Origin of the sequence: Streptomyces sp. NBC_00523 (genome assembly GCF_036346615.1) — a bacterium.
In the GTDB taxonomy this organism is placed as follows: domain Bacteria; phylum Actinomycetota; class Actinomycetes; order Streptomycetales; family Streptomycetaceae; genus Streptomyces.
The window spans coordinates 852,363-967,705 of the sequence record NZ_CP107836.1 but is presented as its reverse complement, the minus strand read 5'-3'; the positions used below and the strand labels follow the sequence as shown (position 1 = coordinate 967,705).

Sequence of the window (115,343 nt, the reverse complement as noted above, 5' to 3'; positions counted from 1 at the left end):
CCCGGGAGTTCCCCGCGGAGCGCGTCCGGTCGGGTTCGGGAGTCAGCGGTCCCGGTTATCACACGGCGTTCCTGTACGCGGACGAGGTCTGGGAGGACGACGAGGCGGCTCGGCTGGAGCGCCGCGCCCAGTGCGTCGCGGACCACGAGGCATTGGTCACCCTGCTCGGCAGCCGCTGGGGCGAGCCGCAGCTGGTCAGTCTGTTCAGCGCCCAGGAGCGGATGCTCGCCGGTGAGGAGATACCGCAGCCGTGGGCCGACACGGTCGCGGGCTGCGCGTACCTGCGTCTCTGGTACATCGAGGAGCGCTGGATAGCGCTGGCCCTCGCTCTGGAGGAGGGCGGCTCCGGCTGCGAGCTGAGCGTGGTCGTCACGGAGACCGATCCGCCCTAGCCGGACTCTTCCTGCACCGCCGCGCGCAGCCGGGCGTACTCCTCGGCCATCGTGGCGGCCGTCCAGTGCGCGTTGAGGCCGCTGGGGTTGGGCAGCGCCCAGACCCGGGCCCCGCCGACCGTCCGGTCCTGCGGCCCGATCCGGGCCCCGCGCTCGCCGAACGCCGTGCGGTAGGCCGTGATGCCCACGACGGCGAGCCAGCGCGGGCGCAGTTGCCCGACCTTGGCGGTCAGGATCCGCCCGCCCTCCCGGTACTCCTCGGCGGACAGCTCGTCGGCCCGGGCGGTGGCCCTGGCGACGACGTTGGTGATGCCGAGCCCGTGGTCGAGCAGTTCGGCCTGCTCGGCGGGGGCCAGCCGGCGCGGGGTGAAGCCCGACAGATGGAGCACCGGCCAGAAGCGGTTGCCGGGGAAGGCGAAGTGGTGCCCCGTCGCCGCCGTCGTCAGGCTCGGGTTGATCCCGCAGAACAGGACGCGCAGGCCGCCCGCGACCACGTCGGGTACGACGCGGTCGCGGGCGGCCTGGAGCTCTTCGGGCGTCATCTGCGCGAGGCGGAGGCGGTGGCCGTGGCCGTCAGAGGATCGAGCCGGGCGCGTAGCCGGCGGCCTCGGGGTGCTGCTTGGTGATCTCCTCGATCCGCGCGACGAGCGCGGTGACCTGGTCGCCGGCCGCCCCGGTGAAGGACAGCTTGTCCGCCATCAGCTCGTCCAGCTGGGCGCGGTCCAGCGGGATGCGCTCGTCGGCGGCGAGCTTGTCCAGCAGCTCGTTGCGCTCGGTGCCCTGCTCGCGCATGGCGAGGGCGGAGGCGACGGCGTTCTCCTTGATCGCCTCGTGGGCGACCTCGCGGCCGACGCCCGCGCGCACCGCGCCCATCAGGACCTTGGTCGTGGCGAGGAACGGCAGGTAGCGGTCCAGCTCGCGGGCCACGACGGCCGGGAACGCGCCGAACTCGTCCAGCACCGTCAGGAACGTCTCGACCAGCCCGTCGAACGCGAAGAACGCGTCCGGCAGGGCCACCCGGCGTACCACCGAGCAGGAGACGTCGCCCTCGTTCCACTGGTCGCCCGCCAGCTCGCCGGTCATCGACGCGTAGCCGCGCAGGATGACCATCAGGCCGTTGACGCGCTCGCAGGAGCGGGTGTTCATCTTGTGCGGCATCGCGGAGGAGCCGACCTGGCCGGGCTTGAAGCCCTCGGTGACCAGCTCGTGGCCGGCCATCAGCCGGATGGTCTTCGCCACCGAGGAGGGCGCCGCCGCCAGCTGCACCAGCGCGGTCACCACGTCGTAGTCGAGCGACCGGGGGTAGACCTGGCCGACCGAGGTGAAGGCGTGCGCGAAGCCGAGGTGCGTGGCGATGCGCTCTTCGAGCTCCGCCAGCTTCCCGGCGTCGCCGCCGAGCAGGTCCAGCATGTCCTGCGCGGTGCCGACCGGGCCCTTGATGCCGCGCAGCGGGTAGCGGCCGAGCAGGTCCTCGAGGCGGCCGTACGCCACCAGCAGCTCGTCGGCCGCGGTCGCCAAGCGCTTGCCGAGGGTGGTGGCCTGCGCGGCCACGTTGTGGGAGCGCCCGGCGACGACCAGCTCTCGGTACTCGGCGGCCAGCTTGCCCAGGCGGGCCAGAACGGCCACCGTGCGATCCCGCATCAGCTCCAGGGAGAGCCGGATCTGCAGCTGCTCGACGTTCTCGGTGAGGTCGCGCGAGGTCATGCCCTTGTGGACGTGCTCATGGCCGGCGAGGGCGTTGAACTCCTCGATCCGGGCCTTCACGTCGTGCCGGGTGACCTTCTCGCGCTCGGCGATCGAGGCCAGGTCGACCTGGTCGAGGACGCGCTCGTAATCGGCGAGGGCGGCGTCGGGCACCTCGATCCCGAGGTCCTTCTGGGCGCGCAGCACCGCCAGCCACAGCCGGCGTTCCAGCTTCACCTTCTGCTCGGGGGACCAGAGGACGGCCAGCTCCGTGGAGGCGTAGCGGCCGGCCAGGACATTGGGGATGCGAGGCTTCGCAGACACAGCAGTCACGTGTACGGATTCTACTGGCGGTTTGTGCAGCTCAGCGCCGAGGTCCGGTTTGTGCGTTGCTACGAACCGGACGCGTCCCGCGCCCCCCGCTCACCGGACTCCACCTGACGCCACGTCGCTACCGGAGCCGCCCAGCCGTCCTCCTCCGGGGTCACCCAGAAGGCCCGCCCGAGTGCGGCGTCGAACTGTGCCCCGGCCCGCCCGTCGCCCGAGGAGCGCCCCGTGAGCCGCCGGCCGATCCAGGGCAGCAGGTGCTGCCGGGCGAACCGCACGTCCTCCACCCGCCGGGCGCCCCAGCGCGCCGGGGCCGAGACGGGCAGCGGGGCCTTCCAGTCGCTCTCCGGCGGCAGCCCCAGCGCCTGCCAGACCGCCTCGGCGACCCGGCGGTGCCCCTCGGCGGTCAGGTGCAGCCGGTCGACGTCCCACATGCGCTGGTCGGCCAGGGCCGGAGCGCCGTACAGGTCGACCACCACCGCGTCGTGCCGGGCGGCCAGCTCGTCCACCAGCGCGAACAGCTCCTCCATGCGCGGCCGGAACCGGTCGAGGACGGGTCCGTTGCGGCCGGGGCTGCGCATCAGCACCAACTGCTTGCACGAAGGCGCCAGGCGCTCGACCGCCTCCTCGAGGCGTCCGCGGACCATGCCCATGTCGCACTTGGGGCGCAAGGTGTCGTTGAGGCCGCCGACCAGCGTCACCACGTCCGCCCGCATGGCGGCCGCCACCTCCACCTGCTCGTCCACGATCTGCGCGATGAGCTTCCCGCGTACCGCGAGATTGGCGTACCGGAAGCCCGGCGTACGGGCGGCGAGGCGGGAGGCGAGCACATCGGCCCAGCCCCGGTACGAGCCGTCGGGCAGCAGGTCCGACATGCCCTCGGTGAACGAGTCGCCGACCGCGACCAGACTGGTGTATGAGGCATTCATTTCCATGGCGATGCGATCGTATCGCGGTGCCCCGAGACCCCGGCGGGCGAAGGGCGGCTCCGGACCGGGGTCCGGAACCGCCCCTGGTCAGCGGCTCTGCGGCCGCCCCACCAGCTCCCGGAGCACGTCCTCCATCGTGACCATGCCCGCGAGCCTGTCGTCCTCGTCCAGGACCGCCGCCAGATGCGTACGGCTGCGCCGCAGCGCCGTCAGCGCGTCGTCCAGCGGTGTCGCCGCCCGGACCCGGGCGATCGGCCGCATCGAGGACACCGGGAACGGCATGTCGCGCGGGGTGACGTCCAGGGCGTCCTTCACATGGAGGTACCCGAGGATGCGCTGCTCCGCGTCCATCACCGGGAAGCGCGAGAAGCCCGTCTCGTACGACAGCCGCTCCAGCTCCTCCGGTGTCGCCCCGACCCGGATGTACATCACCCGGTCGACCGGAAGGACCACGTCCCGTACCGGCCGGCGGCCCAGCTCCAGGGCGTGGTGCAGGCGCTCGGCCGCCCGGTCGTCCACCAGGCCGGCGTCACCGGCGTCCTTCACCAGGCGCGCCAGCTCGTCGTTCGAGAACGTCGCCTCCACCTCGTCCTTCGTCTCCACCCGCAACAGCTTCAGCAGGGCGTTGGCGAAGGCGTTGATCGCGAAGATCACCGGGCGCAGCGCCCGGGCCAGCGTCACCAGCGGCGGACCGAGCAGCAGCGCGGACCGCACCGGCTCGGCCAGCGCGATGTTCTTGGGGACCATCTCGCCCAGCAGCATGTGCAGATAGGTGGCCACCGTCAGCGCGATCACGAACGAGGCCGGGTGGACCAGGCCGTGCGGCACGCCCACCGCGTCGAAGACGGGTTCCAGCAGATGCGCGATCGCGGGCTCGGCGACGATGCCGAGCACCAGGGTGCACAGCGTGATGCCCAGCTGCGCCGCCGCGAGCAGCGCCGAGACGTGTTCGAGGCCCCAGATGACGCTGCGCGCCCGCCGGTTCCCCTGCTCGGCCTGCGGCTCGATCTGGCTGCGGCGCACCGAGATGAGGGCGAACTCCGCCCCGACGAAGAAGGCGTTCACGACCAGCGTCAGCAGACCGATGAAGAGCTGTACGGCGGTCATCGCTCGTCCTCCGACGGCAGGTGGGCACCGGTCAGCGGTGCGTGCAGCAGGGCCCGGGCGGCGCGGCGCCCGGAGGCGTCCACCACGTCGAGCCGCCAGCCGGCCAGCTCGATCGAGTCGCCCACGGCCGGGATGCGGCCGATCTCCGAGGCGATCAGGCCCGCCAGGGTCTCGTACGGGCCGTCCGGCACACGCAGCCCGATCGTCGCCAGCTGGTCCGTACGGGCGGCGCCGTCCGCCGACCACAGGACGCGCCCGTCGGCGTCCTCGCCGGCCGGGGCCAGGTCCGGCGTCTCGTGCGGGTCGTGCTCGTCGCGGACCTCGCCGACGACCTCCTCCACGATGTCCTCCAGCGTCACGACGCCCGCCGTGCCGCCGTACTCATCGATCACGACCGCCATGGCGAGTTTGCCGGACAGCCGGTCGAGCAGCCGGTCCACGGTCAGCGTCTCGGGGACGAGCACGGGCTCGCGCAGCATCTCGGACACCCGCTTGCGGGGCCTTTCCTCGGCCGGGACCGCCAGGACGTCCTTGATGTGGGCGACGCCCACGACGGTGTCGAGGCTGCCCCGGTAGACGGGGAAGCGGGAGAGGCCGGTGGCCCGGGTCGCGTTGGCGACGTCCTCGGCGGTCGCGCTGACCTCCAGGGCGGTGACCTGCACGCGCGGGGTCATCACGTTCTCCGCGGTGAGCTCCGGGAGATTGAGGGTGCGGACGAACAGCTCGGCGGTGTCCGCCTCCAGCGCGCCCTCCTTGGCGGAGTGCCTGGCCAGCGCCACCAGCTCCTGCGGGCTGCGCGCGGTGGCCAGCTCCTCGGCCGGTTCGAGCCCGAAGCGGCGCACGATCCGGTTGGCGGTGTTGTTGAGGTGGCTGATGAAGGGGCGGAAGACGGCCGTGAAGGCCCGCTGCGGGGTGGCGACCGTCTTCGCCACCGCGAGCGGCGAGGAGATGGCCCAGTTCTTCGGGACCAGCTCACCGACGACCATCAGGAACACCGTGGACAGGGCCGTACCGATGACGAGCGCCACGGACGAGGCCACACCCGGCGACAGGCCGACGGCCTCCACCGGACCCCGGATCATCTTGGCGATCGACGGCTCGGAGAGCATGCCGACCACCAGGTTGGTGACCGTGATGCCGAGCTGGGCCCCGGACAGCTGGAAGGTGAGGCTGCGGACCGCCTTCATGGCGCTCTCGGCGCCGCGCTCGCCCCGTTCGACGGCCCGCTCCAGCTGGCCGCGCTCCACCGTGGTCAGGGAGAACTCCGCGGCGACGAAGGCGCCGCAGGCGAGCGAGAGCAGTACCGCAACGAGCAGCAGAAGCACTTCGGTCATCGGTTCACCTCCGTCCCATGATCGGACAGGGACCGGCGGACCGCGCGATGTCGGTGGCTTCTGGTACTGGGAGGCTCGCCCATGGGCGGACGCTCACACCTTTCGTCGGAAGGGGAAAGACTGCCTCCCCATAGTAAAGGATCGGCAAAGTCGCGAGTGCGGCCGGTCACCTGCCTCCTGTTCCCGGCCCCAGCGGCTTCACCCACCGCCGCCAGTGGTTCTCGCGGTGGTAGCCGGCTGCCTGCCAGGTGTGGTGCGCGCGCTGGTTCTCCTCCAGGACCATGGCGTCCACCCGCCGCCCGCCGAGTTCCGCGAAGCGCTGCTCCGCCGCCTCCAGCAGTGCGGTCGCGATGCCCTGCCGACGGTGGTCCGGATGGACGGCGAGCCGGTAGGCCGAGCACCGCCAGCCGTCGAAGCCCGCGATCACGGTCCCCACGAGCACGCCTTCCCGCTCCGCGAGGAGCAGCGCCCCCGGGTCGCGGTCGATGAGCCGGGCCACCCCGTCGTGGTCGTCGCTGATGCTGGTGCCTTCCGCCGCCGTCCGCCAGAACCGCAGCACGGCGTCGATGTCGGAAGGGGCGGCGGGGTGTATCGAGAGATCACTCATGGCGCGAGCCAATCAGAGGTGCGCGCGGCGGGGCGAGTGCTTTCCCCGCCGGTACGGGGACGGCTCAGCCCAGTCGCGCGGGCAGCGACTCGACGCCGTACACGATCGACAGCTTGCGGAAGGCCAGGTCCTGCGGCGGTACGGCGAGCCGCATCGCGGGAAAGCGCCGGACCAGGGCCGGGAAGGCGGAGCGCAGTTCCATCCGGGCGAGCTCCGCGCCGATGCAGCGGTGGATGCCGTACCCGAAGGCGAGGTGGCCGGCCGGAGTGACCCGGTCCACGTCGAACCGCCCGTCGTCCGTGACGTACGCCGGGTCGCGGTTGGCGCCGCTCAGCGAGCAGAGCACCATGTCGCCGCGCGGGATCACCACCCCCGCGACCTCGATGTCCTCGCGGGCGAACCGGGGGAAGGCCATCTGCACGGCCGACAGATAGCGCAGCACCTCCTCCACGAAAGGCGCCGTCACGGCGTCGTCCTCGCGCAGCCGGTCCGCCACCTCGGGGTTCCGCAGCAGGACGAGGGCGCCGAGCGCGATCGTGCTGGCGGTCGTCTCGAAGCCCCCGGTGAGCACCCCGTCGGCCAGGCCCGCCAGTTCCTCGTCGTCCACGCTGTCCCCGTGCTCCCGCACGATCATCCCGAGCAGGCCGTCGCCCGGCGCGCGCCGCTGGTCCCGGACCACGCCCCGGAAGTAGTCGAGCGACTCGGACATGGCGCCGAACGGCGCGGTGGCCCCCTGGAACAGGTCGAAGCGGTCCATGGCGAGCTTCTGGAAGTCTTCGCGGTCCTCGTAGGGCACCCCGAGCAGTTCGCAGATGGTCAGCGACGGCACCGGCAGCGCGAACGCGTGCACCAGATCGACCGGCCCCGGCGCGGCAGCCATCGCGTCCAGCCGCTCCGCGACGATCGCGTCGATCCTGGGCGTCAGCCGGCGCAGCCGGCGCATCGTGAACTCCGGGGTCAGGATGCGGCGCAGCCGCGTGTGCACCGGCGGATCGCTGAACCCCAGGCCGCCCGGGCTGTGCTCGGCGGCTATGCCCGCGTTGCCCGCCAGGTGCGCGAAGTCTGTGCTGAAGCCCTCGGCGGAGCCGAGCACGGCCTTCGACTCCTCGTAACCGGTGACCACCCAGGCGTCCATGCCGAACGGCAGCGCCACCCTGGACACCGGTGCGCCCGCACGGGTCTCGGCCAGCCGCCGGACCGGGTCGAGCCCGTCCCTGCGCAGCGGCATCAGGAGCTGTTCCGGGAGCAGTTTCATCGTGGTCGACCCGAATCCGTGCTTCTGGATCCTGGCCAGGTAGCCGCGCCCGAGCCGGGCCGTGATGCGGGAACGGAACGTCGTCGTACTCAATGTCACTCCATGAGTCGTCGCGAGAACTGGTCGGTTGGCGCGCCTGCGGCGCCAGGACGTGGCCGACCGCGGTGACTTCGGCTACCTGAGCCCTGAGCAGGAATTATGACCAGGTGTTCGACCCATGGGGGGCCGGGGTACGGAATCCGTCCGAATACGCCGGTGAACGGACGCGCGGGCGGCTCCGGCGGGCTGCCGGCCCGCCGCTGCCGCCCGCTCCGCTCAGCCCAGCGGCCGGTCGCCGCCCAGCGGCGCGGCCAGCCAACCCGTCGCCCGCGCCCGGAAGTCCGCCGGGGCGAGCGAACCGGCGCCCTCCGGCACGACGCCCAGCAGCGGAGCCCCGGCGGCCACCGGGAGGTCCGCCACATTGCAGCGCTCCGCCAGACCGGGCGCGGCCGGCATGCTGCCGATGACCACGCCCAGGCAGTCGAGCTCGCGCGCCCGCAGCGCCTCCGCCGTCAGGGCCGTGGAGTTCAGCGTGCCCAGACCGGCCGGGGCGACCACCAGGACCGGGGCCGCGAGCAGCCGCGCCGCGTCCGCCAGGGTCGCGCCCTCGTCGTCGAACCGTACGAGCAGCCCGCCGGCGCCCTCGACCAGGACCAGGTCGTGATCGGCGGCCAGCTTCCCGGCGGCCTCGGCGACCTCGTACGGGCGCACCGGGTCCATCCCGGCCCGCCGGGCGGCCGTCGCGGGCGCCAGCGGCTCGGGGAAGCGGGCGAGTTCGACCGCGGTGACGTGGGCGCCCGCCAGTCGCGCCACCTCGGCCACGTCGCCGGGTTCGCCCGGCGCCAGGCCGGTCTGGGCCGGTTTGAGGACGGCGACGCGGCGGTGCGCGGCGGCCGCCGCCACGGCCGCCGTCACGATCGTCTTGCCGATCTCCGTACCGGTACCGGTCACCACCAGAACGCTCATGCCTCAGCCCTCCCGCGCCGCCGCGCACACCGCGCGGCAGATGCGCGCCACATCGTCGTCACCCGTCACATACGGCGGCATGGTGTAGACGAGGTCCCGGAACGGCCGCAGCCACACCCCCTCGCGCACCGCGGCCGCGGTCGCCGCCGCCATGTCCACCTCGTGGTCCAGCTGGACGACCCCGATGGCGCCGAGCACCCGTACGTCGCGGACCCCGGGCAGTTCCCGCGCCGCCGCCAGGCCCTCGTTCAGCCCGGCCTCGATCCGCTTGACCTCCTGCTGCCAGTCCTGGCCGAGCAGCAGGTCGATGGAGGCGCAGGCCACCGACGCGGCCAGCGGGTTGCCCATGAACGTCGGTCCGTGGGCGAGCACCGGCACCTCGCCGCGCGAGATGCCGTCGGCCACCTCGCTCGTGCACAGCGTCGCCGCCATCGTCAGATACCCGCCGGTCAGCGCCTTGCCCACGCACATCACATCGGGGGAGACCCCCGCGTGCTCGGCCGCGAACAGCTTTCCCGTACGGCCGAAGCCCGTGGCGATCTCGTCGAACACGAGCAGCACGCCGTACGCGTCGCACGCCTCGCGCAGCACGCGCAGATAGCCGGGGGAGTGGAAGCGCATGCCGCCCGCCCCCTGGACCACCGGCTCCACGATCACGGCCGCCAGCTCGTCCGCGTGCAGCCCGATCAGCTCGCGCAGCTGCGCCGCGTACGCCGGGTCGGGCTCGGAGTCGTAACCGGCGGGCGGTTCACCGGCGAAGACCTGGCGGGGCAGCGCGCCGGACCACAGCTCGTGCATCCCGCCCTCGGGGTCGCACACCGACATCGGCTGCCAGGTGTCCCCGTGGTAGCCGCCGCGCCAGGTCAGCAGCCGCTGCTTGGCCGGCCGCCCGGCCGAGCGCCAGTACTGCAGGCACATCTTCACGGCCACCTCGACCGACACGGAGCCCGAGTCGGCGAGGAAGACGTGGCGCAGCGGCTCCGGGGTGATCTCCACCAGCCGGGCCGCAAGGCGGACGGCGGGCTCGTGCGTGAGCCCGCCGAACATCACATGGCTCATCCGGTCCAGCTGGCCGCGCGCCGCCTCGTTCAGCACGGGGTGGTTGTAGCCGTGCACGGCCGACCACCACGAGGACATCCCGTCGACCAACTCGTGCTGTCCGTGGGCGGGTTCGGCGAGCCGCAGCCGGACCCCGGACGCGGACTCCACGACCAGCGGCTCCTGCCGGCCCGGCATCGGGCCGTAGGGGTGCCAGACGTGCGCCCGGTCCAGGTCCCGGAGTACGGCGGGGGAGAGCGGCTCAGGCATTGGGAGCGAGGTCCGTGCCCGCGCCGCGGCGGCGTACCGCCACCAGGTCCGTCCGGGCACCCGGGGTCTCCGGCACCTCGGCGGCGGGTACGGCCGCCTCCTCCACGCCGCCGCACGGCCCGCAGCCGCCGCCCGCGTGCGAAGCGCAGCCCTCGGCCTCGGAGGCGCAACCGCCGTCCGCGTGCGAGCCGCAGCCCGCCGCCGCGTCCGCGCGGTGCCGGGGGAGCGTCGTCGTACCCGCCCCCTCCACCTCGAAACCGGCGTCCGCGATCATGTCCAGATCCGCCTGCCCGGCCTGGCCCTCACTGGTCAGGTAGTCGCCCAGGAAGATGGAGTTGACCAGGTGCAGGGCGAGCGGCTGCATCGAGCGCAGATGGACCTCGCGCCCGCCCGCGAGCCGCACCTCCACGTCCGGGCAGACGAACCGCACCATTGCCAGGATGCGCAGACACCGCTGCGGCGTCAGGTTCCACTCCTTGGCGAGCGGGGTCCCCTCGAACGGGATCAGGAAGTTGACCGGCACCGAGTCCGGGTCCAGCTCGCGCAGCGAGAAGACCACGTCGACCAGGTCGGCGTCGCTCTCGCCCATGCCCGCGATCAGCCCCGAGCACGCGGAGAGCCCGGCGGCCTGCGCCTGGTGCACCGTGTCCACACGGTCGGCGTAGGTGTGGGTGGTCGTGATCTCCCCGTACGTCCCCTCGGACGTGTTGAGGTTGTGGTTGTACGCGTCGGCGCCCGCCGAACGCAGCCGGTCGGCCTGGCCCTCGGAGAGCAGACCGAGGCAGGCGCACACCTCGACGCCCTCGTGTCGCTCCTTGATGGCCTCGATGGTCTGCGAGACCCGGTCGACGTCCCGGTCCGTCGGGCCCCGGCCGCTGGCCACCAGGCAGACGCGCTTGGCGCCGCCGGCCACCCCCGCCGCGGCCGCCTTCGACGCCTCGTCCGGCTTCAGCCAGGTGTACTTGAGGATCTCCGCCTTGGAACCGAGCCGCTGCGAACAGTACGAGCAGTCCTCGGGGCAGAGCCCGGACTTCAGATTGACCAGATAGTTCAGTTTCACCCGCCGCCCGAACCACTGACGGCGCACCTTGCCGGCGGCGGCCACCACGTCGAGCAGTTGGTCGTCCGGGGTCGCCAGTACGGCGAGCGCTTCTTCACGGGTCGGCAGCTCGCGCCGCAGCCCCTTGTCCACCAGCGTGTTCAGGAGGTCCATGGCGATGATCCTGACGCACCGCACCGCCCGGAGCCAAGGAGGAACCGGACAACAGAGCTCACACGGGGTGTGTGCATTGCCACACCGTGTCTCGGCATGAGCCCGGTTAGGGTCTGTGAGCTGCCTACAAAAGGGACGTCCCATGCCCGCCACCCCGTTCGAGTGGATCGACGACGAGGCCCGCCGTCGCGCGGACGCGGGCCTGGTCCGCCGGCTGCGGCCCCGCGAGGCCGAGGCGGAACTGCTGGACCTCGCGAGCAACGACTACCTGGGCCTCACCCGGCACCCGGAGGTGACCTCCGCGGCGGCGGACGCGGCGCGCCGCTGGGGCGGCGGGGCGACCGGATCCCGCCTGGTCACCGGCTCGACCGCGCTCCACGCCGAGCTGGAACGCGAACTCGCCGCGTTCTGCGGCTTCGAGGCCGCGCTCGTCCTCTCCTCCGGTTACGCCGCCAACCTCGCGGCCCTCACCGCGCTCACCGGACGCGGCGCCCTCATCGCGTCGGACGCGGGCAACCACGCCTCCATCGTGGACGGCTGCCGGCTCTCCCGGGCCGAGACCGCCGTCGTCCCGCACGCCGACCCGGAGGCCGTCCGCAAGACGCTGCGCGGGCACGAGGGCCGGAAGCTGGCCGTCACCGACTCGGTGTTCTCGGTGGACGGCGACGCCGCGCCGCTGGCCGCACTGGCCGCCGTCTGCCGGGCGGAGGGCGCCGCGCTCCTGGTGGACGACGCGCACGGGCTCGGGGTGCTCGGCGCGGGCGGGCGGGGCGCGCTCGACGCGGCGGGACTCGCGGGGGACGCGGACGTCGTCGCCACGCTCACCCTGTCCAAGTCCCTGGGCAGCCAGGGCGGCGCGGTCCTCGGGCCGGCCCGGGTCATCGACCACCTGGTCAACACCGCCCGGACGTTCATCTTCGACACCGGACTCGCCCCGGCCGCCGTCGGCGCCGCCCTGGGCGGACTGCGGCTGCTGCGCCGCGAACCTGAGCGCGCGCTCAGGGCCCGTACGGTCGCCACCGCGCTGTACGAGGGGCTGACGGCGGCCGGTCTGACCGCGGCGCGGCCCGACGCGGCGGTCGTCTCGGTCCGGGCGCCCTCGGCCGACGCCGCCGTGCGCTGGGCCGCCGACTGCCGGACGGCCGGGATGGCGGTGGGCTGCTTCCGGCCGCCGTCCGTGCCCGACGGCATCTCACGGCTCCGGCTGACCGCCCGCGCGGACCTGACGGACGAACAGGTCGCGCGGGCGGTGGAGACGGTGCGGCGGACCGCACCGCGGAGCTGAGGCGGTGGTCCGCCTCAGCGTTTCAGGCCGGAGACGAAGGACGTCCATGCCGTCGGCGAGAACGCCAGGTGTGTCAGGCCCACGTCCTTCGAGTCGCGGACGGCCAGCAGCCGTCCGCTGACGGACGGCGCGGTCTCCACGCAGTTGTTCATTCCCGTGCTGTAGCTGCTGCTTCGCCAGCGCGACGCGGGCCGGGCGGGGTGTTCGGACATGACGCTTCCTCCGGGCGGTGGGGGGGTCACCGGTCGCCGCGGTCGATCGCGGCGATCAGGTCCAGCGTGTGCTCCGGCGACAGCGCGTGCGTCTGAAGGGTCTCGAAGGCCGAGCTGTACGCCGCAAGGTCTTCTTTCCGTTCCAGATAGAGGCTACTCGTCAAGTGGTCAAGAACGACCACGTCAAGGTCGGAAGCGGTCGGAAAGGAGAAGATAACGAAAGGGCTCGTGAGGCTGACATAGCCGCCGACCGAGAACGGAAGTAACTGGAGTTGCACATGGGGAAGTTGTGCCACCCGGGCGAGATGGCGCAGCTGCTCCCGCATCACCCGTCGGCCGCCGACCTCCCGGCGCAGCACCGCCTCGTCCAGGACCGCGCTCAGCCGCAGCGGCGGATCGCTCCGCAGCACCCCCTGCCGGGTCAGCCGCACCTCCACCAGCGAGTCCAGCTGACCGGACGGCAGCCCGTCCAGCGAGGCCCGGGTCACCGCGCGGGCGTAGTCGGCCGTCTGCAACAGGCCCGGCACCACCGTGGTCTCCAGCGTGCGGGCGGTGCGCGCCTGCGACTCCAGGCTGATGAAGTCGCGGTACTGGGGCGGGATGAGCCCCCGGTAGGCGTGCCACCAGCCGGCGCCGCCCCCGCCCGCCGAACCGGCCAGCGCGCCCAGGACCTCGCGGAGCTTCGGATCGTCCATGCCGTACGCGTCGAGGAGCCGGTTCACGTCGTCCGGCCGCACCCCGCTGACACCTGTCTCGATCCTGCTCACCTTCGACTGGTGCCAGCCGAGCAGCGCCGCCGCCTCCCGGCTCGTGAGCCCCGACGCCTGGCGCAGGCTCCGCAGCTCCTCTCCCAGCTTGCGGCGCCGCACCGCAGGGCCGTGCTGCATCCGATGACTCCCTCCGCTGCCCGACGAGCAGACAGTGTGGCGCCGGAGGGGGCTCGCGTGGGGAGAGTTCACCGGTTTGAGCGACAGATATATGCATATCTTGGTGGATCGCCGCCACGGAGGGCAGCATCGGTGGCACTCTGGCGCGAAGCACAACCGGACCGCTCGACGGGCCGGTACCGGGTGGGAAAGGGACGGCTCGCCATGGCAGACCATCAGGAAGCACGTGTCACCCTGCCGAGCGAGCCGGTCTCGGTCTCCGCGGCCCGCGGGTTCGTCGCCCGGGTGCTGACGGAGTGGGGCCTGCCCGAGGACGCGGAGATGGCCGACACCGTCCGCCTCATCCTCTCGGAGCTGGCCACCAATGCCGTCCTGCACACCTTCGGGCAGTCACCCACCTTCACCGTCGACCTGCGTCTTGAACGGGACGAGGAGCTGCGCCTCGGGGTGACGGACAGTCACCCGCGTCGGCCGCAGCGGCTGCCCGCCGCCGTCCAGCAGGACAACGGACGCGGCATGGTGATCATCCGCTCGCTGGCCAAGGAGTACGGCGGCCGGCTGGCCGTCACCCCCACCGCCGACGGCGGCAAGACCGTCTGGGTGGCGCTCCCGTGGCAGGTCCCCGCCCAGCCCTGAGGCGGCCGGATCAGGCGACCCGGCCGTAGTAGACGCTCCTGGTCCAGATCTTCTCCAGGCGGACCACGGCGCCGGTCTTCGGAGAGTGCCAGATCTTCCCGCTGCCGGCGTAGATGCCCACGTGGTAGACGCTGCGCCCCGAATGGAAGAAGACCAGGTCACCTCGTTGGCGCTGGGAAGCCGAGATGTGCCTGGTCCTGTTGTACTGCTGCTGGGCCGTCCGGGGGAGTCTCTTGCCGGCCTTCTTGAACGAGTAGAGCGTCAGCCCCGAACAGTCGAAGCTGCCGGGCCCGGTGGCGCCCCAGCGGTAGGGCGCCCCCTTCTTCGACGCGGCGATCTTCAGGGCTTTCATCGCGTGGCCGGCCGCCTGCGCCTCGGGCGCGGCTCCTGGGACGCACAACGTGCCGCCGACGGCGGCGAGAGTCATGACCGAGGCCGTGGTGGCCCGGGCGAGCAGAGACGGGACATGAACCTGCGCACTCATGCGCAACCCTTCGTCAGCCGCCTGTGAAGGATGACCTGTCGGGTTCGGGCTGGCGAAGTTGCCCGGCCGCGCGAGGCGGCTTCACCCCGAGGGACAACCGGAGATCCGGCGGTCCCGTAGTGCTCGGGTCCTCCACTCCTGCCGATCCACTCCTGTCGACCAGTCATCCGGGCGGCGGCAGGACTCGGCGTCCGCCCGGACCGCCCCGCCGCGGTGGCGGGGGCTTGTCGTCCCAGGGATCTTGACTCACCTCGTGCCGGATTTCCGAGCCGGAACAGCCATCGGTGAAGACCGCCGCGGATGGCCCGTTCAGGTGGAGGGAAACCCGGACGGCGGTCCGCCGGCCGCCCGCGGCCACGGCCGTACCAGCGGTGTCGCGAGGGAACGCGCCTCACGCGCATCAGGAAAAGGCAAATCGGACCGTCGCTCGTGAGAGGGAACGCCTACGCCGAACGAGCGAGGAAATTCCGCGCGCCCACCGGGCGTGTCGGTGACCTGCGGGGGCGTCAGTCCGGCGGGGCGGGCGGCAGGGCGACCCGGGCCGCCCTCCGCTCGCCGTCCAGCTCCCGCAGTGCGCGGGTCAAAGTGCCGCTGTGGATACGTGTTTCGCCGCGCCGGTGCATCAGCGCGAGCGCGTCCCGTAAGGCCGCCGCGTGCGAGGCGAGGGCCTGGGCGGCGCGCAGGGCCGTGTAGGTGTCGTCCCCGTGCGCCGGGTTGATCCGGCCCACCTGGTCGACCACCCGCAGCTAGCCGTCGATGAACTCGGACTCGGCCCGGGTCAGGGCGGGCAGCGGCGGGAAGTCCGGTGGCTGCATCCCCGGTTCACCACCCGGAGCGCGGCGGCGCCGGGACCCGGTTCCGCACGATGTGGTCGACCAGCCCGTACGCCAGGGCGCCCTCCGCGTCGAGGACGAGGTCGCGCTCGGTGTCCTCGGTGACCTGCTCGGCGGAGCGCCCGGTGTGCCGGGCCAGCATGCCGGTCATCGTCTCGCGCATCCGGGCCAGTTCCCGCGCCTCGATCTCCAGGTCGGACGGCTGCCCCTGAAGCGGCTCGTCCAGCGCGGGCTGGCTGACGACCACCTTGGCGCCGGGCAGCATGTGCCGCCGCCCCGGGGCGCCTGCGGCGAGCAGCACCGCCGCCCCGGCCCCCGCCCGGCCCAGGCAGTAGGTCTCCACCTCGCAGCCGAGGAAGTGCATCGTGTCGTACAGGGTCGTCATCGCGCCGAAGGAGCCGCCCGGCGAGTTGATGTAGAGCGAGACGGGCCGGTCCGGCGCGTCGTGCTCCAGGTACATCAGCTGGGCGACCAGGTCGTTGGCGGCCGTCTCGTCCAGGGCCGTGCCCAGGAAGACGACGCGCTCCGCGAGCAGCTTGGAGTACGGGTCGAGGGTCCGGGACCCCTGAGAGGTGCGCTCGGTGAACTCGGGCAGGACGTGACGGGCGGCGGGACGGTACACGGCTGTGCCTCTCCTCCGGTCGCGCGGGCACAGCGGGGCGCCCGCGCACGCTTCCGTAAAAAATGTACAGGACGTACAGAAGGTTATGATGGGAGCATGGCCTACGAGATTCCGGTGACGCAAGCCCGGGCTGAACTCGCCGAACTGATCAACCGCGTCGTCTACGGCGGCGAGCGCGTGGTCGTCACGCGGCACGGCAAGCCGCTCGTCGCCCTCGTATCGGCCGCTGACCTCGAGCGACTCGAGAAGGAGGAGGCGGCGGAGCAGGAGCACGTGATCAGCTCGGTCTCCTCGATCGGCTCCGCCCCGTCCGCTCCCGGCGAAGGGCAGCGCTTCGGCATCGCGGCGGAGCACCGCGGCCACCACGGCCGGGACGACTGACCCCGTACACGGCGAAGCGCCCCCGTCCGGTCGGACGGGGGCGCAGTTCCGGGCGTGGTCAGCCCGCCAGCGCGGGCTCCCGCGCCGAGGCCGGGGCCGTCGTGTCGGCCGCCGTCCTGCGGCGCCCGCCGACGAGCACCGCGCCCAGTCCCAGCACCGCCCACACGCCGAGCGTCAGGGCGGGGACGGCCGCCGCCGCGCCGTCGAAGAACGCCACCGAGCGCAGCGCGGACCCCGCTGCCCCGGGCGGCAGCAGCTGACCGATCACGGCGATCGGGCGGGGGAGCAGTTCGGGTGCGCTGGTCACTCCCGAGAAGGGGTTGCCCAGCAGCACCATGAGCAGGGCGCCGAGCCCGATGCCCGGAGTCCCGAGCAGGGCGGCCAGGCCCGCGACCGGCGCGCCGATGGCGAGCACGGTCAGGGCGATGGTCCCGGCCTCGCTCCACCAGTCGCCGGGGAGGGCGCCGAGCCAGCTGTCCGTCACCGCGGTGGCCAGGAGCCCCACCATGACGGCCACGCCGAGCAGGGCGACCGCGGCCCGCGCCCCCCGCAGCCTCAGCACGGTCACGGCCGCCCCGGCGGCGACCCCCGCGATGGCGAGCGGCAGGATGCTCGAACCGAGGACGGCGCCCCGGGGGTCGGCGGCGGGCGCGGCCACCACGTCGGTGACCGGTACGGCCGTGCCGGCCGGTGCCCCGGCGGTCACCGCCTCGCGCAGCAGCTGGGCGACCACCGTGCTGCCCGCGCTCGCCGTCAGCAGCTCGGGGCCCTTGGCGGTCACGACGACCGCGCCGTAGACGGTCCGGTCCTCGATCGCGTCCCGGGCCGCGGCCTCGGAGTCGTAGCGGTGCACGTCGAAGGCCCCGTCGCGCTCCTCGAACCGCTGCTGGAGCCGGTCGGCGGCCGGTGCGGTACCGGCGATCCCGACCGGCAGGTCGCGCGGTGCGGTCCGGGCGGCGGGCCAGGCGAAGGCCCACAGGGCGAGAGTCACCACCAGCGGAACCAGCAGGACCACCACCACCAGGCGGCGGTTCGGGGTGAGGGACATGGGACGGGCCTCGATTCAGGGAGAACGATCCTTCAAAGAGAAGGATCGTTCGTTTTATAAGACACGGCCACTGTCGCCCCGGCTGTCGGCGGTTGTCAAGAATGAATGTTCGTTTTAGGTTGGCCGCATGGCCCGTGTATCCCAGGCGCACCTCGACGCCCGCCGCAGACAGATCCTGGACGGCGCCGCGCGCTGCTTCGCCCGTGACGGCTTCCACGGCACCTCCATGCAGGACGTGCTGAAGGAGGCCGGTCTCTCGGCGGGGGCGGTCTACCGCTACTTCAGCGGCAAGGAGGACCTGATCGCGGCCATCGCGACCGAGGCCGTGAACGGGGTGCGCAGGGCCTTCGAGGGGGCGGCCCGGGACACCCCCGTCCCCGCCCCGGACGTGCTGATCGGCCGGGTGTCGCGGAGCCTGTTCGCGGACGGCCTCGAATCGGGGCGGGGGCTCGAACCCCGGGCGTACGCGGGGCTGATCATCCAGGTGTGGTCGGAGACCCTGCGCAGCGAGCGGCTGGCGGCCACCCTCGCCGAGGCGTTCGGCGGGCTGCGCGGGGCCTGGACCGAGCTGGTCGGGCTGTACCGGGAGGCGGGGGTGCTCCGGGCGGACGTGCCGGACGAGCACGTCGCCCGGGCCCTCATCGCGACCGCCCAGGGGTTCATCGCCCAGCTCGCCATGTTCGGCGACACCGGCCCGGAGGTCCTGGAGAACGGGCTGCGCGGGCTGATGTCGATGGACGTGGCGCGGACGGGCTGACGCGCCCGCCCGGGCTCACCCCCGCCGGTCGTGCTCCGCCAGCCAGGCGTCCTCCGCCGCGTAGTCGAACAGGCCCGTGCCGTACGACCGGAGCATGGCCGGGTACGCGTCCCGCCAGTCCCGTCCGGCGAGCTGCCCGGCGATCCACTCGACGGTCTCCGGCAGCGACTCGGCGTACCCCGTCACCGGCCGGTAGCCCAGCTCCCGCCCGGCCGCCGACATGTCGTACACGATGGAGTGCGGCGCGCTCCACGGCGTCGAGCCGACGCCCTCCGGAGTCGGGTCGCCCGGCATCAGCACCGTCTCCGTGCTCAGGCCCAGCACCGCGTCCACCGCCTCGCCGATCTCCGCGACCGTCGGCGCCTGCGGATCGGCGGCGTTCAGCACCCGCGACCCGGGCCGGGCGGCGGCCAGCCGGATCAGCTCCGCCACGTTCGCCGAGTGGACCGGGTGGAAGCGCGACGCCCCGCCGTACGCCAGCACGCGCCGGGTGCGGCCGTCCAGCGCCCGCTTGACGAAGTACAGCTCACGCGGTGAGCGGCAGTGCGGGCCGTGCACCGCGCCCGCCCGCAGCAGCGTGGCGGGCAGCGCGTCACCGGCCGCCAGGAGATCGCGCTCCAGCCGGATCTTGCGCGCCGCGTACGTGTCCTCGCCCGGCGCCACGGTGGCCAGCGACTCGGGGATCGGCACCGGATAGCAGGGCGCCCCGCCCGGTTCGGCCTGGGTGTCGAAGCTGTGGCCCTTCTCGTCCTCGTACACCGCGCCGCTGGAGACGACGACCGCCGAGCCGATCCGGTCGGCGAGCCCGGTCAGCTGCGCGGCGTGCTGCCGCCCGTACGCCACCATGTCGACCAGGACGTCGCAGCCCGGTCCGAGCGCCGCCGCGAGTGCGCCCTCCTCGTCGCGGTCCAGGGCGACCGCCCGGACCCCCTCGTCCCACCGCTCGTCACGGCCCCCGCCGCGCGAGGCCGCCGTCACCTCCCAGCCGTCCTGCGACAGCGCGCGCACAGCGGCCCGCCCTATCTGTCCCGTAGCTCCCAGCACCCATGCGTGTCCCTTGCTCATGGCCCGCACGCTAGACCCGGCCCACGCCCCCGACCAGCGCCGTTCACTGTTCGCGAATCCGCTGTCGGCATCGCCGTTTCGGGAACCGGCCCGGCTGCTTCTCCCCGGCCGCCTGCTTGGCCTTCACCGCGTACTCGTCCACGTACTCCTGCTCGGAGAGCCGCAGGATCGCGTACATGATCTCGTCGGTCACCGCCCGGATGGCCGCCTTCTCGTCCTCCAGGCCCGCGTAGCGGGAGAAGTCCAGCGGTTCGCCGAAGCGGATGGTGACGGGCTTGAGGCGGGGGAGGCGCCGGCCGGGCGGCTGGATCTCGAAGGTGCCGACCATCGCGCACGGCACCACCGGCACCCGCGCCCGGATGGCCATGACCGCCACCCCGACCTTGCCCTTGTAGAGCCGTCCGTCGTGCGAGCGGGTGCCCTCCGGATAGATGCCCAGCAGCTCGCCCCGCTCCAGCACCCCGATGCCCTCGCGGATCGCGGCCTGTCCCGCCTCCTTGCCCGACCGGTCCACCGGGATCTGGCCCGCGCTACGGAAGAAGGCGGCCGTCAGCCGGCCCTTCACGCCCGGGCCCGTGAAGTACTCGGCCTTGGCCAGGAAGGTGATCCGCCGCTTGAGGATCGCGGGCATCAGGAAGTGGTCGGAGAACGACAGGTGGTTGCCCGCGACGATCGCGGCGCCGTCGTCCGGAATGTGCTCCGCGCCCTCGATGACCGGCCGGAACAGCAGCCGCAGCACCGGGCCGAGAACGACGTACTTGAGGACGTAGTAGAACACGGTCTCTCCCCGGTCCGAGTCCATCAGCGGGTCGATGATGGAGACGTATACCCCGTGCCCGCCCGGCGACGCCGCGGCCTCACATCTGCGCGCCGAAGTCCTGCGTCCAGACGATGCCGCCGGGGCTGTCCTGGATGCCCACGCCCAGCTCCTTGAACGAGCAGTTCAGTATGTTCGCGCGGTGGCCGGGGCTGTTCATCCAGGAGTTCATCACGTCCGCGGGCGTTCGCTGCCCCTTCGCTATGTTCTCCCCGTACGTGCTCCACCGGTAGCCGGCCGCGGTGATCCGCTCGCCGGGGCCCGAGCCGTCCTGCGAGGTGTGCGAGAAGTAGTCGTGCGCGGCCATGTCCTCGGAGTGCCGCTGTGCGGCGGCCGTCAGCTCGTCGTTGCCGGTCACCGGCGAGCAGCCCTCCTTCGCCCGCTCGGTGTTGACCAGGGCCAGCACCTGTTCCGCGTCCGAGGGCGGGCTCGGCGCGGGCTCGGCCGCGACCGGGCGGGTCGCGGAGGGGGGCTTCGTCGCCGGGGGACGTGTGGTCGCGGGCGCCGTCTTCTTCGGCTTCGCCCGGTCCTTCTTCTTCGTGGCGCTCGGGCTCGGGCTCCCCGCGGAGTGCGAGGGCGAGGCGGACGACGTCGCGGAGGCGGACGCCCCGGCCGAAGCGGTCGCGGTGACGGAGCCGTCGGCCTCGGGGGCCGTCGCGACGGAGACCTCGTCGCCGCCGTCGTCCTCCGTCGACAGATGGACGGCGGCGCCCCCGGCCCCCAGCACGCCCACCGCGAGGACGGACGCCACCACGGCGTTGCGCCGGCGGCGGCGCGCCTGGTTCCGCCGCAGCGCCGCCCGGCCCGGCCGCACGGGCGCGTCCAGGGGTGTGCCGGCCGCGACCTCGGTCAGCCGGGGGGCCCGGCCCGCCCCGGCCACCGCGAGCGGGACCAGCGCGAGGCCCACGAGCAGCCCCTCGGCCGGCACCAGGCCCGAGCCGAAGCCCGAGCAGACCGTGCAGCCGCGCGCGTGCCGTGCGATGCGCTTGCGCCACAGCGGCGAGGGCGCCCCGTCCCAGCCGGTCAGGATGTCGTCCAGCAGGATGCACCGGGGCTGCGCCGCCAGCGCGCCCACCACCACGCGGGCGGTGTCCAGCTGCGCCTTCATCCGCTGCACGCGTACGGCGGTGTGCTCGGGCGACAGGTTCATCGCGGCGGCCACCTCGGCCCGGGTCAGCTGCCCCGCCGCCTCCAGCCACCACAGCGAGAGCAGCGCCCGGTCGTCCTCGTCCACCCACCGGGTCGCCTCGGCGACCTGGCGGCGCTGCCCGGACAGGCCGAGCCGCAGGATCGTCACGTCCACGAAGTCCGCCGCCGGATCGACCCGGTCGTGGCCGGTGGCCAGCGGTTCCACGGGGATCGCGGCGGACTGCCGGTCGCGCCAGTGCCCGCGTATCTCGTTCATCGCGATGGCCACCAGCCAGGAGCGGAAGCTCTCCGGACTCCGCAGGCCGGGCAGAGCGCGCAGCATGCGCAGGACCGTCTCCTGCACGACGTCGTCCACGTCCGCGTGGCCGTTCAGCGCGCGTCCGACGATGTTGTAGAGCAGCGGAAGACAGGACGCGACGAGTTGGTCCTTGGCGTCGGCGTCACCGGCTCGTGCCGCCTTGATCAACGCCCGTTCGCGGTCCTGGCCCATGCTGTGCTCACTCTTCCGGAGTCCTGTTCTGGCTTCACGCACACCTGGGAGATGCGGCCCGGCCGGTGACCATAACAAAAACCCGTCGCTCACTTGTGCGTAAAGATGTCCGGCCCCGTGTGCGCAAAGAAGTCCGGCCCCGCCACACAGGTGGCGGGGCCGGACGGAGTCACCGGGTCATCCGGTCACCGATCAGGGCGCGGTGCCCCAGGAGAGCGCACCGGCCGTGTACACGCCGACCTTCGAAGCGTCGGCGAACGAGGTGCCCGTGCCGTGGCTGTAGTCGTCCGCCTCGTTGAAGTTGGACCAGTCGCTCTTGTTCAGCCGCAGCTGCATCTCACCGGTGGAGGCGCCGGCCGCGAGGCTTCCGCTGCCGAAGGAGACCTCCAGGTAGTGGCTGGCCCCGGCCGCCGAACCGCCCGACTTCACCGCCAGGCTCAGCTTCCCGCAGCCCAGGACCGCGTAGTCGCACGCGGTGCCGAAGGTGGAGGAGCCGGACTCGGGGGTGAACCAGTAGCGCAGCTTCACCGTGGACAGGTCCACCGCCGAGCTGCCGGTGTTCACCAGCTGGAGACCGAACCGGATCTGGTTGTCGGTCGCGGAGTTGTCGTTGTTCTTGTACTGGACCTTCAGCGAGCCCGTTCCGGTGCCGCCTCCGGCGGAGGTGGTGACGGAGAGGGCCGAGGAGGCCGCCGAGACGTTACCGGCCGCGTCCTTCGCCTTCACGGTGTAGCTGTAGGCGGTCGAGGCCGACAGGCCCGAGTCGGTGTACGAGGTGGTGGTGGTCGAACCCACCTTGGTGCCGCCCCGGTACACGTCGTAGCCGGTCACCGCCTTGTTGTCGCTCGACGCGGTCCAGGACAGCGAGACGCTGCTGCTGGTCTTCGCCGAGGACGTCAGACCCGTCGGCGCGGTCGGCGCCTGGGTGTCGTCGTCGCCACCGCCGGGGTTCTCGCCGCTGCCGTCGATCGGCGGGTAGGCGTTGCGGACCAGCTCCTGGAACTGCGCGGAGAACCAGTGACCCGCGACCGGGGAGTTCGGCAGCGCGCCCGTCATGCTGTTGCCGTTGCGCCCGTTGCCCTCATAGGTCGGGTCGCACATCCGGTCCCAGCCCTTGCCCTCGTCGTTCTCCTCGGGCTCGCTGTTTCCGTCCGACTCCCCCGGGGGCTTCGCCCACACATAGGCGTCGATCCCGGGCTCGGGGGCGGCGGTGGGCCGCTCACCGATGCCGGCACCGCTCTGGTTGCACCAGTTGCCGGCGTGGATGCGCCGGTCGACGCGGCCGCCGTTGACGTAGTCGTCCACGCTGGTCAGCGGGCCCGCCGAGGTGGGCCGGTCGTCGCCGCCCCAGCCGTTGCGGGCGGTGTCGATCAGCATGCCGATGTTCGAGTTGAAGCCCTGGCCCACCAGCTGGGTGCGCAGCGCCTGGGCGAACGTCAGCTCATCGGTGTAGTAGTTCCAGTCGATCCACTTGGACTGACGCACCGTGGTGCCGTTCACCGAGTCGGTGATCTTGAAGTTCGGCTCCTTGAGAGCCGAGTAGTTGGCCGTGTTGACGATGAATCCGGAAACATCGTTGACGGTGGCGCCCTCGGAGGTGGCGGCCTTCTTGAACTCCAGTCCGGCCGGGGCCATGTTGCTGTCCCAGCCGAGCCAGCCGTGGTGGGCGGCGTCGATGTAGTTGTAGACGTTGGGGATGGCACCCAGGGTGTGAAGGGCGTAGCCGATGCCCTTCTCGTAGTTGCCGTTCGCCTTCATCGTCGCGCAGTCTTCGGTCGAACCGGCGGTACCGCCCGCGTTGGTGACGATGTTGGGCAGCGAGTCGGGCTCGATGATCGTGACGATGCGCAGGTTCGCGTACGCCGGGTCGGCGAGGATGTCGGCGATCGGGTCGATGTATTCGTCCTTGTACCGGTCGATCTCCGTGGCGCCGAGCTCGCCGTGGGAGGCCAGCGCCGCACAGTCGCGCCCCGGCAGGTCGTAGATGACGACCTGGAACAGGTCCGCACCCTGAGCGAGGGCGGTGTCCAAGTGGTCGCGCAGGCTCCGCTTGCCTTCCGTGCCCTCGATAGCCGCGATGCGGTCCATCCAGACGAAGGCGGGCGTGTTCGCGATGGCCGCGCCGCCCGGCTCGGCCGCCGCCAGGGCGGACCAGTCCGGGTTCACGTATGCCTTGGCGCCCACGTAGGGGTTGTCGACCCGGGCCGCCGCCGCGTCGGCGGTGGTGGGGATCGCCACCGCCAGTGCCGCGCCCATGGCCAGGGCGGAGGCTGCGGCCAGCCTCCGGCGCAGACCTTGCTTGATGGTGCCTCTGGTACTCATTGCGGCTCCGTGCTCCTCTCGTACGCCTGCGGAAACTCCCCGCAGACGGGTTCATGGGGGGTGCTGCCCGATGGCGGGCTCAGCGGGGTGAGTGTGTGACCCGCCATCGGGAGTGGTGGGGTGACCGGCGGTTCAGCCGGTCAGGGGGCGGTGCCCGAGGACAGGGCACCGTTGACGTACACCCCGGTCTTCGAGGTGTCGGTGAAGGCCGTGTTGGCGCCCCGGCTGTAGTCGTCGGACTCGTCGAACGCCGACCAGTCGGACTTGTTGACCCGGAGCTGGATCTCTCCGGTGGAGGCCCCGGGGGCGAGGCTGCCCCCGGTGAAGCCGACCTCCAGGTAGTGGCTTGCACCGGCGGCGGTACCGGCCTGCTTCACCGTGTGGGTCACGTTTCCGCACCCGACGACCGCGTAGTCGCACGCGGTGCCGAAGCCGGCGGCGCCGGACTCGGGGGTGAACCAGTAGCGCAGCTTCACCGTGGACAGGTCCACCGCCGTGCTGCCCGTGTTGACCAGCTGGAGGCCGGGACGGATCTGGTTGTCGGTCGCGGAGGAGTCGTTGTTCTTGTACTGGGCCTTGAGGGCGCCGGTCGTGCCGCCCCCGCCCGGATCGCCGTCGCCGTCGTCGTCGCCGCCGTCCGGACCGGCGCTCGCCTCGAAGGAGAACTCCTTCATGCCGAGCCCCTGACCGCCCTGCCAGATCTCGAACCCCGCCTCGGCGTCGATCAGGTAGTGCGCCGGATCGATCTGGCCCCGGCCGACCCCGTCGTCGATCAGGCTCTTCACGTCGAAGCCGGTCAGCTCGGTCGCGCCGCCCTGGAGGACGTACGAGATCACCTTCCAGCCCGACGCGCCGGGGCCGGTCCACACGTCCCAGGTCCGGCCGTCGAGCTGGACCGTCGCAGTGCGGGAGCCGATGGGCTGGACCCCGCCCCGGTGGTTCATCCAGATCATCAGCTCGGTGCCGTCCGGCTGGTCGTCGGTGACCGGCGCCGAGTTGAACCAGACGTCCATCGAGACGTTGTACGCGCCGGAACCGACCTGGGTGGTCGACCAGTCGGTGCGTACGCTGCCCAGCTCGTCCACGCGCAGCGGCAGCCCGCTGTCCGACGTGCAGGCCCCCCAGTGGCAGCCCTTGTAACTGGAGGGGTACGTCGCCGGGGCGCCGTTCGTCGGCAGGTTGAACGAGGACGTGGTGACGGACCAGGCACCGGTGTCCGGGTCGACGCCGACGCACTGCTCGCTGTCGGAGTTCCACTCGTTCTGCTGGTAGAGGTATTCCCCGCCGCGCAGTTCGGTGGTGCCCCAGGGCGTGCAGTCGGTGACCGGCGACGCCGAGGCCGAGGAGGCGCCGGTCAGCATCGACGCCGCGGCCAGGACCAGGGCGGCGGCCGCCCCGGCCAGCGCCGGCAGCGGTCGGCCTGTCACGGCTCGACCCCCCAGGCGAGGGCGCCGGCGACATAGGCGCCGACCTTCGAGGAGTCCGCGTACGCGGTGTTGGTGGCCCGGCTGTAGTCGTCCGCCTCGTTGAAGTTGGACCAGTCGCTCTTGTTGAGCCGCAGCTGGATCTCACCGGTGGAGGCGCCCGCGGCCAGCGTGCCCGCGCCGCCGGTGAACCCGACCTCCAGGTAGCGGTCGGCACCGGTCTTCGGGCTGGAGACGGCGACCACCGTGTGCGTGATGGTGGACGAGCCGAGCGCCGCGTAGTCGCAGTAGGTGCCGAAGGTGCTCGGGCCGCCGTCCGCGGTGAACCAGTACCGGACCTTCACCGTCGACAGGTCGACGGGCGCGCTGCCCGTGTTCACCACTTGCAGGCCCATCCGGATCTGGTTGTCCGTCGCGGAGGAGTCGGTGCTCTTGTACTGCACCTTCACCGCGCCGGTCCCGGTCGAGCCGCCGGTCTTCGTCTTGGCGAGGACCGCGTCCGACAGCGCCGAGGTGTTGCCGCCCGCGTCCCGCGCCGCCACCGCGTAGGTGTACTCGGTGTTGGCGGCGAGCCCGGAGTCGGTGAACGTCCGCCCCGTCGCGTTGCCCGCCAGCACACCGTTGCGGTACACGTCGTAGCCGGTCACCGCGGTGTTGTCGGTGGACGCGGACCAGGAGAGCGAGACGCTGTCCTTGGTCGTCGCGGTCACCGTGAGGCCGCCCGGCGCGGTCGGCGGCTCGGTGTCGCCGCCCGGCTCACCGCCGCCGCCCTCCACCAGCAGCTCCGCGTAGATCGCGAAGGCCAGGGCGAGCGCGGCCTGCGCCCAGAAGCGGTGGTACGTGAAGACGGGCGCGTCCCCGCCGTCCAGGTACGCCTGCACCTTCGGCCAGTCCGGGTCGTCCTTGTACCAGCTGCGGATGGAGATGAAGGTCGAGCCGGGCCGGACCGGGTCGCCGTTGGGCATGGTGCCCGACCAGCCGGACGGGATGTACACCTCGTCGTCGAACCGGTTGTAGTCCAGCCGGGTCTCCGGCACCGAGATGCCCTTGTCCGTGGTGTTCAGCGCCATCGCGTCCAGCAGGGCCTTGGCGAGCGCCGCCGCGTCCTCGTCGCCCGACTTGGCGGCGTAGTAGGTGAGCGTCTTGACGTACGCGGCGCCCACGCCGACGTCGTTGGCGTAGTCCACCACGGACACGTGCAGACCGGCGTTGTCACCGGGCGAGGCGGCGTTCCAGGTGTCGGGCTCCCCGGTCCAGTTGAGGGTCGAGGGGAAGCGGAAGCTGCCGTCGGAGCCGATGGTCGTCTCGCTCGACGCCCAGGCGACCCACTTCGACAGGACGGCCTCGGCGGTCGCGTTGCCGGTCACGTAGTAGTAGGCGGCGACGCGCTCCATGCCCCACGCCTGGAAGCCGAACCAGTTGTTGCTCGCCGGGTCGTGGTACACCGGCTGCCAGTCGTACGCCATCCCGTAGAAGGTGGGGGTGCCGGCCGGGGGCGCGCTGTAGCTGCCCTCCCAGCTGTTGGTGCAGCCGCCCGCGAGGGCGCCCTCGCTGGACTGGAGCCAGGTGAGGAACTCCAGCTGCCGTGTCAGGCTCTTGGACCAGTCCGACCTGGCCGTCGCCGACTTGGGGGTGAGCGAGGGCACGTTGGACAGCGCCCAGGCGGCCAGCGGGTTCTGGTAGCCCTGGTGGGAGGCGCTGTCACCGATGCGCCAGGCCCAGCCACCGCCGCTGCCCGCGGACCCGCCCCAGGCGTAGTACCACGACAGCAGGTAGTGCTGGGAGTCTCTGCCGGAGGCGGCCGGGCAGGAGTTGGGATCGGTGCAGTCGCCGATACGCTTGAAGTACTTGTCGAACATGGCGTAGCGGAGGTAGTCGCCCATCTTGGCGGCCTTCGCCACCGAGGCCGCGACCTGGCCTTCCTTGCCCTGCTCGGAGGCCCAGCGGTACGCCCAGTAGGCCGCCTGCACCGCGCGGGCGTCGGCGTCCGGCGCGTTGGTGTACTTCCACTGCTTGGCGTAGCTGGAGTCCCCGACGAAAAGGTCGAGATACCCGTTGGGGCCTCCGTACTCGAAAAGATCGGTGGTCGGCTGCGGCACCGTCTCCCACACCGACTCCTGCGCGCCGCGCTGGTAGGTGTTGATGAAGGAGGCCCCGGCCCCCGGCCCGGACTCGCCGCCGGTGCCCGGCTTGTTGCCGTAGCCGTATACGTTGTCCAGGTCCATCAGCCAGTGCATGCCGTAGACGTCCATCGTCCCGTAGGACGAGGCGAGTTCGGCCGACAGCGGGTCGGTGCCCACCGGCACGGAGCCGTTCATCGCGGAGGGGTAGCCGCTGGGCAGCGGGTGCTCGGCCGCGAAGGTCGCGGGTGCGGAAGGGTTGTACGAGTCACTGGTCGGCTGGTCGGCGTGCTGCGGGATGATCGTCTTCTCCGCCACCGCCCAGGCCGCGTTGAACGGCGCCCAGTCACCGGTCACCCTGCCGTACGCCGCCTCCAGCCACATCCAGAAGCTGACGGCCTCCGACGTCGTCTGGTGACCGTGGTCCGGCGCCTCGACCATCAGGGTCTCGACCGAGTGGTACGGGAGACCGTCGGGGCTGAAGTAGCCGTTCGCGGCGTCCTTGAGCTTGCCGTACTGGGTGAGGAACGCCTGCGTGTACGGGTCGTCGCCGGCGGCGGCCGCGCGGGCTCCGTTGCCGGCCTGCGCCGAGGCCGGCCGGGCGATCGCGGTGCCCTGGGCCAGACCGACGGCCAGCATGCTGCCGCCGAGGGCGCTGCTGAACGTTCTACGTGATATCGACACAAATCCTCCAGTGGCGGGTGTCGTCGAGGGGGAGGGGAGGAGGGGAAGCGGTGGGGACGGGGTGCGGCGGAAGTGCGGGAGGGTGTACGGGTGGGGTCGCGTGTGGGTGTACGCGAGGGGAGCGGGGGCCTGAGCGGAGGCCCCGGGATCAGGGCTCGATGCCCCAGACGAGTTCGCCGCCGACGTAGACGGTGACCTTCGAGGCGTCCGCGTACGAGGCGCCGGTGCCGTGGCTGTAGTCGTCCGACTCGTCGAAGTTCGACCAGTCCGTCTTGCTGAGGCGCAGCTGCATCTCGCCGGTCGACGCGCCCGGGGCGAGGGTGCCGCTCGCGAAGCCGACTTCGAGGTAGTGGTCGGCGCCGGCCTTCGGGGTGCTCGCGGCCACCACCCGGTGTGTGATGGTGGAGCAGCCGATCGGGGACCAGTCGCACCAACTGCCGTACGTGGTCGCTCCGTTGTCGCCGGAGAACCAGTAGCGGACGGTCACCGCGGGGAGGCTGACCGGGGCGCTGCCGGTGTTCACGAGTTGGAGACCGGGCTTGATCTGGTTGTCGCCGGCCGAGGTGTCGTTGGCGCGGTACTGGACCTTGAGCGTGCCGGGCGTACCGCCGTCACCCCCGTCGTCCCCGCCGTCCTCGTCGCCCAGGGCGGTGCGGACGGCGGCGTAGGCGGGCTTGGGGGCCAGGTTGTCGTCGTACAGGTTGGCCGCGCCCTCGCCCGGGAAGGTGCTCGGGACCCAGGAGTACTTGTCCGTGTAGTCCCAGACCGTGATGCCGACGCAGCGCTCGACGGTGAGGCAGGCGTCGACCACCTGCGCGTAGTACGAGGACTGGGTGGCGAGCTTGGCGGCGTCCGCCGGTAGTTGCATGCGCACGTCAAGCTCGGTGACGGCGACGTCCAGGCCCAGATCGGCGAACCGCTGCATGTTCGCCTGCATCTGGTACGGGAAGCCGTACTGGATGGCCAGGTGCGCCTGCATCCCGACCCCGTCGAGCGGCACGCCCTCGGAGAGCAGGTCGCTCACCAGGTCGTACATCGCGTCGCTCTTCGCGCCCTTGCCCTCGACGTTGTAGTCGTTGATGTAGAGCTTGGCGTCCGGGTCGGCGGCGTGCGCCGCGCGCAGGGCCTTGGCGATGTAATCCTTGCCCATCGCGTCGTAGAACGGGCTGGTCCGGAAGGTCCCGTCCTCGTTGAACGGCTCGTTCACCACGTCCCAGGCGGCCACCTCGCCGCGGTAGTGGGTGGCCTCCGCGGTGATGTGGTCGGTCATGGCCGTCTCCACCTCGGCGGAGGGCAATGAGCCCACCCAGCCGGGCAGCTGGCTGTGCCAGACCAGGGTGTGGCCGCGCACGGTCTGGCCGTGCTCCTGGGCGAAGTCGGTGATCACATCGCCCTTGGCGAAGTTGTACTGGCCGCGGGTGGGCTCGGTGGTGTCCCACTTCATGGAGTTGCCGGGGGTGATCTGCCCGAACTCGGAGCCCAGTTCCGCAGCGTAGGCCGCGTCGGGGAGCTCGGGGTTGTCGGTGGCGGAGCCGAAGTACCTGCCCTGGGCCGCGGCGAGGTCGTGCAGTGTGTCCTGCGACGCGGCCGACGCCGGCCCGCCCGCCGCCAGGCCGGTGGCCAGGGCGAGTGCGCCGACCACGAGGGCCGGGAGCCCCGGGGAGCGGCGGGGCCTACAACGCTTCACCAAGCTCATGACAAACGCCTTCCTCTGCCGGGTAGCGCGGAACGTCACGGGGGGCGCGGCTGCGCCCCGTAACTCCCTTGCGGCTCACCGGCGTTGGGGGAGAAGGGGAGGGGGTGGAGTGTGCAAGTCTTGATTGTGGGAGCGCTCCCAAGGTGGCGTGGCGACAGGCACCTGTCAAGAGTTAAAGCGCAACTGGCTTACGGTCGTGTGAACGCGGCCACACCTCGAACGGAGCGCTCGCGCAGCGGAGTTGACGACCGGGTAACCGCCGGTGCCCGGGCCCGGGGAGACGCCTCGCCGCGCCGGCGGAGACGTTCGCAATCGCACGCGCGGGGCCGTGGGTGCGGTGGGATGCCTCCCCGCGGTGGTCACTCGGGGTGAGGTGTTCGCCCTGTGCGGTGACGGGCTCCACGGTGCGTCGGCCGACGGAGAACCACCAGGGCAGCGGCGCCTGCGGGAGGTGCGTACCGGCCTCGCGACGACAGCGACCCGTGCGTCGAAACCGACGGGGAGTGACCAGAGGCGCGGCAGCGGCGACCGCCGCCCGGAGCGTTTGCGCCGTTCGCAACGCTGCCGCCGGGCCGGTAGGTGTACGCCGCAACGGCAGGGTGCCCATGGTGGCGCAGGCCCGACTCTGCACCCCGACCGGAACCGGTTGCGGCCGGTCACCGTATGCACCGGTTCACCTTCGCGTAACCCCGCCGGAACCGCCCGCCCGCAGAGCCCGGAACCCCTTATGGGAGCGCTCCACCACCCCACGAGTGCCCTGAGCAGGGTGCGGCCACGGCCGCCGGTACAGTCGTCGCCCATGACGGACGACTGGCGGCACGACCGGATCGGCACCGCGCTCCGGGGCGCGAATCCCACGGTGCTCCGAAGAATGGAGGCGGGGTTCGCGGTGATCGGGGACGTTCAGTTCCTGCCGGGGTACTCGGTGCTGCTGGTGGACGACCCTGCCGTGCAGCGGTTGTCGGAGCTCTCCCGCGCCCGGCGGCAGGCCTTCCTGGGCGGTATGGACGCCCTCGGCGAGGCCGTGGAACGCGCCTGCCGGCGGCTGGACCCCGGCTTCCGGCGCGTCAACCTGGAGATCCTCGGGAACACCGACCCGTTCCTGCACGCGCACGTGTGGCCCCGCTACGACTGGGAGCCGCCCGAACTCGTGGGCAGGCCCGTGTGGCTGTACCCGCCCGAGCGGTGGAGCGACGAGGGCCACGCGCTCGGCCCGCACCACGCCGGTCTGCGCGAGGCGATCGGCGAGGAGCTGGACCGCCTCACGTCTCCCGCGTAGCCGCCATCCCGATCGTGATCAGGCCCAGGATCACCCAGCCGAACCAGAGCCAGCCGTTGCTTCCCAGGGCCACCGTGTAGGCGGTCACCGCCACCAGGGTGCCGGCGGTGAGCATTCCCATCGTCTTCGTGGATCCGGACATGCGCGCACCCTCCTCGTCGGCCGCGCGGCCGTTAAGGCCATCGTCACCCGAAAGGAGGGTCCGCCGCTACTGTCCGCGCGCCTGCAACGAGGCGAGATACGCGTTGTACGCCTGGAGCTCCTGGTCCCCGTCGCGGTCCGCGGCCCGGTCCGAGCGCTTCGCCGTCCGCTGTTCCGAGCGGTACCACTGGAACACCAGGGCCACCAGGACCACCACCGAGGGGATCTCGCTGAACGCCCACGCGATGCCGCCCGCCGCGCTCTGGTCGGACAGCGCGTCGATGCCGAGCGAGGGCGACGGGTTCTTGTACACCTCCACCATCGGCGTGGAGGCCATCATGAGGGCGATCCCGAAGAACGCGTGGAACGGCATCCCGGCGAACAGCTCCAGCATCCGCATCACATAGCCGGGGCGGTGCGGCCCCGGATCGACGCCCATGATCGGCCAGAAGAAGAACAGGCCGACCGCCAGGAAGTGCACCATCATCGCCAGGTGCCCGGCCGTGGAGCCCATCAAGTAGTCGAAGAGCGGCGTGAAGTACAGGCCGTACAGGCTGGCGATGAACAGCGGGATCGTGAACGCCGGATGCGTGACGATCTTCATGTACCGGCTGTGCAGGAGCATCAGCAACAGCTCGCGCGGCCCCTTCGTGCCACGCGGCGCGACCGGCAGCGCGCGCAGCGCGAGCGTCACCGGCGCGCCGAGCAGCAGCAGGATCGGCGACAGCATGCTGATCACCATGTGCTGCACCATGTGCACGCTGAACATGACCATGCCGTAGTCGTTGAGCCGGGTGCACATCACGAGCGCGATCGTCAGCACACCGATCACGAACACGACCGTGCGCCCCACCGGCCACTCGTCCCCGCGCCGCCGCAGCCGCAGCACGCCGTACCCGTACAGCAGCACCGCCAGGACGCAGCCGATCAGGAAGAACGGGTCCGCGGAGAAATGGAGCCCGCGTCCCAGCGTGAACGGCGGCAGGTCCATGTTCATGCCGTGCCCGCTGTGATCCATCTGTTCACTCCCGACGGGAACGCCGGGACGTCCCTGTTTCGTGCTGGTTGTCCCGACCAGACTAGAACCGCCCCCGGCCGAGGATGCGGCCGGGGGCGGTCTCGTGTCGGGGTGTCGCTCAGAGCACGCACTCCGCCTCGGCGTACCGGGCGGCCGGAACCGTCTTCAGGGTCTCCACCGCGTGCGCGAGGGGCACCAGCGTGATGTCCGTGCCGCGCAGCGCCGTCATCATGCCGAACTCGCCCCGGTGCGCCGCCTCCACCGCGTGCCAGCCGAACCGGGTCGCGAGGACGCGGTCGTACGCGGTCGGCGTGCCGCCGCGCTGGACGTGGCCCAGGATCACCGGGCGGGCCTCCTTGCCGAGGCGCTGCTCCAGCTCGACTGAGAGCTGCGTCGCCACGCCCGTGAAGCGCTCGTGGCCGTAGACGTCCTTGGCCCCCGCCTGGAAGTCCATGGAGCCCTCGCGCGGCTTCGCGCCCTCCGCGACGACGACGATCGCGAACTTCTTGCCGGCCGAGAAGCGCCGGCCCACGACCTCGGTCAGCTCGTCGATGTCGAACGGGCGCTCCGGGACGACGATGGCGTGCGCGCCGGCCGCCATGCCGGAGTGCAGGGCGATCCAGCCGGTGTGGCGGCCCATGACCTCGACGATCATGACGCGCTGGTGCGACTCGGCGGTGGTCTTCAGCCGGTCCAGCGCCTCGGTGGCGACGCCGACGGCGGTGTCGAAGCCGAAGGTGACGTCGGTCGACGCGATGTCGTTGTCGATGGTCTTCGGCACACCGACGATCGGGAGCCCCGCCTCGGAGAGCAGGTTCGCCGCCTTGAGGGTGCCCTCGCCGCCGATCGGGATGATCGCGTCGAGCCCCAGGTCCTTCACGTGGCCGCGGGCCGTCTCGACGCCCCCGCGCAGATGCGCCGGCTGGACCCGGGAGGAGCCGAGGATCGTGCCGCCCCGGGCGAGGATGCCGCCCACGGCGTCCAGGTCGAGCTTGCGGTAGTCGCACTCCAGGAGGCCCCGCCACCCGTCGTGGAAGCCGATGACCTCGTCGCCGTGGTCGACCACAGCGCGGTGGACGACGGACCGGATGACGGCATTGAGGCCGGGGCAGTCGCCGCCGGAGGTGAGCACACCAATTCGCATTGCCCGGGAAACCTTTGCAACGTGGGCCGACGACCGGACCACGTCGTCCGGTTGGATCCCCGCCACCCTACCGGCGCAGGGTGGCGGGACCGAACCGGGCGTCCGCCTGCTGGACGCCGCTCATCCGAGCCCTGCGCCACTCATCGGACAACCAGTGAACTGCCTGGTCAGGCGGGCTGTGTGGCAGCCGCGATGCGCTCCGCGCGCAGCGCCTCGTACCACCGGTCGTCGGTCGGCGGGAGCGCGTTCACATCGAGGGCCAGCTTCAGCAGCAGGTCCGCGATCATGGGGTTCCGCGCCATCACCGGACCGTGCATGTACGTGCCGAAGACGGTGTCGTTGTACGCGCCCTCGGTGCCGTCCCCCGTGCCGTTGCCCCGGCCGAACCGCACCCGGGCGAACGGCCGTGCCGTCGGCCCGAGATGCGTGACGCCCTGGTGGTTCTCGAACCCGGTCAGCGGCGGAAGGCCCAGCTGCGGGTCGATGTCCGCCAGCACGTCGCCGACGCACCGCGCGCCCTCGCCGCGCGTCGACACCACGTCCAGCAGGCCGAGGCCCTGCTCGCGCTCACCGAGGTCGTTGATGAACTCGTGGCCGAGGATCTGGTACCCGGCGCAGACCGAGAAGATGATCGCGCCGTTGGACGCGGCCCGGCTGAGCCCCCCGTCGCGGCGCAGCCGCTCCGCCGCGAGGCGCTGCGGCCGGTCCTCGCCGCCGCCGATCAGATAGATGTCGCCCGACGTGGGCACCGGCTGGTCGCTGCGCACGTCGACGCGCGCCACGTCCAGTCCGCGCTGGCGGGCCCGGCGCTCGACCACGAGGGCGTTGCCCTGGTCGCCGTAGGTGCTCAGCAGGTCCGGGTACACCCACACCAGCCGCAGGCTGTTGTTGCTCATGCTTCGTCCTCTCCGGAGGGGCCCGGGGCCGGGGTCAGTTGCCGACACGGCGGCGCAGGTCCTGGAAGGCGGTGTAGTTGGCGATGACCTCGATGCGTCCGGGCGGAGCCTGCTGCACGGCCTCGTCCAGGTTCTCGCAGACCCGGAAGTCGAGTCCGGCCACTTCGAGGCGGACCGCGAGGTCCAGCTTGCGGTCGCCGAGCACGAAGATCGGGTGGCCCGCGAGCTGGGTGTAGTCGACGTCCCACAGCCACGAGGTGTCCGTGCCGTCCGCGCCGCGCGCGTTCACGGAGAGGATCACCGGGGTCGGCGGCGGATCGATCAGCGAGAACGTCTCCAGCCAGCCCGCCGGGTTCTTCGCCAGCAGGAGCCGCAGCTCACGGCCGAGGAAGTTCACCACGTCGTACCGGCCGGCGACGGCCTGCACCTGGTACATGCGCTCCAGCGCCACCTGCGGCGGCACCCCGAAGACGGCGGCGACGGCCGCCGAGCTCGTGGCGTTGGCCTTGTTGGCGCGGCCGGGGAGCTGGAGGTGGATCGGCCACGCCGAACCGTGCGGGTCGAGCACGTAGTCGCCGTGCAGCACCCAGCTCGGCGGCGGCCGCCGGAAACCGCACTCGCCGCAGAACCAGTCGTCGCCGGGGCGCTGCATGACCCCGCCGCAGGACGGGCAGGACCAGGCGTCGTCCTTCCACGCCTGCCCGGCCGCGACCCAGACCACGTTGGGGGAGGAGGAGGCCGCCCAGACGATCAGCGGGTCGTCGGCGTTGGCGACGATCACGGCCTTGGAGCCGGAGAGACCCTCGCGCCACTTCTCGGCCAGCATCCGCGTCTCCGCGGCCCGGTCCAGCTGGTCGCGCGAGAGGTTGAGGAGCGCGATCACCTTGGGCGTCGTGTCGCGGGCCACCCCGGCGAGGTACTTCTCGTCGACCTCGATCACGCCGTACTGCGCGTCGGACCCGCCGGCCAGCGCCGACGTGATGCCCGCGGGCATGTTGGCGCCGAGCGCGTTCGAGACGACCGGGCCCGCGGCGCGCAGCGCCTCGGCGATCAGCCGTGTGGTGGTCGTCTTGCCGTTCGTCGCCGAGACGAGGATCACGTCCAGATGCTGCGCCAGCCGCCCGAGCAGGTCGGGGTCGAGTTTGAGCGCCACCCGGCCGCCGATCACCGATCCGCTGCCCCGCCCGGCCGCCCGCGACACCGCCGCAGCGGCCTTGCCCGCCGTCACGGCCAGCTTGGCCCGCGGCGACAACGGCTCCGTGTTGCCTGCCATCGTCCTAGATCCTCCTTGCATCGGTCCGCCGCCCAGCCTATCGATGTCCGGCACGGTGACCGCACGGCGGCACCGTCCGGCACGTGTACTTCCCGTGGAATGGAGGACGCGTGAGCGGGCCGTCGCGTTCTCCGTGAGCCCGCCGGCGACGGAATCCGGGTGCACGGGCGGCCGGGGGCGCGTTACCGTCGGCGTATGGACGTCAACGGCATCACCACCACCGCGACCGCGCGAGCGACCAGCTCGCCGGTTGCCGCCGTCTGACTTTCCCTTCCCCCGGCGACCGGAAACGGTCCGTCGGTGGTTGCCGTGGTGATTCCTCCCCGGCCGGGTGACCGAACCGTCCGTTCTCCGGCGCCTCCCCGCCACCCGCGAAGGAGCCGTCCCCATGGACACCGAACAGCTCGCCCGTACCTTCCTGGAGTACTTCGAGGAGCGCGGCCACCGCCGCATCACCGGCTCGACCCTGCTGCCGCCGCCCGGCGACCCGGTGCTCTTCACCACATCCGGGATGCATCCCCTCACCCCGTACCTGGAGGGCCGCCCGCATCCGCTGGGCAGCCGGCTGGTCAACCGGCAGCGCTGCCTGCGCACGACCGATCTGGACGAGGTCGGCGACGCCACCCACCTGACCGTCTTCGAGATGCTCGGCAGCTGGTCGCTGGGCGACTACGAGGGCCCGCGCAGCCTGGAGTGGGGATACGGGCTGCTCACCGAGGGCCTGGGCATCGACCCCGGCCGGCTGCACGCCACGGTGTACGCCGGGGACGAGCACACCGAGCGCGACACCGCCTCGCTGCGGACGTGGCAGGAGCTCGGGGTGCCGGTGGAGCCGACCGTCGAGGACAACTGGTGGTCCAATGGGCCGACCGGGCCGTGCGGCCCCGACTCGGAGATCTTCCTGTGGAGCGGTGAGGGGCCGCCCGTGTCCACGCCCACCGGGGACGACCGCTGGGTGGAGGTGTGGAACCACGTCACGATGAGCCACCGCAGGCTGGACGACGGTTCGCTGGTGCCGCTCCCGCAGCGCAATGTCGACACCGGGCTCGGTCTGGAGCGGCTGGCCTCGCTGCTCCAGGGCAAACCCTCGGTGTTCGAGTGCGACGTCTTCGATCCCTGGCGCCGGCTCGTACCGGCCCTCTGGCCGCTGGACGAGCCCTCGCTGCGGCTGGTCTGCGACCACCTCCGCTCCGCCGTCGTCGTCATCGGCGACGGGGTCCGCCCGGCCGCCACCGGGCGCGGTTACGTGCTGCGCCGCCTGCTGCGACGCGCCCTGACCGTGCTCCGGCAGGGCGACCCCTCGCGCACGCTCGGCGATCTGCCGCCCGAGCTGGTCCGGCACACCCTGGACCACTTCCGGCAGGACGTGGACCCCGGCGAGGTGCTGCGGGTGCTGGCCGACGAGGAGCGCCGGTTCGTCCGGCTCCTGGAACGCGGCCGGCAGGTGCTGGCCCGGCCCCGGTTCCGGGGGACGCTGACGGAGGAGGACCTGCACTACCTCCACGACACCCACGGGCTGCCGCGCGACCTGGTGACGAGCCTGCGGGAGGAGTGAGACGGCGGCGGTGCCGGGGGCCGCCCGCCCCCGGCACCGCCGCCCGCGCTTACGGAGTGACCACGGTCCCGCCGAAGGAGACGACCAGGCGGCCGTCGGAGGCGAACGACCAGTCCATGGCCCCGTCGTACGCGGAGCACCGGGAGCCGTTGGAGCCGGTCCAGAACTGGTTGGAGCCGTCCGCGTCGCCGACGGTCTTGTCGTTGGAGCCGTCACCGCTGCGGCAGGAGGTGTTGTCCCGGAACACCGAAGTGCCCTTGTCGAAGGAGAAGTTGCGCTCCTCGTTGTCGATGCCCACGTTGTCGGACACGGTCATCGAGCCGGGGTTGCTGTTGTACGTGAAGCCGTGGTGGCCGTTGTTGTAGGCGATGTTGCGTCGCACGATGTGATCGACCTCGATCCCGTCGCCGCCCAGCTTGAAGCCGTTGCGGTCGCCGTCCTCGTTCACGGTCCCGTCGGAGAGGGTGCCGTTGTCGTAGCTGAGGGAGTCCTCGATGGTCACCGGGCCGATGGGGCCGGTCTCCGTCTTGGTGTAGAGGTCCCAGCCGTCATCAATGTTGTTGTGCGAGACGGTGTAGCGGAAGACGTTGCCCGGGCCCGCGGTGAGCTTGGCGGCGAACCCGTCCGCGTCCTCGCCGTCGGAGTCCGCGTTGTCGTGGGACTCGGAGCTCAGGACGAGGTTGTTCGCGGGCCACTCGTCGTCGGGGGTGTCGGAGGAGATCCGGGAGATCTGGAGCCCCGAGTCGTGGTTGAAGCGGGTCACGACGTGCTCGATGACGTTGTCGCTGCCGCCGACGAAGATGCCGTTGTCACCGGCGTGCTCGACCGTGAGGCCGTCGATGTGCCAGTAGTCGCCGTTCACCGCGAGCCCCCGGTTGGCGGGATCCTCGCTCATCTCCGAGAAGTTCAGTACCGGTTGCTCGCCCGGGTAGGCGGCCATGGTGGTGCGGGCGCCCGATGTGCCGTCGTTGCCCGGCGGGATGGTGACCGTCTGCCCGTAGCGGTACGTGCCGCCGCGCAGGTAGATCGTGCCGCCGGCGTTCACCCGGCTGATCGCCGAGGCGAGCGTGGTGGGGGCCGACTCGGTCCCGGCGGCGTCCGCGCTTCCGTCCGGCGCCACGTACAGCGCGGCGGCCGCGAGGGAAGCGTTTTCCTGGCCCGGGGCGGCCTGCGCGGTCGTACCCAGGACGGCGAGCGAACCGGCGAGCAGGCCGGCACATGCGAGAACAGGCTTGAGCTGCATCTTCGACTCCAGGTGGGGGGAGTGAACCGGACGGACTCCCGCCCGGCATGGTGCAAGCGCTTTCCGTCGACCGTAGAGTGACGCCATGGGCACGTCAATGGTCATGCATGTGTTCTGTGATCGGATATGTGAACGCCGCAGAGGTGAACTCCGCGCGTCTCTACGCGAAGGTGTGCGGGCGCAGCACCATGAGGGAGTCCTCCTGCGTGGCCACCATGGCGAAGGGGAACCGGTCGAGTTCGAGGCAGAGCGCCACATCATCGGGATGGGCCCCCGCGCGCACCCCCTGCGTGAGCTCGGCTGCGGCGCGGGAATCGCCGCCCCTGCGCAGAAACGGCGCGGCGTCGGTCGCCTCTCCGGCCGCCCGGCGGGCGATGTACTGGGCGCACGCCAGATCCTCGTCGGCGCGCCCGTCCTCACCGGTGACCACGAAGGTGACGTCGTCGCCACCGCGTTCCCGCAGCAGCCGCGCCGTCGCCTCCGCCACCACGAAGCCGGCGCACAGCACCAGCGACGCGTCCTTCACCGCGAGGGCGCCGACCGTCCCCGCCGTGGTCTTCTGCACCACGGTCCGGCCGCCCATGTCCCGCGAGCGCAGCCGGCCCGGAGAGTTGACGGCGTCGAACCCGGGCGCGGGCGCCCCGTCCTTGAGTGCCACCCAGTCCGGGTGGCGGCCCTTGAGCGCCAGTGCCTCGTCCAGTGAGCCGGCGAGCACGATCTTCTCCGCGCCCCGGGCGAAGGCCCAGGCCGACACGGTGCAGGCGCGCATGACGTCGACGACGACCGCGACGGACGGGGTCGCGGCCAGCTCGGCGATACCGAGGAATCGGGTGTCCATCCGCCCATGATCGCCCACGGCCCGCCGCGTCCGCCCGGGTGACCGGGGCAAGGGCGTTGACGCAGGCTGTCCGGCGTCCGCGGCGCCACCCCGTGGAACGTACGATGACCGCCATGCGCAACCGCCCGATCCCCGGCAGCTCCGGCATCGTCCGCACCATGAGCCTGCTCGGCGACCCCGTCCTGCACGCGCCGTGCGAACCGGTCACGGAGTTCGGCCCGTTGCTCGCCCGGCTGGTCGAGGACATGTTCGCCACGATGTACGAGGCGCGGGGCGTCGGGCTCGCCGCGAACCAGATCGGTGTGCCGTCACAGGTGTTCGTCTTCGACTGCCCCGACGACGAGGACGTGCGACACCTCGGTCACGTGGTGAACCCGGTCCTCGTGGAGGCGGACGGGATCACGGTGCGCGGCTCCGAGGGATGCCTCTCGCTCCCCGGTCTCGAGGCCGGCACCCCGCGCTTCGACCACGCGGTGGTCGAGGGCGTCACGATGACCGGCGAGCCGGTCCGGATCGACGGCACCGGGTTCTTCGCCCGCTGCCTCCAGCACGAGTGCGACCACCTGGAGGGCCGGGTCTACACCGACCGGCTGACCGGGCTGCGCCGGGCGCGGGTGCTGCGCGCGGCGCGCCGGGCGTCGTGGGCGCGTACCGGCTGAGCCGGTCGACGGGCTGTCAGAAGCCGGGCCCGTCCGCGCGGTCGCCCGCCTCGGCCAGCCTGCCCCAGAGGAGGTCGGCGAGGCTGCGGACCAACTGCTCGCGCGAGCAAGGGCGTTCGCCCAGCCACCAGTCACCGGCCGCGTGCATCATGCCGACGATGCCGTGGCCCCAGATCCGGGCCATCGCCTCGCTGTCCGGGCCGAGGTCCACCCGCTCCGCGATCACCATGGCCAGCTCCTCGCCCAGGCGACGCAGCAGCGGTGCGGAGTGCCGGCCCACGTCGAAGCCCTGCTCGGGGGAGGGGGTCGCGTCGTCGGACGGGTGCATCAGGAAGCGGTACACCTGCGGGCGGGCCTCGATCGCCGCGAGGTAGGTGTCGAGCGTCGACTCGACCCGGGCGCGCCGCTCCGCCGGGGCGTCGAGCGCGGCGCGCAGGGCGCTCAGCAGTGCGTCGGTGTGCCGCTTGGCGAGGGCCCGGTAGAGCCCGCCCTTGTCGCCGAAATGCCGGTAGAGGATCGGCTTCGTGATGCCCGCCTCCGCCGCGATGGCGTTCATCGAGGCGCCGGGGCCGTCCCTGAGCACCACGCGGTCGGCGGCGTCGAGCAGCTCTCGGCGGCGGCGCTCGGCCGTGGTCCGCTGGCGCTCGGCCTGTCGTGTGGTCTCCATGTCGTCTCTCCCACCCCTGACCGTGCCTGTCCGTCGTGCCTGCGCAACGTAACACCCTGTCCGGCGGGGTGCGGATGGCGTCTCATGTGGTTGACACAGGCTACTTGCCAGTAACAGACTGTTGTTACCGCAAGTAACGAGGCGTTTCGACGGCAGCACGTGGAGGGGAACATGGCCGAGTTCACGCTCGAGCTCAACGATGACCAGAAGCAGGTCCGTGACTGGCTCCACGGCTTCGCCGCGGACGTGATCCGTCCGGCCGCTTCGGAGTGGGACGAGCGTGAGGAGACGCCCTGGCCCGTCATCCAGGAGGCGGCCAAGGTCGGGATCTACTCCCTCGACTTCTACGCCCAGCAGTTCTTCGATCCTACGGGCCTCGGCATCCCGATGGCCATGGAGGAGCTGTTCTGGGGCGACGCCGGGATCGCCCTGTCGATCGTCGGTACGGGGCTGGCGGCCGTCGGCGTCCTCGCCAACGGCACCGAGGAGCAGATCGGCACCTGGATCCCGCAGATGTACGGGGACGCCGACGACGTGAAGGTCGCGGCCTTCTGCTCCTCCGAGCCCGACGCCGGTTCCGACGTCGCCTCGATGCGCACCCGCGCGGTCTACGACCAGGCCAAGGACGAGTGGGTGCTCAACGGCACCAAGACCTGGGCGACCAACGGCGGCATCGCCAACGTCCACGTGGTGGTCGCCGTGGTCGACCCCGAGCTCGGCTCCAAGGGCCACGCCTCCTTCATCGTGCCGCCGGACACCCCCGGCCTCTCCCAGGGCCAGAAGTTCAAGAAGCACGGCATCCGCGCCTCGCACACCGCCGAGGTCGTCCTGGAGGACGTGCGCGTCCCGGGCCACTGCCTGCTCGGCGGCAAGGAGAAGCTGGACCAGCGCCTCGCCCGCGCCCGCGAGCGCGCCGCCACCGGTGGCGAGCGCGTGAAGAACGCCGCGATGGCCACCTTCGAGGCGTCCCGCCCGGCCGTCGGCGCCATGGCGGTCGGCACCGCCCGCGCCGCGTACGAGGTGGCGCTCGACTATGCGAAGACGCGGACCCAGTTCGGCCGCCCGATCATCGACAACCAGGGCGTCGCCTTCCAGCTCGCCGACATGCGGACGCAGATCGACGCGGCCCGGCTGCTGGTCTGGCGCGCCTCCTGGATGGCCACCACCGGCAAGCCGTTCGAGTCGGCCGAGGGCTCCATGTCCAAGCTGTACGCGAGCGAGACGGCCAAGAAGGTCACCGCCCAGGCCGTCCAGATCCTCGGCGGCAACGGCTTCACCCGCGAGTACCCGGTGGAGCGCATGCACCGGGACGCCGCGATCTACACGATCTTCGAGGGCACCAGCGAGATCCAGCGCCTGGTCATCGCCCGCACCCTGTCGGGCATGCCCATCCGCTGACCGCGCCGCGACGCCCGTAAGGCCACCACGGCCCCCGTCCCCGGTTCACGCCGGGGCGGGGGCCGCAGTCGTGGGGCACTCACGATGGTGGGCACCTGCCATGTACCTGTAGATTCCCGGTGGAGATCGTGACCGGGTGGTGGAGGGAGCAGGCATGGCGAGATCCGGTGCACGGATCGCGGTGACGGCGGCGGCGGCCTTCGGGCTCGTGGTCACCGTGCAGACGGCGGCGCACGCCGAGCCCCGGTCGGTCGACGCCGTCTTCGGCGGCTACGGGGAGTGGAACGCGGACCCGTACGGCGGCGCCCCCGGCGACTCCATCCGCGCCTGCGACACCACCGCCGACGGCTGGAGCATCGAGGTGAAGCTCGACATCGGCCGGGACGGCACCTGGGACCGCACGGCCACCACCCGCGGCCACACGTCGCCGTACTGCACGTCGTGGAAGACCGGCAACATCAAGGAGGGCACCCCCGTCCTCATCCAGGTGGCGAACGTGGGCGGCGATGCCACTTACCCCAAGGGCTCCGTCCTGCTCAGCCGCGCCTAGAACCTCCCTCGGATCAGGCCGGAAGCTGCGCCTCGATGGCCGCGACCAGCTCGGGCGCGTCCGGTTCCGTGCGGGGGCGGATGCGGGCGACCGGCTCGCCCGCCGGAGAGATCAGGAACTTCTCGAAGTTCCACTGGACGTCCCCTGCCTCGCCCCCGGCGTCCGCCAGCCGGGTCAGCTCCACGTACAGCGGGTGCCGGTTCGCGCCGTTCACCTCGGTCTTCTCCAGCAGCGGGAAGCTCACCCCGTACGTGGTCGAGCAGAAGGTCTCGATCTCCTCGGCGGTGCCCGGCTCCTGGCCGCCGAACTGGTTGCACGGCACGCCGAGCACGGTGAGGCCCCGGTCCCCGTACTCCTTCTGGAGCCGCTCCAGACCCGCGTACTGCGGGGTCAGCCCGCACTTCGATGCCACGTTCACCAGCAGCACCGCCCGGCCGCGGTAGTCGCCCAGCGAGGTCGGCTCGCCGGTCAGGGTGCGCAGCGGAATGTCGTACAGCGTCATGGATGTCTCCTCGTCGGTGTCTTCCCGGCCCATTGTCACCCCAGGGGTACGTCCGTATCGCGGCCGACCGCCTTGTAGTAGAAGGTCGTCGGCTTCAGGACCCCGTCGGGCCCCGCCGCGTAGTCCGGAACGGAACCGCACTCCGTCCAGCCCGCCGCGCGGTACAGCCGCTCCGCCGGGCTGCCGCTCTCGGTGTCCAGGACCAGCAGCGTGACGCCGTCCTCGGCCGCCGTGCGCTCGGCCGCGGCCAGCAGCTCACGGCCGAGCCCGCGCCCGCGCGCCGAGGGGCGGACCATCAGCTTGGCCACCTCCGCGCGGTGGCGGGCGTTGGGCAGCGGCGCCCGGACCAGGCCGACGGTGCCCGCGATGCGTTCCCCGTCCCGGGCGATCCACACCCGGAGCCCGTCCGCCTCCACGGACGCGGCCCGCGCGCGCCACCAGTCGGCGGCGGCGTCCCGGTCCAGGGGCGCGAGGAAGCCGACGGACGAGCCGTTCTCGACGGTCTCCACCAGCAGGGCGGCCAGCTCGTCGGCGTAGGTGACCAGCTCGGGGCCGGACACCGGGACGATCTCGGTCATGGGGCAGGTCCTTCCACGGAACGCCGGGCCGCGTCTCCGCGCGGACCGGCTGCGACGTGATCCTAAGCGGGTGGTGCGTGGCGGCGGATGCATGGTCTGTCGGCCCCCTGCCCGCCGTTCTGCCGGACACGCCCGCCCGTGACACTCTGGAAGCGGAATGTCCGGTTCGGATCCGGTCCGTGCCGGGCGACCGTGCGAACAAAGGAGGCCCGAGATGGCCAGCACGGGCAGCGCACCGGCAGCTCCACAAGGCACCGACGGATCACACCACCCCTTCAGAACGGGCTGGACCGCGTTCGCCGCGGTGCTGATGATCTTCGGTGGAGTCATGGCGATCTTCCAGGGGATCTCCGCCATCGCCAAGGACGACGTCTTCGTCGCCACGCGCAATTACGTCTTCCAGTTCAACCTGACCGGCTGGGGCTGGATCCACCTCATCCTCGGCATCGTCATCGTCCTCGCGGGCTGCGCCCTGTTCACCGGAGCCCTCTGGGCGCGCGTCGTCGGCGTGATCCTCGCCGGACTCGGCGCACTCGCCAACTTCGCCTGGCTGCCGCACTATCCGCTGTGGTCCCTCGTGCTCATCGCCATCGACGTCTTCATCATCTGGGCGCTCTGCACGGACGGGAGCGGCCGCGCGAAGGCGTGAGACCTCACGTCTCCGTCAGCAGGACGAGCGTGTCGCCCGGGACCGGTTCCGGGCGCACGCCGTCCGTGACCGGGACCAGCCGGCCCTCCGGACGCACCACGAAGAGCACATGCTCCCCGGCCGCCGGAGGGCCGTCCGCCGTCCGCGTCACCACTCGCGCCCCGGCCTCGTACCTCCGGACGATCTCGGGCCGGGTGAGGTCCGCGTCGAACAGCGCCTCGCCCCCGGCGTACGGGGCCACCACGCCCTCGCTCGCGGCGGACGGGGCGAGGCGGCGCACCGTCCCCTCGACGCTCTCCCGGAGCGTGAGCGAGGCCAGCGCGTTGAAGTCGTCCTCACCGGTGAGCAGCAGCACATCGGTGATCCCTTCGAGCACCGCGCCGATCCCCTCCGCCGAGGCCATCAGCTCGCCGGGCGCCAGTTCGAGCCCGGCCGCCTCGATCCGCGTACGCTCCTCGTCCGCGCCCGCCCACATCAGCACGTCGAGCCCCGCCGCGCTCAGGGCGCGCGCCAGGTCGACCGCCCAGGGCGCCCCGCCCACCAGCAGCGGCCTGGACCGGGACGGCCGCAGCACCCCGAGCCGCCGCGCCACCGGGAACGCCGTCAGGCCGTAGAGCGTGACGGTCGCGACGATCACCACGAAGGTCGCGGGCAGGATGCGCCCGGCACCGGCGATGTGGTGCGCGGCGAGTTCGGCCGAGAACGTGGAGGCCGTGGCCGCGGCGACGATGCCCCGGGGCGCCATCCAGCCGATGAACCACCGCTCCCGCGCGGGTACGTCGGTGCCGGCCGCCGCGAGGTGGGCGATGAGCGGCCGGGTCACCAGGACGAGGAGGGCGGTCAGCGCCAGCGAGGGCAGTACGACGTGCCGCAGGGACTCCGGGGTCACCGTCGCGGAGATGGAGACGAACAGCAGCCCGATGATCAGGGAGACCAGCGTCTCGAAGAACGGCCGGCGCGTGGGCAGTTCCAGGCCCGGCAGGTTGGCCAGGGCCATCCCCATGATCACGGCGGAGATCAGCCCCGTGTCGTCGCGCAGCGCGTCGCAGGCGGCGGCCACCCCGATCACGGCGGCCAGTTGTACCGAGGTCGCCAGCTCCTCGCTGAGCCGCACCCGCCCCAGCACCAGCCACAGCACCCCCGCGCCGACCGCGCCCGCCCCCAGGCCCAGCGCCGCGCTGGCCAGGAAGTGCCCGACGCCGCTGCCGAACCCGGGCCGACTGCCCGCGAGGACGCCGTGGAAGACCAGCGCCCCCAGGATGCCGCCGACCGGATCGATCAGCGAACCCTCCCAGACGAGGATCCGCCGCAACCGCTCGGTGGGCCGTACGAAGGCGAGCAGCGGCCCCACGACCGTCGGGCCGGACACCACGAGGATCGTCGCCAGCATGACCGCCGCATGCGCCGACATGTCCAGCACCGGTACGGCGAACAGCGCGGCGGACACCATCGTCAGCAGCGTCCCCAGCCACAGCAGGCGGATCACCACCCGCCGGTTGTGCCCCTTCAGTCGCCTCAGGTCCAGCCCCAGCCCGGCGTCGTAGAGGATGACCGCCACCGCCAGCGACACCAGCGGTGAGAAGGAGTCCCCGAGCAGCCGCTGCGGATCGACGTTGTCGGTGAGCGCCCCGGCGGTGAACCCGGCCGGGAGCAGCACGAGCAGCGCCGGTACCCGCAACCGGCTCGCCAGCAGCTGCGAGCCGACCGCGAGGACCACGATCAGCCCGGCCCCCGCGTACACCTGATCCGCCGACATCCACCCGCCTCCTCCGGCGCACCCCACGGCAGCGCGCGTGACCACCTTCCGCGCCGCCGTGCACGGCGACCGCGAGGGCTCGCGCCGGGAGACGTACTCAGGGGGCTGGATCGCCCGGAAGGCCTAGGGCCTGTCCGGCGGATCATGTGACTTTCCGATCGGTCGCTCGTTGGTTGGGGCATGGGCCGGGGGGATCTGACGAATCATGAGTGGTCGTTGCTGGAGCCGCATCTGCCTTTGCCGGGTGGCCGGGGCGGCCGGTGGAACGATCACCGGACCGTGGTCAACGGGATCCTGTTCCGGGTCCGCACCGGTGTTCCGTGGCGTGACCTGCCGGAACGCTACGGCTCGTGGAAGACCGTCTACGAGCGGCATCGCCGCTGGTCGGCGGACGGCACCTGGGACCGGCTCCTGCAGGCGGTCCAGGCCGACGCCGACCTGGCCGGGCGGATCGACTGGGGCATGGTCGGCGTCGACTCGACGTCCTGCCGGGCCCACCAGCACGCGGCTGGCGCCCGCAGGGCGAGGCCGCGGGTCCCGAAAAAAGGACGACGCCCCGGCACCACCGCCCCGATGAGGGACTCGGGCGGTCCCGGGGCGGTCTGACCTCCAAGATCCACCTCGCCGGTGAAGGCGGCTGCCGCCCCATGGCTCTTCTGATCACTCCAGGTCAGTGGGGTGACGCCCCGCAGATGATCGAGGTCCTGGTCCGGATTCGGGTTCCCCGCCCGCTGGGCGGGCGGCCCCGGACCCGGCCCGCTCACGTCAGTGGCGACAAGGCTTACAGCTCCCGCCGAAATCGCCGCTACCTGCGAAGACGCCGCATCAAGCACACGATCCCCGAGCCGAAGGACCAGCGGGCCAACCGCCGGCGCAGAGGCAGCGCGGGCGGCAGACCTGCAGGCTTCGACCGCGAGCGCTACAGGCGACGCAACGAGGTCGAGCGGACCATCAACCGACTCAAGAACTCCCGCGCGATCGCCACCCGTTACGACAAGCGGGCCTACGTCTTCCACGGCACGGTCACCGCAGGGGCAGTCCGCTTATGGCTCCGCCCATGATCCGCCGGACAGGCCCTAGGGCCTGTCGTCAAACTGCCGTCTGCCGGGCGCGTCCCTCGGCGGCGTCGAACGCGGGCGCGAGCGGGGCCAGCGCCTCGCGGAGCCGGTCGGACAGGGACCCGGTGGGCACGACCAGCCCTCCGGCCCCCGCGCCCCCCGTCGGCTGGATCCAGCCTTCCAGTGCGATGCGGACCGCGGCGGCCGTGCTCGCCGCGAGGACGCGGGCGGCCGGTGCCGAGGTGTCGTCCAGGCGGGCCGCGAGGGCCGTCGTCAGCGGCGGTTCGATGCCGGCGGTGGCGTCGAGGTAGGCGTCGCGCAGCGCGGGCCGGGTGGTGACGAGGAGCAGCGCCTCCTGGCCGTGCGCGCCGGGGTCCGTGTACTGCTCGACCACCGCATCGGTCACGGCGTCGGCCAGGCGGACGTCCGCGGGCCGGGCCGCGACGGACGCCGCGACGCGCGCCTCCCGGTCGGCGGTGACGGCGGCGACGATCGCCTGCTCGCGGCTGGCGAAGTAGTTGTTGTAGGTGCGCGGCGAGACGCCGGCCGCCTCGGCGATGTCCTCGACCCGCACCCGGTCCGGCCCGCGCTCGACGGCCAGGCGCAGCGCCGCCGCGCGCAGCGCCTCGCGGGTGGCCTGCTTCTTGCGCTCCCGCAGCCCCGGTGGTGTCGTCACGCCGTCAGCGTTCCACAGAGTCTGCGTGCACGCAAACTTGCGTGCACGCACTTTTCCTGTCAGCCTCGGCCCGACGCGAAACGGACCGACGGAGAGGACGCCGCCATGCGGGCCAGAGGAATGACCTACGACACCGGATTCGTGCTGAACGGCCGCACATCCCGCGAGCACTTCGACCCCGCGGTGGTCCGGCGCGAGCTCGCGATCATCCGCGACGACCTGCACTGCAACGCGGTCCAGATCACCGGCGGCGACCCGGACCGGCTGGAACGGGCCGCGTCCGCCGCCGCCGAACTCGGCCTGGAGGTCTGGTTCTCGCCCTATCCGCTGGAGCTGGAGGCGGAGCAGATCCTCACGCTCTTCCGTGACTGCGCCGCACGGGCGGAACGGCTCCGGCGGGAGGGCGCCGCGGTCGTGTTCGTCGCGGGCGTCGAGCTGAGCGTGATGAACCGGGGGTTCCTGCCCGGGGAGAGCCCCGAGGAACGGGTCGGGCAGCTGCTGAGCCGCCCCGAGCACAGGGCCGACGCGATCCGTGAACTCGGCGTCCGCGTCAACGATTTCCTCCGCGACGCCGTGGCCGCCGTCCGCGCGCACTACCGGGGCCCGCTCACGTACGCGGCCATCCAGTTCGAGCAGGTGGACTGGGACCCCTTCGACATCGTGACGTACGAGCTGCTCCGCTCCGCCGAGATCGCCGATCGGTTCCGCGACGCGGTCCGCACCCTGGCCCGGGGCCCGAAGCCGCTCGCCGTCACCGGCTTCGGCACCGCGGCCTACCGGGGCGCGGGGGACCGGGGCGGACGGGTCCTGGACGTGGTCGAGCTCGACCCGCTGACCCAGGACCCGGTCCGGCTGAACGGCGTCTACGAGCGCGACGAGGCCGGCCAGGCCGCGTATCTGAGCGAACTCCTGGAGGTCTTCGAGAGCGAGGGCGTGGACAGCGCGTTCGTCTTCCTGTTCGCGCTGCCCGGCTACCCGCACCGCCCGGACGGCGACCCCAGGGACGACCTGGACCGGGCGGGACTGGGCATCGTCAAACTCCTCGAAGGGCGCCGCGGGCAGACCTACCCCGACATGGAGTGGGAGCCCAAGGCCGCCTTCCGGGCGGTGGCCGAGCGGTACCGGAGGTGACCGGGGCCGCTACTCCCGCTTGTCGTCCCAGGGCGTGCCCAGCCAGCTGTCGAACGACGTGATCAGCGCCGTCAGCGCCGCCGCCAGCCGCTGATCGGTCCACTGCGCGTGGACGACGACCTCGCCGTCGGCGTGGAACTCGAACGGCGTCTCACCGGCCGCCCGCCAGCGGATGCGCCGGGGCCCGCGCGGTACGTCGCCGCCGCCGTTCAGCAGGCTGCCCACGCCGATCGCCAGCCACAGCGGGAACAGCAGCCACCACACGTACCACCAGAAGATCCGGCCCTTGAGCCCGACGGCCTCCGGGCAGCCGGTCTGGGCGACCGTCCAGCGGGTGCGCAGGCCCTTGCCCGAGCACGCCTTCTCGCGGACGACGGTGCCCAGCACCTCGCCGTAACCGCCCAGCACCTGGTACGCCGACACCCCGTCACCGGCGGACGCGGTGACGACCGTTGCCAGCCGGGCGCGGCGCTCCGGGTCGGCCCACAGGACGAAGGAACGGGCCCCGTCCTTGCGGGCGGCGAGGTAGGCCGGTATGCCGCCCGGCGGCAGTTCCCGCTCCAGATGGGCGAGCACCCGCGACTCACCGGCCGGGCCGTCCGAGACCTTGACGACATGGCTGAAGGGAGAGACGGGAGGAAGCGGCGGCTCGCCCTTGCGCGGCTTCCTCCCCGTCGCGACGGGACTCACTTTCAGGACGGTGGCCACGTGCGCGCTCCTCCGTTGTGATGATCGGGAAGTCGAACAGTAGCCCTACCGTCTGAGCGTGTTACGCGGACGGCGCGTCGTCCAGCCGCCGGAACAGGCCCTCCTGCACCACCGAAACCAGCAGATTGCCCGCCCGGTCGTAGATCCGGCCGCGCGCCAGACCCCGCCCGCCCGTCGCGACCGGCGACTCCTGGTCGTACAGGAACCACTCGTCCGCCCGGAACGGCCGGTGGAACCACATCGCGTGGTCCAGCGACGCCATGTCGAAGCCGCGCGGCCCCCACAGCGGTTCGACCGGGATGCGGACCGCGTCCAGGAGCGTCATGTCACTCGCGTACGTCAACGCGCAGGTGTGCACCAGCGGATCGTCGCCCAGCGGCCCCACCGCACGCATCCACACCGCGCTGCGCGGGTCCGCGTCCTTGATCTCCTCCCGCGTCCAGCGCAGCCGGTCCACGTACCGGATGTCGAACGGCTGGCGCCGCGCCATCCGCTCCAGGGCCTCCGGCAGACCGCCCAGGTGCTCGCGCACCTCCTCGGCGACCGTCGGCAGCTCCTCCGGGTCCGGCACCACCCGGGCGGGCGGCAGCTGGTGCTCGAAGCCCGCCTCCTCCGGGCGGTGGAACGACGCCGTCAGGTTGAAGATCGTGCGGCCCTGCTGGACCGCCGTCACCCGGCGGGTGGTGAACGACCTGCCGTCCCGGACGCGCTCCACGTCGTACACGATCGGCACCCCGGGACGCCCCGGCCGCAGGAAGTACGCGTGCAGCGAGTGCACCGGCCGGTCCCCGTCCGTGGTGCGGCCCGCCGCCACCAGTGCCTGCCCCGCGACCTGGCCGCCGAAGACCCGCTGAAGCGACTCGTCGGGGCTCCGGCCCCGGAAGATGTTGACCTCGATCCGCTCCAGGTCGAGCAGATCGACCAAGCGCTCGGCGGGGTTCGTCATGCCGTTCTTCTCCACTCTCACAACTGGCCCACGGACGTGACCCGCACGACCGCCCGGCCCTCCTCGTCCGACGCGGCGAGGTCGACCTCCGCGCTGATGCCCCAGTCATGGTCGCCGTTCGGGTCGGCGAACGTCTGGCGGACCCGCCACACCCCGTGCGCCGCGTCCTCCTCGATCTTCAGCAGCTTCGGGCCGCGCGCGTCCGGACCGGTGCCCAGCTCCTCGTACTCGTCCCAGTACGCGTCCATCGCCTCGCCCCACGCGTCCTCGTCCCAGCCCGCGTCCGCGTCCAGCTCGCCCAGATCGCGGACCCGGTCCAGCGCGGCCAGCTCCACCCGGCGGAACATCGCGTTGCGCACCAGCACCCGGAACGCGCGGGCGTTCGCCGTGACCGGCTTGACCTCGTCCGCCCGCTCCTGCGCCTGCTCGGCGGTCTCCACCTCGGGGTTGGCCAGCTGCTCCCACTCGTCCAGCAGACTGGAGTCGACCTGCCGGACCATCTCGCCCAGCCAGGCGATCAGATCCTCCAGGTCCTCGGACTTCAGGTCGTCCGGAATGGTGTGTTCCAGCGCCTTGTACGCGCTCGCCAGATACCGCAGCACGATGCCCTCCGTCCGCGCCAGCTCGTAGTTCGACGTGAACTCCGTGAACGTCATGGCCCGTTCGTACATGTCACGGATCACCGACTTCGGCGACACCGGATGGTCGCCCACCCACGGGTGGCTGCGCCGGTACACGTCGTACGCGTGCCACAGCAGCTCGCTCAGCGGCTTCGGGTACGTCACCTCCTGGAGCAGCTCCATCCGCTCCTCGTACTCGATGCCGTCGGCCTTCATCTGCCCGACCGCCTCACCGCGCGCCTTGTTCTGCTGCGCGGCCAGGATCTGGCGCGGATCGTCCAGCGTCGACTCCACCACGGAGACCATGTCCAGGGCGTACGACGGCGAGTCCGGGTCCAGCAGCTCGAACGCGGCCAGCGCGAACGTGGACAGCGGCTGGTTCAGCGCGAAGTCCTGCTGGAGATCCACGGTCAGCCGCACGATGCGGCCCTCCGCGTCCGGCTCGTCCAGCCGCTCCACCACACCCCCGTCCAGCAGCGAGCGGTAGATCGCGATGGCCCGGCGGATGTGCCGCAGCTGCGCCCGGCGCGGCTCGTGGTTGTCCTCCAGCAGATGCCGCATCGCCTCGAAGGCGTTGCCCGGACGGGCGATCACCGAGAGCAGCATCGTGTGCGTGACCCGGAAACGCGAGGTCAGCGGTTCCGGATCGGACTGGATCAGCTTGTCGAACGTGGTCTCCGACCAGGCCACGAAACCCTCGGGGGCCTTCTTGCGGACGACCTTCCGCTTCTTCTTCGGGTCGTCACCCGCCTTCTTGACCGCCTTCTCGTTCTCGATGACGTGCTCCGGGGCCTGCGCCACGACGAAGCCCGCCGTGTCGAAGCCCGCCCGGCCCGCCCGTCCGGCGATCTGGTGGAACTCCCGCGCCCGCAGCGTCCGCACCCGGGTGCCGTCGTACTTGGTGAGCGCGGTGAACAGCACCGTGCGGATCGGTACGTTGACGCCGACGCCCAGCGTGTCCGTACCGCAGATCACCTTCAGCAGACCCGCCTGCGCCAGCTTCTCCACCAGCCTGCGGTACTTGGGGAGCATGCCCGCGTGGTGCACCCCGATCCCGTGGCGCACGTACCGCGAGAGGTTCTGGCCGAACTTGGTGGTGAAGCGGAAGTTGCCGATGAGATCGGCGATCTTCTCCTTCTCCTCCTTGGTGCACATGTTGATGCTCATCAGCGACTGCGCCCGCTCCACCGCCGCCGCCTGCGTGAAGTGCACGATGTACACCGGCGACTGCCGGGTCTCCAGCAGCTCCGTGAGCGTCTCGGTGATCGGCGTCAGCCGGTACTCGTAGCTCAGCGGGACCGGACGGGTCGCCGAGCGGACCACGGAGGTCGGGCGGCCGGTGCGCCGCGTCAGGTCCTCCTCGAACATCCGGACGTCGCCGAGCGTCGCCGACATCAGGACGAACTGCGCCTGCGGCAGCTCCAGGATCGGGATCTGCCACGCCCAGCCCCGGTCCTGCTCCGCGTAGAAGTGGAACTCGTCCATCACGACCTGGCCGATGTCCGCGTACTTCCCGTCACGCAGCGCGATCGAGGCCAGCACCTCGGCGGTGCAGCAGATCACCGGGGCGTCGGCGTTGACCGAGGCGTCCCCGGTGAGCATGCCGACGTTCTCCGTACCGAACAGTTTGCACAGGTCGAAGAACTTCTCCGAGACCAGCGCCTTGATCGGCGCGGTGTAGAAGGTGACCTTGTCCTGGGCCAGCGCCGTGAAGTGCGCACCCGCCGCGACCAGGCTCTTCCCGGACCCCGTGGGCGTGGAAAGGATCACGTTGGCCCCGGAGACCACCTCGATCAGCGCCTCCTCCTGAGCGGGGTAGAGGGTGATCCCCTGCGTCTCGGTCCAGGACGAGAAAGCCTCGAAGAGGGCGTCGGGGTCGTCGGTCGGTGGCAGCTGATCGATAAGGGTCACGCCCCCATCTTGCCTGTCTTCCACCCCGATGAGGGAACCGGACGACGGCCCGAAGATCATGGACGATACGCTTCCCTCTCAACTCGGCCACACCGCAACGGCGATGGCCGGAATCCCGCGTCCGGCCACCACCGGGCGCACTCGGCGACACCTACGGGGGCTCGGCAGTCATGATGGGACCGGCACACTCTCTGTCAGGGGCGGCGGCCTGGCTGGGGGTGGGCGCCGCGGCTGCGGCCACCGGCCACACCATGCCGTGGCCCGTCCTCGTCGTCGGGGCGCTGATCAGCGCGGGCGCCGCACTCGCCCCCGACCTCGACCACAAATCGGCGACCATCTCGCGCGCCTTCGGCCCCCTCTCGCGCGGGGTGTGCGAGATCGTCGACAAGCTCTCGCACGCCGTCTACAAGGCCACCAAGCTGCGGGGCGACTCCAACCGCAACGGCGGCCACCGCACCCTCACCCACACCTGGGTCTGGGCCGTCCTGATCGGCGCGGGCGCCTCCGCCGTCGCGTACACCGGCGGGCGCTGGGGGGTCCTCGCGATCCTCTTCGTCCACCTGGTCCTCGCCGTCGAGGGACTGCTCTGGCGGGCCGCCCGCGTCTCCAGCGACGTCCTGGTGTGGCTGCTCGGCGCGACCAGCGCGTGGATCCTCGCCGGGATCCTCGACAAGCCGGGCAACGGCGCCGACTGGCTCTTCACCGACGCCGGTCAGGAATACCTCTGGCTCGGGCTGCCGATCGTGCTCGGCGCCCTCGTCCACGACATCGGCGACGCGCTGACCGTCTCGGGCTGCCCGATCCTGTGGCCGATCCCGCTGGGCCGCAAGCGCTGGTACCCGATCGGCCCGCCCAAGGCCATGCGCTTCAAGGCCGGCAGCTGGGTGGAGATCAAGGTGCTGATGCCGGTCTTCATGATCCTCGGAGGCGTGGGCGCCGCGGCGGCGATGAACGTCATCTGAGCCGCCGGGGGGGCCGGTGCACCGCCCCCCGGATCGCCTCACCCGTGCCAGGAGCGCCAGAGCGCCGCGTACGCCCCGTCCGCCGCCACCAGCTCGTCGTGGCTGCCGAGCTCCGTGATCCGGCCCTGCTCGACCACGGCGATCACGTCCGCGTCGTGCGCGGTGTGCAGCCGGTGCGCGATCGCCACCACCGTGCGGCCCTCCAGCACCCGGGCGAGCGACCGCTCCAGGTTGCGGGCCGCCCGGGGATCGAGCAGCGAGGTCGCCTCGTCCAGGACCAGCGTGTGCGGATCGGCCAGCACCAGCCGGGCGAGCGCGATCTGCTGGGCCTGCGCCGGGGTGATCACCAGACCACCCGAACCGACCTCCGCGTCGAGCCCCTGCTCCAGCGCCCGCGCCCAGCCGTCGGCGTCGACCGCGGCGAGCGACGCCCACAGCTCCGCGTCCTCGGCGTCCGTACGGGCCAGCCGCAGGTTGTCCCGCAGCGAGCCCACGAACACATGGTGCTCCTGGTTGACCAGCGCCACGTGCGACCGCACCCGCTCCGTCGCCATCCGCGACAGCTCGGCCCCGCCGAGCGTGACGTCACCGGTCCGGGGCGCGTAGATCCCCGCCAGCAGCCGCCCCAGCGTCGACTTGCCCGCGCCCGACGGGCCGACCAGCGCCAGCCGCGTACCCGGCGCGACGTCCAGCGACACCCGGTGCAGCACGTCGACCCCGTCCACGTACCCGAAGCGCACCTCGTCGGCCCGCACGTCCCGGCCGTTCGGGACGACCCCGGGATCGCCCGCGTCCGGCTCGATCTCCCGGACGCCCACCAGCCGCGCCAGCGACACCTGGGCCACCTGCAACTCGTCGTACCAGCGCAGGATCAGACCGATCGGGTCCACCATCATCTGCGCGAGCAGCGCACCCGTGGTGAGCTGACCGACGGTCATCCACCCCTCGATGACGAACCAGCCGCCCAGCAGCAGGACCGCGCCGAGGATCGTCGCGTACGTGATGTTGACGACCGGGAACAGCACCGTCCGCAGGAACAGCGTGTACCGCTCCCACGCCGTCCACTGCTTCACGCGCAGGTCCGACAGCGCGACCCGGCGCGCCCCCAGCCGGTGCGCCTCCACGGTCCGCCCCGCGTCCACGGTCTCCGCCAGGGCCGCGGCGACCGCCGCGTAACCGGCGGCCTCCGAGCGGTACGCCGCCGGGCCCCGGCGGAAGTACCAGCGGCAGCCGATGAGCAGCACGGGAAGCGCCACGACCACCGCGAGGGCCAGCGGGGGAGCGGTGACGGTGAGGGCGGCGACCAGCAGGCCCACCCACACCACGCCGATCGTCAGCTGCGGGACGGCCTCGCGCATGGCGTTGGCCAGCCGGTCGATGTCCGTGGTGATCCGGGACAGCAGATCGCCCGTACCGGCCCGCTCCAGCACGCCCGGAGGCAGCCGCACCGAGCGCACGAGGAAGTCCTCGCGCAGGTCCGCGAGCATCTCCTCGCCCAGCATGGCGCTGCGCAGCCGCATGATCCGGGTGGCGACCGTCTGCACCACGAGCGCGCACGCGAACACCGCGGCGGTGCGCTCCAGATGCAGGTCGCGGACCCCGTCGGACAGGTCCTCCACGAGCCCGCCCAGCAGATACGGGCCCACGATGGAGGAGACCACCGCGAACGTGTTGAGCAGGGTCACCACGATGAACGGCCTGCGGTGGCGCCGCATCAGCTCCAGCACGTAGGCCCGTACGGTCGCCGGCCGGCCCACCGGCAGGGTGGTGGCCGTCTCGGGCGCCGCCGGGTCGTAGGCGGGGGGTACGTGGGCCGGTGGGACGACGCCGGTCATTGCCTGTCCTTTCATGCCCGTTCCTCGACTTCCTGGTGTGCGGCGTGCTCACTGTGCTCCGGGGCTGCCGCGGGCTCCGCCTCGTCGTCGGTCTCGCGGGTGACGACGGTGCGGTAGCGCTCCTCGGTGCGCATCAGCTCGCGGTGCGTGCCGACCGCCACCACCGTGCCGCCGTGCACCAGCGCCACCCGGTCGGCAAGGTCGAGAAGCAGGGGCGACGAGGAGAACACGACGGTCGTACGGTCCGTACGCAGCGCCTTGACGCCCGCCGCGACCCGGGCCTCGGTGTGCGAGTCGACCGCCGAGGTGGGCTCGTCCAGGACCAGCGTGTCCGGGTCGGTGAGCAGCGACCGGGCCAGCGCGAGCCGCTGGCGCTGGCCGCCGGACAGGGACCGGCCGCGTTCGGTGATCCGGGTGTCCAGCGGCTCGCGGTCCGGCTCGGGGGACGCCTGCGCCAGCGCGGCCAGCACGTCGTCGCACTGCGCGGCGGACAGCGCGGCCGCGGCCTCCACCTCTCCGGACGACGGCACGTCCAGCAGTTCGCGCAGGGTGCCCGAGAGCAGCACGGGGTCCTTGTCCTGGACGAGTACGGCGGTGCGGGCCGCGCCCGGGTCCAGTTCGTCCAGCGGCACCCCGCCCAGCAGGACGGAGGGCGGCTCGGGGGCGTCGGATTCCGGTGCCTCGGGCTGGGCGTGTCCGCCGAGCCGTTCCGCCAGCCGGCCCGCCTCGTCGGGGTCGCCGCAGACGACCGCGGTGAACCGGCCCTGCGGGGCCAGCAGCCCGGTGACCGGGTCGTACAGGTCGCCGGACGGGACGGTGTCGACGGTGGCGGGGCGGGTGTTCCGGCTCAGCGACAGCACGCGTACGGCGCGCTGCGCGGAGGGGCGCGAGAAGGAGTACGCCATGGCGATCTCCTCGAAGTGCCGCAGCGGGAACAGGGTCAGGGTCGCCGCGCTGTACACCGTCACCAGCTGGCCCACCTCGATCCTGCCGTCCCGGGCGAGGGAGGCCCCGTAGACGACCAGGGAGAGCAGCAGGACGCCGGGCAGCAGGACCTGGACCGCCGAGATCAGCGACCACATCCGGGCGCTGTGCACGGCGGCCTCGCGGACCTCCTGCGAGGCGCGCCGGTAGCGGTCCAGGAACAGCTCCTCGCCGCCGATGCCGCGCAGCACGCGCAGCCCGGCCACGGTGTCCGAGGCGAGCTCGGTGGCCCGGCCGCCCTTCTCGCGCTGCACATCCGCCCGCCGGGTGGCACGTGGCAGCAGCGGCAGGACGGACAGGGCGAGGAACGGCATGGCGATCGCCACGAGCACGCCCAGCGACGGAAGGTAGAGGACGAGCCCCACGCTGATGACGACGAGGACCGTGGCGGCGGCCAGGAAGCGCGAGAGCGCCTCGACGAACCATCCAATTTTTTCGACGTCACCGGTTGAAACCGCTACCACTTCGCCCGCAGCGACCCGGCGCGTCAGCAGCGAGCCCAGCTCGGCGGTCTTGCGGGACAGCAGTTGCTGGATCCGGGCGGCGGCGGTGATCCAGTTGGTGACGGCGGCCCGGTGGAGCATCGCGTCGCCCACCGCGGTCAGCACGCCCAGCAGTGCGGTCAGCGCACCGGCCAGCGCGAGCCTGCCGCCCGACCGGTCCACGACCGCCTGGACGGCGAGCCCCACGGTCAGCGGGTATCCCGCGATCGAGCACTGGTGCACCAGCCCCCAGAACAAGGACTTGAGCTGCCCGCGGATCTGATTGCGGCCCAGCCACAGCAGGAGGCGGGGACCTGAACGGACATCGGGATCGCCGGGGTCCGAGTACGGAAGATCGCGAATGTGCATGACATCCCAAAGGATTGGAAGAAACGGGCCCGCGAGGCGCCGTCAAAGCGCGTCGGGGCAGCACTGAGTCACCTGCGCGATGCGCAGGCGGGGGAACCAGACCGAGCAAGCCTTGCCTGTCGCCCGGATCGCGGCAAACGGTTTTACGCGGCGGGGGTGGGGGCGGAGGCGCGGGGCGCGGGTAAAGATTCGGCACGCTTTCGCCGGGGCCGCCCGGGGTGGACAACGGCGTACATCGCCAGGTGCGAGCATGGACGGATGCGTATAGCCGGTGCGGTTCGGATGGTGGCCTCGGCGGCCGCCTGTGGTGTCCTGCTCACGACCCTGACGTCCTGCGGTGACGGTGGGGACACGAAGAAGGGCGCCGCCGCCGAGCGGTCGGCCGCCGCGAAGGGCGGCACGAAGGCCCCGGTCAAGGACCTGAAGCGCATCCCCGATGTGGGTGACCGGCTCCAGTCGCAGATCCCTGCCGCATCCCGCCAGGTCGTCGCCGTCTACGGCCAGGGCAAGGACTCGGCGGACTCCGCCGTCGTCCTCTACACCAAGTCCGGCTCCACCTGGGACAAGACCGCCTCCTGGAAGGGCCACAACGGCAAGAAGGGCTGGACGCCCGACCACCACGAGAACGACAACCGCAGCCCCGTCGGCGTCTACACCCTCAGCGACGCGGCCGGTGTCCTGCCGGACCCGGGCGCCCGCCTCCCGTACACGCAGACCGCCTCGATCCAGGCCCCGCACTACTGGGCCAAGTCGCACTGGCACGACTTCGACTACGTCATCGCCATCGACTACAACCGAGTCAAGGGCACCCCGCCCAACGACCCGACGCGCCCGCAGGGCCAGACCAAGGGCGGCAGCATCTGGCTGCACATGGACCATGGCAGCGGCACCTCGGCCTGCGTGAGCGTGTCCAAGGAGGCCATGGAGAAGCTGCTGCGCACCCTGGACCCGAAGCAGCACCCGGTCGTCGTCATGGGCGACCGGGCCAGCCTCCGCGCCTGACGCGCGCCGCTCAGGCGGGGCCGGGGCGGGTCGCCCACTCCAGTTCCATCAGGGCGGAGTGGTACGAGCGGCCCGTCGCCCGGTCCATGCCGATCTCGCACATCCGGTTGGCCGAGAGATACGCCTCGTAGTCCCGGGACCGCACCTCGGCGGCCTCCTTGGCGGTCGCGGACGCCGTCAGCTCCTGGTGCAGCATCCCGCGGTCGCCCGCGAAACCGCAGCACGCGGCGTCGTCGGGGAGCACGGCCTCGTCGGCGCAGGCGTCAGCGACCGCGCGCAGCCGGTCCACATCGTCCAGATGCTCCATCGAACAGGTCGGGTGCAGCACGGCCGAGCGGGCCTTCCGTAGCACCGTCAGCTCCGGCAGCAGCTCGTCCGCCGCCCAGACCAGGGAGTCGACCACGGTCAGCTCGCGGTGCAGCGCACGGTTGTCCTCGGTGAGATACGGGACCACCTCATGGGCGATGCCCAGCGTGCACGAGGAGGCGTCGACCACCAGCGGCAGCTTTCCCCCGGCCGTCCAGCCCCAGGCCGCTTCCACGATCCGGTTGGCCATCACGGCGTTTCCGGAGTCGTAGCCCTTGGAGTGCCAGATGGTGGCGCAGCAGGTGCCGTTGACGTCGTCCGGGATCCAGACGGGCTTTCCCGCCCGGGCCGACACGGCCACCACGGCCTGCGGGAGCGACGGGCCGCGATGGCTGTCCGGGCTGCCGAAGATGCGGTTGACGCAGGCCGGGTAGTAGACCGCGCTCGCCCCCGTCCTGGAGGTGCGCGGCAGCTTGCGAGACGCGGCGCCGGGGATCTCCGGAAGCCACTCCGGGACCAGATCGGGGCTCACCGCCCTGCGGGCGAGCCGGGTGACCCCTCGCAGCAGCCGGTCGTCGATCCGGCTCGCCGCGGCGACCGCGAGCCGCGCCGCCGTCTCCGCCGTACGGAAGTGCCTGGCGGCGAGCGCGGCGATCCGCTCCTCGCGCGGGGAGTGCCGCTGGTGGCGGAAGTTCTTCATCATGGCGCCCGTGTCGATGCCGACGGGGCAGGCCAGCTTGCAGGTGGAGTCTCCGGCGCAGGTGTCCACGGCGTCGTAGCCGTAGGCGTCGACCAGGCCCGTCTCGACGGGCGAACCGTCGGGCTGGCGCATCATCTCGCGGCGCAGCACGATCCGCTGGCGCGGTGAGGTCGTCAGGTCGTGGCTGGGGCAGGTCGGTTCGCAGAAGCCGCACTCGATGCAGGGGTCGGCGATGGCCTCGACCTTCGGGATGGTCTTCAGCCCGCGCAGATGGGCCTTGGGGTCGCGGTCGAGGACGATCCGCGGCGCCAGCACCCCGTCGGGGTCGATGACCTGCTTCGTACGCCACATCAGTTCGGTGGCCTGCGGGCCCCATTCCAGTTCGAGGAAGGGGGCGATGTTGCGGCCCGTCGCGTGCTCCGCCTTGAGCGATCCGTCGAACCGCTCGACCGTCAGCTTGCAGAAGTCCGCCATGAAGGCGGCGTACCGGTCGACATCGGACGGCCGGGCCGCGTCGAACGCGAGCAGGAAGTGCAGGTTGCCGTGCGCGGCGTGACCGGCGACGGCGGCGTCGAAGCCGTGCTCGGCCTGGAGCGCGAGCAGCGCCTCGCAGGCGTCGGCCAGCCGGGACGGCGGGACCGCGAAGTCCTCGGTGATCAGCGTCGTACCCGAGGGGCGGGAGCCGCCGACCGCGGTGACGAACGCCTTGCGGGCCTTCCAGTAGCCGGAGATGGTGCGGGCGTCCCGGGTGAACTCGTTGGTGACCGAGGTGACGGGCCGGACCAGCTCCAGCCCGCGCACCACATCGGCCGCCGCCCGCTCGTACGCCTCCTGGCCCGCCTCGTCCGGGGCCCGGAACTCCACCAGCAGCGCGGCGGTCTCCTTCGGCAGCCCGGCCCAGTCGGCGGGGACCCCCTGCACGCTGACCGAGGCGCGCAGGGTGTTGCCGTCCATCAGCTCCACGGCGATGGCCCCCGCCTCGTTGAACAGAGGGACGGCGGCGGCCGCGGCGGTCAGCGAGGGGAAGAACAGCAGCGCCGTGGAGATCCGGCGGTCCAGCGGCAGGGTGTCGAAGACGACCTCGGAGATGAAGCCGAACGTCCCCTCGGAGCCGACCATGAGCCCGCGCAGGATCTCCACCGGGGTCGAGCCGTCGAGGAACGCGTCCAGCCGGTAGCCGTTGGTGTTCTTGATCTCGTACTTGGCGCGGATACGGGCGGTGAGCGCCGCGTCCGCCTCGATCTCCGCCTTCAGCGCCAGCAGCCCCTCGCACAGCCGCGGCTCCGCCCGGGCCAGATCCTCGTCGGCCGCCGGGTCCGCGGTGTCCACGACGGTGCCGCTCGGCAGCACGAAGGTGAGCGAGGAGACGGTCCGGTACGAATTGCGGGTGGTGCCCGCGGTCATGCCCGAGGCGTTGTTGGCGACGACTCCGCCGATCGTGCACGCGATGGCGCTGGCCGGGTCCGGGCCCAGCAGCCTGCCGTACCGGGCGAGGGAGGCGTTGGCCCGGACGACCGTCGTCCCGGGACGGATGCGGGCGCGGGCGCCGTCGTCCAGGACCTCGACGCCCGCCCAGTTCCGCCGGACGTCGACCAGGATGTCCTCGCCCTGGGCCTGGCCGTTGAGGCTGGTGCCGGCGGCGCGGAAGACCACGTTGCGACCCCTGCCGTGCGCGTACGACAGGATCGCCGAGATGTCGTCCAGGTCCTCCGGGACGACGACCACCTGGGGCACGAAGCGGTACGGGCTGGCGTCCGAGGCGTACTTCACCAGGTCGGAGACCTTCCAGAGCACCTTCTCCGCGCCGAGCAGGTCGGTGAGCTCGGTGCGCAGCGTCTCCGGGGTGCCCTGCGCCTGCGCGTCGGGGACGCGGTCGTGGGAGGGCGGGCGCACCGCCGCGGGGCGCAGTGTGTCGGGGTCCGGCTCCAGCAGCGGCATGGTGGTTCTCCTCGGCGGTTCGTCGGTCCGGCGGCTCGGCGCCGCGTCCCGTGACCGGTCAGCAGCGACGTTCCGGCATTCCGTTGACCAGGGCGGTCAGCAGGCCGCCGAGCACCTCGCGCTGGTCGGCGGTCAATGGAGCCAGGATCTCCTCTGCGGCTGCCCGGCGCGCGTCGCGCAGCGAGCGGAGTGTGGCGATGCCCTGGTCCGTGATCTCGATCCGGACCACCCTACGACTGTCCGGATCGGGGACACGACGCACCCTGCCGCTCGCCTCCAGGGCGTCGACCAGCGTGGTCACGGCGCGGGGGACCACGTCGAGGCGCTGCGCGAGATCCGCCATCCGGGGCGGTCCGTCGTAATGGGCGACGGTGCGCAGCAGCCGGAACTGCGCCGGGGTGATACCGATCGGCTCCAGCTGGCGGCCCTGGATGCGCTGGAGCCTGCGCGTCAGCCGCAGCAGCTGTTCGGCGAGCATGCCGTCGGGGTCGGGGGAGTCCATGGGAAGAACGATATCAGGACTTCGTTCATTGTGAGTAGGGGTAACAATGAGCTATGCTCTCATTCGCTCGACTGTCACGGTCGCGATCCCCGCGTCCGGGCGGCCCCGCCCGCACCACTGCCGCACGCCCGACGAAGGAGCTCATGAAACCCGACGAACCCACGTGGACACCCCCGCCCAAGGACGACGCCCAGCCGCCCGCCGAGCTGCGCCGCATCCTCCGCCTCTTCCGCCCGTACCGCGGCCGCCTCGCGGTGGTCGGCCTGCTCGTCGGCGCCTCGTCGCTGGTGTCGGTCGCCTCGCCGTTCCTGCTGCGCGAGATCCTGGACACCGCCCTCCCGCAGGGCCGGACCGGACTGCTCACGCTGCTCGCCCTCGGCATGATCCTCACCGCCGTGATGAACAGCGTCTTCGGCGTGCTTCAGACCCTCATCTCCACCACCGTCGGCCAGCGCGTCATGCACGACCTGCGCACCGCCGTCTACACCCAGCTGCAGCGGATGCCGCTCGCCTTCTTCACCCGGACCCGCACGGGTGAGGTCCAGTCCCGGATCGCCAATGACATCGGGGGTATGCAGGCCACCGTCACCTCGACGGCGACCTCGCTCGTCTCCAACCTCACCGCGGTCATCGCCACCGTCGTCGCCATGCTCGCGCTCGACTGGCGGCTCACCGTCGTCTCGCTGCTCCTGCTGCCCGTCTTCGTCTGGATCAGCCGCCGGGTCGGCCGCGAGCGCAAGAAGATCACCACCCAGCGCCAGAAGCAGATGGCCGCCATGGCCGCCACCGTCACCGAGTCGCTGTCCGTCAGCGGCATCCTGCTCGGCCGCACGATGGGCCGCTCCGACTCGCTGACCCAGGGCTTCGCCGAGGAGTCCGAGCGGCTGGTCGACCTCGAAGTGCGCGCCAGCATGGCCGGACGGTGGCGGATGTCCACCATCGGCATCGTCATGGCCGCCATGCCGGCCGTCATCTACTGGGCCGCGGGCATGGCACTCCAGTCCGGCGGTCCCGCCGTCTCGATCGGCACCCTCGTCGCCTTCGTCTCCCTCCAGCAGGGCCTCTTCCGCCCCGCCGTGAGCCTGCTCTCCACCGGCGTGCAGATGCAGACGTCCCTCGCGCTCTTCCAGCGGATCTTCGAGTACCTCGACCTCACCGTGGACATCACGGAGCCGGAGCACCCGGTGCGCCTGGAGAAGGTCCGCGGCGAGGTCCGCTTCGAGAACGTCGACTTCAGCTACGACGAGAAGAGCGGCCCGACCCTCAGCGGCGTCGACGTCACCGTGCCCGCCGGAGCCGCCCTGGCCGTCGTCGGCCCCACGGGGTCCGGCAAGTCCACCCTCAGCTACCTGGTGCCCCGGCTCTACGACGTGACCGGCGGCCGGGTCACCCTCGACGGGATCGACGTGCGCGACCTCGACTTCGACACCCTCGCCCGCGCGGTCGGCGTCGTCTCGCAGGAGACGTACCTCTTCCACGCCTCGGTCGCCGAGAACCTGCGCTTCGCGAAGCCGGACGCCACCGACGAGGAGATCGAGGCGGCCGCCCGCGCCGCGCAGATCCACGACCACATCGCCTCGCTCCCCGACGGGTACGACACCCTCGTGGGGGAACGCGGCTACCGCTTCTCCGGCGGCGAGAAGCAGCGCCTCGCCATCGCGCGGACGATCCTGCGCGACCCGCCGGTGCTGATCCTGGACGAGGCGACGAGCGCGCTCGACACCCGTACGGAATTCGCCGTGCAGGAGGCCATCGACGCGCTTTCCGCCGGACGTACCACGATCACCATCGCCCACCGGCTGTCCACCGTCCGCGACGCCGACCAGATCGTCGTCCTCGACGGCGGCCGCACGGCGGAGCGCGGCACCCACGAGGAACTGCTCCGGCTCGACGGACGGTACGCGGCCCTGGTCCGCCGGGACACGGAGATGGCCCCGGTGGCGGGCTGACCGGGAGGCGTGGCTTCCCCGGGGCCGGGACCGGCGCGGGTTAGCGTGCCCGCATGGCGCACGAGACCCCGGATTCCCCGCCCCCGGTCACCCCGCCCCGCCGCCGCACGCGCCTGACCCGGCGCGGCCGCCTGACGCTGTTCCTCGGCTCCCTGCTCGTCCTCGCCGTGGCCGCAGCGGTGCTCGTCCCCCTGCTCACACGGGAAACGAAGACCGAGGAGACGGCCCGCACCCTGGTGATCCCCGAGGGCCGCCGGGCCACCCAGGTCTACGAGGCCGTCGACCGGGCCCTCGGCGTACCCGCCGGCACGACCGCCTCCGCCGCGCCGGCGTCGGACCTGCCGCTCCCGGGCGCGGCGAAGGGGAACCCCGAGGGCTACCTTTATCCGGCGACGTACCCGGTCACCTCCGCGACCACCCCGAAGAGCCTGCTGCGCTACATGACCGACACGGCGGGCCGGCACTTCGGCGCCGACCACATCACGGCGGGCGCCCGCCGCAACGACGTCACCGTCTACCAGACGGTGACCATCGCCAGCATCGTCCAGGCCGAGGCGGACACCGGGACCGACATGGGCAAGGTCGCCCGCGTCATCCACAACCGCCTGGACCGGGGCATGCCGCTCCAGATGGATTCCACCCTCAACTACGCGTTGAACCGCAGCACCCTGGACACCACCACGGGCGACACCAAGCTCGACAGCCCCTACAACAGCTACGCCCACAAGGGCCTCCCGCCCACGCCCATCGGCAACCCGGGCGAACAGGCGATGACCGCCGCGATCACCCCCGCCCCGGGCCCCTGGCTGTACTTCGTGACGGTGGCCCCGGGCGACACCCGCTTCACGGACGACTACGCGGAACAGCAGCGCAACGTGGCGGAGTTCAACCGGAACCGTGGGGGAGGGGGATGAGAGGAGGCCCCGGCCTCAGGCGAAGGCGGGCACCTCCGCGGACGCCGTAGCCGTCCCGTCCCGCAGCAGCACGACGATCTCCCGCACGGCGGCGCGTCCGGCCCGGTTGGCGCCGATCGTGCTGGCGGAGGGGCCGTAGCCGACGAGGTGGATGCGCGGGTCGCGCACGGCGCGGGTGCCCTCGACCTGGATGCCACCGCCGCGCTCCCGCAGCCGCAGCGGGGCGAGATGGTCGATGGCCGCGCGGAAACCGGTGGCCCAGAGGATGACGTCGGCCTCGATGCGGCGGCCGTCGTCCCAGGCGACACCGGTGGGCGTGATCCGGTCGAACATGGGGAGCCGGTCCAGCACCCCGGACTCACGGGCGCGCCGGATGGCGTCGTTGACGGGCAGCCCGGTCACGCTGACCACGCTCTGCGGCGGCAGCCCGCGCCGGACCCGCTCCTCCACCATGGCGACGGCGGCCCGACCCTGGTCCGCCCCGAAGGGCCCTTCCCGGAAGACCGGCGGCCGACGCGTCACCCAGTGCGTTTCCGCCGCCACCTCGGCGATCTCCATCAGATGCTGCGTACCGGAGGCGCCACCGCCGACGACGACCACCCGCTGTCCGGCGAACGCGGCCGGGCCGGGATAGCCCGCCGTGTGCAGCTGCCGCCCCCGGAACGTCTCCTGCCCCGGGTAGCGCGGCCAGAAGGGCCGGTCCCACGTCCCGGTCGCGTTGATCAGGGCGCGCGTCGCGTACGTACCCTCGGAGGTCTCGACCAGCAGCCGTCCGCCCTCGCCCTCGCGCACGGCGCCGACATCGACCGGCCGGTGCACGCGCAGCCCGAAGGCGCGCTCGTACCGGTCGAAGTAGTCCCCGATGACCTCGGACGAGGGCCGCTCCTCATCGGCGCCGGTCAGCTCCATGCCCGGCAGCGCGTGCATCCCGTGCACCTTGCCGTACGTCAGCGAAGGCCACCGGAACTGCCAGGCGCCGCCCGGTTCCGGCGCATGGTCGAGGACCACGAAGTCGCGGTCCGGCTCCAGACCGCTGCGCCGCAAGTGGTAAGCGGCGGACAGCCCCGCCTGCCCGGCACCGATCACCACGACGTCCACCGACCGCATCGCCAATTCGTTCACGCTTCTACCAACTACGACGGTCCCGCGGAACTTCCCGCGCGCCCGTCACTCAACGCTTCCGGCCCCCGCCCACGGCAGGATGGGACCCATGCCTTCTGCCTTCACCACCAAGGTCCTGCACCTCACGACGGGCTCGACGGAGACCGTCACCGACCTGACGCCGGAGTGCGAACAGTTCCTCGCCCGCGCGGCCTCCGGCCGCGACGGCCTGCTCAACCTCTTCGTCCCCCACGCCACCGCCGGAATCGCGGTCCTGGAAACCGGCGCGGGAAGCGACGACGACCTCCTCGCCGCCCTCCACACCCTGCTCCCGGCCGACGACCGCTGGCAACACCGCCACGGCCACCCCGGCCACGGCCGCGACCACGTGGTCCCGGCCCTGATTCCCCCGCACGCCACCCTTCCGGTCATCGCGGGCCGACTGGAACTGGGCACGTGGCAGTCGGTGTGCCTGGTCGATACAAACACGAGCAACACCAACCGCAGCGTCCGTCTGAGCTTCCTCGGCCAGTGAGCTGCTCTGATGTGACTGTGCGGAAACGGTCGTGATTCGACCGCACCGCAGGCGGCTGTTCCGAGTATGGCCCGGATCTTGGGCAGAGAGCAGTGGGCCACTGGCCGACAGCTCGTGACGGTGGCGAGCCCGGCACACAAAAGGGGGAGGGGCCGACAGGTCTCCACAAAGGAGACCTCGGTCAAAAGGGTTACGAGAGAGGGAAGTCATGAGGACTTGTACGGCGGAGTGGGTATCCCACCGACTGACGCTGCGTCCTAGGCGTGAAGCTCCTTTATCTTGGCCATCTGTCGGACCAGGACGACCTCGGAAGCGGGGGCGCACGCCTGCTGTGGCAGGTGGTCATCCACCCCGGTGCACGGGTTCCGGGTAGTCGCCTTGAGCCTCCACCGCTTCCCGCACTCGCTGGTCCTCGCGCAGAGAGCCGACATCGCGCTCCAAGACGGTGCGGCTCACGGCTGTCGCAAGGCCCCCGGGCCTCGCAGCCCCGGAAACCAGCCCTGTACGGCTCGATGCCCCGCGCATCGGCAGGCTGACGGAGGATGCTCGACTCAGCTGACGCGTTGCGGGACGTCCCTTCGATCCTGCCGAGGTCAGAAGCCCCGGAAGACACCGTTGTCGGTGGCGTTCTCGAAGTCCTCCCAATCCATGTTGGCGAGGGAGATATTGTTTTCGACCGACCACAGTTCTGTGGCTGCGACTCGGAGTTGGCCGTGCTCCTGCCTGGCCTCGCCCTCCCCGCGTTCGTCGTCCTCATCGGAGAGCAGGAGGGCCAGCAGCGGCATTTCCGGCGCCGCCAGGGCGATTTTGTCGGCCACGATGAGAAGATCGGTGTCCAGCTCGTTTGCCGCCGCCAGGATCTGTTGGGCCGTCAGATCGCGATAGGCGAGATCATCCACTGGGTGGACGTTCGCGAGAAAGCCGTCCTGGCTCGGTGTCATGATGGCAGTGAGCAGGGCTTGCCAAGCGGTCGGTTCGGAGAAGTCGGTGCGGATCAGCAGGGTCTCGTCCGTGTCCGGCAGACTTTTCATGAGCCCTCCTCGTGCGGGCGGGTTCGCGGCGGCGACCGGCTCGGCCACCGCCTCGCCGTCGCGCCAGACGACGGTGCCGTCGGCACGGCACAGGACCACTCCGCCCTCCTCGACTCGCAGTTCGTCAGCCGGTCCGCCCAGCGGTGGGCGGTCGTCGCCCAGAACGCGCAGCATGCCGTCCTCGTCGAGCCGCAGTCCGGGCTCGGCCGCTTCGCCGAGGTGCGCGCACCAGAGCCAGGTCTGGTCGGCGCCGAACAGCACGAGGCGGTGTTCGTCCCAGTGTCCGAGCACGGTGCTTCCGTCGGGGGAGGTGAGGGAGTGCCGTCCGAGCGTCTGTCCTCGGTGCAGCACGGCACCCCGCGGGGCATCGGCTGTGGGGCCATGGCACGCCGTGTGTGTGCCTGTGGACCATACCGACCGGCCGTCCACGTCACGCAGTTCGGCACGGCCGTCATCACCGACCACGAGCCGACGAGCCCCAGAACCTGACGGGCCGGAACTCCACACCAAGACACCATGGGTGTTGCGGACCGAGAGAACACCATCCTCGGAGAGCTCGGCCCATCCCCCGTCCACCCAACCCGTGCCGGTCGACCACACGGCGCGGCGCTCGGTGTGGCAGTACAGAGTCAGGTCGCCGTTGCCCTGGTGAGCCAGTGTGTGCGTACCTGCGGGAGACGTCAGGGACTGGTTCCGCAGGCGCCCTCCCACCTCCAGCGCGGGTCCACCGTACGCGTATGGCTCTCCCAGGGGAACTGGTCCATGCGGGCGTTGGGTGCCCTCGTGCCACAGGACGGTCCCGGCGGAGTCGACCAGGCACAGCATCAGGCTTTTTGCTTTCGAACCACCCGCCAGGTGCCGGCGCCAGGTGAGCACGGTGTCTTCCTGTTCGAACCAGTCGACCAGCGGACGGGTCAACGCGTAGCTCATACCCCCGCCCTTCCCGTACTCGCAGACCCGCAGCCATCCGTCCTGCTCGCGGGCCACTGTCCGCCGCGTCTTCCCTTCCTTGACCAGATACGCGTCCCGGGTGATGGCAGCCGCGGGCGCCGCATCTCCGAGCGGCACAGGGTGGGTGAGCCCGGTGCGTATGTTGCCCAGGCGGACGTGTGTGCGGTCCAGGAGCTCCAGCTCTCCGGCATCCGTGAGGATGAGGTACTGCGCCCCGGACGCGGCGAAACCGGAGCGCCACACCGTGCCGTCGTCCTCCCCGCCCTCGACGACGACCTCGTACCCGTGTCCGAGCAACAGCTGCCCAGCTGCGCCCGCCCGCCAGACGACCTGCCCGCGATCGGAGTCCATGACCACGGCGACACCCTCCGAGTCGCACCGCAGCACGAACCTCTCCGAAGGGGACGTCAGCTGGACATCGGGGTATAGACGTTCGAACATGGGCAGTTCACGCACAGGAACCCTCTTCTCCTACCGGGCGACGCCAGGTCCTGGTGGCGTCGGTGAAGCGGATTCTGCCGGACGCCGCCGACAACGGGCCTGCGTGGCCCGTCGGCTCCCGCCCTGACACTCCTGCCGCACACCCTGAGCTGCCCACCTGGGGCCACCGTGCCGCCATGGCGCGCGCGGCTTCCACGCCACGCGTCACCTCGGCGACGCCGCCACCTCTCCGAAGCCGTCCACGAGGCCCGCCGCCACCTCGGCGTCCGCATCCGCCGGGCCGGCGAACCCGTCGCGCACATGTACGGACACCCGGAGCAGGTCCGTACCGCCTGCAACTTCGCCGTCCAGCTTGTCTGGGACGTCCGCCCGGACCTCCCCGACAGCACCCGCACCAGCCGCCAACTGCTTCTGACGGACCCCGGTGGGGTCACCGAATCCGACCGGAGACCCTGCACGCCTTCTTCCGCGCCCGCATCGGGGAGGCCAAGGGCAGTGACACGGCCGCGAGAGAGCTGCCCGGCATTGCCGTCAACCAACTCCTGACCGACGGAGACGAGCCGTCACCAGCGCGCGCTTCGTCCGGAACGGCACCGGAATGGATGAAGGGTGACCTTGCGAGACCACTCCGTGTCCGGCGGGACGACCTCTCGGGAGCACTTCGCGTCGGGCGACACGACCCTTCGTCGTCCCGAACTGCATCCCGTCTGCCAGACGGGCCACGACCGTCTCCCCTCCGGCAGCCCCATCACACGCGTACGCCTCGCACTGCTGGACGAGACCCAGCGCGAAGCCCTCGCGGACCTCCTCGACCTGGACCGCCTGCCGGACCCCCAGCCCCCCGTCGCCCTGGCTCGCCTGGAGGAGGCCGTCACCGAGCTCACCGGCCGCACCGTACGAGAGATCGTCGCCGAACTCATCGGCCCGCTCGGCGACAGAGCCGGTGAACGCCGCCGCCAGGAGGACGAACGCGCCGGTCTGTTGGCCTGGCTGGCTGGTCACGACACGGTACGGGCGCAGCCGGTGCTCGCCGACTGGGCTGCGTCCTGCCGAGCCGCAGGATGGGTGGCGGCTCGGCGGAGCGTACCCGTACGCTCCTCACCGACACGCTCAAGGTGCTCGCCGAACTACCGAGCCAGGCCGAACCCCTGCCCGTCTTCGCCGCCCGACTCCTGAACGGCCACGCCCACGCTCTCGACGACGGCGCACCCGCCTCCACCCTCGTCCTGCGTGCCCTGGCGACTCTGTACGACATCGCACCGCCGCAGTCGGCAGCGGAACGACGCGCCCTGTGGTCCCGCGCCGGCGTCGCCGACGACGAGCTGTCCGCCACCGTCATCGCCGGCGGACTGCGCCCTGCGCCTACTCGTGGACCGAGGTGCAGCTCTCCGCTACCACGGTGACTTCGACGGCGAAGGTATCCGCATTGCCGCGTACGTCATCGAGAGAACAGGGGCGTACCCCTGGCGCATGACGGCGGCGGACCACCGATCCGCGATCGTCCGCAACGCGCACGGTCCTCGACCGGGGCGCATCACCGGAGCACCGTGGGATCCCGAGCTGGCCGAAGCCATGACGGAGCACGACATCGCCGTGGTCGAGGAGCTGGTGGCCGATGTGCTGCTGGAAGATCTCGCTGCTGCGGCACGCCGGCAGTACCCCTTGCGTCGTGCCAGCGCTCCAGGCGATTGAAGGGCCGTAGGGCCAGACCTGTGGGAGGGCCTCCTCGTTCTGGACGAGGACGATGCCAGGGGCGTCGCAGCCCTCGCCGGCGCCGCATACTGCAATGACCGGGCTCCTCGCAACCGCGAGGAGCCCGGTCCACCTTTCACGTCAGGTCATTGCCTCATGGGTAGGCGACCACATTGCTGGGAGTGGTGTTCGAGGCGGTCACCGCCCCCGTGTCGTTGATGACGTGGGTGATGGTGCCCACGCCGCCGAGTGAGACCGTCAAGGCGTTGTGGAACTCCACGCCGGGGGTGTTGGGCACTTCGAAGGCGTGGTAGCTGTTCACCGCGGGGTTGACGTTGAAGTAGCAGTAGCTGCCGAGTCCCCATGCCTCGTGGGTGGTGACGCCCGCGCCCACCTTGTAAGCGGCATATCCGTTGACCCCTGCCGCACTCATCCACGAGCCCTGATTGGGCACGTCGTACGGCATCTCGTTCTGGAAGAAGATCGTCTTGCCGTTCTGGCCGTTCCAGACGACTTCGTGCTTCTGATAGTGCTCGACGAAGAGACCGGTCGCCAGAACGCTGCTGCCGTTGACGATCACGCCGGTGTCCGCCGTGTTGGTCGTCCAGCCGAAGCTTCCTGCCTTGCCGTGGTCGGCCCGCCAGGCCCAGATGTGGTCGATGATCACGTTGTTGCTGTTGACGATCAGGCTGGTCGTCGCCTTGCCGGCGATCTGGCCACCGATCCGGAAGAACACGTCCTGGATGGTCGTCGGGTTGCCCGCGTGGCTCGCGGACGATCCGGACGGGCCGACGGTCAGCAGCGCCGCCGAGTTGGTGGTTCCTGCGTCGATCAGCAGGCCCTTGAGACGGACTCCGTCCACGTCGGCGACCTGGATCGCGTTGACGCCGTTGTCCGGGACGAAGGTCGGGTAGCCGATGCCGAGGACGACCGTGTTGGCCCGGGTGATGTTCAGCGTCTGGTTCAGGTGGTAGACGCCCGGCGTGACGAAGAGGTTGCAGCCCTGAGAAAGGGCGTTGTTGATGGTCGCGGCAGTGTCGCCGGCCTTGACCACGTAGAACTGGCTCATCGGCTGAGAGGTGCCGGGAGTGCTGCCGTTCGCCCAACTCGCCCCCGATGCGTTGGTGCGCAGCGACGGAAGGAACACCCGGTATTTTCCGGCGCCGTCGACGTACAGATACGGCACGTCACGGGAGACCGGGGTGGTGGCCAAGGTGGTCTCGGGCGGGTTGGGGAAGGTGTTCGCGGGAGCACCGGTGGTGCCGGAGAAGACCATGTTCCAGACGCCGCCGGCCCAACTGCCCAGGTTGCTGTCCCGGGTGTACCACTGCTGCTGCGAGATGGACGCCGCCTGGCCGCTGACTTTGGTGTCGGCGATGTAGCCGCCGCTCGCCCAGCCGTAACTGGCCGGGTAGAGTTGCAGGTCGCCGCGGACGTCGATCCGGCGGAACGGGGCCGCCTGGGCCACGGCCCAACGGTTCCCGCCCACCGGATTGATGGCCAGATTCTCCGCCGAGCGCCAGAAGTTCTGCGTCGCGTTGCCCGCGTCCGAGGCGTTGAAGGCGTCCACGGTGACGTGTCCGTTGATCGTCACGTCGCCCGGATTCTGCCCGAGACCCGCCACCGAGGTGTAGTAGCCGACATTGTCGTCGACGGCGTACGCACCCGGCTTGAAGAGCTGTGCCACCCGGTTCTCGCTGAACTGCGCGGAGGCCGTGTCCTTCATCTGGGCGAACTGAGCGTCAAGCTGTGCCTGAATGGTGGCACTGGACATGCTCGGGTCGTAGATGTGCACATTCGGGCCGAAGTTCGGCGTGTCCGACTGGGTGGGGCAGCCTGTCGATGCGCCGATCGTGTAAGTCGCACTGGCGACCGCGGAGTCGGCGAGTCCGGACTTGATGGCGATGGCCTTGACGGTGGTGGTGGCCGTGACGCTGATCGGCCCGCTGTACATAGTGGAGGCCGCGGTGGGGGTGGAGCCGTCACGCGTGTAGTGGATGCTCGCGCCCGCGGTCGCGTCGGCGAGTGTCACGCTCTGGGCAGATGCGTAGGTGCCCGCCGCGGGAGTGAAGGTGGGGGTGGCAACAGTGCCGGTTCCACCACCGCCCTGGGTGTACGTGAAGTGGGGTGTGTCGTACTGCGGCCCGCTCTTCTCGTAGGTGAACCAGTACTCCAGGACCGTTCCGCCTGCGAGCGAGCCGACGGTCTGAGTCCACGTGCCCGCATTGTTGGTCATACGGACGTTCTGTTGGTTGGCGTTGTTGACCAGGTAGTGCACGTCGACGTAGACCGCGGACGTGGTCGGAGTGAACGAGATCTGAGCCTGCGTGGGGCTCAACTGAGTGACGCTCTGGGTGTAGTCGGGCGCGGCTGCCGAGGCGGGAGCCGCGCTCTGATCGAGGCCGAGCAGTCCGACGAGCGCGAGTATGAGGGCACTCAGTAGAGCGATGACGCGGTGCTTCGGACCTTGCAGGGGTCTCATGCGGCCGGGCGGGACGGTTGTGCGCATGGGGGGAGTCCTTTCACCTGGTTTCGTGAAGTGAACACCGGATCAACGCGGAGGTCAGGGTGCAGATGGTCTCGACACCCTGCAGGAATCGCCTTGCCAACTCTGCGGGCCTTCGAATGAACCTCTTGAAAACGCTCTCAATCTACGGACAAGCAAGGTGCTGGGTCCGTCAAGGCAGTGTTGAGTGACAACGGTGAACCGTCAAGAAGATGCACATGCTTCATGTCTTGAACGCTGACGATGTGCCAAGTCGTATCTGAGTTCAGCCCAGATCATCGTCCCGGTCTCGGTCACGGGCTGGTTCGGCCGTTGTCTGTGCCACCGTTGATCCTGTCGATGGCCGGCAGCGCGAAGGGGGATGGCGTGAAACTGTCACGCGAGGCCACCGGGTGGGCGTTCCTCGCCGAGGTGGAGGGTGTCCGGCATGCCGGTCTGGCCGTCGGCCTGGCCGGTATCAGCCCGTTCTTCACGGGTGGCGGGTCAGGAGGCAGCCTGTTCACCCGCGCGTACGCGCGGGGCCTCCAGGTGCTCCCTTCACTGGACGAATTGCCGTTCAGCCGCCCCCTCGCTCTCCGGTGGTATGTCACGCAGGACGAGGAAGGTGTGCTGTCCGTACGAGATCCCGACGGAGCGCTCTTCGTGCACGACCTCGACGTGGAGCGGCCGGCGGGGTGGCGGGAGGCGGCGGACGCTGCGGGCTCAGTCCTGCTGGTCGTGTCCCACGTGCTGCCAGCCACGGACGATCCCCTCGGCGCGTTGATCTTCGAAACACGGCGAGGGAAGGTGTGCGCCGGCCGTGTGCGCTTCGGTGAGTCGAACAGCAAGCCGAACTGCGAGGCGGACGGCAAGCCGACGGTCACCTTCGTGATCGACCCGGTCGGCGTGCTCATGGAGCTGGCTCAGTACGTATCCGACCGAATCATGTCGCTGGACGAGGCGAAGCGGCGGGCGCGCGAAGTGGAGGAGATGCGGCGGGCCCTGGCGGAGCACGGCGCGATGTCCACCGGGGCGATGGTGGATCTGCTGTTCCGGGACGAGTTCCTCGACCACCGCGGCCTGGTGGAGTTCATGTACGTCTACTGGCGACTGGTCGCTGAGGTCGCCGACGCCTGCGCCCTGCAAGCTGCATGGCGGGCCGCGGCGTTCCAGACCATCGAGGCGGGCGTCCAACTGGTGGCGGACCGGTGCGACCGCGGGGTGTTCGAGGAGTCCGAAGCCTTGGCGGCTCGGCTGGTCGGCGAACTGAGCGACACCGCCGACCTGGAAGCCGCGCTGCTGGCTGCCGCTCGGTTACGGATGGCCATCAGGGGACAGGAGGACTCGGCCGACGACGACTATGCTCGTGAGCCGCTGCTGACCACATGGTCCGCTCGGCTGACCGCGGACCTGTACCGCACGTGGTTCACCGAAGAGGAACCCTTCCAGAAGGAGTCCTATCGGCTGGTGGCAGAAGCGGGACACCTGGTGGTGCGTGCGCTGGAGCTGGATGGTGGGGTGAGGAGGCCCCGGCTGCTGGCGATACTGGCGCAGATCCTGGCGGACGCGGAGGGAGCCCACCGTGACGCTGCTCGCGCTGCGCTCTCGGCATTGCACGACTTTTCCGCCGACGAGGAGCCGGACCTCGCGCTGTTCCTCGTCAGGACGATGGACGGGGTGCCCCCAGAGACGACCGACGGTCTGCTCACAGGGGTATTCGGGACGCCGTCGGCCGATTTCCTCGTCGCCCACGGGAGCACGGTCACCGCGAAGGCGATCAGCCAAGGCGTCAACCTGGCCCGGGAGCGAGCCGACCGACGGCTGCTGCGAACCGTGTTGGACTGGGCCGGGCAGCTCGACATCCGGTGGGCCTCTGCCCATCGCAGGCAACTGATCGAGGCCAGGCTCCACGTGTTACCCGACGACCCAAGCGAATGCCCAGGCCCCCACCAGGATCTACCGGTGTCCATACCGGATTTCTGGACACCGATGCAGCGATCTGCGGCTCTGTTGCATGCGGCCGCACACGCCCGCGATCGGGGGCAGCCGGCATGGGGGCTCACCCTCCTGCGCCAGGCGGGCGACGCCCGGAACGAAGAGGTCCGGCTGCTCACGGCAGATCTGTACTACCAGTCGGCGCAGGCGGGCGAGCCGGTCTCCAGCCCTGTCCCGTTCCCATGGGGCTACTACACGTATGCGGCGCTCTCCTACGCCTCGCTCGGCTTCGAGGAATTGGCCCGGGCGAGCCTGGTGCCGCTCGTGCAGCAGCTGGGCAACCTCCGCGGCGACGAACTCAGGAACGCGTTGCACGCGATCATCGTGGACGCGCCGAACATCGACACCATCGGCGCGCCCGAACTCGGCGCGATGCTGCGAGACCTTGTGCACTCGGCTGTCTGGCAGCTCACCGCGGAGAGCGAGACGCTGCCGATCGGGCTGTTACTCGGCCTGCAGCAAGCGGGCAAGGGCTCGGAACTGGGCGCGTGGTGGCGCATCGGAGGTCCACTCGTGCTGCCCGGGTACATCCAGCACTACCTCGGCAAGTTGCGCGACCGGGAGGTGCCCACCGCTGCAGGAGGAGCCTTGCTGAACCTGCTGAACGCGGTGGACGCCGATCATCGTCCTGGCGGCCACGACAACACGCAGATCGCTCGGAATCTGCGGTGGCGCGTCTCGTCGTTCATCGATGACGAGCTGCGTCGGCGTTCGACAGCGCTCATCGACGACCAGCGCATCTGGGCCAAGGCCCATGATCTGCTGGACGATCGAACGGTGCTGCTGACGTGGTTCCTGCCCGCGGCGGTGAAGGGCGCGTCCGTGCTGCTCGCGGTCACCAGGCAGGGCCGGGAGCTCGTGGTGCACCTCGGCGAGGGCGCGGACGAGAACGACGACCGGCACCCGGATGCGGACCGCATCGAGGCGATCCGGACGGAGATCGAACGCGACCCGCTGTTCGGCGACGTGACACCGGAGGGCAGCCGGCTGCTGGAGTCGGCCGGCCTGCCGCTCGGTGGCGGCGAACTGTGGGACAACTGGCGCGCCCAGGGCAAGGACCGCATCTTGGCCTGGCCGCACGGCGCTCTGCACTACCTGCCCCTACCGCTGTGCCGCAGGGGCGGCCGTCTGATCGCCGACGACTGGACGGTCACCTCGATCGCCGGCCTCGAAGCCCTGGCACCCGCCGAGGTACCTGCGCGTGAGGGCCGCACCGTTGTGCTGGCCTCCGCTGCCGGCGGTGTTCCCTTCGGTCTGCAAGCCGAACCGGCGCTGGAGGGGCATGCGCGGAAGGTTGCCGAGGCGGTAGGCGCTCCAGCCCTCACCGGGCGTGCGGCCACTCGCGACAGGCTGCGTGCGGAGATGTCCGTGGCGGACGTTGTCCACATCGCCGCACACGGGACACTGGACGAGGATGCGCCGTGGATGCACTGCCTCTATCTCACGCCGGACGGCGACGACGACGGCCGCGTATTCGCTTACGACTTCTTGGACATCGACCTGCGCGGGGTCCGACTTGTCACGCTCGCCGCTTGTGAGTCGGCGCTCGGCCGATTCGACCGCGGTGACAACGTTCGTGGCATCCCTTCGGCGCTGATCACCGCTGGAGCGCAGGCCGTCGTCGGCTGCCTGTGGCCCGTGCGCTCGGAACCGGCCACGTACTTCTACCACCACCTGCATCAAGAAGTCGCGCGCGGCACTGACCCGGAGCATGCCTTCCGCGGTGCCCAACTCGCTACGCGTGCCGCATACGCCCCGTACCGTGACTGGGGAGCGTTCACTTATGTGCACGGCAGGAACAAGGGAGCCACCCCATGACCGAGATTCGGCTGCACGACGTCGAACTCCTGCCGGAGCGTACGCTCGGCAGCCCAGCCGATGGGACACCGCTGCGTGGCAGGCTCACCTTCGGCTGGGACCTACTGCCCGCCGACCATGCGGGCGCGCCGGCCGGCTGGCTCTCCTATCTGAGTGCCACCCCCGACCGAAAGTTTCGGCAACTGCTCATGGTGTGCTCGTTTCGCCCCGAGAGACCGGAGAGCAGAGGCGTATTCCGCCATGCCTCCCTGGGTGTCGCACTGTCGACACCGGAGCGTGCGGCACAGCCGATCGCGCGCCTGATCGACCCTGGCGAGCGTACCCACCCGGTCCCCGGCCTCGGAACCGGCATGAGCTTCACGGTCACGACTGGAGTGCTGGATGTAGGGGTGGAGAAGCCGTCAGGATCCGGACCGGCGAGGGAGGAATGGATCGTCCGGGGCCACGGAGCTTCCCAGCCGAACCCGCAGTGGGAGTTCCGACGACTCAAAGGATTCCCGCTGGTCGGTGATCACCCGGTGGCCGCGTTGGTGGAGCTCGTGCCCGACTGTATGAACACGGCGGAGGTGCTGGTCGCGGCGGAGCTGGAGCACCGTAGCTGGGGCATCCGCCGCTATCGGGCGCAGCTCACGCCGACACCGCACACGATCGTGCTGGCGGAGTGACCCGATCCTGGGGTAAGGACGCTCCCGGAACGGCACAGGCGTGTGACCCACTGTGGGCAGGCCATCGTCACCCTGGTGCACGTGTGCCGTATGTGGACTCCTCGTTTGAGGGTGCGGCCGTTGGTGTGGATCCGCCGCGAGCAGGAGACGGGTCAGCTCGTTGCGGCCGACGGCTTCGACCAGGTCGATCACGGTGTCGGTGGTGATACCGGCGACCAGGGTGAACTGGTCGCGCGACGTGGACTCGCATGGGGCGGGGGCGTGCCACAAACAACTGGTCATGGCTTAGCCGGGCGTGCTTCATGACTCGAGGACGGTTCCCCGACGCCAGGCTTCACCTGGGGTTGAACAGATGTGCCGCAGCGGTAGGGCAGTGTTGTCCTAACGGAGTTTTGGTGGACACGAACGTGGACAACGCGGAGCGGCAGGTGCGGTTGAGCTTCCTGGGGTGACCAAGGCTTGGACTGGTTGTTCATGTCTGGACGGTTCGTCTAATCTGAGGTGCATGCCCAGTGAAAGGGAAGCCGGGATCGCCCATGAATGACGAACAGCCTGCGAGCGTTGCCGCCCCCGTCCTCCTCGACCGGTCCGGCGCGCGCTACCCCCTGGACGACCCGCGCTGGCGGGGCGAGGACGGGGGTCCGCTTGCCGTCAGTGCGCTGACGGGGATGCGGCCGGAGCAGATCGACACCGCCGAGCGGTCCCTCTGGCGCTACCGGGCCGTGCTTCCCGTCCCGGCCGAGCGGCGGGTGAGCCTGGGGGAAGGCTGTACGCCGATGATTCCGGTGGACTGGGCGGGGCGGCGGGTCCACTTCAAGTTGGAGTGGTTCAATCCGACGTCCAGCTTCAAGGACCGGGGGGTGTCCGTGATGATCTCCCATCTCGTGGCGCACGGGGTCGACCGCGTGCTGGAGGACAGTTCGGGGAACGGTGGTTCCGCGGTGGCCGCCTACGCCGCCGCTGCCGGGATCCGGGCCAGGATCATCGTCCCCGCCGCCACCTCGGCGGCCAAGATCCTCCAGGCCCGGGCGTACGGGGCCGAGATCGAGCTCGTGGCGGGCACCCGCGATGAGGTCTCGGAGGAGGCGATCCGGCAGGCGGAGCGGATTCCGTATGCCAGCCACAACTGGCACCCCATGTTCATCCAGGGCACCAAGACCGTCGCGTACGAGATGTGGGAGTCGCTGGGCTTCACCGCGCCCGACAACGTGGTGCTCGTGGCGGGGGCCGGCAGCAACGTCATCGGGTGCGACCTCGCGTTCGGCGAGTTGCTGGCCGCCGGGCAGATCGACCGGCTCCCGCGCCTCTTCGTCGGGCAGCCCGAGCACTGGGCGACCATCGCGGACACGTTCAACGGCATCGACCCGGCCTCGCGCGGCGCGCGGGTGCCGACGATCGCCGAGGGCGCGTCCATCGCCCGCCCGGTCCGGCTGCCCGAGGCGGTGGAGGCCATTCGCCGGTCCGGCGGAGCCGCGTACGCCGTACCCGAGGCGGAGATCCACGCCGCCGTCCGCGCCCTGAGCGCCCACGGCCTGTACGCGGAGCCGACCAGCAGTGTCGCCGCGGCGACCCTCGACCACTTCATCGCGTCCGGTGAGATCGCCCCCGACGAGACCACCGTCGTCGTGCTCACCGGCGCGGGTCTCAAGTCCGCCGAGAAGATGGCCGCGGTCTTCGGCGGCCACGAGGACGACCCCCGGGAAGCGGGCGGCACACGATGACCCGCCCCACCGGCGATCCGGACGACGAACACCTCGTACGCGAAGCCGAGCGCATCGCCGTCGCCGTCGGGCGGATGTTCCCCGGGCTGTGCGAGGTCGTCCTCCACGATCTCCGCCGCCCCGACCACGCCATCCGCGTGATCGAGAACAACCTGTCCGGACGGCAGGTCGGCGACCCCGCCACCGAACTGGGCCTGCGCCGCATCGCGGACCCCGACTACCCCGGCGTCGTCCAGAACTACAGCAACCGGTTCGCGGACGGGCGCCCCGCCAAGAGCACGTCGATCGGCATCAGGAACGCGGAGGGGCGCTATGTCGCGGCCCTCTGCCTCAACCTGGACGTCAGTACGCTCTCGCCACTGGCCCTCACCCTGGCCAACCTCGTCGCCACGGACGTCCGGCATCAGGGCGAGGCCCTGGAGACACTGCGCGACCGCGGCGACCGCGAACTCCGGTCGGCCATCGACGCGTTCGCGGCGGAACGCTCCAGCACTCCGCGCGGCCTCAACCGCGAGCAGAAGCGCGAGCTGGTCCGGCGGCTGCACCGCGACGGGTTCTTCGAGGCCCGCAGCTCCGCCCAGCTCATCGCCGACCAGTTGGGCGTTTCGCGGGCGACCGTCTACAACTACACGAAGTAACCGTGCGGACGAGCAAGGGATCCATGATGAGCGAACTGGCCAAGCCCGAGGTCCAGGTGCCGGAGGGCGCCGCGCCCACCGAGCTGACGACCCGGGACCTCGTGGTGGGGGAGGGGCCGGAGGCGCTGCCGGGGCGGGTGGTCCAGGTCCACTACGTCGGCGTCGCGTTCGCGTCCGGGAGGGAGTTCGACTCCTCCTGGGAGCAGGACCGGCCGTTCAAGTTCGCCGTGGGCGGCGGCAAGGCCATCAAGGGCCTGGACCGGGGCCTGCGGGGCATGAGGGTAGGTGGCCGCCGCGAGATCATCGTTCCCCCGCGCCTCGGCTACGGCAGGCAGTCGCCCTCCGCCTTCATCCCGCCGCACTCGACCCTGATCTTCGTCGTGGACCTGCTTACGGTGGTGGGCCCGGGCGGCTCGACGGGACCCGCCTGACCCCGGCGCCGCCTACCGGCCGCCCCGCCGACGGCGCGCGCGTTCGAACTCGGCGTGGTCCGCGATCCACGGACCCAGCCCGTCCAGCGCGGCGCAGCCACCCCGGACGAAGGCGCTCACCAGGCTTCGGTACCCGCTGATCCCGTCGACCAGGCCGTACTCGACCCGGTACTCCGGCTCGGCCCCGCCCCGGCCCTTGCGCGCGGTCGTGATCCGGGCGAGGGAGTCCGCGTAGAAGTGGACCTGGATTCCCTCGCCCCGCTCCTCGTCCTCGATGGTGAAGACCTCGTTGTCCGACCCGACACGGTCCTCGACGAACTCCCAGAACTCCACGGCGGCGGAACGGGGACTGCCGGGGCGCCACGTCTTCTCGGCGCCCTTGTCGTCGGTGAACGACAGGACCCCGCGGCCGACGGCAGGCTCCTCGTAGGCTTCCAGGGGCGTGCTCCTGGCGCGGTCGACGGCCTCCGAGCACATCAGGAAGCTCACGGTGCGCACCGCGTCGTCGGCGAGTTCCGGGTGGGCCCGGCGTACGGCCGACTCGACCGCCGCCGCCATCCGCTCCCAGTCCCGCTTGTCCGTGCCGCGCCTGCCGCGTCGCGGATCGCGGTCGATCCGCAGACCGTCGCACGCGTGTTCCGCGGTGGCGACCACCCCCATGACCCCGGGCAGCAGTGCCGGGTCGACGGCGTCGGGCAGCCGCCTCGGAATCGTCGCGCCGTGCACGTACTGGCCCGTGTACCGCAGAACCGCCGCGTCGAGCGGACCGAGCACGGTGCCGCGCTCGGCGCGACGGCGTTCGGCGCGGTACTGCTGGGCCCGTTTCGCGTCGGACGACTCGGTCGCCGTGCGCATCGCCGCACAGACCTTGCCCCGTTCGAGCAGGTCGAGGGCGGCCCCGTGGGCGATGAGCCGGCCCTTGTCCCAGGGGACGCGCCGGAAGTACGCGTCGACGTCGTCGGGGGCGGCGAGAAGGACCGGGTCCAGGAGCGCGACGGCGGCGTCCTCATCGAGCCGCCCCCGCGTCCCGGCGGCCTCGCACAGCGGAAGGACCGCGCTCCACAGCAGCAGGTGCCTGCCCAGGTCCTCCCGGATCACCGCGAGATGGTCCTCCCCGACCGGGAACGTGAACGTCCGGGGCTCATGGTTGGCATCCGCCCCGGCCCCGAGCATCAGCTTCAGCACCCCGTCCTCGCGGACCACGCTCGGGATCCAGCCACTCCCACGGGTGAAAACGACCTCGCTCATGCCCCCAGTCTTCCCCACGGCCCGGGCTTCAGGAGGAGGCGGTCCCGCCGTCCAGCAGGAAGGACCGGATGTGGGCGCTGAGCTCCGCCGGCTGGTCCTCGGGGATCAGGGTGTAGCTGTCCTCGATCTCCACGAGCCGTCCCTTGGGCAGGAGCCCGGCGAGCCTGCGCCCGTGCTCCGGGGGCATGACCTTGTCCTCGGCCGCCCACACCACGAGGGCGGGCCGGTCGAAGTCCCGCAGCCGCTCCGCCCAGCCGAGCAGGACGCTCTTCGGCGGGACGCCCAGCACGTACTTGCGCAGGTCCCGGCGGATCTCGCCGGAGGTCCACAGCGGGGTGAACCAGGCGTCCATCACCTCGTGCGGGACCGGGCGCCTGCTCATCCAGCCCCAGGTCACGGGCAGCCGGCGCAGCGGCTTCAGCTTCAGCAGCCTGAAGGCGAGGTTGATGCCGCCCGGCAGCTTCGCCGAGGTGAACAGGTTGCGGCCCGGCACGCCCGGCGGGAAGTTGTCGAACGCCTCGCACGACGTAATGACGAGCCGCCCGATCCGCTCGTCCCTGCCCTCGGAGACCAGGGCCAGCGCACCGCCCCAGTCGCTCATCACCAGGGTGACGTCACGCAGGTCGAGCCGGTCGAGGAACTCGGCGACCAGCCGGGCCACGCCCGCGACCGACAGGTCCGCGTCGGGGCGCATCGGCCGGCGGTGGCCCCCCAGCGGCAGCGTCGGCACCACACAGCGGAAATCGGCTCGCAGGGGCTCCACCACGTTCCGCCACAGGGAGCCGTCCATCGCGACGCCGTGCAGCAGGACCACGACCGGCCCCTCACCGCCGGTGTCCAGATACTCGACCGTCCCGGCCGAAAGGTCCACCTCAGCCATGTCCCGTCTCCTCCCCGCGCATGTGTTGACTCACTCCTTGAGGAATCTGCCACCGCCGGGGAGGCCGGGCGACGGGTTTCGGCCAGGCCGGTCGGCCCCGCGGGGAACATCGGGTCCGGTCCGGGCGGTTGCATGACCGGGGGCGCGGCGCGTCAGCCGCGCCCCCGTACCGCATGCTTGTTTCCGCTGGAGGACTGTGTGATGACTGACCGGCCGCTGACCCTCATGGCAGTGCACGCCCACCCCGACGACGAGGCCACCGGGACCGGGGGCGTGCTCGCCCGGTATGCGGCGGAAGGCATCCGGACGGTGCTGGTGACCTGTACCGACGGCGGTTGCGGTGACGGGCCGGGCGGGGTGAAGCCGGGGGATCCCGGGCACGACCCGGCGGCCGTCGCCGTGATGCGCCGCCGGGAGCTGGAAGCCAGTTGCGAGGTCCTGAAGGTCAGCGATCTGGAGACGCTCGACTACGCCGACTCCGGGATGATGGGCTGGCCGGCGAATGACGCCCCCGGCTCCTTCTGGGGGACGCCCGTGGAGGAGGGGGCCGCCCGGCTCGCCGAGCTGATGCTCCACTACCGGCCCGATGTGGTCGTCACCTACGACGAGAACGGCTTCTACGGCCACCCCGACCACATCCAGGCCAACCGCATCACGATGGCCGCCCTGGAGCTGACCGGGCTCACGCCGAAGGTCTACTGGACGACGGCCCCGCGCTCGATGATGCAGCGCTTCGGCGAGATGATGCGCGAGTTCGGCGAGGACCTGCCGGAGCCCGACCCGGAAGAGACCGCCGCGATGGCGGAGGTCGGTCTGCCCGACGACGAGATCACCACCTGGGTCGACACCACCGCGTTCAGCGGCCAGAAGTTCGACTCCCTGGCCGCGCACGCCAGCCAGGGCGAGAACATCTTCTTCCTCAAGATGGGCAAGGAGCGGTTCGGCGAGATGATGGGCGTGGAACCCTTCGTCCGAGTCCGGGACACCACCGACGCCCCCGTCCCCGAGAACGACCTCTTCGCCGGACTGCGCTGACCCCCGGCCGTCCGGCCGTGTTCCTCCGGCTCACACCCTGACCGGGTGCGAGCCGGAGGGCGTACTCAGTGCTCGCAGAGGGAGAACTCCCGCTCGAACAGCTGCTCGTTGTGCTCGTTCACGAAGAACTTGCGCTCCCGCATGAGCTCTTCGCGGTACGCCTTCGCCTCCTCCAGAGTCATGGTCGAGGTGTCGGCCCAGGGCTGCTGCGGCGGGACGTCGGAGGTCGAGACGATCGTCTCCGACGGGTCCACCAGGAAGAACGCCAGGATCTTCCGGTGCCCGGCGCGGCTCGGGTCCGCGAGACGGAACGAACCGACCTGGTGCTGAAGGACGTTGGGGAAGGCCAGGCAGCGCCCGGCCGGGGTCGGGGCCGAGCCCAGCACCTGGTTCAGCGGGTCGTCGTCCTCCAGGCCGTACACGTCGCTCACGCCATTGTTGTCGTTCTGCTCGTAGTCCGGCTCGTAGAGCGCGGTACGGAAGCTCAGCCGGCTGTCCGTGATGTTCTCGCTGTCCCAGTAGTAGATGCCGGTCGACACGATCCGCTCGTTCAGCATCCCCTCGACGTGCCAGGATCCCCCGGCGTACTCGGGCTTCTCCGGCGTCAGGTGGATGGTCGCCAGCTTCGCGATGACCTGGAGCCGGCGACCGCGCAGGACAACCCGGTCGGAGGCGTCGACCGGCTCGGGCGCGGTGAATTCGGGGGCGTCCGGAACGACCGGGCGACGGTTCTGGTACCAGTCGTCCACCGCCGCCTCGTACGCCTCCAGCGCCTCCTCGTACGCGTCCTTGTCGCTGAAGTCGTCCTCTTCCGGGTGCTCCGGCTCCGAGTCGTACCAGCCGTACGGGTTGGCCTTGATCCGCGGGGGCCGGGGATGGCGCAGATCGGTGAGCACGTTCTCAAGCAGCGGGAGCATCCGGCCGAACAGCTCCGGCAGGACGGCGGCCAGCTCCCGGTGGTCCTCGGGGTGGACGTTGTTCACGTACGAACGGAAGACGGCCTCGCCGTCCGCGCTGACCTCGACATCCGTGGGCAGCCACTGGAACCGGTCCGAGAACTCGTACTTCGCGTACTGGTTCGCCGGGTTCTCCCAAGCCCGCTCCGGGCCGCCGCTCACGTCCCGTACCAGGCAGAACAGCGAGGGATGCACCAGGTCCAGCACCTGGCCGTCCGACCCGGGGTGCCAGTCCTTCCCCTCCTCGGGAACATCCTCCAGCACCCGGACCGCCTCACGCAGCCGCGACCGCAGTTCCGCGTCGATCAGCGTGTCCGACTGCCAGACCCCGTCGACGGCGGCGACCTCGATGCCGGTACGGGCGTCCCGCAGCTCCGCGTAGTGCGCGAGCTCGGCCAGCACATGGCGCACCTGCGCCTCGGTGAGGCCCTGGTCGATCGCCTCCCGCGTCCACTTGGCGGCTATGGCGGTGTCGTGCATCTTCTCGGACCACCCTGGCTTCGTCCGAAGGTGCGCGCTGCACGCGATCATCTCCAGTTCACGCAGGGTGCGGGGTTGCGTGGACCCGTCGTCGCGGGAGGTGTGGAACGGCAGCGGAAACGCGGACAGGCCAGTCAACTCTCTTGGTCCTTCCAGGCGGTGGGTGAGGGACCGAAGACTACGGGAGCCCACTGACACCGCCCCCGGCACCGGTCAGGGCCGCCGCAGGGCCAGGAGCGTCGCGTCGTCGGTGCAGTGGGGGCCGTCCAGGCGGGCCACGAGCCGTTCGACGTAGTCCTGGAGCCCGGCGTGGCCGGGGCCCGGCGCGGACTCCCGGAAGCAGCTCTCGGCCGCGCCGAGGAAGCGGAGGGTGTCCTGGTCGGGGTCGGCCGGACGGCGTTCGGTCAGCCCGTCCGAGTACAGCAGGACGATGTCGCCGATCTCCAGCTTCGTCTCGGTGGCGTTGTACGCCGTCCCCGGCAGCACGCCCAGGGTGAGCCCGGGCCCTCCGGCGGGCGCCGGCAGCTGAGCGGCGCGGCCGTCCCGCAGCAGCACCGGGCGCGGATGCCCGGCGCAGGTCCAGCGGAGCAGGGTGCGCTCCGGGTGGTAGCGGGCGATGATCGCGGTGGCGGTGGACTCCCTGGCGTCCGCGCAGGCCACCTCGTTGAGCCACTGCGTCAGCAGTTCCACGGACTCCGAGGTGTACGCGAGCCCCGCGAGCGCGTAACGGAGTTTGGCCATCAGGGTGACCGCCTCCAGGCCGTGGCCCCGGGCATCGCCCAGCGCGAGCAGCAGCCGCCCGTCGGGCAGGCCGCGGGCCTTGTACCAGTCGCCGCCGACCCCGGCCCCGGGCGCGTCGGGGCGGTAGACGGCCGCCGCCTCCAGGCCGTAGACGTCCAGCTCGTCCTGGAAGTGCGGCAGCACCGCGTCACGCAGGACACCGGCGATCTCCGCCACCGCGTCGGCCCGCTCGTGCTCGCGGCGCGCGTGGCGCTCGGCCCGCCGTGTCGCCTCCCGCCTGCGCCGGTCCGTGGTGACGTCGGTCAGGACCGCCCGCAGGGCCCACACCAGCCCGCCGGGCGCGATGCGCACGGGCTCGGCGACCATGCGGAAGATGCGTTCGCTGCCGCGGAAGCGCAGCTCGCACCGGGTGACGCGCTTGCGCAGGAGGACGTCGTACAACGCCTGGTACAGGGTGGTCAGGCAGTCCGGAGTGGTGGCCGCGGCCAGGTCGGAGAGGCTGGGCACCGGGACGTTCTCCGCCAGGCCCAGCACCTGGCGGAACCCCCGGGACGGCTGGATGCCGTCGTCGGCGAGATTCCACTCCGCCCAGCACGTGCGCACCAGCTGCTGGGCCGCGGCGGCCATGCGGAGCCTGCCGCCCGGTTCCCAGGTGAGCAGGAAGTGGTCGCCGCAGGGCGCGATCCGGACCTCCGCGCTGACCCGCACCGGCCCCGTGCGCGTGTTCACCAGCCATTCCACCGTGTCGCTCTGCTGCGGTGCGCCCTGGTGGTGCGCGTCCGCCAGCATGCGCGGGATCGCCGTGGCGGCCAGCGACGGGACCCGCTCGAACAGCGACACCGGTCCGGTGAACGGGGGGAGGGCCTCGCCGGGGAACCGGGAGGCCGCGTCGGCGCGGGCCGTGGCGTTGCGGGCGAGGAGGACGACGTCCCGGACCTCGCCGCCCTCGCCGAACACCGGGGTCAGCAGCAGGGCCGCCACCGGGAGGGCGTCGAGCACGTCCTGACCGGAGGGCGGGGGAGTGGCGGCCTGCGGGGCCCGGGGCACGGTCTCGGGCGCGGGGGCCTCGTACCGCTCGGCGTACCGGGTGACGCGCCGCCGCTGGGCGTCCAGCAGCGCCCGGATCGCCTGGAGTTCCAGACGTGCGCGCGTGCTGCCCGCGGGAGGGGGTTCGTCCACGGGCATGTCGGGCCTCTCGGTGCGGGAGTACGGGCGGCGCCGCAACAGCATCGGGGCGGGGCACCGGGGGCGCCACTCGGTGTACGCCGGGTGGCGGCCGCCCGGTCCGCCGGAGGGGCGACGCCGAGCGGCCGCCCGGTCCGCGAGAGCCTTGTCCGCTACGACCCCCGCGGCCCTCAGGCGCTCGTCGCCTCCAGGTAGGCGCGCCAGCCCCCGTGCTCCGTGATGTCGGTGCCGTCCGCCGCCGCGTGCGGGTCGCACTGGAAGCCGAGGACCCAGCTGCCGTCATCGAGTTCGACGCGGCCCAGCGACATGGGCGCGGGCAGCGCCGCCAGGAAGCGCCCGAGGGCGCCGGGCGAGAGGAGCCAGCGCTCGCCCGCGATCGCCGCACCGGCTTCCGGACCCACGCGGACCAGGCCCGGCTTGGGCGGGGTCGTCCGGAGCGCCGTGAGCCGGTAGGACGCGGCGGTGGTCACCTCACCGGCGTACCGGGCCCCGGTGTCGGTGAGCTGGTGGTTGAGCGGCTGCCCGGTCAGGTGGGCGCCGAACACGGCGAGGCCGATGCCCCCGTCCGGCAGGGGGTGCGGTGCCTGCTCCCCGGTGAAGAGGGCGGCGATGTCGATGGCCGGCTGGTCCTCGAAGGCACGGGTGATGACGCTGACGCCGAACGGGCTGCCGTCGGCCTCCCCGGCCGGGACCGCGACGGCCGCCATGTCCAGGAGGTTCACGAAGTTGGTGTACGTGCCCATCCGGGAGTTGAGCCCCACCGGATCGGCCAGCACCTCGGCGATGTCCGGGTGCCCGGTCGTCGTCGGCAGCAGCAGCGCGTCGTAGTCCGACAGGAGGGAGTACGCGTGCACCCGGTAGCGGTCCAGCCGTTCCTGGTCGGCGGCCAGCGCATGGGCGGGCAGTCTGCCGGCGGCGAGAATGATCCTGGCGACCGTGGGGTCCACCGCCGACCGGTGGTCCGCGACGAACTCGCCGACGGCCGCGTAGCGTTCGGCGACCAGCGCCCCGTCGTAGAGCAGCCGGGCCGCCGCCAGCAGCGGTGACACGTCCACCACGGCGGTCGTGACGCCGGCGGCCTCCAACTGCTTGACGGCCGCGGCGAACGCGGCGCGCCCTCCGGGCGACAGCGGGGCGAGGTCCTCGTCCCGGGGGACCGCGACCCGGGGCCGGGGCGGGGCGGAGAGGCGGACGTCGTCGGGCCAGACCCGGCCGCGCGGGTCGCCCTTGTCCGGGCCCGTCATGATGCCCATGGCCGTCTGGGCCTCGGTGAGGGTGCGGGCGAACACCGTGACCGCGTCGTAGGGCCGGGCGGCGGGCAGCACCCCGGTGGTGGGCGCGACCCCCAGCGTGGGCTTGATGCCGACGATGCCGTTCAGGGCGGCGGGGACGCGACCGGAGCCCGCCGTGTCGGTGCCGAGCGCGATGTCCACGAGGCCGAGGGCCACGGCGACCGCCGAACCGGAACTGGATCCGCCGGAGATCTTCTCGGGGTGGAGCGCGTTGCGCACGGGACCGTGCGGGCTCCGCGTCCCGACCAGGCCGGTGGCGAACTGGTCCAGGCTCGTCTTGCCCAGCAGGAGCGCGCCCGCGTCCAGCAGCCGCCGCACGGCCGTCGCGGAGGAGTCCGGGTGGTACGCGAAGGCGGGGCAGCCGCCCGTCGTGGGCAGGTCCGCCACGTCGATGTTGTCCTTCACCGCGAGCAGGACGCCCGCCAGCGGCAGCGTCTCCCCGGCGGCCAGCCGGGCGTCCAGGGCGGTGGCCTCCGCCAGGACCTCCTCCTCAGGGCGCAGGAGGATCCACACCTCCGGCCGGTCGGTCTCGGCGATGCGGTGGTAGGCGGTGGTGACGCGTGCGGCACAGCTCTGGGTCACGCTGCTTCCTCTCGTGCGACGACGGCCAGCGGTGTGCCGGCGTCGATCTGCTGTCCGGGGGTGACGAGGACGTCGGTGACGACGCCGTGCGCGGGGGCGCGCACCACGACCTCCATCTTCATGGCTTCCAGGACCAGAAGTGCCTGTCCCGGCTCAACTCGCGTGCCGGGCACGGCTTCCACCTTCCACACGGTGGAGCTCAGCGGGGCCTCGACCAGGCCCGAGCCGGGCGGCAGGGTGAGCGGGACGGCATGCTCGGCGGCCGGCTCCGGTTCGGCGCGCGGGGCGAACTCGCCCGCCGCCTCCCACGCCCGCCGCTCGGTCTCGAAGGCGGCGGACTGGCGGTCGCGGAAGGCGGCGATGTCCGCCGCGTTCTTCCGGAGGAACGCCTCGTGCTCGGCGAGCGAGAAGACGCCCGGGCGGATGTCGAGGGCGGTACGCCCGGAGGCCAGGTCGCCCCGGATGTCCAGGAGTTCGTCCGGGCCGACCGGGTGCCAGACGATCCGGTCGAAGAACCGCAGCAGCCACGGCGTGCCGTCGGCGAAGGAGCGGGGCGGGCGCAGACCGCCCCACACCGGGACGGTCCGGCCGATGAGCTGATAGCCGCCGGGGCTCTCCATCCCGTAGACGCACAGGTACGAGCCCCCGATGCCCACACCTGCCTCCGCCGTCCAGGTGCGCGCCGGGTTGTACTTGGTGGTCACCAGGCGGTGGCGCGGGTCGAGCGGGGTGGCGGCGGGGGCCCCGAGATAGACGTCGCCGAGGCCGAGGACGAGATAGCGGGCGTCGAAGACCGTACGGCGTACGTCCTCCACGCTGCCCAGGCCGTTGATCCGGCGGATGAACTCGATGTTGGACGGATTCCAGGGCGCGTCCCCGCGGACCGAGGCGGCATAGCGGTCGATGGCCTCGTCCACGGTCGGGTCGTCCCAGGACAGCGGAAGGTGCACCTCCCGGCTGGGCACCCGCAGATCGGCGGTGGCGGGCAGCTGGTCCTCGGCCTCCCGGAGCAGACCGAGCAGACTGCGCAGCGGCAGCACGTCCGGATCGGTGTGCAGATGCAGCGAACGTACGCCCGGAGTGGCGTCGACCAGACCGCGCGGCGCGAGCGCCCGTATGTGCTCGGCGAGGGCGTGGACGCGCATCCGCAGGCCCAGGTCGAGGGACATCGGGCCGTACTCGACGAGGATGTTGTCATCGGCGCCCCGCCGGTACGTGACCTCGGGCGCGGTGTCGTCGGCGGGGCGGCGGCCGAGCACCCCGTCGTCGCCGTCCGGGCCGCCGGGGGCCGGCAGCGTGAGGAGCGCCGGGGTCCGCCGCAGGGCGTCGGCCGTCTGCTCGGTGACCGGGACGAACTGGACGGTGTCGCCCGGCCGGAGCTGCCCCGTCTTCCACCGCTCACCGCGCACCACGGTGACCGGGCAGGCGAAACCGCCCAGGCTCGGCCCGTCGGGGCCGAGGATGGCCGGGGTGTCGCCGGTGAGGTTGACCGCGCCGACCGAGTACGCGGTGTCGTGCACGTTGGACGGATGCAGCCCCGCCTCACCCCCGTCCGGACGGGCCCACTCGGGACGGGGCCCGACGAGACGCACCCCGGTGCGCGCCGACTGCGCCGAGACCTTCCAGTGCGTCCCGTACACCGTTCCGATGCCCTCCCGGGTGAGGAAGTCCGGTGCGGCGTGCGGGCCTTCGCTGACCGCGATGCGCCAGTGCGCGGCGAAGTGCGGACGCGAGGCGGCCGGCACGGGGGCGGGCGCCGGGGCATCGGTGCCGGGCCGGGCGGGCCGCAGCACGTCACCGGTGCGCAGGGCGCGCCCGGCATGGCCGCCGAAACCGCCCAGGGTGAAGGTGGCCGCGCTGCCCAGGTAGGCGGGGACGTCGAGACCGCCGCGCACCAGGACGTAGGTGCGCATCCCCGGGCCCTGGGCGGTGCCGACGTCGAGCAGCTGCCCGGCGGCGAGCTCGACCGGCTCCCACAGGGGCGCGGGGCGCCCGTCGACCGTGACCGTGGCGGGGGCGCCGGTGACGCAGACGGTGGCCGGGGCGGAGAAGCGCAGCGCGGGCCCCTCCAGCGTGCACTCCAGGCCGGGGGCGCCCTCCGGGTTGCCGACGGCCCGGTTGCCGAGGCGGAAGGAGAGGTCGTCCATCGGGCCGCCGGGCGGGATGCCGACCTCCCAGTAGCCGGTGCGCCCCGGCCAGTCCTGCACCGTGGTCTGGGCACCGCCGCGCTCCACCTCGATCCGGGGGCGCGGATCGCGCAGACCGGCCAGGGTCGCCGTGGTGTGCCGGGCGTCGAGCACGACCGGTTCGCGGCAGGCGGCGCGCAGCAGCCCGAGGTTGGTCTCCACCCCGTCCACCACCGTGCCGTCCAGGGCCTCGGCCAGCCGGGCGAACGCCTCGGCACGGGTGTCGCCCGTCGCGACGACCTTGGCGAGCATCGGGTCGTACGCCGTGGAGACGTGCTGTCCGGTCTCCGCCCAGCCGTCCACCCGTACGCCGTCGGGGAAGGAGACCCGGGTCAGCAGGCCGGAGCTGGGCCGGTGGTCCCGGGCCGGGTCCTCGGCGTAGATCCGCGCCTCGACCGCGTGGCCCCGGGCGGACGGTTCCGTCAGGAAGCCGCTCTCGCCGCGTGCCAGCCGCAGCATCCAGGCGACCAGGTCGATGCCGTGGATCTCCTCGGTCACCGGATGCTCCACCTGGAGGCGGGTGTTGACCTCCAGGAAGTACGCCTCCTCGCGCACCGGGTCGTACACGAATTCCACCGTCCCGGCCGAGCGGTAGTCCACCGAGGCGCACAACTCCCGGGCGGCGGCGTGGAGTACGGAGCGCAGGTGCGGCGGCAGGTCCGGCGCCGGGGCCTCCTCCAGCACCTTCTGGTTGCGGCGCTGGAGGGAGCAGTCGCGGTCGCCGAGCACCACGACGGACCCGGCGCCGTCCCCGAAGACCTGCACCTCGACGTGGCGGGCGCGCTCCACGTAACGCTCCAGGAAGACCCCGCCGTCGGCGAAGCTGCCCCGGGCCAGCCGCGAGACCCGGGCGAAGGCGTCGCGCAGCTCCTCGGGTCCGGCACACGCCTGCATGCCGATGCCGCCTCCGCCGCCGGTCGCCTTGAGCATCACCGGGTAGCCGGTCCGCTCCGCCGCGCTCAGGGCCTCCTCCTCGTCGGCGAGGAGCCCGCTGCCGGGCAGCAGGGGGACGCCCGCCGCGAGCGCCGCGGCCCGTGCGGTGTGCTTGGCGCCGAACACCTCCAGCTGGGCGGGCGTGGGGCCGACGAACGCGAGGCCCGCCTTCTCCACGGAGGCGGCGAACGCCGTGTTCTCGGACAGGAAGCCGTAGCCGGGGTGGATCGCCCCGGCCCCGGTGGCGAGGGCGGCCTCCAGGACCGCGTCCGCCCGCAGATAGCTCTCGGCGGCGGGGGCGGGGCCGAGGCGCACCGCCTCGTCGGCGAGGCGGACGTGCGGGGCGGTGCGGTCGGCGTCGGAGTACACGGCCACCGTACGCAGGCCGAGGGCTTCGGCGCTGCGGATGACCCGGCAGGCGATCTCGCCGCGGTTGGCGATGAGCAGGGTGTCGAACATGACGGCAACTCCTGGGTACGGGGCCGGGGTTCAGGCAAGGGGCGGCTGTGCGGGCAGCACGTGGTCACCCACGCCGTCGGTGCTCAGGCAGAGCGAGCAGACGACCGCTTCGTGGGTGGCGCAGGCGGCGACGTCGGGGCGTTCGAACGACTGCCGGCAGACGTGGCAGTCGTACGTCACCGCGCTGGGGTTGCCGTCCGCGTCGAGCATCGGCTCGTCCAGGCCGTCGTCGGTGCGGCGCAGGTAGTAGCGGCCCTTGGTGACGTACGCGACCAGGGGCGTCAGCACGAAGGCGATGACGGCGGCGGCGACCGGCGAGTACGGCTGGAGGGTGTCGCCCAGGGCGTGGAAGTACATCGCGATCGACAGGCCGGAGGCGGCGGTGAAGGCCACCACGCCGACGGGATTGACGGCGTACAGCATGCCCCGGCGGAACTCCGGCCGGAGCGGCGAGAGGCGCAGCAGGTACTTGTTGACGCCGATGTCGGTGGCGACGGTGACGATCCAGGCGATGGCGCAGTTGGAGTAGAAGCCGAGGATGTCGTTGAGGAAGCTGAACATGTCGGCCTCCATCAGCGCGAGCGCGAAGCCGAGGTTGACCAGGACGAAGACCAGGCGTCCGGGGTAGTGCTTCGTGACCCGGGTGAAGGAGTTGGTCCAGGCGAGCGAGCCGGAGTAGGCGTTGGTGACGTTGATCTTGATCTGGCTGATGACCACCAGGACCACGGCGAGCGGGACGACCAGCCAGGACGGCAGCATCGCGTCGAAGGCGCCCCGGAACTGCTGGATCGGCTCGGGCGCGGCGTCGGCCCCGACCTTCGCGATGATGTACACGGCGAGGAACACACCGATGGCCTGCTTGAGCGCGCCGAGCACCACCCAGCCGGGTCCGGCCATGACCACGGCGGTCCACCAGGTGCGCTTGTTGGCCTCGGTCCTCGGCGGCATGAAGCGCAGGTAGTCGATCTGCTCGCCGATCTGCGCGATGAGCGAGAGGCACACCCCGGCACCGAGGAGCACGGCCGCGGTGTCGATGCCGCCCTTGCCGTCCGTTCCGGCGTACGAGAGGAACCGGTCGACCGTGCCGGGGTCGGTGGCGACCAGATAGACCAGCGGGCCGACCATGAGCAGCAGCCAGATGGGCGTCGTCCACACCTGGAGCTTGCTGAGCGCCGACATCCCGTAGATCACCAGCGGAATGACCATCAGCGTCGAGACGAGATAGCCGAGCCAGAGCGGCAGTCCGAGTCCCAGTTCCAGGCCCTGCGCCATGATCGAGCCCTCTAGGGCGAAGAAGATGAAGGTGAAGCTGGCGAAGATGACTCCGGTCAGGACCGAGCCGTAGTACCCGAAGCCGGAGCCCCGGGTGATCAGGTCCAGGTCGAGGTTGTACCGGGCGCCGTAGTAGGCCAGCGGGAAGCCGGTGACGAAGATGACGACGGCGGCCACCGCGATGGCCAGGAGCGCGTTTCCGGTGCCGTGGGCCAGGCCGATGCCCGCGCCGATCGAGAAGTCGGCCATGTAGGCGATGCCGCCCAGGGCGGTGGTGGCCACGACCGCGGGGGTCCAGCGGCGATAACTGCGGGGCGCGAAGCGGAGGGTGTAGTCCTCCAGCGTTTCGCTCGTCGCCCTGCTCTCGGCGGCGGGCGGTGGTGTGGACGTCGCACGTGACTCGGTCGTACTCATGGGCAGCCCTTCGGGGAGCGGTGTACGGAGGGAAGGCCGTGCTGAGGACGCGGCGGGCGTCGTCGGCCGCCGGGGTTTCAGAGGCGGTCGGAGTGCAGGGCCATCTGCGTCATGGCGCGCTGGGCCCGTTCGAGGACGACGGCCATGGAGTCGCCGACATGGGCGTGCAGGGCGCGGTGGCCGTCGGCGAGGCGCCCGTCGAGGACGGCCTCCATGATCGCGATGTGCTCGGTGATGGTCGTTCCGACCCGGTCCGGGGTGAGGAAGTCGTACATCCGGACCCGGCGGATGCGCTCGCCGACGGCCACCAGGGCATCCGTCAGGGCGGGGTTCCCGGAGGCGCGGGAGAGCTCGGCATGGAAGCGCTCGTCCTGGACGACGAAGCGGGGATCGGGGTCCGGGGGCCGCTCGCGCATGGCGTACCAGCGGTCCAGCTCGCCCTTGAGGACGGCCGGATCATGCCGTACGGACGGGTCGTCGATCGCCCGGGCGATGCCGCGCAGCTCCAGCGTCACCCGGAGTTCGTAGAGGTCGCGCAGCTGGGCCAGATTGGGGATCGTGACGAAGAAGCCGCCGTCCCCGCGCTCGATCAGGCCGTCCGCGAGCAGGCGCGCCAGGGCTTCGCGCACCGGGGTCCGTGAGACGCGGAAGCGTGCGGCGAGCCGGGTCTCGGCCAGTCGCTCGCGCGGCCCGAACTCGCCGTCGAGCACGGCCGCCCGCAGCTGCCCGTACACCGTCTCGCGGAGCGAGGGCGCGGGCTCCGCGTCCGCGTCCCGCGCTGTGTCCGGGGGTGTATCCAGCGTCGTATCCAGCGTCGCATCCATGGGCGGAGACGCTAGGAACCGGTTGTTTCACCGGAGTCCACGGCGCGGTGAACGACTGGTTTCCGGTAGCTCACGCCGGTCCGGGGACATGACGAAGCGCCCCGCACACGGGCGCGGGGCGCTTCACCACGGGGGCGGTTGGTCAGCCCGTCGCGCAGGAGACCGTCGGCCAGGTCCAGTTGCCGTTGGACTGGATGGTGACGCCGAAGTTGTTGCCGCTGCCGTTGGGCTTGGCGGTCAGCACCTGGGCGCTGGGGTAACCGGCGCTGATGTTCCAGGTGGAGAGGACCTTCGCCGGGGACGGGACGTTCATGGTCACGGTCCAGTTGCTGGAGCCGGAGACCGCGACGTTGAGGTTGTAGCGGTCGCCCCAGCTCTGGCCCGCGGACAGGGTCGCCGTGCAGCCGCCGGTGTTGCCGCCGCCTCCGCCGCTGCTGCCGTCGGGGGCGACGGCCCGCCCGGTCTGCGGCGAGATCATGCCCGAGCACAGGCCCCGGGAGGCGAGCGACTGCGCGATGCGCGGGATGGCGGCCAGGGTGTTGGCGGGCCACTCGTGCATCAGGATGACCTGGCCGCTGGAGAGGCGTGATACGGCCTGGACGATCGCGTCGGTGCTCGCCCCGTTCCAGTCCTGCGAGTCGACGTCCCAGATCACCTCCGTGAGCCCGTACTTGGCCTCGACGGCCTTGAGCGTGGCGTTGGTCTCCCCGTACGGCGGCCGGAAGAGCTTCGGTGTGCCGCCGCCCGCGGCCGCGATGGCCTGCTGGGTCCGGGAGAGCTCCGAGTCGATCTGCGCCTGGCTCTGCTGAGTGAGGTGGGGGTGGGTGTAGCTGTGGTTGCCGACCCACATGCCCGCGTCGACCTGGGCCTTCACCTGCGCGGGGTACGAGGCGGCGAACTGGCCCTCGTTGAACATGGTGGCCCGCAGACCGTTCTGCCTGAGGGCGTTGAGCAGGGCGGGGGTGTGGTCGTTGGACGGGCCGTCGTCAAAGGTCAGGCCCACATAGCCGGTGCAGGCGGCGGCCTGGGCCGGGGCGGCGGCCGTGGCGGTCAGACCCAGGGAACCCGCCGCGGTGAGCGCGAGGCCCGCCGCCAGGGCGGCCGGGCGGCGGTGGAAGCGGAGACGCATGAACTGTCCTCCAGGTGAGGGGAGTTCCGGCCGCACGGGCGGCACGGCCGGGCCTGAGCACGGAGTTTTTGGGCCGCTTGAGCGACTGTCAATAGTTTCGGCAAGAGTTTCGAAAGCGTCGGGCTGGTGTGGCAACGGGGTGGGGCGGCAACGGCGCACGTCAACGTGGGTGAGGTGACATGCGTCGAGAGGTGAAGGAGGTGGTTGGCTCTGTGAGCGCGTTCCGGCAGGGGGTCGTACGGCGAAAGTTTCGGGATCTCGGGAGGCTCCGCCCGTCCACCGTATTGACAGTGCGCCGTCAACTCGCTGTCATACATGGGAGCGCTCCCACATATTTCCCCACGCCCCGAGGAGGCGCACATGACCATCCACCCCCGCCGCTTACCGCGCAGACCCTGGACGGCGGCCGGCTCCGTCGTGGCGCTGGCCCTGTCGCTGTTCGTCGCCATGCCCGCCGGGGGACCGGCCGCGGCGGCGGAGTCCGCACCCGGGTGCCAGGTCGACTACACGGCCAACGAGTGGACCGGCGGCTTCACCGCCGACGTGCGCGTCACCAACGAGGGCCCGGCGCTCAGCGACTGGCGGCTCACCTGGACGTACGAAGGGGACCAGCAGGTCACCTCCGGCTGGAACGGCACCGTCACGCAGACCGGGCACGCCGTGACCGCCGTCAGCACGGCCTGGAACGGCGCGGTGGCCGAGGGCGGCACCGTCTCCTTCGGTGTGCAGGGGACCTCGCAGTCGGGCGGGCCCGCGCCCACCGACTTCGCCCTCAACGGAGTCTCGTGCGGCGGCGACGCCACCACGCCCCCGACCACGCCGCCCCCCACGACTCCGCCGCCCACCACGCCGCCGTCCGCCGAGTGCGGTGACGCGGTCGTCTGCGACGACTTCGAGGACCAGGCCGGTCCGGCCCCCGCCGGGAACTGGCAGTTCACCGCGCCGGACTGCCAGGGCACCGGGACGGCCGCCGTGGACACGGAGACCGCGCACAGCGGCACCCGGTCGCTGCGGCTGGACGGGAAGGCGGGGTACTGCAACCACGCCTTCGTGGCCTCCACCGCGGACCTCTCGGCCGTGGGTCCCGTGCTGTACGTGCGCATGTGGGTGCGGCACACCACCGCGCTCCCGGCGGCGCACGTCGCCTTCGTGTCCATGCCCGACAGCTCCCAGGGCGGCAAGGCCCTGCGGATCGGCGGGCAGAACGGGGCGCTGCAGTGGAACCGGGAGACCGACGACGCGACGCTCCCGGCGCAGAGCCCGACCGGGGTGGGGCTGAGCAGGCCGCTGCCGACGGGCAGTTGGCAGTGCCTGCGGTTCGCGGTCGACACCTCGGCCCCGGGGCTCGACACCTGGCTGGGCGACGAGCAGGTGCCCGGTCTGCACGCCGACGGCGTCCCCACGCGTGACGTGGACGACCAGTGGCTCTCGCGGACCACCCCGCCCCGGCCCACCGCCCTGCGGCTGGGCTGGGAGAGCTACGGGGTGGGCGACGACACCCTGTGGTTCGACGACGTGGCCGTCGGCTCCGCGCCGATCGGCTGCTGACAGGTGAACGGCGTACCGGCCGCGTTCACCACGGCCGGTACGCCGTTCACCCCAGGTGGTCGCCCAGCGTGCCGATCGCGGCGGCGGCCTCCAGGACGTGCGGGACGGCCCGGTCGGCGAGTTCGGGGTCGGAGGTGACCACGTTGATCGCGGCCCGGACCGGCCAGCCCGGCAGCGGGGCCGCGATGCCGTGGGCGCCGATGTTGACCTCGCTGTGGGTGATGACGTAGCCGGTCTCGCGGATCGCCTGGACGCGGGGCGGTTCGGCGGTGCGCGGGGGGCCGGAGGCCAGTGCGGCGAGACCGCCGGAGCCGTGGTCCAGGGGGTCGCGGCTGCCCTTGCGGTACCAGAACAGGGGGCCGTCCGTCGGCGGTTCGGCCACCACCGTGGTGACGGCGGCGGTGCCGACGGCCTCGACCAGGCTCGCGGTGGCGTCCAGGCGGCGGGCGAGGCGGTGCAGGACCGGCTCGGCGACGGTCCGCAGGCTGGGGCCAGTGCCGCCGAGGAGCCCGGTCACGGCCGAGCCCACGGTGTAGCGGCCGCCGTCGTCGCGCGCGGCGAACCCCGTCCGGTGGAGCGAGACGAGCAGGCGGTGCGCGATGGAGCGGTGGAACCCCGTCGCGGCCGACACCTGACTGGTCGTCAGGCCCTCCGGGTGGCGGCTCAGTTCGACCAGGAGGGCGAGTCCGCGCTCCAGGGTCTGCGAGCCGCCGCTCTCGGAGTCGTTCGGCGGTGTCATTCCACCTCTTCGGGGATCGGCCGGATGGTGGGGAGGATCCTGCCACGGACCTCGCCCAGGCCGATGCGCCCCCGCGCGGCCGGCGCCGAGTAGCGCAGGACGACCTCGTCGCCGTCCTGGAGGAAGGTGCGTTCCTTGCCGCCCGCCGTCCAGGTCTCCTTGCCGCCCCAGGACAGTTCGAGGAACGAGCCGCGCTGGTGCTTTCCGGGCCCCGAGATGGTGCCCGACGCGTAGAAGTCGCCGACCCGCAGCGAGGCGCCGTTGACCGTGAGGTGGGCCAGCATCTGCGCGGGCGACCAGTACATGGACGCGTACGGCGGGCGCGCCACCACCGTGCCGTTGACCTCGACCTCCACGTCGATGTCGTAGCCCGACGGGCCCGCCTCGCGCAGGTACGGCAGTACGGCGGGTTCCTGGCCGGGCAGTTCCGTGCGGGCGTGCTCCAGCGCGGCGAGCGGGGTGACCCAGGCGCTGATGCTGGTGGCGAAGGACTTGCCGAGGTTGGGGCCCAGCGGGACGTACTCCCACGCCTGGATGTCGCGCGAGGACCAGTCGTTGACGCCGGTCACGCCGAACACTGTCTCGGTGAACTCGGAGGTCGCGACGCGCTGCCCGAGCGGGACGGTTCGGCCGACGACGAAGCCGAGTTCGGCCTCGATGTCCAGGCGCAGCGAAGGACCGAAGCTGGGCGCCGGGTCGGCGGGGGCCTTGCGCTGTCCGGCGGGGCGGTGCACGGGGGTGCCCGAGACGACGATGGAGCCCGCGCGGCCGTGGTACGCGACCGGCAGATGGCGCCAGTTGGGCATCAGGGCGTCCCCGTCGGGCCGGAAGATCCGCCCGACGTTCGTGGCGTGGTCCACGGACGCGTAGTAGTCGACGTAGTCCCCGACCTCGAACGGCAGGTGCAGCGTGATGTCGGCCAGCGGCACCAGGCGGACGCGGTCGCGGTAAGCGGTGTCGGTGAGCAGTGCGGTGGCCCAGGCTCGGACCTCCGCCCACACCGTCGCGCCCGCGGCCATCAGCGGGTTGAGCGCGGGCGCGTCGAGCAGCGGCGCCCAGTCGGGACGGAGCGCGGTGGCGGCGGCGCCCAGGTCCAGGACGTGGTCACCGATGCGGACGCCGACGCGCGGGGCGCCGTCCGCGGTCGAGAACACGGCGTACGGGAGGTTGTCGACGTCGTACGCGCTTCCGGCCGCGTCCTCGGCCCAGGTGGCGGGGTGGGTGGTCATGCGAGGGCCCTTCGGTGACGGGTGGTCAGGTGGTGGCGGGGCCGAGCAGGCCCAGAGCGGTCAGGTCCTCCAGCGGTTCGAGCACGCTGCACGACCCGTACGAGACGAACGCCTCCCGCGCGGCGGCGGCCTCGGCGGCCGGAAGCGCGGTCACGGCCCGGGCCAGCGCCTCCGGATCACGCTCGGCGAGGGCCGCGCGGATCCCGGACAGGGGCGCTCCGGCGCGGGCCCGGGCCGCCGCCAGGAGCACGTTGAGGTAGCCGTGGTGCTCGAAGCCGGTGGCGGCGGCGGTGTGCCGGACCGCGTGGTGCAGCCCGGCCGTGCACTTGAAGGCGGCCCCGGCGGCCACGGCCCCGTGGATCCACGCCGCCACCTCGTCCTCGTCCGGGAACGCCGCCGCCTCGGTCCCGCCGGTGCGGAACTTCAGCCGGAAGCCGTGGCGTACCACCAGGGCGAGCGCCTGCTCCCAGGTCCGCGTACCGGGGCGCGGCACCTCCACGTACACCGTGCCGGGGAAGCCGAGTGCGGCCAGCTCCTCGATCTGGGGCCCGAGGGGCAGGGCGGGGTCCGGCTTGAACTCGACGGCCGCCGGTACGAGCCGGTCGGTCCCCGCGAAGACGGCCAGCGCTGACCGGAGCGCGGCGGGCCCGGCCACCACGCTCACCCGCAGGCCGCCGGGGAAGAGTCGGGGCTCGGCCAGTCCGGCCAGTTCGGCGAGCCGGTCGGCGCCGATCACGAACGGGCCGACGAGCCCGGCGTGGCCGGACGCGAGGTGCCCGGCGTGCTCGGTCACGGCGCGCGGCAGCGGAGCCAGGCCGGGCGGGAAGACCGCGGCGTCGTCCACGAGATGACGGAAGGCGAGAGGGAAGGACACGCGCGACACCCTAGCTGAGCGACCCGTAATACGGACGGAAGGTGTTCCGATATCGGTCACACGCCTCGCGGGCGCGCGGCGGGATCTTCAAGAATGCGCAATGGTCTAGGCCAACTCATTGACGTGAATGCGTCATCCTCCGATTCTTGGCGGCACCTTCTCCCGACAGGAGCCTCCATGAGACGTCTTCGCGCTCTGCTCTCCGGCGTGGCCACCGCCGCCCTGGCCACCGCAGGACTCGCGGCCTTCGCCGTGCAGCAGGCATCGGGTGCGTCCGCCGACGCCACCGCGCTCTCCAACCGCTGGTACGCCGCTGCGCCCTATCTGATGCCGCACGACAACAATCCGCCGGACGCGGGCGCCATCATGGACGCCTCCGGCCTCAAGGCGTTCCAGCTCGCCTTCATCCTGGCCCCCAACGGCGGCGGATGCAGCCCCACCTGGGACGGTACGTCGCCGGTCTCCTCGGACACCGCGGTCGCCTCCGTCATCAGCGCGATCCGCGCCAAGGGCGGCGACGTGTCGGTGTCCATCGGCGGCTACGGCGGGACGAAGCTCGGCCAGACCTGTTCCGACGCGGCCTCCACCGCCGCCGCGTACCAGCAGGTCATCACCAAGTACCAGCTGAAGGCCATCGACTTCGACCTGGAGGAACCGGAGTACGAGAACACGGCCGCCATCGCCCGCGAGATCGGCGCCGCCAAGATCCTCCAGCAGAACAACCCCGGCCTCTACGTCTCCGTCACCACGGCGGGCACCGCCGACGGCACCGGCTGGTTCGGCAAGCAGATGCTCAATGAGGCCAAGGCGCAGGGCTTCACGCCGAACAACTTCTCCATCATGCCGTTCGACGGCGGCTTCAACGGGGCCGCCGCCCAGACCAGCGCCCTGACGAACTTCAACGCGATCCTGCGGTCCACCTTCGGCTGGGACGAGGCCACCGCGTACGCCCACGAGGGCTTCTCCGGCATGAACGGCCGCAGCGACACCGGCGAGTACTTCACCCAGGCCGACTTCCAGACCGTCCTGGACTTCGCCACCGGCCACCACATGGACCGCTTCACCTTCTGGTCCCTCAACCGCGACCGCCAGTGCACCCCGCCCGACAACAACGGCAAGACCTCCGGCACGTGCAGCAGCGTGGCGCAGGCGGACTGGGACTTCGCGAAGTACTCGGTGAAGTTCGCGGGCGTCACCCCGCCCACCACCACCCCGCCGACCACGCCGCCCCCGACCGGCAGCTGCACCGCCACCGCGTGGAGCGCCGCAGCCGTCTACAACGGCGGTGACACGGTCTCGTACGGGGGACACACCTGGAAGGCCAAGTGGTGGACCCAGAACGAGACGCCCGGCTCCACCGGTGAATGGGGAGTCTGGCAGGACCTCGGCACCTGCTGACCCGCCGACCCGAACGGCCGCCCCGGTCCCGGCCGGGGCGGCCCGTCACGCACCCGCCTGCACGTGTCACCCGCGTTGTCCCGCCCCACCACCCTGCGACTAGTTTGTGTCCAGCACAGACGGGGTCCGTGACGGCAGAGGTGCACGGGGACGAGAGGTCGGGAAGAGTGTCGCTGCGCGCAGGCGATCCAGCCGAGATCGGCGGTTATCCGCTGGAGGCGAGGCTCGGATCAGGGGGCATGGGCACGGTCTTCCTGGCCCGTACGAGCTCCGGCCGGCCCGTCGCGATCAAACTGATCCACCAGCAGTTCGCCGGAGACACCGAATTCCGCATCCGCTTCCGCCAGGAGGTCGCGGCGGCGCGCCGGGTCAGCGGCGCCTTCACCGCCGCCGTGGTGGACGCCGCGCCCGAGGCCGAACAGCCCTGGATGGCGACCACCTACATCGAGGGCCCCACCCTCGCCGAGCGCATCGCCGCCGAGGGCCCGCTGAACGGGGCCGGACTGCGCAACCTGGCCATCGGGCTCGCCGAGGCGCTGCGCGACATCCACCGCGTCGGGGTCGTCCACCGCGACCTGAAGCCGTCGAACGTCGTGCTGTCCCCCGAAGGGCCGCGCGTCATCGACTTCGGCATCTCGCGCGCCGCCGACCAGCAGACCCTGACGATGACCGGACGCGTGATCGGCACCCCGCCCTTCATGTCGCCGGAACAGCTCCAGGCGCCGCGCGGCGTCGGACCGCGCTCCGACGTCTTCTCCCTGGCCACCCTCCTGGTGTACGCGGCCACGGGCCACGGCCCCTTCGACGCGGACAGCCCCTACCTCACGGCCTACCAGGTGGTGCACGAGGAACCCTCGCTGGACGCCGTGCCGGGGCGGCTGCGCACCGTCGTGGAACCGTGCCTGGGCAAGGACCCCGAGGGCCGGCCCTCCGCCGACGAGCTGTTGGAGCTGCTACGGGACCTGCCCGCCGACCTCGGCGGCGCGGCGGCGGCCGGGCGCGCCCCCGGCCGCACCCGGGACATGGCCACCCAGCACCACCTGGCCACGCGCGACACCGAGGCGCCGGGCGCCCCCGCCCCGGAGCGGACCGGCTCGCCCGGCGGCCGCGGACTGCGCGGCCGCTGGCGGCCCGTGCTCGCGGCGGCGGTCGCCGTGGCCGCGATCGGCGGGGGAGTGGCAGTCCTCAAGGCGGGCGGCCTCGGCGAGGATCCGGACGACCCCAAGGCCCGCACGGTCGCCGAGCCCGCCGGTACCCTGCCGGGCGGCTTCAGGCCCTGGCGCGTGACCGTGCCCGGCGGCCAGGAGGACATCCCGGACGAGCTGCGGTGCGTCGCGCGCGGCGAGGCGGCGTTCTGCGGGGGCGGCGGCGTCGTCGCCACCCGGATCGACGTCCGGGACGGCTCGCGCGCCTGGACGGTGAAGAGCCCCGGCGTCCCCGTCCAGGGCATGCACCTGGTGGGCGCCACCGACGACACCGTGATCGGTTACCGTTTCGCCGCCCAGGACGACCCCGAGGCGCGGGGCGACGAGGTGGTGGCCGTCGACGCCGACAGCGGCAAGGAGCTGTGGTCCACGGTCTCCGGCGCCCAGTCGACCGCCGTCACGGGCCGGACCCAGGACGCCGTGGTGACCGGCTCCACCGTGATCACCGTCAACGCCTCCGACGACGCCTTCGAGGCCCGGGACGCGCACAGCGGCGAGCTGATCTGGACCGCGTCCTTCCCCGGAGGCTCCCGGTGCGCCCCCGTCCTGGCGGGTGACGCGCTCCTCGCCATGTGCGTGACGCACGCGGAGATCCGGGGCGATGCGGTCCGCCGCCCGGTCGTCCACACGGTGGACCCGGCCAAGGGGACCTGGGGCCGGGCCATCGCGCTGGACGGGCCCGGCGTGCCCGTGGGCGCCGCCGGCGGCCGGCTCGTCCTGCTCCGCGAGCACACCGAGGGCACGGCCCTCACCGGCTACGACGCGGTGACCCGGGTCGACCCGGTCTCCGGAAAGGTCACGAACAGCCCGCTGGACACCACGTACGAGGGCACGCCCGGCATGGCGGGCTCCACCGTGTACATCAGCGGGCAGACCGGCCGCGTCACCGCCTTCGACCCCGCAACCGGCCGGAAGAAGTGGTCCCGGCAGACCAGCGTGGAGGGCGCGTCGGGCCCCGTGGCCGGGGACGGCGCCCTGCTCTTCAGCTCCGCCACCGGCCGTGTCGTCGCCCTCTCCCCGTCCGACGGCACGGTGCTGTGGGCGACGGACCCGAGGGCCGACGGCCTGACCGGCCAGGCGGGCGAGAGCCCCCGCGTGACCGTCGCCGGACGCGTGGTGATCGTGGCCGCCGCCCGGAACACCGTCTTCGCGTTCGACGCCGGACGGCCGCCGAAGTCGGGCTGACCAGGGCCGCGTCTACAGTGGCCCGCATGAACCGCTGGAGCGAACTGACCGGAGACACCTCGGGCGAGGACTACGCCGCCCGCTTCGCGGCCCTGGCCCGCAGCGGCAAGGACATGCACGGCGAGGCGCGGTTCTGCGCCGCGCTGGTGCCCGCCGGGGCGCGGGTGCTGGACGCCGGCTGCGGCACCGGCCGGGTCGCGATCCGGCTCGCGGAGCTCGGGTACGACTGCACCGGAGTGGACGTCGACGCCTCGATGCTGGCTGTCGCGCGCGAGCAGGCGCCCGGGCTGCCCTGGTACCGAGCGGACCTGGCCGCGTTCGACCCGGACGCGCTCTCCATCGAACCGGGGTTCGACCTCGTCGTCGCCGCGGGCAACGTGATGGCGCTGGTCGCCCCCGGCACCGAGGCCACCGTCGTCGCCCGCCTCGCCGGAGCGCTGCGCCCGGGCGGTCTGCTGGTCGCCGGGTTCGGCCTGGACGCGGCCCACCTCCCCGTACCACCCGGCCTCACCCTCGCGGAGTACGACGCCCACTGCGCCGCCGCCGGGCTCACCCCCGTCGACCGCTTCGCCACCTGGGACGCGGCCCCGTATGAGGGCGGCGGCTACGCGGTGAGCGTGCACCGGCGGGGGGACGGCTGACCGGACAGGGGTTCCGGCGTCGTACACAGGGCCTTCGCGACCCGCACCCGCGCCGGGTCCGTCATCGGCGTTGATCCGTTCCATCGCGTGTTCGTATTGACTTGGACTAGGTCCATCGTAGGATCGGTTCCGGCCGAAGCCAGGGCAGGACGCCCTCCGGGCGAGACCGGTCAGGCCAGCCCCCCACATTCTCAGAGCACCGAGATCCGCCCCGTCCGGAAGGAATTCCATGACTGAGAACCACGAAGCGATCGTCACCGACCCCAAGTCGGAGGAGGCCGGCGGCTGCCCCGTCGCGCACGGTCGCGCGCCGCACCCCACCCAGGGCGGCGGCAACCGCCAGTGGTGGCCGGAGCGGCTCAACGTGCGGATTCTCGCCAAGAACCCCGCCGTGGCCAACCCGCTCGGCGAGGACTTCGACTACGCCGCGGCCTTCAACGCCCTGGACCTTCCCGCCGTCAAGCGGGACATCGCCGAGGTGCTGACCACCTCGCAGGACTGGTGGCCCGCAGACTTCGGCAACTACGGCCCCCTCATGATCCGGATGGCCTGGCACAGCGCGGGCACGTACCGCATCAGTGACGGCCGCGGCGGCGCGGGCTCGGGCCAGCAGCGCTTCGCCCCGCTCAACAGCTGGCCGGACAACGTGAGCCTCGACAAGGCGCGGCGCCTGCTGTGGCCGGTCAAGAAGAAGTACGGCCAGAACATCTCCTGGGCCGACCTCCTCGTCCTCACCGGGAACGTCGCCCTGGAGACCATGGGCTTCGAGACCTTCGGCTTCGGCGGTGGGCGCGCGGACGTCTGGGAGCCCGACGAGGACGTGTACTGGGGCCCGGAGACCGACTGGCTCGGCGACGAGCGCTACACCGGCGACCGCGAGCTGGAGGAACCGCTCGGCGCCGTGCAGATGGGCCTCATCTACGTCAACCCGGAGGGCCCCAACGGCAACCCGGACCCGATCGCCGCCGCCCGCGACATCCGCGAGACGTTCCGCCGCATGGCGATGAACGACGAGGAGACCGTCGCCCTGATCGCCGGCGGCCACACCTTCGGCAAGACGCACGGCGCCGGCCCGTCCGAGAGCGTCGGCCCCGACGCCGAGGCCGCCCCGATGGAGCGCCAGGGCTTCGGCTGGGAGAACTCGTACGGCACCGGCAAGGGCGGCGACGCCATCACCAGCGGCCTCGAAGGCATCTGGACGGACACCCCCACCACCTGGGACAACAGCTTCTTCAACATCCTCTTCGGCTACGAGTGGGAGCTCTTCAAGAGCCCCGCGGGCGCCCACCAGTGGCGGCCGAAGGACGGCGGCGGCGCGGGCACCGTGCCCGACGCGCACGACCCGTCGAAGAGCCACGCCCCGACCATGCTCACCACCGACCTCTCGCTGCGCTTCGACCCGGCGTACGAGCAGATCTCGCGGCGCTTCCACGAGAACCCGCAGGAGTTCGCCGACGCGTTCGCCCGCGCCTGGTACAAGCTGACCCACCGCGACATGGGCCCCGTCGTCCGCTACCTCGGCCCCGAGGTCCCGCAGGAGACGCTGCTCTGGCAGGACCCGCTGCCCGAGCGCACGTACGACCTGATCGACGCCGCCGACATCGCGGCGCTCAAGGAGAAGGTCCTCGCCTCCGGCCTGTCCGTCTCCGAGCTGGTCTCCACCGCCTGGGCCTCCGCCTCGTCCTTCCGGGGCAGCGACAAGCGCGGCGGCGCCAACGGCGCGCGCATCCGCCTCGAACCGCAGAGCGGCTGGGAGGTCAACGACCCGGACCGCCTCGCGGGCGTCCTGCGCACCCTCCAGTCCGTCCAGGAGTCCTTCAACGCGGAGCAGCAGGGCGGCAAGCAGGTCTCGCTGGCCGACCTGATCGTCCTCGCGGGCGCCGCGGGCGTCGAGAAGGCGGCCAAGGACGCCGGTACGGACATCGAGGTCCCGTTCACCCCGGGCCGGGTCGACGCCTCGCAGGACCAGACCGACGTCGAGTCCTTCGTGGAGCTGGAGCCCGTCGCCGACGGCTTCCGCAACTACCTCGGCAAGGGCAGCCGGCTCCCCGCCGAGTACCTGCTGCTGGACCGGGCGAACCTGCTCAACCTGAGCGCGCCCGAGATGACGGTCCTCGTCGGCGGTCTGCGCGTCCTGGGCGCCAACCACCAGCAGACCGCGCACGGTGTGCTCACCGACGCGCCCGGCACGCTGACCAACGACTTCTTCGTCAACCTGCTCGACATGGGCACGACGTGGAAGTCCACGGCCGACGACCAGAGCGCCTTCGAGGGCCGCGACGCCGTCACCGGTGAGGTCCGCTGGACCGGCACCCGCGCCGACCTGGTCTTCGGCTCGAACTCCGAACTGCGCGCCGTCGCCGAGGTCTACGCGAGCGACGACGCCAAGGAGAAGTTCGTGCGCGACTTCGTCGCCGCCTGGGACAAGGTCATGAACCTGGACCGGTTCGACCTCGTCTGACGACACCGGAAGGGCCGGTCCCCCGCGCGGGGGACCGGCCCTTGCCGTTGCGCGGATCCGGTCAGGCGGTGGCCACCGCGAAGACGTGGATGATCCCGCCCTCCGTGGTGCCCGGCAGCGTCACGGACGCGAGCTGCTTCCCGGCCTGGAGCGCGATCGGCGCGGTCGTGAAGATCTCGGTGCCCACCGGGTCCTTTCCGCCGCCCTGCACATCGCGGTACTCGGTGTGCACCGCCACCGTGTTCCCGTACGACGGCTGTTGTGAGCCGCCGCCCAGCGTCCAGTCGCTGAAGCCGATCTCCGCCTGCTGCGTGGTGCCGTCGGTGTACGTGAGCGTCACCGTGCCCGACGCCTTGCCCTCGGCGGCGCTCCCGAGGAACGCCAGCTTCGTGTCACCCTCGCCGGAGGCGACGTTCAGCACCTGGGGGCCCGTCCCGACGACCTCGATGTTGTCCGGGTCACCGGCCTTCACCTCCGGCCAGGTGAAGTCGAAGCCGCCCGAGGAGACCGTGCCGCCCGGCGCCGCACCGGCCGCCGCCAGCGCCTGGGCCGAGTAACTCCAGCCCTCACCGTCGAAGTTGGCCTGCGGATTCTCGTCGTCCGCCGAGGTCCCGGTGCTGTTGCGGTTCCACAGCAGCCCGTTCTTCTCGGCGACCGTCACCGCCGCCGACGTCTTCGGCAGCTCCGTGCCCGCCGACGAGGTCAGCGTCACCGGGACCGTGTAGTAGCCCTCGGCGGTGTCCTTCCCCGCCGACACGGTGAGCTTCGCCTGTGCCGCGCCGCTCGCCGGGACCGTGAAGTCGCCCTCCGACGGGGTCACGGTGACCCCCTCCGGCGCCTGGGCCTCCCAGTGCACCGTGGTGGCCTTCGTCTCCAGGCTCTGCACCTTGACCACGGTCTGCGTGCCCTCGCCACCCGGCTCGACCTTGAGCTGATCCGGGGAGGCGCCCGTGAAGTACTTCAGCCCGCCGCCGGGGAAGGACGGCGGCGCGTCGGCCGGTGCGCTGCCCCAGGTGGTGTCGGGCGTCGTGCCCAGGGTGAAGTCCAGCCGCCCGCCGTGCTCCACCAGCGAGTCACCGACCCACGGCTTCGTGGACGTACGGCCGTTCACCTTCAGCCCGTGGATGTACGTGTGGTCCGCCGAAGCGGCCGGAGCCTCGATGGTGATCTTCTTGCCGTGCCCGGTGTGCACCACCGCGTGCGGGAACAGCGGCGCGGTCAGCGTCAGATCGGCACGGCTCGGGTTCTGCGGATACATGCCGAGCGCCGAGAAGACGTACCAGGACGACATGGTCCCCGCGTCGTCGTTGCCCGGAATCCCGCCGGGACCGTCGGTCCACAGCTGGTCCAGCTCCGCCCGGACCGTCTCCTGCGTCTTGTACGGGGCGCCGAAGTAGTTGTACAGGTAGGGCGCGTTGATGTCGGGCTCGTTCGTCGGGTCGTAACGCGTGCCGTCCTTCGCGGAGAAGTCGAACTTCCCGTCCGGCGTACGGAAGAACGCGTCGAGCCGCTCCGTGGCGCGCTCGTTGCCGCCCATCGCACCGGCGAGACCGGCCACGTCCGAGTAGACCATCCAGGTGTACCGGGCGCTGGTGCCCTCCACGAACCCGGCGCCGGTGCCCGGCGTGAAGGTGCCCGCCCAGCTGCCGTCGGACTTCCGGTCGCGTATGTACCCGCCCTGCTCGGTGGCGTTGGCGTCGAAGACGTTCGTCCAGTTGCCCGACCGGTCCAGGAACTTCTTGGCGTCGCCCTTGTTGCCCAGCCGCCGGGACAGCTCCGACAGACCGTAGTCGGCCGCCGCGTCCTCCAGCGTCTCGGCCGCCCCGCCCCAGCAGTGGCAGTTGTCCGCCGGTACGTATCCGAGCTCCAGGTACTTGTCGAGCGCGGGGCGCTGGCCCACGCACTCGACGTTGCAGCCGGAGCTGTCGGAGTCGTTGGCGGTCGGCACGGTCGCCGCCGTGACCAGGGACTTCAGCGCTCCCTTGACGTCGAAGTCACGGCCGCCGAAGGCGTAGATCCCGGCCAGCGCCGCGTCGGACGGGTCGCCCGACATCACGCTCGTCTTGCCGTTCTGCAGCAGCCAGCGGTCCCACTCGCCGTCCCGCTGGTTCGCGTAGTTGAACAGGGACTGCGCGTAGTCGCTGCCCGCCCTCGGGTTGAGCAGCGCCATCAACTGCACCTGCGCCCGGTACTGGTCCCAGCCGGAGAAGGTGCCGTACTGCGCCTTCTGGCCCTTGGACAGCCGGTGCGGCTTGCGGTCGGCGCCGAGGTAGCGGCCGTCCACGTCGCTGGTGAGGGTCGGCTCCAGCATGGAGTGGTAGAGCGCGGTGTAGAACGCGGTGCGCTGCGTCTCGGTGCCGCCGCCGATCTCGACGGCCTTCAGCGCCTCGTTCCAGTTGGCGGCGGCCTGCCGCTTCACCGTGCCGAAGCTCTTGCCCGGTCCGTTCTCCTTGCGGAGGTTGGCCTCGGCGTTCGCGGCGCTGACGTACGAGACGGCCACCTTGGCGCGCGCCTCGGTGGTGCCGTCCGCGAAGGTGACGTAACCGCCGGAGCCCTTGCCCTCCACGGCGTTGCCGGACGAGCTGTAGCCCGTACCGCCGGAGGCGGAGGTGGAGCCGGGGGTGAGCGTGCCGTCCTTCCAGGTGCCGGTCTTCGCGAAGGGCTTGTCGAAGTGGGCGGTGAAGTACAGCGTGTACAGGTCCTTGCGGTTGTTCGCGCTCTGCGGACCGCAGAAGTTGCCCGCCGTGACCGACCCGGTCACCGTCCGCGCGGCCTTGTCGATCCGCACGGTGGCGTCGGTACTGCCGGTCTCCGAGTTGGAGGTGCGGAAGAGCAGGCTGGCCGGCTTGTCCGCCGGGAAGCCGAACTCCCCGGACCCCGTCCTGGCGGTCGTGGTCAGCGCCGCCGAAGCGCCGCTCGCCAGGCCGACCTTGTAGTAGCCGGGGGTGGCCGTCTCGTCGTCGTGCGAGAAGTCGCTCGCGTACTTCGCGTCGGTGGTGTCCGAGGTGGGGGAGGAGTCCACGTCACCCACGTACGGCATGATCGGGATGTCGCCGTTCGCGCCCGAGCAGCCCACCCCGTTGAGGTGGGTGAGGCTGAAGCCGCGGATCTTCTTCGCGTCGTACTGGTAGCCGCCGGGCGCGGGGGTCGAGACCTGCTTGCCCCGCGAGTTCTGCGGGCTCCACGCCAGCATGCCGAACGGCTGCACGGCGCCCGGGTAGGTATTGCCCGCGTTGGACGTGCCGATGAGGGGATCGACGTACGACACCGGGTTCCTGACGGTGTCCCGGGCCGGTGCGGCCGAAGCGGGGGCGGCGGCGGCCGTGAGCCCCGCGACGGCCAAGGCGGCGGCCGTGACGGAGCCCACGGCCCGGATCGCGGTGTGCGTACGACGTGTGTGCGTCTGTGGCACCGTTCCTGCCCTTCTGATGTGACGGACGGTCAACGCGGCGGGAGCCCGGCGCCGTGACCGCGGAGGAACGACGAGGCCCCGACAACGTTGTCAGCGACGTGAGGATGCTCCTCCTGCCGGTCCGGGGTGTCAAGGCTCCCCGGAATCCGCCCGTCCGGCCGGGCTGCCTCCATGCAACAGCCCGGCCCGCGCCCCCGGTTGTCCCGGAACGTCAGCGCAGGGACGCCGGAAGCGCCTCCCGGTGCAGGATGCCCAGCCGCTGCGTGGCCCGGGTCAGCGCCACGTACAGGTCACTCGTGCCGAACCGGCCGGGCTCCACCACCAGGACGTGGTCGAATTCGAGGCCCTTGGCCTGCCGGGGCCCCAGCAGTACCACCGTGCGGGTCAGATCCGGCTCGCCGCCGGGCACCACCCCGTCCAGCGGCGCCGCGATCTCCTCGTGCAGTTCGCGCGGCGCGATCACCGCGAGGCGGCCCTCGCCGGGCGTCAGCTCCTCGACTGCCCGCGCCACCGCACCCGCCAGATCCGCCCCGGTCTCCCGCACCCACGGCACCTCGCCCGTGGAGCGCACCGAGCCCGGCGGCTCGAACGACGGGTCCTCGGCCCGCAGCACCTTCGCCGCGACCTCCATCACCTCGGCGGGCGTACGGTAGTTGACCGCCAGCCGCACATGCTCGTACCGGTCGCCGACGTACGGCTCGAGGATGTCCTGCCAGGAGCCGACTCCGGCCTCCTCGGAGGTCTGCGCCGGGTCGCCCACCAGGGTCATCGACCGGGTCGGCGACCGCCGCATCAGCAGCCGCCACGCCATCGGCGACAGCTCCTGCGCCTCGTCCACGATGATGTGCCCGAACGCCCACGTCCGGTCGGCGGCGGCCCGCTCGGCCGCGGAGCGGTGATCGGCCTCCTCCTGGCGCTCCGCCATCCGCTCCGCGTCGATGATGTCGTGCGCGGCCAGCAGCTCCGACTCCTCGTCCTCGAACTCGAAGGACTCCGAGCCCCGGGACAGCTCCAGGACGCCCTGGGCGTACGCGATCCGCTCCTGGCGCTCCGCCTCGGCCGCCGCCCGCTCGGCGCTGTCGTCGGTCCCGAGCAGTTCCGCGGCCTCGTCCAGCAGCGCCACGTCGGCCGGGGTCCACGCGCCCTCGCCGGGCGCCCGCCGGATGGCCTCGGCGTCCGCGTCCGGCAGGTGGACCGGCTCGGCCAGGTAGTCGGTGAGGAAGCCCTCGGGGGTGAGCACCGGCCACAGCTCCTCGATCGCGGCGTGCACCTCCTGGCTGACCGCGACCGCCTTGCCGAGCTGGGCGATGTCGTCCGGGCCCAGGAAGTTGGGCCCGCCGTACGGGTCGGCGCCGATGCGCTCGGTGAGCTGGGCGGTCAGCGCGTCGATGATCCGGAACGCGAAGTGCGGCCGGGCCAGGTTGTACGGCAGCCGGGTGTCCCGGGCCGCCTGCCGGGCCTCGTAGGCGATCTCCCAGTCGAGGACCAGGTCGCCGTCGTCGTGCGGGACGATCAGCGGGGCGCCGGGCTCGGGCAGCAGCTGCCGGTCCCGCACCGCGAGCTCCAGGGCCTCGGCCATGGCCGCGCCGCCCTTCACGGCCGCCGCCCGGGGGGTGTCCGCGCCCCGGGCGTGGACGCCGGGGAACAGCTCGGCCTGGGTGGCGAGGAGGACACCGGTCTCACCGAGCGACGGCAGCACCTCGCCGATGTAGCTGAGGAAGGCCGGGTTCGGGCCCACGATGAGGACCGCCCGCTTGGCCAGCAGCTCGCGCTGCTCGTACAGCAGGAACGCCGCCCGGTGCAGGGCGACGGCCGTCTTGCCGGTGCCGGGCCCGCCCTCGACCACCAGGACGCCCCGGTGCGGCGCGCGGATGATGCGGTCCTGCTCGGCCTGGATGGTCCGCACGATGTCCGCCATGCGTCCGGTCCGCGCCGAGTTCACCGCGGCGAGCAGGACCGTGTCGCCGCTCGGGTCCTCGAAACCGGTGCGCTCATGGTCCCCGACGTCCAGGATCTCGTCATGCAGCTCGGTGACCGTGCGGCCCTCGGTCGTGAGGTGGCGGCGCCTGCGCAGACCCATCGGGGTGTGATGCGTGGCGAGATAGAAGGGGCGGGCGACCGGGGCACGCCAGTCGATCAGCAAAGGCGTGTGTTCGGTGTCGTCCTCGCGGATTCCGATACGGCCGATATGGTGCGCGACGCCGTTCGTGAGATCGATTCGGCCGAAACAGAGCGAGCCGTCCACCGCGTTCAGTGCGGCGAGCAGACCGGAGCGCTCGGCGACCAGGACATCGCGTTCGAGCCGGGCCTGCTGGCCGGTGCCGACCGGCGTCAGGGCGTCTTGGACCTGCTCGGCGGCGTCACCGCGCAGCACGTCGACACGGTGGTGGAGCCGGTCGATGTATTCCTGTTCCTTCTGCAATTCGGCGGTTTCCCGAGTTGACAAAACAGCTCCCTGACGGATATGGTGATTCTTGTTGGCCCCCGGTGACGGGCCTTTTTCTGTGGGCGCACAGAATCACTCAATATACGTGAGGAAATCCCCGGTCCGCAATTGCGGACCGGGGATTTCTCTTTGCCCCGGGAGACCCGGGGCCGCGTCTACGCCAGGACCTCGCGCAGCCGCGCGGCGTACGCGCGGGGGTGGGTGGTGTTGCCGTTGTGCCCGCCGGGAAAGGTGACGACCTCCCGCCCGGCCAGCCGGGCAAGCCGGTGCGCGCACTGTCCGACGAAGGCGTGCGGTGCCGTGGTGGCACCCCCGGCGGGCACGATGCGCACCGGGGATGTCCGCAGCGCCTCCGTGTCGAGTTCGGCCTTGATGACCGCTGTGAAGTCGCGCGCGATGAAGAAGCCGAAGTTGGCGGCCCGCTCCGGGGTGAGCGGCATGGGCGTCAGGTCCGGTTCGGTCTCCTGGCGGGCCGGGTCGATGCCGAGGACCCGGGCGATCTCCGGGAGGGCGGCCCGCAACCCGCCCTGCCGGTACACCTCCTGGAGGCGGGCGAGTTCCGCCGCGTGCCCGGCGCGCGGGCCCGCGGGCAGCAGGGAGGGGCTGACCGGGTCGTGCGCCACGAGGGTGCGCAGCCGGCCGGGGTGGGTCACCGCGAGGTGGAGCCCGATCGCGGCGCCCATGCTGCACCCGAGTATCAGGGCGGGTTCATCGGTGAGTTCGGCGAGCAGTCGGTACGCGTCGTCGGCGTGCTGCTCCATGGTCACGCTCCGCCCGGAGGCGGCGCAGGTGCTGCGGGACAGGCCCCGGCGGTCGTACGTGACCACGGTGTACCGGTCGGTGAGGCGGTCGACCAGGTCGGCGCTCCGGCCGGCATCGCCCTCACCGCTCTGCGAGACGAGTAGCAGCGGACCGGTGCCCCGGACCTCGTAGTACAGGGTGGCGCCATCGGTGTCGAGGAACATGGGGTCTTCCGGCCGGTGGGGTCACCGGCGGGGAGGGCGCCGGCGGTGACCCCACCGTACTGCATCTTTTTAGATGTATCGGTAATGATGGAGTCAGGCGCGCGGGCTCACATCTCCTTCAGCAGCGCGTCCGTCGTCGTCACGACCGCGCAGCGGCCCGCCGCCCAGCGCAGCGCCATGTCGTGCTCCTCGCGGGAGAAGTCCGCGACCGCGTCGGCCACCACGAACGCCTGGATGTCGCGCATCCACGCGTCGGCGGCGCTCATCAGCACACCGATGTGCGCGTACACCCCGGTGATCATCAGCTGGTCGCGGCCGTCGTCGCGGATGAGCGACTCCAGCCCGGTGCGGACGAACGCGCTGTACTTCCACCTGGTGAGCACCGTGTCGCCCGGCGCGGGCGCCACCTCGTCCGGCGAGGCCAGCGCCTCCGGGTCGTCCGCCATCCCCGTCCCCCAGAAGTCGAGTTGGAGACCGCGCTCCTCGGCGCTCTGACCACCGCGCTGCGCCGAGTGCACCACCGGGATTCCGGCGCGGCGGGCGGCCTCGATCACGCGGGCGGTGTTCGCGAGCATGCCGGTCAGCGGCTCCTCGCCGGGGCGGTACGCGTGCAGGAAGTGGTTCTGGAGGTCGTGGACGAGCAGCACGGCGCGCGCCGGGTCGACGGTCCAGCCGACCCGGTTCGCCGGGAGTTCGCCGGGGCTCGGCAGGGGATAGGGGGCGATGGCGGGAAGTGCCGTGAGGGGAGCCTTTCGGTGCCGCGCGGGGCGGACTCAGTTCTGGGCGGGCGGAGTTGACGCGGAGGCGGGGGTCGCGTCGGTGCGCAGGCCCTTCTTGCTGACCTTGCCGATCCCGGTCTGCGGGAAGGCGTCCACGAATTCGACGAGGTCGGGCACCTTGTACGCGGCG

Annotated in this window: 91 protein-coding genes, 3 pseudogenes and 1 riboswitch (2 of these 95 cut by a window edge); of the genes and pseudogenes, 31 read left to right on the top strand and 63 right to left on the bottom strand. The window is 71.7% G+C overall.

Annotated elements, in window-relative coordinates; translation table 11 throughout:
* A protein-coding gene (locus OHS17_RS04385) for a hypothetical protein (protein WP_330311135.1) crosses the window boundary here: on the top strand, positions 1–392 show its 3' portion. Its footprint begins 43 nt before the window's first position; only the last 392 of its 435 coding nucleotides appear in the window; its start codon lies beyond the left edge, outside the window; the stop codon is at positions 390–392.
* Here the strand turns inward: OHS17_RS04385 and mug are convergent.
* From mug to bioB, 10 genes are all read right to left on the bottom strand, one after another.
* The gene (gene mug / locus OHS17_RS04380; RefSeq protein ID WP_330311134.1) at positions 389–934 is read right to left on the bottom strand and encodes a G/U mismatch-specific DNA glycosylase; all 546 of its coding nucleotides are present in this window, start codon (positions 932–934) and stop codon (positions 389–391) included. The two genes, OHS17_RS04385 and mug, sit on opposite strands and share 4 nt — an antisense overlap.
* A 31-nt stretch (positions 935–965) precedes the next feature.
* The gene (gene purB, locus OHS17_RS04375) at positions 966–2,408 is read right to left on the bottom strand and encodes an adenylosuccinate lyase (RefSeq protein ID WP_330311133.1); all 1,443 of its coding nucleotides are present in this window, start codon (positions 2,406–2,408) and stop codon (positions 966–968) included.
* 59 nt (positions 2,409–2,467) lie between these two features.
* The gene (locus OHS17_RS04370) at positions 2,468–3,337 is read right to left on the bottom strand and encodes an SGNH/GDSL hydrolase family protein (protein WP_330311132.1); all 870 of its coding nucleotides are present in this window, start codon (positions 3,335–3,337) and stop codon (positions 2,468–2,470) included.
* A gap of 81 nt (positions 3,338–3,418) precedes the next feature.
* Positions 3,419–4,438, bottom strand: coding sequence for a hemolysin family protein (locus tag OHS17_RS04365; protein ID WP_018105206.1), 1,020 nt, complete (start codon positions 4,436–4,438; stop codon positions 3,419–3,421).
* Entirely contained in the window at positions 4,435–5,772 is a 1,338-nt protein-coding gene (locus OHS17_RS04360; protein ID WP_330311131.1) for a hemolysin family protein, read from the bottom strand. The genes OHS17_RS04365 and OHS17_RS04360 overlap by 4 nt, the downstream gene beginning before the upstream one ends.
* A gap of 166 nt (positions 5,773–5,938) precedes the next feature.
* Complete coding sequence (locus tag OHS17_RS04355) at positions 5,939–6,379, bottom strand: GNAT family N-acetyltransferase (RefSeq protein WP_330311130.1); 441 nt, start codon at positions 6,377–6,379, stop codon at positions 5,939–5,941.
* 64 nt (positions 6,380–6,443) lie between these two features.
* On the bottom strand, positions 6,444–7,727 hold the full coding sequence (locus OHS17_RS04350; RefSeq protein WP_330311129.1) for a cytochrome P450: 1,284 nt from the start codon (positions 7,725–7,727) through the stop codon (positions 6,444–6,446).
* Between the two features lie 222 nt (positions 7,728–7,949).
* A complete protein-coding gene (gene bioD / locus OHS17_RS04345) occupies positions 7,950–8,639 on the bottom strand; it encodes a dethiobiotin synthase (RefSeq protein ID WP_330311128.1) in 690 nt (229 codons plus the stop codon).
* A 3-nt stretch (positions 8,640–8,642) separates the two neighbouring features.
* Positions 8,643–9,947: an adenosylmethionine--8-amino-7-oxononanoate transaminase gene (locus tag OHS17_RS04340; RefSeq protein ID WP_330311127.1), complete on the bottom strand. Its 1,305-nt coding sequence runs from the start codon at positions 9,945–9,947 to the stop codon at positions 8,643–8,645.
* Positions 9,940–11,160 (bottom strand): biotin synthase BioB, encoded by a 1,221-nt coding sequence (gene bioB, locus OHS17_RS04335; protein ID WP_330311126.1) that lies wholly within the window; start codon positions 11,158–11,160, stop codon positions 9,940–9,942. Before bioB ends, OHS17_RS04340 begins: the two co-directional genes overlap by 8 nt.
* A gap of 142 nt (positions 11,161–11,302) precedes the next feature.
* Here bioB and OHS17_RS04330 point away from each other — a divergent pair, with 142 nt between their 5' ends.
* Positions 11,303–12,445, top strand: coding sequence for an 8-amino-7-oxononanoate synthase (locus tag OHS17_RS04330; protein WP_330311125.1), 1,143 nt, complete (start codon positions 11,303–11,305; stop codon positions 12,443–12,445).
* A 14-nt stretch (positions 12,446–12,459) separates the two neighbouring features.
* Here OHS17_RS04330 and OHS17_RS04325 read toward each other — a convergent pair whose 3' ends face one another.
* Together OHS17_RS04325 and OHS17_RS04320 are read right to left on the bottom strand one after the other, a co-directional pair.
* Positions 12,460–12,657: a DUF397 domain-containing protein gene (locus OHS17_RS04325; protein WP_330311124.1), complete on the bottom strand. Its 198-nt coding sequence runs from the start codon at positions 12,655–12,657 to the stop codon at positions 12,460–12,462.
* A gap of 26 nt (positions 12,658–12,683) precedes the next feature.
* The gene (locus tag OHS17_RS04320; RefSeq protein WP_018105215.1) at positions 12,684–13,544 is read right to left on the bottom strand and encodes a helix-turn-helix domain-containing protein; all 861 of its coding nucleotides are present in this window, start codon (positions 13,542–13,544) and stop codon (positions 12,684–12,686) included.
* Between the two features lie 204 nt (positions 13,545–13,748).
* On the opposite strand from OHS17_RS04320, the gene OHS17_RS04315 reads away from it, so the two are divergent.
* Complete coding sequence (locus tag OHS17_RS04315; protein ID WP_330311123.1) at positions 13,749–14,180, top strand: ATP-binding protein; 432 nt, start codon at positions 13,749–13,751, stop codon at positions 14,178–14,180.
* Between the two features lie 10 nt (positions 14,181–14,190).
* Here OHS17_RS04315 and OHS17_RS04310 read toward each other — a convergent pair whose 3' ends face one another.
* The 3 genes from OHS17_RS04310 to OHS17_RS04300 form a co-directional block, all read right to left on the bottom strand.
* The gene (locus tag OHS17_RS04310) at positions 14,191–14,664 is read right to left on the bottom strand and encodes a C40 family peptidase (RefSeq protein WP_018105217.1); all 474 of its coding nucleotides are present in this window, start codon (positions 14,662–14,664) and stop codon (positions 14,191–14,193) included.
* A gap of 3 nt (positions 14,665–14,667) precedes the next feature.
* Positions 14,668–14,832: riboswitch (cyclic di-AMP (ydaO/yuaA leader) on the bottom strand.
* 338 nt (positions 14,833–15,170) lie between these two features.
* Positions 15,171–15,410 carry a hypothetical protein gene (locus tag OHS17_RS04305; RefSeq protein ID WP_330315153.1) on the bottom strand — a complete coding sequence of 80 codons (240 nt, stop codon included), beginning with the start codon at positions 15,408–15,410 and terminating at the stop codon, positions 15,171–15,173.
* A 76-nt stretch (positions 15,411–15,486) separates the two neighbouring features.
* On the bottom strand, positions 15,487–16,119 hold the full coding sequence (locus OHS17_RS04300; protein WP_330311122.1) for an ATP-dependent Clp protease proteolytic subunit: 633 nt from the start codon (positions 16,117–16,119) through the stop codon (positions 15,487–15,489).
* 96 nt (positions 16,120–16,215) lie between these two features.
* Between OHS17_RS04300 and OHS17_RS04295 the strand changes: the two genes are divergently transcribed.
* On the top strand, positions 16,216–16,500 hold the full coding sequence (locus OHS17_RS04295) for a type II toxin-antitoxin system Phd/YefM family antitoxin (RefSeq protein WP_330311121.1): 285 nt from the start codon (positions 16,216–16,218) through the stop codon (positions 16,498–16,500).
* 58 nt (positions 16,501–16,558) lie between these two features.
* Here OHS17_RS04295 and OHS17_RS04290 read toward each other — a convergent pair whose 3' ends face one another.
* Positions 16,559–17,548: an ABC transporter permease gene (locus tag OHS17_RS04290; RefSeq protein ID WP_330311120.1), complete on the bottom strand. Its 990-nt coding sequence runs from the start codon at positions 17,546–17,548 to the stop codon at positions 16,559–16,561.
* Between the two features lie 127 nt (positions 17,549–17,675).
* Between OHS17_RS04290 and OHS17_RS04285 the strand changes: the two genes are divergently transcribed.
* Positions 17,676–18,305, top strand: a complete 630-nt coding sequence (locus OHS17_RS04285) for a TetR/AcrR family transcriptional regulator (protein ID WP_330311119.1) — start codon at positions 17,676–17,678, stop codon at positions 18,303–18,305.
* Between the two features lie 15 nt (positions 18,306–18,320).
* Here the strand turns inward: OHS17_RS04285 and OHS17_RS04280 are convergent, their stop codons facing one another.
* From OHS17_RS04280 to OHS17_RS04245, 8 genes and pseudogenes are all read right to left on the bottom strand, one after another.
* Positions 18,321–19,370 (bottom strand): NAD-dependent epimerase/dehydratase family protein, encoded by a 1,050-nt coding sequence (locus OHS17_RS04280; RefSeq protein ID WP_330311118.1) that lies wholly within the window; start codon positions 19,368–19,370, stop codon positions 18,321–18,323.
* 43 nt (positions 19,371–19,413) lie between these two features.
* A complete protein-coding gene (locus tag OHS17_RS04275; protein ID WP_330315152.1) occupies positions 19,414–20,148 on the bottom strand; it encodes a lysophospholipid acyltransferase family protein in 735 nt (244 codons plus the stop codon).
* A gap of 79 nt (positions 20,149–20,227) precedes the next feature.
* On the bottom strand, positions 20,228–21,826 hold the full coding sequence (locus OHS17_RS04270; RefSeq protein ID WP_330311117.1) for a sigma-70 family RNA polymerase sigma factor: 1,599 nt from the start codon (positions 21,824–21,826) through the stop codon (positions 20,228–20,230).
* 192 nt (positions 21,827–22,018) lie between these two features.
* Positions 22,019–24,148: a glycoside hydrolase family 6 protein gene (locus tag OHS17_RS04265; protein ID WP_330311116.1), complete on the bottom strand. Its 2,130-nt coding sequence runs from the start codon at positions 24,146–24,148 to the stop codon at positions 22,019–22,021.
* 140 nt (positions 24,149–24,288) lie between these two features.
* Positions 24,289–24,753 (bottom strand): annotated as a pseudogene (locus OHS17_RS04260) (cellulose binding domain-containing protein); the annotation flags it as partial.
* Between the two features lie 63 nt (positions 24,754–24,816).
* A pseudogene (locus OHS17_RS04255) lies at positions 24,817–25,509 on the bottom strand (GH12 family glycosyl hydrolase domain-containing protein); the annotation flags it as partial.
* A 62-nt stretch (positions 25,510–25,571) separates the two neighbouring features.
* Positions 25,572–28,331: a glycoside hydrolase family 48 protein gene (locus tag OHS17_RS04250; protein WP_330315151.1), complete on the bottom strand. Its 2,760-nt coding sequence runs from the start codon at positions 28,329–28,331 to the stop codon at positions 25,572–25,574.
* 193 nt (positions 28,332–28,524) lie between these two features.
* Positions 28,525–30,072, bottom strand: coding sequence for an endo-1,4-beta-xylanase (locus OHS17_RS04245; RefSeq protein ID WP_330311115.1), 1,548 nt, complete (start codon positions 30,070–30,072; stop codon positions 28,525–28,527).
* A gap of 799 nt (positions 30,073–30,871) precedes the next feature.
* Here OHS17_RS04245 and OHS17_RS04240 point away from each other — a divergent pair.
* Positions 30,872–31,351, top strand: coding sequence for a diadenosine tetraphosphate hydrolase (locus tag OHS17_RS04240; RefSeq protein ID WP_330311114.1), 480 nt, complete (start codon positions 30,872–30,874; stop codon positions 31,349–31,351).
* Here OHS17_RS04240 and OHS17_RS04235 read toward each other — a convergent pair.
* The 5 genes from OHS17_RS04235 to OHS17_RS04215 all read right to left on the bottom strand — a co-directional run bounded on the left by OHS17_RS04235 (position 31,335) and on the right by OHS17_RS04215 (position 35,823).
* Positions 31,335–31,493 carry a hypothetical protein gene (locus tag OHS17_RS04235; RefSeq protein WP_198957105.1) on the bottom strand — a complete coding sequence of 53 codons (159 nt, stop codon included), beginning with the start codon at positions 31,491–31,493 and terminating at the stop codon, positions 31,335–31,337. The genes OHS17_RS04240 and OHS17_RS04235 overlap by 17 nt on opposite strands.
* A gap of 66 nt (positions 31,494–31,559) precedes the next feature.
* Entirely contained in the window at positions 31,560–32,510 is a 951-nt protein-coding gene (locus OHS17_RS04230; protein ID WP_018105232.1) for a cytochrome c oxidase assembly protein, read from the bottom strand.
* 118 nt (positions 32,511–32,628) lie between these two features.
* Positions 32,629–33,654 carry a 6-phosphofructokinase gene (locus OHS17_RS04225; protein WP_330311113.1) on the bottom strand — a complete coding sequence of 342 codons (1,026 nt, stop codon included), beginning with the start codon at positions 33,652–33,654 and terminating at the stop codon, positions 32,629–32,631.
* Between the two features lie 167 nt (positions 33,655–33,821).
* Entirely contained in the window at positions 33,822–34,550 is a 729-nt protein-coding gene (locus OHS17_RS04220) for a type 1 glutamine amidotransferase (protein ID WP_018105234.1), read from the bottom strand.
* 34 nt (positions 34,551–34,584) lie between these two features.
* On the bottom strand, positions 34,585–35,823 hold the full coding sequence (locus tag OHS17_RS04215; RefSeq protein ID WP_018105235.1) for a Mur ligase family protein: 1,239 nt from the start codon (positions 35,821–35,823) through the stop codon (positions 34,585–34,587).
* Between the two features lie 388 nt (positions 35,824–36,211).
* Between OHS17_RS04215 and OHS17_RS04210 the strand changes: the two genes are divergently transcribed.
* Positions 36,212–37,378 (top strand): alanine--tRNA ligase-related protein, encoded by a 1,167-nt coding sequence (locus OHS17_RS04210; RefSeq protein WP_330311112.1) that lies wholly within the window; start codon positions 36,212–36,214, stop codon positions 37,376–37,378.
* Between the two features lie 49 nt (positions 37,379–37,427).
* Here OHS17_RS04210 and OHS17_RS04205 read toward each other — a convergent pair whose 3' ends face one another.
* Positions 37,428–38,621 (bottom strand): right-handed parallel beta-helix repeat-containing protein, encoded by a 1,194-nt coding sequence (locus OHS17_RS04205; protein ID WP_330311111.1) that lies wholly within the window; start codon positions 38,619–38,621, stop codon positions 37,428–37,430.
* 160 nt (positions 38,622–38,781) lie between these two features.
* Positions 38,782–39,459 (bottom strand): 2-phosphosulfolactate phosphatase, encoded by a 678-nt coding sequence (locus tag OHS17_RS04200; protein ID WP_330311110.1) that lies wholly within the window; start codon positions 39,457–39,459, stop codon positions 38,782–38,784.
* A gap of 113 nt (positions 39,460–39,572) precedes the next feature.
* On the opposite strand from OHS17_RS04200, the gene def reads away from it, so the two are divergent.
* The gene (gene def, locus OHS17_RS04195) at positions 39,573–40,118 is read left to right on the top strand and encodes a peptide deformylase (RefSeq protein WP_330311109.1); all 546 of its coding nucleotides are present in this window, start codon (positions 39,573–39,575) and stop codon (positions 40,116–40,118) included.
* A 16-nt stretch (positions 40,119–40,134) separates the two neighbouring features.
* On the opposite strand, the gene OHS17_RS04190 is transcribed toward def, so the two are convergent.
* Entirely contained in the window at positions 40,135–40,785 is a 651-nt protein-coding gene (locus OHS17_RS04190) for a TetR family transcriptional regulator (RefSeq protein WP_073865167.1), read from the bottom strand.
* A 171-nt stretch (positions 40,786–40,956) separates the two neighbouring features.
* Here OHS17_RS04190 and OHS17_RS04185 point away from each other — a divergent pair, with 171 nt between their 5' ends.
* Positions 40,957–42,183, top strand: coding sequence for an acyl-CoA dehydrogenase family protein (locus tag OHS17_RS04185; RefSeq protein WP_018105241.1), 1,227 nt, complete (start codon positions 40,957–40,959; stop codon positions 42,181–42,183).
* Between the two features lie 154 nt (positions 42,184–42,337).
* A complete protein-coding gene (locus OHS17_RS04180) occupies positions 42,338–42,733 on the top strand; it encodes a hypothetical protein (RefSeq protein ID WP_330311108.1) in 396 nt (131 codons plus the stop codon).
* Between the two features lie 13 nt (positions 42,734–42,746).
* Here the strand turns inward: OHS17_RS04180 and OHS17_RS04175 are convergent, their stop codons facing one another.
* Entirely contained in the window at positions 42,747–43,235 is a 489-nt protein-coding gene (locus OHS17_RS04175) for a glutathione peroxidase (RefSeq protein WP_330311107.1), read from the bottom strand.
* A 35-nt stretch (positions 43,236–43,270) separates the two neighbouring features.
* Entirely contained in the window at positions 43,271–43,813 is a 543-nt protein-coding gene (locus OHS17_RS04170; RefSeq protein ID WP_330311106.1) for a GNAT family N-acetyltransferase, read from the bottom strand.
* 214 nt (positions 43,814–44,027) lie between these two features.
* On the opposite strand from OHS17_RS04170, the gene OHS17_RS04165 reads away from it, so the two are divergent.
* On the top strand, positions 44,028–44,462 hold the full coding sequence (locus OHS17_RS04165; RefSeq protein ID WP_018105245.1) for a DUF7144 family membrane protein: 435 nt from the start codon (positions 44,028–44,030) through the stop codon (positions 44,460–44,462).
* A gap of 4 nt (positions 44,463–44,466) precedes the next feature.
* On the opposite strand, the gene OHS17_RS04160 is transcribed toward OHS17_RS04165, so the two are convergent.
* Entirely contained in the window at positions 44,467–46,218 is a 1,752-nt protein-coding gene (locus OHS17_RS04160) for a cation:proton antiporter (protein ID WP_330311105.1), read from the bottom strand.
* A 180-nt stretch (positions 46,219–46,398) separates the two neighbouring features.
* On the opposite strand from OHS17_RS04160, the gene OHS17_RS04155 reads away from it, so the two are divergent.
* Positions 46,399–47,279 (top strand): IS5 family transposase gene (locus tag OHS17_RS04155; RefSeq protein WP_330310450.1). Its coding sequence is split into 2 segments (ribosomal slippage): positions 46,399–46,759 and positions 46,759–47,279, totalling 882 coding nucleotides; the frame shifts between segments, so codons are not numbered across the junction.
* A gap of 28 nt (positions 47,280–47,307) precedes the next feature.
* Here the strand turns inward: OHS17_RS04155 and OHS17_RS04150 are convergent.
* Positions 47,308–47,952, bottom strand: coding sequence for a TetR/AcrR family transcriptional regulator (locus OHS17_RS04150; protein WP_330311104.1), 645 nt, complete (start codon positions 47,950–47,952; stop codon positions 47,308–47,310).
* A gap of 105 nt (positions 47,953–48,057) precedes the next feature.
* Between OHS17_RS04150 and OHS17_RS04145 the strand changes: the two genes are divergently transcribed.
* The gene (locus OHS17_RS04145; RefSeq protein ID WP_330311103.1) at positions 48,058–49,083 is read left to right on the top strand and encodes a hypothetical protein; all 1,026 of its coding nucleotides are present in this window, start codon (positions 48,058–48,060) and stop codon (positions 49,081–49,083) included.
* Between the two features lie 9 nt (positions 49,084–49,092).
* Here the strand turns inward: OHS17_RS04145 and OHS17_RS04140 are convergent, their stop codons facing one another.
* The 3 genes from OHS17_RS04140 to OHS17_RS04130 all read right to left on the bottom strand — a co-directional run bounded on the left by OHS17_RS04140 (position 49,093) and on the right by OHS17_RS04130 (position 53,328).
* Positions 49,093–49,791 (bottom strand): hypothetical protein, encoded by a 699-nt coding sequence (locus OHS17_RS04140; protein ID WP_330311102.1) that lies wholly within the window; start codon positions 49,789–49,791, stop codon positions 49,093–49,095.
* 61 nt (positions 49,792–49,852) lie between these two features.
* The gene (locus OHS17_RS04135) at positions 49,853–50,737 is read right to left on the bottom strand and encodes an acyl-CoA thioesterase (protein WP_330311101.1); all 885 of its coding nucleotides are present in this window, start codon (positions 50,735–50,737) and stop codon (positions 49,853–49,855) included.
* A gap of 17 nt (positions 50,738–50,754) precedes the next feature.
* Positions 50,755–53,328 (bottom strand): DEAD/DEAH box helicase, encoded by a 2,574-nt coding sequence (locus tag OHS17_RS04130; protein WP_330311100.1) that lies wholly within the window; start codon positions 53,326–53,328, stop codon positions 50,755–50,757.
* A gap of 110 nt (positions 53,329–53,438) precedes the next feature.
* Here OHS17_RS04130 and OHS17_RS04125 point away from each other — a divergent pair, with 110 nt between their 5' ends.
* Positions 53,439–54,230 carry a metal-dependent hydrolase gene (locus OHS17_RS04125; protein WP_330311099.1) on the top strand — a complete coding sequence of 264 codons (792 nt, stop codon included), beginning with the start codon at positions 53,439–53,441 and terminating at the stop codon, positions 54,228–54,230.
* 38 nt (positions 54,231–54,268) lie between these two features.
* Here OHS17_RS04125 and OHS17_RS04120 read toward each other — a convergent pair whose 3' ends face one another.
* Positions 54,269–56,065 carry an ABC transporter ATP-binding protein gene (locus OHS17_RS04120; protein WP_330315150.1) on the bottom strand — a complete coding sequence of 599 codons (1,797 nt, stop codon included), beginning with the start codon at positions 56,063–56,065 and terminating at the stop codon, positions 54,269–54,271.
* 11 nt (positions 56,066–56,076) lie between these two features.
* On the bottom strand, positions 56,077–57,900 hold the full coding sequence (locus OHS17_RS04115) for an ABC transporter ATP-binding protein (RefSeq protein WP_330311098.1): 1,824 nt from the start codon (positions 57,898–57,900) through the stop codon (positions 56,077–56,079).
* Between the two features lie 282 nt (positions 57,901–58,182).
* On the opposite strand from OHS17_RS04115, the gene OHS17_RS04110 reads away from it, so the two are divergent.
* Positions 58,183–58,902: a L,D-transpeptidase family protein gene (locus OHS17_RS04110; protein WP_330315149.1), complete on the top strand. Its 720-nt coding sequence runs from the start codon at positions 58,183–58,185 to the stop codon at positions 58,900–58,902.
* A gap of 10 nt (positions 58,903–58,912) precedes the next feature.
* On the opposite strand, the gene OHS17_RS04105 is transcribed toward OHS17_RS04110, so the two are convergent.
* A complete protein-coding gene (locus tag OHS17_RS04105; RefSeq protein ID WP_330311097.1) occupies positions 58,913–61,846 on the bottom strand; it encodes an FAD-binding and (Fe-S)-binding domain-containing protein in 2,934 nt (977 codons plus the stop codon).
* Between the two features lie 58 nt (positions 61,847–61,904).
* Positions 61,905–62,348, bottom strand: a complete 444-nt coding sequence (locus OHS17_RS04100; RefSeq protein ID WP_164626939.1) for a MarR family winged helix-turn-helix transcriptional regulator — start codon at positions 62,346–62,348, stop codon at positions 61,905–61,907.
* Positions 62,349–62,491: 143 nt separating this feature from the next.
* Between OHS17_RS04100 and OHS17_RS04095 the strand changes: the two genes are divergently transcribed.
* Together OHS17_RS04095 and mltG are read left to right on the top strand one after the other, a co-directional pair.
* The gene (locus OHS17_RS04095) at positions 62,492–64,297 is read left to right on the top strand and encodes an ABC transporter ATP-binding protein (RefSeq protein WP_330311096.1); all 1,806 of its coding nucleotides are present in this window, start codon (positions 62,492–62,494) and stop codon (positions 64,295–64,297) included.
* A 53-nt stretch (positions 64,298–64,350) separates the two neighbouring features.
* Positions 64,351–65,211 (top strand): endolytic transglycosylase MltG, encoded by an 861-nt coding sequence (mltG, locus tag OHS17_RS04090; RefSeq protein ID WP_330311095.1) that lies wholly within the window; start codon positions 64,351–64,353, stop codon positions 65,209–65,211.
* Between the two features lie 15 nt (positions 65,212–65,226).
* On the opposite strand, the gene OHS17_RS04085 is transcribed toward mltG, so the two are convergent.
* Positions 65,227–66,318: an NAD(P)-binding domain-containing protein gene (locus tag OHS17_RS04085; RefSeq protein ID WP_330315148.1), complete on the bottom strand. Its 1,092-nt coding sequence runs from the start codon at positions 66,316–66,318 to the stop codon at positions 65,227–65,229.
* A gap of 103 nt (positions 66,319–66,421) precedes the next feature.
* Here OHS17_RS04085 and OHS17_RS04080 point away from each other — a divergent pair, with 103 nt between their 5' ends.
* Entirely contained in the window at positions 66,422–66,847 is a 426-nt protein-coding gene (locus OHS17_RS04080; protein ID WP_330311094.1) for a secondary thiamine-phosphate synthase enzyme YjbQ, read from the top strand.
* A 593-nt stretch (positions 66,848–67,440) separates the two neighbouring features.
* On the opposite strand, the gene OHS17_RS04075 is transcribed toward OHS17_RS04080, so the two are convergent.
* Complete coding sequence (locus tag OHS17_RS04075; protein ID WP_330311093.1) at positions 67,441–69,180, bottom strand: DUF6924 domain-containing protein; 1,740 nt, start codon at positions 69,178–69,180, stop codon at positions 67,441–67,443.
* A gap of 699 nt (positions 69,181–69,879) precedes the next feature.
* Between OHS17_RS04075 and OHS17_RS04070 the strand changes: the two are divergent.
* Positions 69,880–70,673: pseudogene (locus OHS17_RS04070) on the top strand (TIGR02679 domain-containing protein).
* Positions 70,639–70,962, top strand: coding sequence for a DUF2399 domain-containing protein (locus OHS17_RS04060; RefSeq protein ID WP_330311090.1), 324 nt, complete (start codon positions 70,639–70,641; stop codon positions 70,960–70,962). Before OHS17_RS04070 ends, OHS17_RS04060 begins: the two are co-directional and overlap by 35 nt.
* A gap of 154 nt (positions 70,963–71,116) precedes the next feature.
* Here OHS17_RS04060 and OHS17_RS04055 read toward each other — a convergent pair whose 3' ends face one another.
* The gene (locus OHS17_RS04055; protein ID WP_366438839.1) at positions 71,117–73,471 is read right to left on the bottom strand and encodes a chitobiase/beta-hexosaminidase C-terminal domain-containing protein; all 2,355 of its coding nucleotides are present in this window, start codon (positions 73,469–73,471) and stop codon (positions 71,117–71,119) included.
* A 363-nt stretch (positions 73,472–73,834) separates the two neighbouring features.
* Between OHS17_RS04055 and OHS17_RS04050 the strand changes: the two genes are divergently transcribed.
* From OHS17_RS04050 to OHS17_RS04030, 5 genes are all read left to right on the top strand, one after another.
* Positions 73,835–77,260: a CHAT domain-containing protein gene (locus OHS17_RS04050; protein WP_330311089.1), complete on the top strand. Its 3,426-nt coding sequence runs from the start codon at positions 73,835–73,837 to the stop codon at positions 77,258–77,260.
* Entirely contained in the window at positions 77,257–77,925 is a 669-nt protein-coding gene (locus tag OHS17_RS04045) for a hypothetical protein (RefSeq protein WP_330311088.1), read from the top strand. Before OHS17_RS04050 ends, OHS17_RS04045 begins: the two co-directional genes overlap by 4 nt.
* A gap of 536 nt (positions 77,926–78,461) precedes the next feature.
* Positions 78,462–79,646: a threonine synthase gene (locus OHS17_RS04040; RefSeq protein WP_330311087.1), complete on the top strand. Its 1,185-nt coding sequence runs from the start codon at positions 78,462–78,464 to the stop codon at positions 79,644–79,646.
* Positions 79,643–80,284 (top strand): helix-turn-helix transcriptional regulator, encoded by a 642-nt coding sequence (locus OHS17_RS04035; RefSeq protein WP_330311086.1) that lies wholly within the window; start codon positions 79,643–79,645, stop codon positions 80,282–80,284. The genes OHS17_RS04040 and OHS17_RS04035 overlap by 4 nt, the downstream gene beginning before the upstream one ends.
* A gap of 26 nt (positions 80,285–80,310) precedes the next feature.
* A complete protein-coding gene (locus tag OHS17_RS04030) occupies positions 80,311–80,715 on the top strand; it encodes an FKBP-type peptidyl-prolyl cis-trans isomerase (RefSeq protein WP_330315146.1) in 405 nt (134 codons plus the stop codon).
* A 12-nt stretch (positions 80,716–80,727) separates the two neighbouring features.
* Here OHS17_RS04030 and OHS17_RS04025 read toward each other — a convergent pair whose 3' ends face one another.
* Positions 80,728–81,963: a DUF6357 family protein gene (locus tag OHS17_RS04025; protein ID WP_330311085.1), complete on the bottom strand. Its 1,236-nt coding sequence runs from the start codon at positions 81,961–81,963 to the stop codon at positions 80,728–80,730.
* A 28-nt stretch (positions 81,964–81,991) separates the two neighbouring features.
* Positions 81,992–82,843 carry an alpha/beta fold hydrolase gene (locus OHS17_RS04020; RefSeq protein ID WP_330311084.1) on the bottom strand — a complete coding sequence of 284 codons (852 nt, stop codon included), beginning with the start codon at positions 82,841–82,843 and terminating at the stop codon, positions 81,992–81,994.
* Between the two features lie 201 nt (positions 82,844–83,044).
* Here OHS17_RS04020 and OHS17_RS04015 point away from each other — a divergent pair, with 201 nt between their 5' ends.
* Complete coding sequence (locus OHS17_RS04015; protein WP_330311083.1) at positions 83,045–83,878, top strand: PIG-L family deacetylase; 834 nt, start codon at positions 83,045–83,047, stop codon at positions 83,876–83,878.
* A 65-nt stretch (positions 83,879–83,943) separates the two neighbouring features.
* Here OHS17_RS04015 and OHS17_RS04010 read toward each other — a convergent pair whose 3' ends face one another.
* The 7 genes from OHS17_RS04010 to OHS17_RS03980 form a co-directional block, all read right to left on the bottom strand.
* Positions 83,944–85,452 (bottom strand): DUF4246 domain-containing protein, encoded by a 1,509-nt coding sequence (locus tag OHS17_RS04010; protein WP_330311082.1) that lies wholly within the window; start codon positions 85,450–85,452, stop codon positions 83,944–83,946.
* A 75-nt stretch (positions 85,453–85,527) separates the two neighbouring features.
* Complete coding sequence (locus tag OHS17_RS04005; RefSeq protein WP_330311081.1) at positions 85,528–87,240, bottom strand: PP2C family protein-serine/threonine phosphatase; 1,713 nt, start codon at positions 87,238–87,240, stop codon at positions 85,528–85,530.
* A gap of 170 nt (positions 87,241–87,410) precedes the next feature.
* A complete protein-coding gene (gene atzF / locus OHS17_RS04000; RefSeq protein ID WP_330311080.1) occupies positions 87,411–89,114 on the bottom strand; it encodes an allophanate hydrolase in 1,704 nt (567 codons plus the stop codon).
* Positions 89,111–92,692 (bottom strand): urea carboxylase, encoded by a 3,582-nt coding sequence (uca, locus tag OHS17_RS03995; protein ID WP_330311079.1) that lies wholly within the window; start codon positions 92,690–92,692, stop codon positions 89,111–89,113. Before uca ends, atzF begins: the two co-directional genes overlap by 4 nt.
* Positions 92,693–92,722: 30 nt before the next feature.
* Positions 92,723–94,378, bottom strand: a complete 1,656-nt coding sequence (locus OHS17_RS03990) for a purine-cytosine permease family protein (RefSeq protein ID WP_330311078.1) — start codon at positions 94,376–94,378, stop codon at positions 92,723–92,725.
* 77 nt (positions 94,379–94,455) lie between these two features.
* Positions 94,456–95,202, bottom strand: a complete 747-nt coding sequence (locus tag OHS17_RS03985; protein WP_330311077.1) for a GntR family transcriptional regulator — start codon at positions 95,200–95,202, stop codon at positions 94,456–94,458.
* 142 nt (positions 95,203–95,344) lie between these two features.
* A complete protein-coding gene (locus OHS17_RS03980) occupies positions 95,345–96,331 on the bottom strand; it encodes a polysaccharide deacetylase family protein (RefSeq protein ID WP_330311076.1) in 987 nt (328 codons plus the stop codon).
* A 360-nt stretch (positions 96,332–96,691) separates the two neighbouring features.
* Between OHS17_RS03980 and OHS17_RS03975 the strand changes: the two genes are divergently transcribed.
* Positions 96,692–97,879, top strand: a complete 1,188-nt coding sequence (locus OHS17_RS03975; RefSeq protein WP_330311075.1) for a cellulose-binding domain-containing protein — start codon at positions 96,692–96,694, stop codon at positions 97,877–97,879.
* 46 nt (positions 97,880–97,925) lie between these two features.
* Here the strand turns inward: OHS17_RS03975 and OHS17_RS03970 are convergent, their stop codons facing one another.
* The 3 genes from OHS17_RS03970 to OHS17_RS03960 are packed head-to-tail and all read right to left on the bottom strand — an operon-like array spanning position 97,926 to position 100,721.
* The gene (locus tag OHS17_RS03970) at positions 97,926–98,618 is read right to left on the bottom strand and encodes an IclR family transcriptional regulator (protein ID WP_330311074.1); all 693 of its coding nucleotides are present in this window, start codon (positions 98,616–98,618) and stop codon (positions 97,926–97,928) included.
* Positions 98,615–99,847 (bottom strand): fumarylacetoacetase, encoded by a 1,233-nt coding sequence (gene fahA, locus OHS17_RS03965; RefSeq protein WP_330311073.1) that lies wholly within the window; start codon positions 99,845–99,847, stop codon positions 98,615–98,617. Before fahA ends, OHS17_RS03970 begins: the two co-directional genes overlap by 4 nt.
* Before the next feature lie 25 nt (positions 99,848–99,872).
* A complete protein-coding gene (locus tag OHS17_RS03960) occupies positions 99,873–100,721 on the bottom strand; it encodes a hypothetical protein (protein WP_330311072.1) in 849 nt (282 codons plus the stop codon).
* Between the two features lie 177 nt (positions 100,722–100,898).
* On the opposite strand from OHS17_RS03960, the gene OHS17_RS03955 reads away from it, so the two are divergent.
* The 4 genes from OHS17_RS03955 to katG all read left to right on the top strand — a co-directional run bounded on the left by OHS17_RS03955 (position 100,899) and on the right by katG (position 107,611).
* Positions 100,899–102,119, top strand: a complete 1,221-nt coding sequence (locus OHS17_RS03955) for a chitinase (RefSeq protein ID WP_330311071.1) — start codon at positions 100,899–100,901, stop codon at positions 102,117–102,119.
* Positions 102,120–102,286: 167 nt separating this feature from the next.
* The gene (locus tag OHS17_RS03950) at positions 102,287–104,509 is read left to right on the top strand and encodes a serine/threonine-protein kinase (protein WP_330311070.1); all 2,223 of its coding nucleotides are present in this window, start codon (positions 102,287–102,289) and stop codon (positions 104,507–104,509) included.
* A 26-nt stretch (positions 104,510–104,535) separates the two neighbouring features.
* Positions 104,536–105,150 carry a class I SAM-dependent methyltransferase gene (locus tag OHS17_RS03945; protein WP_330311069.1) on the top strand — a complete coding sequence of 205 codons (615 nt, stop codon included), beginning with the start codon at positions 104,536–104,538 and terminating at the stop codon, positions 105,148–105,150.
* A gap of 229 nt (positions 105,151–105,379) precedes the next feature.
* Entirely contained in the window at positions 105,380–107,611 is a 2,232-nt protein-coding gene (gene katG / locus OHS17_RS03940) for a catalase/peroxidase HPI (RefSeq protein ID WP_330311068.1), read from the top strand.
* A 61-nt stretch (positions 107,612–107,672) separates the two neighbouring features.
* Here the strand turns inward: katG and OHS17_RS03935 are convergent, their stop codons facing one another.
* From OHS17_RS03935 to OHS17_RS03915, 5 genes are all read right to left on the bottom strand, one after another.
* Positions 107,673–110,978 (bottom strand): GH92 family glycosyl hydrolase, encoded by a 3,306-nt coding sequence (locus tag OHS17_RS03935; RefSeq protein ID WP_330315145.1) that lies wholly within the window; start codon positions 110,976–110,978, stop codon positions 107,673–107,675.
* 256 nt (positions 110,979–111,234) lie between these two features.
* Positions 111,235–113,445 carry a HelD family protein gene (locus OHS17_RS03930; RefSeq protein ID WP_330315144.1) on the bottom strand — a complete coding sequence of 737 codons (2,211 nt, stop codon included), beginning with the start codon at positions 113,443–113,445 and terminating at the stop codon, positions 111,235–111,237.
* A gap of 179 nt (positions 113,446–113,624) precedes the next feature.
* Positions 113,625–114,434: an alpha/beta fold hydrolase gene (locus tag OHS17_RS03925; RefSeq protein ID WP_330311067.1), complete on the bottom strand. Its 810-nt coding sequence runs from the start codon at positions 114,432–114,434 to the stop codon at positions 113,625–113,627.
* Between the two features lie 107 nt (positions 114,435–114,541).
* Complete coding sequence (locus OHS17_RS03920; protein ID WP_330315143.1) at positions 114,542–115,159, bottom strand: isochorismatase family protein; 618 nt, start codon at positions 115,157–115,159, stop codon at positions 114,542–114,544.
* A 48-nt stretch (positions 115,160–115,207) separates the two neighbouring features.
* Positions 115,208–115,343, bottom strand: the final stretch of a protein-coding gene (locus OHS17_RS03915; protein ID WP_330311066.1) for a (2,3-dihydroxybenzoyl)adenylate synthase. Its footprint extends 1,388 nt past the window's final position; only the last 136 of its 1,524 coding nucleotides appear in the window; its start codon lies off the right edge, out of view — the gene reads right to left on this strand; the stop codon is at positions 115,208–115,210.

Coding starts and splice junctions, on each gene's coding strand:
- mug (WP_330311134.1), bottom strand. CDS start 934: ATGACGCCCGAAGAGCTCCAGGCCGCCCGCGACCGCGTCGTACCCGAC.
- OHS17_RS04370 (WP_330311132.1), bottom strand. CDS start 3,337: ATGGAAATGAATGCCTCATACACCAGTCTGGTCGCGGTCGGCGACTCG.
- OHS17_RS04365 (WP_018105206.1), bottom strand. CDS start 4,438: ATGACCGCCGTACAGCTCTTCATCGGTCTGCTGACGCTGGTCGTGAAC.
- OHS17_RS04360 (WP_330311131.1), bottom strand. CDS start 5,772: ATGACCGAAGTGCTTCTGCTGCTCGTTGCGGTACTGCTCTCGCTCGCC.
- OHS17_RS04355 (WP_330311130.1), bottom strand. CDS start 6,379: ATGAGTGATCTCTCGATACACCCCGCCGCCCCTTCCGACATCGACGCC.
- bioD (WP_330311128.1), bottom strand. CDS start 8,639: ATGAGCGTTCTGGTGGTGACCGGTACCGGTACGGAGATCGGCAAGACG.
- OHS17_RS04340 (WP_330311127.1), bottom strand. CDS start 9,947: ATGCCTGAGCCGCTCTCCCCCGCCGTACTCCGGGACCTGGACCGGGCG.
- bioB (WP_330311126.1), bottom strand. CDS start 11,160: ATGGACCTCCTGAACACGCTGGTGGACAAGGGGCTGCGGCGCGAGCTG.
- OHS17_RS04330 (WP_330311125.1), top strand. CDS start 11,303: ATGCCCGCCACCCCGTTCGAGTGGATCGACGACGAGGCCCGCCGTCGC.
- OHS17_RS04325 (WP_330311124.1), bottom strand. CDS start 12,657: ATGTCCGAACACCCCGCCCGGCCCGCGTCGCGCTGGCGAAGCAGCAGC.
- OHS17_RS04320 (WP_018105215.1), bottom strand. CDS start 13,544: ATGCAGCACGGCCCTGCGGTGCGGCGCCGCAAGCTGGGAGAGGAGCTG.
- OHS17_RS04315 (WP_330311123.1), top strand. CDS start 13,749: ATGGCAGACCATCAGGAAGCACGTGTCACCCTGCCGAGCGAGCCGGTC.
- OHS17_RS04310 (WP_018105217.1), bottom strand. CDS start 14,664: ATGAGTGCGCAGGTTCATGTCCCGTCTCTGCTCGCCCGGGCCACCACG.
- OHS17_RS04295 (WP_330311121.1), top strand. CDS start 16,216: ATGGCCTACGAGATTCCGGTGACGCAAGCCCGGGCTGAACTCGCCGAA.
- OHS17_RS04290 (WP_330311120.1), bottom strand. CDS start 17,548: ATGTCCCTCACCCCGAACCGCCGCCTGGTGGTGGTGGTCCTGCTGGTT.
- OHS17_RS04285 (WP_330311119.1), top strand. CDS start 17,676: ATGGCCCGTGTATCCCAGGCGCACCTCGACGCCCGCCGCAGACAGATC.
- OHS17_RS04280 (WP_330311118.1), bottom strand. CDS start 19,370: ATGAGCAAGGGACACGCATGGGTGCTGGGAGCTACGGGACAGATAGGG.
- OHS17_RS04270 (WP_330311117.1), bottom strand. CDS start 21,826: ATGGGCCAGGACCGCGAACGGGCGTTGATCAAGGCGGCACGAGCCGGT.
- OHS17_RS04265 (WP_330311116.1), bottom strand. CDS start 24,148: ATGAGTACCAGAGGCACCATCAAGCAAGGTCTGCGCCGGAGGCTGGCC.
- OHS17_RS04250 (WP_330315151.1), bottom strand. CDS start 28,331: ATGCTGGCCGTCGGTCTGGCCCAGGGCACCGCGATCGCCCGGCCGGCC.
- OHS17_RS04245 (WP_330311115.1), bottom strand. CDS start 30,072: ATGAGCTTGGTGAAGCGTTGTAGGCCCCGCCGCTCCCCGGGGCTCCCG.
- OHS17_RS04240 (WP_330311114.1), top strand. CDS start 30,872: ATGACGGACGACTGGCGGCACGACCGGATCGGCACCGCGCTCCGGGGC.
- OHS17_RS04235 (WP_198957105.1), bottom strand. CDS start 31,493: ATGTCCGGATCCACGAAGACGATGGGAATGCTCACCGCCGGCACCCTG.
- OHS17_RS04230 (WP_018105232.1), bottom strand. CDS start 32,510: ATGGATCACAGCGGGCACGGCATGAACATGGACCTGCCGCCGTTCACG.
- OHS17_RS04225 (WP_330311113.1), bottom strand. CDS start 33,654: ATGCGAATTGGTGTGCTCACCTCCGGCGGCGACTGCCCCGGCCTCAAT.
- OHS17_RS04220 (WP_018105234.1), bottom strand. CDS start 34,550: ATGAGCAACAACAGCCTGCGGCTGGTGTGGGTGTACCCGGACCTGCTG.
- OHS17_RS04215 (WP_018105235.1), bottom strand. CDS start 35,823: ATGGCAGGCAACACGGAGCCGTTGTCGCCGCGGGCCAAGCTGGCCGTG.
- OHS17_RS04210 (WP_330311112.1), top strand. CDS start 36,212: ATGGACACCGAACAGCTCGCCCGTACCTTCCTGGAGTACTTCGAGGAG.
- OHS17_RS04205 (WP_330311111.1), bottom strand. CDS start 38,621: ATGCAGCTCAAGCCTGTTCTCGCATGTGCCGGCCTGCTCGCCGGTTCG.
- OHS17_RS04200 (WP_330311110.1), bottom strand. CDS start 39,459: ATGGACACCCGATTCCTCGGTATCGCCGAGCTGGCCGCGACCCCGTCC.
- def (WP_330311109.1), top strand. CDS start 39,573: ATGCGCAACCGCCCGATCCCCGGCAGCTCCGGCATCGTCCGCACCATG.
- OHS17_RS04190 (WP_073865167.1), bottom strand. CDS start 40,785: ATGGAGACCACACGACAGGCCGAGCGCCAGCGGACCACGGCCGAGCGC.
- OHS17_RS04185 (WP_018105241.1), top strand. CDS start 40,957: ATGGCCGAGTTCACGCTCGAGCTCAACGATGACCAGAAGCAGGTCCGT.
- OHS17_RS04180 (WP_330311108.1), top strand. CDS start 42,338: ATGGCGAGATCCGGTGCACGGATCGCGGTGACGGCGGCGGCGGCCTTC.
- OHS17_RS04175 (WP_330311107.1), bottom strand. CDS start 43,235: ATGACGCTGTACGACATTCCGCTGCGCACCCTGACCGGCGAGCCGACC.
- OHS17_RS04170 (WP_330311106.1), bottom strand. CDS start 43,813: ATGACCGAGATCGTCCCGGTGTCCGGCCCCGAGCTGGTCACCTACGCC.
- OHS17_RS04165 (WP_018105245.1), top strand. CDS start 44,028: ATGGCCAGCACGGGCAGCGCACCGGCAGCTCCACAAGGCACCGACGGA.
- OHS17_RS04160 (WP_330311105.1), bottom strand. CDS start 46,218: ATGTCGGCGGATCAGGTGTACGCGGGGGCCGGGCTGATCGTGGTCCTC.
- OHS17_RS04145 (WP_330311103.1), top strand. CDS start 48,058: ATGCGGGCCAGAGGAATGACCTACGACACCGGATTCGTGCTGAACGGC.
- OHS17_RS04135 (WP_330311101.1), bottom strand. CDS start 50,737: ATGACGAACCCCGCCGAGCGCTTGGTCGATCTGCTCGACCTGGAGCGG.
- OHS17_RS04130 (WP_330311100.1), bottom strand. CDS start 53,328: ATGATCTTCGGGCCGTCGTCCGGTTCCCTCATCGGGGTGGAAGACAGG.
- OHS17_RS04125 (WP_330311099.1), top strand. CDS start 53,439: ATGATGGGACCGGCACACTCTCTGTCAGGGGCGGCGGCCTGGCTGGGG.
- OHS17_RS04120 (WP_330315150.1), bottom strand. CDS start 56,065: ATGACCGGCGTCGTCCCACCGGCCCACGTACCCCCCGCCTACGACCCG.
- OHS17_RS04115 (WP_330311098.1), bottom strand. CDS start 57,900: ATGCACATTCGCGATCTTCCGTACTCGGACCCCGGCGATCCCGATGTC.
- OHS17_RS04110 (WP_330315149.1), top strand. CDS start 58,183: ATGGTGGCCTCGGCGGCCGCCTGTGGTGTCCTGCTCACGACCCTGACG.
- OHS17_RS04105 (WP_330311097.1), bottom strand. CDS start 61,846: ATGCCGCTGCTGGAGCCGGACCCCGACACACTGCGCCCCGCGGCGGTG.
- OHS17_RS04100 (WP_164626939.1), bottom strand. CDS start 62,348: ATGGACTCCCCCGACCCCGACGGCATGCTCGCCGAACAGCTGCTGCGG.
- OHS17_RS04095 (WP_330311096.1), top strand. CDS start 62,492: ATGAAACCCGACGAACCCACGTGGACACCCCCGCCCAAGGACGACGCC.
- mltG (WP_330311095.1), top strand. CDS start 64,351: ATGGCGCACGAGACCCCGGATTCCCCGCCCCCGGTCACCCCGCCCCGC.
- OHS17_RS04085 (WP_330315148.1), bottom strand. CDS start 66,318: ATGCGGTCGGTGGACGTCGTGGTGATCGGTGCCGGGCAGGCGGGGCTG.
- OHS17_RS04080 (WP_330311094.1), top strand. CDS start 66,422: ATGCCTTCTGCCTTCACCACCAAGGTCCTGCACCTCACGACGGGCTCG.
- OHS17_RS04075 (WP_330311093.1), bottom strand. CDS start 69,180: ATGGACTCCGATCGCGGGCAGGTCGTCTGGCGGGCGGGCGCAGCTGGG.
- OHS17_RS04055 (WP_366438839.1), bottom strand. CDS start 73,471: ATGCGCACAACCGTCCCGCCCGGCCGCATGAGACCCCTGCAAGGTCCG.
- OHS17_RS04045 (WP_330311088.1), top strand. CDS start 77,257: ATGACCGAGATTCGGCTGCACGACGTCGAACTCCTGCCGGAGCGTACG.
- OHS17_RS04040 (WP_330311087.1), top strand. CDS start 78,462: ATGAATGACGAACAGCCTGCGAGCGTTGCCGCCCCCGTCCTCCTCGAC.
- OHS17_RS04035 (WP_330311086.1), top strand. CDS start 79,643: ATGACCCGCCCCACCGGCGATCCGGACGACGAACACCTCGTACGCGAA.
- OHS17_RS04030 (WP_330315146.1), top strand. CDS start 80,311: ATGAGCGAACTGGCCAAGCCCGAGGTCCAGGTGCCGGAGGGCGCCGCG.
- OHS17_RS04025 (WP_330311085.1), bottom strand. CDS start 81,963: ATGAGCGAGGTCGTTTTCACCCGTGGGAGTGGCTGGATCCCGAGCGTG.
- OHS17_RS04020 (WP_330311084.1), bottom strand. CDS start 82,843: ATGGCTGAGGTGGACCTTTCGGCCGGGACGGTCGAGTATCTGGACACC.
- OHS17_RS04015 (WP_330311083.1), top strand. CDS start 83,045: ATGACTGACCGGCCGCTGACCCTCATGGCAGTGCACGCCCACCCCGAC.
- OHS17_RS04005 (WP_330311081.1), bottom strand. CDS start 87,240: ATGCCCGTGGACGAACCCCCTCCCGCGGGCAGCACGCGCGCACGTCTG.
- uca (WP_330311079.1), bottom strand. CDS start 92,692: ATGTTCGACACCCTGCTCATCGCCAACCGCGGCGAGATCGCCTGCCGG.
- OHS17_RS03990 (WP_330311078.1), bottom strand. CDS start 94,378: ATGAGTACGACCGAGTCACGTGCGACGTCCACACCACCGCCCGCCGCC.
- OHS17_RS03985 (WP_330311077.1), bottom strand. CDS start 95,202: ATGGATGCGACGCTGGATACGACGCTGGATACACCCCCGGACACAGCG.
- OHS17_RS03980 (WP_330311076.1), bottom strand. CDS start 96,331: ATGCGTCTCCGCTTCCACCGCCGCCCGGCCGCCCTGGCGGCGGGCCTC.
- OHS17_RS03975 (WP_330311075.1), top strand. CDS start 96,692: ATGACCATCCACCCCCGCCGCTTACCGCGCAGACCCTGGACGGCGGCC.
- OHS17_RS03970 (WP_330311074.1), bottom strand. CDS start 98,618: ATGACACCGCCGAACGACTCCGAGAGCGGCGGCTCGCAGACCCTGGAG.
- fahA (WP_330311073.1), bottom strand. CDS start 99,847: ATGACCACCCACCCCGCCACCTGGGCCGAGGACGCGGCCGGAAGCGCG.
- OHS17_RS03955 (WP_330311071.1), top strand. CDS start 100,899: ATGAGACGTCTTCGCGCTCTGCTCTCCGGCGTGGCCACCGCCGCCCTG.
- OHS17_RS03945 (WP_330311069.1), top strand. CDS start 104,536: ATGAACCGCTGGAGCGAACTGACCGGAGACACCTCGGGCGAGGACTAC.
- katG (WP_330311068.1), top strand. CDS start 105,380: ATGACTGAGAACCACGAAGCGATCGTCACCGACCCCAAGTCGGAGGAG.
- OHS17_RS03925 (WP_330311067.1), bottom strand. CDS start 114,434: ATGTTCCTCGACACCGATGGCGCCACCCTGTACTACGAGGTCCGGGGC.